This is a genomic window from Paenibacillus sp. CB74, from assembly GCF_055687625.1.
Window position 1 is genome coordinate 4,035,745 of the sequence record NZ_CM146009.1, and the last position, 115,343, is coordinate 4,151,087.

94 protein-coding genes (2 of these 94 only partly in view) are annotated in these 115,343 nt (G+C 47.2%); 21 read left to right on the forward strand and 73 right to left on the reverse strand.

Annotation, left to right across the window (positions count from 1 at the left end; genetic code table 11):
- From ACX9NY_RS17990 to ACX9NY_RS18005, 4 genes are all read right to left on the reverse strand, one after another.
- Nucleotides 1-250, reverse strand: the 5' portion of a protein-coding gene (locus ACX9NY_RS17990) for a macro domain-containing protein (RefSeq protein WP_472474155.1). 173 nt of this gene lie to the left of the window's left edge; 250 of the gene's 423 nt are visible here — the first part of the coding sequence; the start codon lies at nucleotides 248-250; its stop codon lies off the left edge, out of view.
- Nucleotides 251-297: 47 nt separating this feature from the next.
- The gene (locus tag ACX9NY_RS17995; protein WP_472474157.1) at nucleotides 298-1,221 is read right to left on the reverse strand and encodes a TIGR02452 family protein; all 924 of its coding nucleotides are present in this window, start codon (nucleotides 1,219-1,221) and stop codon (nucleotides 298-300) included.
- On the reverse strand, nucleotides 1,214-1,699 hold the full coding sequence (locus tag ACX9NY_RS18000; protein ID WP_342572031.1) for an NADAR family protein: 486 nt from the start codon (nucleotides 1,697-1,699) through the stop codon (nucleotides 1,214-1,216). The genes ACX9NY_RS17995 and ACX9NY_RS18000 overlap by 8 nt, the downstream gene beginning before the upstream one ends.
- 92 nt (nucleotides 1,700-1,791) lie before the next feature.
- A complete protein-coding gene (locus tag ACX9NY_RS18005; protein ID WP_472474159.1) occupies nucleotides 1,792-2,730 on the reverse strand; it encodes an NUDIX domain-containing protein in 939 nt (312 codons plus the stop codon).
- Between the two features lie 240 nt (nucleotides 2,731-2,970).
- Here ACX9NY_RS18005 and ACX9NY_RS18010 point away from each other — a divergent pair, with 240 nt between their 5' ends.
- The 3 genes from ACX9NY_RS18010 (at nucleotide 2,971) to ACX9NY_RS18020 (ending at nucleotide 7,120) form a co-directional block, all read left to right on the forward strand.
- Nucleotides 2,971-3,405 (forward strand): MarR family winged helix-turn-helix transcriptional regulator, encoded by a 435-nt coding sequence (locus ACX9NY_RS18010; RefSeq protein WP_339240032.1) that lies wholly within the window; start codon nucleotides 2,971-2,973, stop codon nucleotides 3,403-3,405.
- 102 nt (nucleotides 3,406-3,507) lie between these two features.
- On the forward strand, nucleotides 3,508-5,295 hold the full coding sequence (locus ACX9NY_RS18015; protein ID WP_472474161.1) for an ABC transporter ATP-binding protein: 1,788 nt from the start codon (nucleotides 3,508-3,510) through the stop codon (nucleotides 5,293-5,295).
- On the forward strand, nucleotides 5,279-7,120 hold the full coding sequence (locus ACX9NY_RS18020) for an ABC transporter ATP-binding protein (RefSeq protein ID WP_472474163.1): 1,842 nt from the start codon (nucleotides 5,279-5,281) through the stop codon (nucleotides 7,118-7,120). The genes ACX9NY_RS18015 and ACX9NY_RS18020 overlap by 17 nt, the downstream gene beginning before the upstream one ends.
- Before the next feature lie 368 nt (nucleotides 7,121-7,488).
- On the opposite strand, the gene ACX9NY_RS18025 is transcribed toward ACX9NY_RS18020, so the two are convergent.
- The gene (locus tag ACX9NY_RS18025) at nucleotides 7,489-9,060 is read right to left on the reverse strand and encodes an ATP-binding protein (RefSeq protein ID WP_472474165.1); all 1,572 of its coding nucleotides are present in this window, start codon (nucleotides 9,058-9,060) and stop codon (nucleotides 7,489-7,491) included.
- 258 nt (nucleotides 9,061-9,318) lie between these two features.
- Between ACX9NY_RS18025 and ACX9NY_RS18030 the strand changes: the two genes are divergently transcribed.
- The gene (locus ACX9NY_RS18030; protein WP_342572026.1) at nucleotides 9,319-9,654 is read left to right on the forward strand and encodes a hypothetical protein; all 336 of its coding nucleotides are present in this window, start codon (nucleotides 9,319-9,321) and stop codon (nucleotides 9,652-9,654) included.
- Nucleotides 9,655-9,892: 238 nt separating this feature from the next.
- Here ACX9NY_RS18030 and mglC read toward each other — a convergent pair whose 3' ends face one another.
- The 7 genes from mglC to ACX9NY_RS18065 form a co-directional block, all read right to left on the reverse strand.
- Nucleotides 9,893-10,912, reverse strand: a complete 1,020-nt coding sequence (gene mglC, locus ACX9NY_RS18035; RefSeq protein ID WP_076214373.1) for a galactose/methyl galactoside ABC transporter permease MglC — start codon at nucleotides 10,910-10,912, stop codon at nucleotides 9,893-9,895.
- A 15-nt stretch (nucleotides 10,913-10,927) separates the two neighbouring features.
- Nucleotides 10,928-12,433: a sugar ABC transporter ATP-binding protein gene (locus tag ACX9NY_RS18040; protein ID WP_472474167.1), complete on the reverse strand. Its 1,506-nt coding sequence runs from the start codon at nucleotides 12,431-12,433 to the stop codon at nucleotides 10,928-10,930.
- Between the two features lie 74 nt (nucleotides 12,434-12,507).
- Nucleotides 12,508-13,569, reverse strand: coding sequence for a galactose ABC transporter substrate-binding protein (locus ACX9NY_RS18045; RefSeq protein WP_036606548.1), 1,062 nt, complete (start codon nucleotides 13,567-13,569; stop codon nucleotides 12,508-12,510).
- A gap of 163 nt (nucleotides 13,570-13,732) precedes the next feature.
- Nucleotides 13,733-14,905, reverse strand: a complete 1,173-nt coding sequence (locus ACX9NY_RS18050) for a substrate-binding domain-containing protein (RefSeq protein WP_339240020.1) — start codon at nucleotides 14,903-14,905, stop codon at nucleotides 13,733-13,735.
- The gene (locus tag ACX9NY_RS18055; protein WP_339240019.1) at nucleotides 14,883-16,679 is read right to left on the reverse strand and encodes a sensor histidine kinase; all 1,797 of its coding nucleotides are present in this window, start codon (nucleotides 16,677-16,679) and stop codon (nucleotides 14,883-14,885) included. Before ACX9NY_RS18055 ends, ACX9NY_RS18050 begins: the two co-directional genes overlap by 23 nt.
- A 26-nt stretch (nucleotides 16,680-16,705) precedes the next feature.
- On the reverse strand, nucleotides 16,706-18,439 hold the full coding sequence (locus tag ACX9NY_RS18060) for a response regulator (RefSeq protein ID WP_472474170.1): 1,734 nt from the start codon (nucleotides 18,437-18,439) through the stop codon (nucleotides 16,706-16,708).
- Nucleotides 18,440-18,787: 348 nt separating this feature from the next.
- Entirely contained in the window at nucleotides 18,788-19,678 is an 891-nt protein-coding gene (locus tag ACX9NY_RS18065; RefSeq protein WP_339259173.1) for a tyrosine-type recombinase/integrase, read from the reverse strand.
- A 169-nt stretch (nucleotides 19,679-19,847) separates the two neighbouring features.
- Between ACX9NY_RS18065 and ACX9NY_RS18070 the strand changes: the two genes are divergently transcribed.
- The gene (locus ACX9NY_RS18070) at nucleotides 19,848-20,048 is read left to right on the forward strand and encodes a cold-shock protein (protein WP_017690333.1); all 201 of its coding nucleotides are present in this window, start codon (nucleotides 19,848-19,850) and stop codon (nucleotides 20,046-20,048) included.
- Between the two features lie 100 nt (nucleotides 20,049-20,148).
- The gene (locus tag ACX9NY_RS18075) at nucleotides 20,149-20,421 is read left to right on the forward strand and encodes an HU family DNA-binding protein (protein WP_169480336.1); all 273 of its coding nucleotides are present in this window, start codon (nucleotides 20,149-20,151) and stop codon (nucleotides 20,419-20,421) included.
- 296 nt (nucleotides 20,422-20,717) lie between these two features.
- On the opposite strand, the gene ACX9NY_RS18080 is transcribed toward ACX9NY_RS18075, so the two are convergent.
- The 12 genes from ACX9NY_RS18080 to ACX9NY_RS18135 form a co-directional block, all read right to left on the reverse strand.
- On the reverse strand, nucleotides 20,718-21,362 hold the full coding sequence (locus ACX9NY_RS18080; protein ID WP_339259171.1) for a Vat family streptogramin A O-acetyltransferase: 645 nt from the start codon (nucleotides 21,360-21,362) through the stop codon (nucleotides 20,718-20,720).
- Between the two features lie 35 nt (nucleotides 21,363-21,397).
- Complete coding sequence (locus ACX9NY_RS18085; protein WP_472474173.1) at nucleotides 21,398-23,086, reverse strand: methyl-accepting chemotaxis protein; 1,689 nt, start codon at nucleotides 23,084-23,086, stop codon at nucleotides 21,398-21,400.
- A gap of 349 nt (nucleotides 23,087-23,435) precedes the next feature.
- Complete coding sequence (locus ACX9NY_RS18090; RefSeq protein ID WP_472474175.1) at nucleotides 23,436-25,418, reverse strand: CotH kinase family protein; 1,983 nt, start codon at nucleotides 25,416-25,418, stop codon at nucleotides 23,436-23,438.
- 340 nt (nucleotides 25,419-25,758) lie between these two features.
- Nucleotides 25,759-30,090 (reverse strand): alpha/beta hydrolase fold domain-containing protein, encoded by a 4,332-nt coding sequence (locus tag ACX9NY_RS18095; protein WP_472474177.1) that lies wholly within the window; start codon nucleotides 30,088-30,090, stop codon nucleotides 25,759-25,761.
- 85 nt (nucleotides 30,091-30,175) lie between these two features.
- On the reverse strand, nucleotides 30,176-31,726 hold the full coding sequence (locus ACX9NY_RS18100; protein WP_472474179.1) for an extracellular solute-binding protein: 1,551 nt from the start codon (nucleotides 31,724-31,726) through the stop codon (nucleotides 30,176-30,178).
- A gap of 141 nt (nucleotides 31,727-31,867) precedes the next feature.
- Nucleotides 31,868-34,237, reverse strand: coding sequence for a DUF4962 domain-containing protein (locus ACX9NY_RS18105; protein ID WP_472474181.1), 2,370 nt, complete (start codon nucleotides 34,235-34,237; stop codon nucleotides 31,868-31,870).
- A 34-nt stretch (nucleotides 34,238-34,271) separates the two neighbouring features.
- Nucleotides 34,272-35,039, reverse strand: a complete 768-nt coding sequence (locus tag ACX9NY_RS18110; RefSeq protein ID WP_339259162.1) for an SDR family NAD(P)-dependent oxidoreductase — start codon at nucleotides 35,037-35,039, stop codon at nucleotides 34,272-34,274.
- Nucleotides 35,040-35,075: 36 nt separating this feature from the next.
- Nucleotides 35,076-36,914 (reverse strand): cache domain-containing sensor histidine kinase, encoded by a 1,839-nt coding sequence (locus ACX9NY_RS18115; RefSeq protein ID WP_472474183.1) that lies wholly within the window; start codon nucleotides 36,912-36,914, stop codon nucleotides 35,076-35,078.
- Complete coding sequence (locus ACX9NY_RS18120) at nucleotides 36,911-37,948, reverse strand: response regulator transcription factor (protein ID WP_472474185.1); 1,038 nt, start codon at nucleotides 37,946-37,948, stop codon at nucleotides 36,911-36,913. The genes ACX9NY_RS18115 and ACX9NY_RS18120 overlap by 4 nt, the downstream gene beginning before the upstream one ends.
- Nucleotides 37,949-37,991: 43 nt before the next feature.
- The gene (locus tag ACX9NY_RS18125) at nucleotides 37,992-38,870 is read right to left on the reverse strand and encodes a carbohydrate ABC transporter permease (RefSeq protein WP_124117211.1); all 879 of its coding nucleotides are present in this window, start codon (nucleotides 38,868-38,870) and stop codon (nucleotides 37,992-37,994) included.
- A gap of 12 nt (nucleotides 38,871-38,882) precedes the next feature.
- Nucleotides 38,883-39,800, reverse strand: a complete 918-nt coding sequence (locus ACX9NY_RS18130) for an ABC transporter permease (RefSeq protein ID WP_253442400.1) — start codon at nucleotides 39,798-39,800, stop codon at nucleotides 38,883-38,885.
- A gap of 56 nt (nucleotides 39,801-39,856) precedes the next feature.
- Nucleotides 39,857-40,066 carry a tautomerase family protein gene (locus ACX9NY_RS18135; protein WP_339240000.1) on the reverse strand — a complete coding sequence of 70 codons (210 nt, stop codon included), beginning with the start codon at nucleotides 40,064-40,066 and terminating at the stop codon, nucleotides 39,857-39,859.
- 590 nt (nucleotides 40,067-40,656) lie between these two features.
- On the opposite strand from ACX9NY_RS18135, the gene ACX9NY_RS18140 reads away from it, so the two are divergent.
- Entirely contained in the window at nucleotides 40,657-42,393 is a 1,737-nt protein-coding gene (locus ACX9NY_RS18140; protein ID WP_339308734.1) for a methyl-accepting chemotaxis protein, read from the forward strand.
- 202 nt (nucleotides 42,394-42,595) lie between these two features.
- On the opposite strand, the gene ACX9NY_RS18145 is transcribed toward ACX9NY_RS18140, so the two are convergent.
- On the reverse strand, nucleotides 42,596-43,366 hold the full coding sequence (locus ACX9NY_RS18145; RefSeq protein ID WP_472474188.1) for a hypothetical protein: 771 nt from the start codon (nucleotides 43,364-43,366) through the stop codon (nucleotides 42,596-42,598).
- A gap of 282 nt (nucleotides 43,367-43,648) precedes the next feature.
- On the opposite strand from ACX9NY_RS18145, the gene ACX9NY_RS18150 reads away from it, so the two are divergent.
- Complete coding sequence (locus tag ACX9NY_RS18150) at nucleotides 43,649-44,227, forward strand: TetR/AcrR family transcriptional regulator (RefSeq protein ID WP_253430953.1); 579 nt, start codon at nucleotides 43,649-43,651, stop codon at nucleotides 44,225-44,227.
- A gap of 77 nt (nucleotides 44,228-44,304) precedes the next feature.
- Nucleotides 44,305-46,491 (forward strand): YhgE/Pip family protein, encoded by a 2,187-nt coding sequence (locus ACX9NY_RS18155; RefSeq protein WP_472479344.1) that lies wholly within the window; start codon nucleotides 44,305-44,307, stop codon nucleotides 46,489-46,491.
- 107 nt (nucleotides 46,492-46,598) lie between these two features.
- On the opposite strand, the gene ACX9NY_RS18160 is transcribed toward ACX9NY_RS18155, so the two are convergent.
- The 10 genes from ACX9NY_RS18160 to ACX9NY_RS18205 form a co-directional block, all read right to left on the reverse strand.
- Nucleotides 46,599-46,976: a hypothetical protein gene (locus ACX9NY_RS18160; protein ID WP_339239995.1), complete on the reverse strand. Its 378-nt coding sequence runs from the start codon at nucleotides 46,974-46,976 to the stop codon at nucleotides 46,599-46,601.
- A gap of 23 nt (nucleotides 46,977-46,999) precedes the next feature.
- The gene (locus ACX9NY_RS18165; protein ID WP_472474190.1) at nucleotides 47,000-47,347 is read right to left on the reverse strand and encodes a DUF4190 domain-containing protein; all 348 of its coding nucleotides are present in this window, start codon (nucleotides 47,345-47,347) and stop codon (nucleotides 47,000-47,002) included.
- Between the two features lie 384 nt (nucleotides 47,348-47,731).
- A complete protein-coding gene (locus ACX9NY_RS18170) occupies nucleotides 47,732-48,487 on the reverse strand; it encodes an amino acid ABC transporter ATP-binding protein (RefSeq protein WP_472474192.1) in 756 nt (251 codons plus the stop codon).
- 33 nt (nucleotides 48,488-48,520) lie between these two features.
- Nucleotides 48,521-49,180, reverse strand: coding sequence for an amino acid ABC transporter permease (locus tag ACX9NY_RS18175; RefSeq protein ID WP_472474194.1), 660 nt, complete (start codon nucleotides 49,178-49,180; stop codon nucleotides 48,521-48,523).
- Nucleotides 49,181-49,291: 111 nt separating this feature from the next.
- Nucleotides 49,292-50,062 (reverse strand): amino acid ABC transporter substrate-binding protein, encoded by a 771-nt coding sequence (locus tag ACX9NY_RS18180; protein WP_036672520.1) that lies wholly within the window; start codon nucleotides 50,060-50,062, stop codon nucleotides 49,292-49,294.
- Nucleotides 50,063-50,193: 131 nt separating this feature from the next.
- Nucleotides 50,194-50,751: a DUF4825 domain-containing protein gene (locus ACX9NY_RS18185; protein WP_339303787.1), complete on the reverse strand. Its 558-nt coding sequence runs from the start codon at nucleotides 50,749-50,751 to the stop codon at nucleotides 50,194-50,196.
- Nucleotides 50,748-51,443, reverse strand: a complete 696-nt coding sequence (locus tag ACX9NY_RS18190) for a permease prefix domain 1-containing protein (RefSeq protein WP_472474196.1) — start codon at nucleotides 51,441-51,443, stop codon at nucleotides 50,748-50,750. The genes ACX9NY_RS18185 and ACX9NY_RS18190 overlap by 4 nt, the downstream gene beginning before the upstream one ends.
- Complete coding sequence (locus ACX9NY_RS18195) at nucleotides 51,440-51,799, reverse strand: PadR family transcriptional regulator (RefSeq protein WP_472474198.1); 360 nt, start codon at nucleotides 51,797-51,799, stop codon at nucleotides 51,440-51,442. Before ACX9NY_RS18195 ends, ACX9NY_RS18190 begins: the two co-directional genes overlap by 4 nt.
- Before the next feature lie 270 nt (nucleotides 51,800-52,069).
- Nucleotides 52,070-53,575, reverse strand: coding sequence for an alpha-galactosidase (gene melA / locus ACX9NY_RS18200; RefSeq protein WP_472474200.1), 1,506 nt, complete (start codon nucleotides 53,573-53,575; stop codon nucleotides 52,070-52,072).
- 188 nt (nucleotides 53,576-53,763) lie between these two features.
- Entirely contained in the window at nucleotides 53,764-54,777 is a 1,014-nt protein-coding gene (locus tag ACX9NY_RS18205) for an AraC family transcriptional regulator (RefSeq protein ID WP_472474201.1), read from the reverse strand.
- Nucleotides 54,778-54,959: 182 nt separating this feature from the next.
- On the opposite strand from ACX9NY_RS18205, the gene ACX9NY_RS18210 reads away from it, so the two are divergent.
- Nucleotides 54,960-55,586, forward strand: coding sequence for a histidine phosphatase family protein (locus tag ACX9NY_RS18210; RefSeq protein ID WP_472474203.1), 627 nt, complete (start codon nucleotides 54,960-54,962; stop codon nucleotides 55,584-55,586).
- A gap of 222 nt (nucleotides 55,587-55,808) precedes the next feature.
- On the opposite strand, the gene ACX9NY_RS18215 is transcribed toward ACX9NY_RS18210, so the two are convergent.
- The 8 genes from ACX9NY_RS18215 to ACX9NY_RS18250 all read right to left on the reverse strand — a co-directional run bounded on the left by ACX9NY_RS18215 (nucleotide 55,809) and on the right by ACX9NY_RS18250 (nucleotide 68,771).
- Entirely contained in the window at nucleotides 55,809-58,220 is a 2,412-nt protein-coding gene (locus tag ACX9NY_RS18215) for a rhamnogalacturonan lyase (protein ID WP_472474205.1), read from the reverse strand.
- A 796-nt stretch (nucleotides 58,221-59,016) separates the two neighbouring features.
- Nucleotides 59,017-61,461 (reverse strand): glycoside hydrolase family 6 protein, encoded by a 2,445-nt coding sequence (locus ACX9NY_RS18220; protein WP_472474207.1) that lies wholly within the window; start codon nucleotides 61,459-61,461, stop codon nucleotides 59,017-59,019.
- 525 nt (nucleotides 61,462-61,986) lie between these two features.
- A complete protein-coding gene (locus ACX9NY_RS18225; protein WP_342572005.1) occupies nucleotides 61,987-63,063 on the reverse strand; it encodes an efflux RND transporter periplasmic adaptor subunit in 1,077 nt (358 codons plus the stop codon).
- Nucleotides 63,064-63,091: 28 nt separating this feature from the next.
- A complete protein-coding gene (locus ACX9NY_RS18230; protein ID WP_472474209.1) occupies nucleotides 63,092-64,462 on the reverse strand; it encodes an ABC transporter permease in 1,371 nt (456 codons plus the stop codon).
- 18 nt (nucleotides 64,463-64,480) lie between these two features.
- Entirely contained in the window at nucleotides 64,481-65,164 is a 684-nt protein-coding gene (locus ACX9NY_RS18235; RefSeq protein WP_339239975.1) for an ABC transporter ATP-binding protein, read from the reverse strand.
- 264 nt (nucleotides 65,165-65,428) lie between these two features.
- Nucleotides 65,429-66,598 (reverse strand): hypothetical protein, encoded by a 1,170-nt coding sequence (locus ACX9NY_RS18240; RefSeq protein ID WP_342572003.1) that lies wholly within the window; start codon nucleotides 66,596-66,598, stop codon nucleotides 65,429-65,431.
- Entirely contained in the window at nucleotides 66,595-68,061 is a 1,467-nt protein-coding gene (locus ACX9NY_RS18245; RefSeq protein WP_339239973.1) for a sensor histidine kinase, read from the reverse strand. Before ACX9NY_RS18245 ends, ACX9NY_RS18240 begins: the two co-directional genes overlap by 4 nt.
- Nucleotides 68,058-68,771 (reverse strand): response regulator transcription factor, encoded by a 714-nt coding sequence (locus tag ACX9NY_RS18250; RefSeq protein WP_253430918.1) that lies wholly within the window; start codon nucleotides 68,769-68,771, stop codon nucleotides 68,058-68,060. Before ACX9NY_RS18250 ends, ACX9NY_RS18245 begins: the two co-directional genes overlap by 4 nt.
- A gap of 211 nt (nucleotides 68,772-68,982) precedes the next feature.
- On the opposite strand from ACX9NY_RS18250, the gene ACX9NY_RS18255 reads away from it, so the two are divergent.
- Both ACX9NY_RS18255 and ACX9NY_RS18260 read left to right on the forward strand, forming a co-directional pair.
- Nucleotides 68,983-69,459: an RNA polymerase sigma factor gene (locus tag ACX9NY_RS18255; protein ID WP_339259133.1), complete on the forward strand. Its 477-nt coding sequence runs from the start codon at nucleotides 68,983-68,985 to the stop codon at nucleotides 69,457-69,459.
- Nucleotides 69,460-69,677: 218 nt separating this feature from the next.
- Nucleotides 69,678-72,464 carry a DUF5689 domain-containing protein gene (locus tag ACX9NY_RS18260; RefSeq protein ID WP_472479346.1) on the forward strand — a complete coding sequence of 929 codons (2,787 nt, stop codon included), beginning with the start codon at nucleotides 69,678-69,680 and terminating at the stop codon, nucleotides 72,462-72,464.
- A gap of 526 nt (nucleotides 72,465-72,990) precedes the next feature.
- On the opposite strand, the gene ACX9NY_RS18265 is transcribed toward ACX9NY_RS18260, so the two are convergent.
- The 5 genes from ACX9NY_RS18265 to ACX9NY_RS18285 form a co-directional block, all read right to left on the reverse strand.
- The gene (locus ACX9NY_RS18265; protein WP_339259132.1) at nucleotides 72,991-73,251 is read right to left on the reverse strand and encodes a hypothetical protein; all 261 of its coding nucleotides are present in this window, start codon (nucleotides 73,249-73,251) and stop codon (nucleotides 72,991-72,993) included.
- A 344-nt stretch (nucleotides 73,252-73,595) separates the two neighbouring features.
- Nucleotides 73,596-74,402, reverse strand: coding sequence for a phosphonate ABC transporter, permease protein PhnE (phnE, locus tag ACX9NY_RS18270; protein ID WP_017690380.1), 807 nt, complete (start codon nucleotides 74,400-74,402; stop codon nucleotides 73,596-73,598).
- Nucleotides 74,399-75,250 (reverse strand): phosphonate ABC transporter, permease protein PhnE, encoded by an 852-nt coding sequence (gene phnE / locus ACX9NY_RS18275; protein WP_472474212.1) that lies wholly within the window; start codon nucleotides 75,248-75,250, stop codon nucleotides 74,399-74,401. Before phnE (ACX9NY_RS18275) ends, phnE (ACX9NY_RS18270) begins: the two co-directional genes overlap by 4 nt.
- On the reverse strand, nucleotides 75,247-76,044 hold the full coding sequence (gene phnC, locus ACX9NY_RS18280) for a phosphonate ABC transporter ATP-binding protein (protein ID WP_062837418.1): 798 nt from the start codon (nucleotides 76,042-76,044) through the stop codon (nucleotides 75,247-75,249). Before phnC ends, phnE (ACX9NY_RS18275) begins: the two co-directional genes overlap by 4 nt.
- Nucleotides 76,045-76,221: 177 nt before the next feature.
- A complete protein-coding gene (locus ACX9NY_RS18285) occupies nucleotides 76,222-77,217 on the reverse strand; it encodes a phosphate/phosphite/phosphonate ABC transporter substrate-binding protein (protein WP_442033731.1) in 996 nt (331 codons plus the stop codon).
- A 180-nt stretch (nucleotides 77,218-77,397) separates the two neighbouring features.
- Here ACX9NY_RS18285 and ACX9NY_RS18290 point away from each other — a divergent pair, with 180 nt between their 5' ends.
- The gene (locus ACX9NY_RS18290) at nucleotides 77,398-79,056 is read left to right on the forward strand and encodes a bifunctional metallophosphatase/5'-nucleotidase (RefSeq protein WP_472474215.1); all 1,659 of its coding nucleotides are present in this window, start codon (nucleotides 77,398-77,400) and stop codon (nucleotides 79,054-79,056) included.
- A 531-nt stretch (nucleotides 79,057-79,587) separates the two neighbouring features.
- Here the strand turns inward: ACX9NY_RS18290 and ACX9NY_RS18295 are convergent.
- From ACX9NY_RS18295 to ACX9NY_RS18305, 3 genes are all read right to left on the reverse strand, one after another.
- Nucleotides 79,588-80,601 (reverse strand): Gfo/Idh/MocA family protein, encoded by a 1,014-nt coding sequence (locus tag ACX9NY_RS18295; protein ID WP_472474217.1) that lies wholly within the window; start codon nucleotides 80,599-80,601, stop codon nucleotides 79,588-79,590.
- A 61-nt stretch (nucleotides 80,602-80,662) separates the two neighbouring features.
- Nucleotides 80,663-81,508 carry a sugar phosphate isomerase/epimerase family protein gene (locus tag ACX9NY_RS18300; RefSeq protein ID WP_339239966.1) on the reverse strand — a complete coding sequence of 282 codons (846 nt, stop codon included), beginning with the start codon at nucleotides 81,506-81,508 and terminating at the stop codon, nucleotides 80,663-80,665.
- Nucleotides 81,509-81,558: 50 nt separating this feature from the next.
- Nucleotides 81,559-82,200 carry a carbohydrate-binding family 9-like protein gene (locus tag ACX9NY_RS18305; RefSeq protein ID WP_472474219.1) on the reverse strand — a complete coding sequence of 214 codons (642 nt, stop codon included), beginning with the start codon at nucleotides 82,198-82,200 and terminating at the stop codon, nucleotides 81,559-81,561.
- A 187-nt stretch (nucleotides 82,201-82,387) separates the two neighbouring features.
- On the opposite strand from ACX9NY_RS18305, the gene ACX9NY_RS18310 reads away from it, so the two are divergent.
- Both ACX9NY_RS18310 and arr read left to right on the forward strand, forming a co-directional pair.
- Complete coding sequence (locus ACX9NY_RS18310; RefSeq protein WP_339239964.1) at nucleotides 82,388-83,293, forward strand: helix-turn-helix transcriptional regulator; 906 nt, start codon at nucleotides 82,388-82,390, stop codon at nucleotides 83,291-83,293.
- A 244-nt stretch (nucleotides 83,294-83,537) separates the two neighbouring features.
- A complete protein-coding gene (gene arr / locus ACX9NY_RS18315; RefSeq protein WP_339239963.1) occupies nucleotides 83,538-83,954 on the forward strand; it encodes an NAD(+)--rifampin ADP-ribosyltransferase in 417 nt (138 codons plus the stop codon).
- Between the two features lie 58 nt (nucleotides 83,955-84,012).
- Here the strand turns inward: arr and ACX9NY_RS18320 are convergent, their stop codons facing one another.
- The 5 genes from ACX9NY_RS18320 to ACX9NY_RS18340 form a co-directional block, all read right to left on the reverse strand.
- Nucleotides 84,013-85,041 (reverse strand): LacI family DNA-binding transcriptional regulator, encoded by a 1,029-nt coding sequence (locus tag ACX9NY_RS18320; RefSeq protein WP_472474221.1) that lies wholly within the window; start codon nucleotides 85,039-85,041, stop codon nucleotides 84,013-84,015.
- 295 nt (nucleotides 85,042-85,336) lie between these two features.
- On the reverse strand, nucleotides 85,337-86,686 hold the full coding sequence (locus tag ACX9NY_RS18325) for an ABC transporter substrate-binding protein (protein ID WP_472474223.1): 1,350 nt from the start codon (nucleotides 86,684-86,686) through the stop codon (nucleotides 85,337-85,339).
- Nucleotides 86,687-86,756: 70 nt separating this feature from the next.
- Nucleotides 86,757-87,590 (reverse strand): carbohydrate ABC transporter permease, encoded by an 834-nt coding sequence (locus ACX9NY_RS18330; RefSeq protein ID WP_339239959.1) that lies wholly within the window; start codon nucleotides 87,588-87,590, stop codon nucleotides 86,757-86,759.
- Nucleotides 87,591-87,602: 12 nt separating this feature from the next.
- Nucleotides 87,603-88,493 (reverse strand): carbohydrate ABC transporter permease, encoded by an 891-nt coding sequence (locus tag ACX9NY_RS18335; protein ID WP_472474225.1) that lies wholly within the window; start codon nucleotides 88,491-88,493, stop codon nucleotides 87,603-87,605.
- Between the two features lie 11 nt (nucleotides 88,494-88,504).
- Nucleotides 88,505-89,605, reverse strand: coding sequence for a Gfo/Idh/MocA family protein (locus ACX9NY_RS18340; protein ID WP_339239957.1), 1,101 nt, complete (start codon nucleotides 89,603-89,605; stop codon nucleotides 88,505-88,507).
- Nucleotides 89,606-90,243: 638 nt separating this feature from the next.
- Here ACX9NY_RS18340 and ACX9NY_RS18345 point away from each other — a divergent pair.
- Nucleotides 90,244-92,235, forward strand: a complete 1,992-nt coding sequence (locus ACX9NY_RS18345; RefSeq protein WP_472474227.1) for a DUF4832 domain-containing protein — start codon at nucleotides 90,244-90,246, stop codon at nucleotides 92,233-92,235.
- A 687-nt stretch (nucleotides 92,236-92,922) separates the two neighbouring features.
- Here the strand turns inward: ACX9NY_RS18345 and ACX9NY_RS18350 are convergent.
- From ACX9NY_RS18350 to ACX9NY_RS18370, 5 genes are all read right to left on the reverse strand, one after another.
- Nucleotides 92,923-94,761, reverse strand: coding sequence for an ABC transporter ATP-binding protein (locus ACX9NY_RS18350; protein ID WP_472474229.1), 1,839 nt, complete (start codon nucleotides 94,759-94,761; stop codon nucleotides 92,923-92,925).
- On the reverse strand, nucleotides 94,742-96,550 hold the full coding sequence (locus ACX9NY_RS18355) for an ABC transporter ATP-binding protein (RefSeq protein ID WP_339239953.1): 1,809 nt from the start codon (nucleotides 96,548-96,550) through the stop codon (nucleotides 94,742-94,744). Before ACX9NY_RS18355 ends, ACX9NY_RS18350 begins: the two co-directional genes overlap by 20 nt.
- Before the next feature lie 351 nt (nucleotides 96,551-96,901).
- Nucleotides 96,902-97,765, reverse strand: coding sequence for a hypothetical protein (locus ACX9NY_RS18360; RefSeq protein WP_472474231.1), 864 nt, complete (start codon nucleotides 97,763-97,765; stop codon nucleotides 96,902-96,904).
- Nucleotides 97,766-98,027: 262 nt separating this feature from the next.
- Nucleotides 98,028-98,759 carry a nuclease-related domain-containing protein gene (locus ACX9NY_RS18365; protein WP_339239950.1) on the reverse strand — a complete coding sequence of 244 codons (732 nt, stop codon included), beginning with the start codon at nucleotides 98,757-98,759 and terminating at the stop codon, nucleotides 98,028-98,030.
- A gap of 275 nt (nucleotides 98,760-99,034) precedes the next feature.
- Complete coding sequence (locus ACX9NY_RS18370; protein WP_472474233.1) at nucleotides 99,035-99,928, reverse strand: NAD(P)-dependent oxidoreductase; 894 nt, start codon at nucleotides 99,926-99,928, stop codon at nucleotides 99,035-99,037.
- A gap of 202 nt (nucleotides 99,929-100,130) precedes the next feature.
- On the opposite strand from ACX9NY_RS18370, the gene ACX9NY_RS18375 reads away from it, so the two are divergent.
- Genes ACX9NY_RS18375 through ACX9NY_RS18385 form a run of 3 tightly spaced genes read left to right on the forward strand, consistent with a single transcriptional unit; the run spans nucleotide 100,131 to nucleotide 103,892 of the window.
- On the forward strand, nucleotides 100,131-101,261 hold the full coding sequence (locus tag ACX9NY_RS18375; protein ID WP_339239947.1) for a GerAB/ArcD/ProY family transporter: 1,131 nt from the start codon (nucleotides 100,131-100,133) through the stop codon (nucleotides 101,259-101,261).
- Complete coding sequence (locus ACX9NY_RS18380) at nucleotides 101,224-102,732, forward strand: spore germination protein (protein ID WP_339259111.1); 1,509 nt, start codon at nucleotides 101,224-101,226, stop codon at nucleotides 102,730-102,732. The genes ACX9NY_RS18375 and ACX9NY_RS18380 overlap by 38 nt, the downstream gene beginning before the upstream one ends.
- On the forward strand, nucleotides 102,729-103,892 hold the full coding sequence (locus ACX9NY_RS18385; RefSeq protein ID WP_472474236.1) for a Ger(x)C family spore germination protein: 1,164 nt from the start codon (nucleotides 102,729-102,731) through the stop codon (nucleotides 103,890-103,892). Before ACX9NY_RS18380 ends, ACX9NY_RS18385 begins: the two co-directional genes overlap by 4 nt.
- 208 nt (nucleotides 103,893-104,100) lie before the next feature.
- Here the strand turns inward: ACX9NY_RS18385 and ACX9NY_RS18390 are convergent, their stop codons facing one another.
- From ACX9NY_RS18390 to ACX9NY_RS18400, 3 genes are read right to left on the reverse strand one after another with little or no spacing between them, the layout of a single operon-like run.
- Nucleotides 104,101-104,463, reverse strand: coding sequence for a hypothetical protein (locus ACX9NY_RS18390; protein WP_472474238.1), 363 nt, complete (start codon nucleotides 104,461-104,463; stop codon nucleotides 104,101-104,103).
- Nucleotides 104,464-104,496: 33 nt separating this feature from the next.
- Nucleotides 104,497-104,787 (reverse strand): hypothetical protein, encoded by a 291-nt coding sequence (locus ACX9NY_RS18395; protein ID WP_472474240.1) that lies wholly within the window; start codon nucleotides 104,785-104,787, stop codon nucleotides 104,497-104,499.
- Nucleotides 104,788-104,822: 35 nt separating this feature from the next.
- Complete coding sequence (locus tag ACX9NY_RS18400; RefSeq protein ID WP_472474242.1) at nucleotides 104,823-106,265, reverse strand: lipase family protein; 1,443 nt, start codon at nucleotides 106,263-106,265, stop codon at nucleotides 104,823-104,825.
- A gap of 146 nt (nucleotides 106,266-106,411) precedes the next feature.
- Here ACX9NY_RS18400 and ACX9NY_RS18405 point away from each other — a divergent pair, with 146 nt between their 5' ends.
- Together ACX9NY_RS18405 and ACX9NY_RS18410 are read left to right on the forward strand one after the other, a co-directional pair.
- On the forward strand, nucleotides 106,412-106,690 hold the full coding sequence (locus tag ACX9NY_RS18405) for a hypothetical protein (protein ID WP_338591354.1): 279 nt from the start codon (nucleotides 106,412-106,414) through the stop codon (nucleotides 106,688-106,690).
- 356 nt (nucleotides 106,691-107,046) lie between these two features.
- A complete protein-coding gene (locus tag ACX9NY_RS18410; RefSeq protein WP_339239937.1) occupies nucleotides 107,047-107,580 on the forward strand; it encodes a hypothetical protein in 534 nt (177 codons plus the stop codon).
- 150 nt (nucleotides 107,581-107,730) lie between these two features.
- On the opposite strand, the gene ACX9NY_RS18415 is transcribed toward ACX9NY_RS18410, so the two are convergent.
- From ACX9NY_RS18415 to ACX9NY_RS18455, 9 genes are all read right to left on the reverse strand, one after another.
- Nucleotides 107,731-108,009: a hypothetical protein gene (locus ACX9NY_RS18415; protein WP_472474245.1), complete on the reverse strand. Its 279-nt coding sequence runs from the start codon at nucleotides 108,007-108,009 to the stop codon at nucleotides 107,731-107,733.
- 36 nt (nucleotides 108,010-108,045) lie between these two features.
- Entirely contained in the window at nucleotides 108,046-108,327 is a 282-nt protein-coding gene (locus ACX9NY_RS18420) for a hypothetical protein (protein ID WP_339259101.1), read from the reverse strand.
- Nucleotides 108,328-108,592: 265 nt separating this feature from the next.
- A complete protein-coding gene (locus tag ACX9NY_RS18425) occupies nucleotides 108,593-109,162 on the reverse strand; it encodes a hypothetical protein (RefSeq protein WP_472474247.1) in 570 nt (189 codons plus the stop codon).
- A 402-nt stretch (nucleotides 109,163-109,564) separates the two neighbouring features.
- Entirely contained in the window at nucleotides 109,565-110,668 is a 1,104-nt protein-coding gene (locus ACX9NY_RS18430) for a toxic anion resistance protein (RefSeq protein WP_339259098.1), read from the reverse strand.
- Between the two features lie 14 nt (nucleotides 110,669-110,682).
- Complete coding sequence (locus ACX9NY_RS18435; protein ID WP_472474249.1) at nucleotides 110,683-111,414, reverse strand: hypothetical protein; 732 nt, start codon at nucleotides 111,412-111,414, stop codon at nucleotides 110,683-110,685.
- 153 nt (nucleotides 111,415-111,567) lie between these two features.
- Nucleotides 111,568-112,608, reverse strand: coding sequence for an ATP-grasp domain-containing protein (locus ACX9NY_RS18440; RefSeq protein WP_472474251.1), 1,041 nt, complete (start codon nucleotides 112,606-112,608; stop codon nucleotides 111,568-111,570).
- Nucleotides 112,605-113,432 carry an HAD family hydrolase gene (locus ACX9NY_RS18445; RefSeq protein ID WP_472474253.1) on the reverse strand — a complete coding sequence of 276 codons (828 nt, stop codon included), beginning with the start codon at nucleotides 113,430-113,432 and terminating at the stop codon, nucleotides 112,605-112,607. The genes ACX9NY_RS18440 and ACX9NY_RS18445 overlap by 4 nt, the downstream gene beginning before the upstream one ends.
- Complete coding sequence (locus ACX9NY_RS18450; protein ID WP_472474255.1) at nucleotides 113,429-114,580, reverse strand: cysteine protease StiP family protein; 1,152 nt, start codon at nucleotides 114,578-114,580, stop codon at nucleotides 113,429-113,431. Before ACX9NY_RS18450 ends, ACX9NY_RS18445 begins: the two co-directional genes overlap by 4 nt.
- A 10-nt stretch (nucleotides 114,581-114,590) precedes the next feature.
- Nucleotides 114,591-115,343, reverse strand: partial view of a phosphoribosyltransferase family protein gene (locus ACX9NY_RS18455; RefSeq protein ID WP_472474257.1) — the 3' portion only. Its footprint extends 648 nt past the window's final position; the window shows 753 of its 1,401 coding nt (coding positions 649-1,401); the start codon falls outside the window, past its right edge; it ends in the stop codon at nucleotides 114,591-114,593.

Here is a 115,343-nt window from a genome sequence, read left to right on the forward strand (position 1 = left end):
ATGATTGGTACGTCGGCTTATTGGAGAACTTTGCCTTGGTGACCAGATTGAGCGTCCGGCCTACCGGATAACATCGTCCAATCTCAAGCGGCTCTTGTTTGGCCTGTTCTTGTAGATTCTCCAAACCGAATCGTTCGCGGAACTGTACCGCAATGCCCTTGCCCATCCTTGCATCGGCTGATATGCAGTGCGCAAGCGAGTAATCATCTCCCAGATCAAACAAATCCTGCTGTCTCTCATGAAATTGCATGTCATCTCTCTCCTTTATCCTATTTACACAGATCCTTATTTTATTTATTAGACCTCTGCCAAAATACGTTGAAATGCCTTTAATGTTCTCTGACCTGCTGATCGATCATATACGGCAAATACAATACGTTCAAAGGCGTCCTTATAAGCCTCTCCCACTAACACATCATGAAAATACTTCGCCACTACTGCCGGTTCATTACGAAATACGCCGCAACCGTACGCACCCAGAACAATCGTGCGGTGACCATTCGCAACAGCCACATCCAGAATATAACGGATGCGTTCCTTCATCACCGATTCAATCTGTAAATCATCCGCTTCTCCACGCTCTTTCACCACACCCGCATTCACCGCCGGCGCAGTAATGAATGAGCATACATAATATTTATCCAGCAGCCTGTCTTCATCATCACGGATCACCGGAACATCCGGTGAATAGATCATATAATGCGAATAGAGAGCCGATCGCTGTTTGCGATTGTAATCGTACATTTCATTCATTTGTGCGATGCACGGGTATAGTCCTGTCGCTCGGGCCAGACTCTCTTCCTGTGCCTGACTTCCGCCAAGGAAGCCACCGCCCGGATTTTTCGCTGATGCAAAGTTTAGACAGACCACATCTTCTCTTCCTTCAGCTACCGCCAAACGTGAAGCGGCTCCAAGTGTAGTCTCGCCAGTAACTTCAATGCGACCCAATGCAGCTTGAACTTCAGATGATGGGGTAGCGAGTTGAATTCCAACCTGAGCTTCTGTACGACGTTTTTCTCTGAGCGCGGACAATGCTGCTGGAGGGTATAACACCGAATTTCGGATGGCTTGCTGCACATCGGTACCGATCCCAACCTTGCGATCATACCCATTTACGTAATGCCCTTCATCCAAAATAGCTAACGTCTGCTGTGCGATATTAGCCCGCTTGGAACGTGAATTGGAGCCACCATTGCCAGTTGATCTAATAGAATTACTCATCTGAATCACTTCCTATATCTTGTCTTAGACGGGTCAGAATCTCACCCAGCCAATTGGTTCCCCGCCATGTTCTTCGATTGCGAATGCGCGGGTCTTCCTCCGCCAGTCCCACACCCCAGATGCGATCATCCGGGCTTGCTTCCACAAGGGTCGTTCCACGAGTGGCGCGCAGCGCGGTTAGCAGTTCTTCGTTTTGTGTAAATTTGGCCAAATTGCCCTCGTAAACGATGCGCTGGCACTCAGCTTCCCATAACGTCTGGTCGAAACCTGCGACCTGTCTGCCCAGCTTTTTTTGTACCGAAGCAGAGCTTGCCTTCAGAATCTTGTCTGCCATGGTCTGATCCCCAAACAGCAGTGCTTTCTGATGCATCATGTATTGCTCCGCACTCGTGTAGTGAACCCCGTTAACGGTAAAGTCCGCCGGGTGCCACTGTGAGAACGGAGATGCTGTCCGCCAGAAAAACGTAAACTTTTCCATCCATATCCCCTCTTTACTTGCTCCTCATGTATACAACGATCCGGGCCTCTGGCCTGAATCACTTCGTACGAGTTCATTGGTTCCTACCGTTTCTATGGTGTATGCCTCTCTGGATTCAATCTGTATAAACGTGATGGTCGATGACCGGCACTGCTCGCATATTCTCCCGTCTCAATGACCCAATCGGTGATTTTGCGCCGGAAAGCAGCAGCCAGCAGCTTTTTGCCACTAATGATCTCATGTACTTTCTGAAGTGCAGTCAGTGTGAACGTCTCCGGCATCAGATTGAATGCAATATCCGTATACTCGATCTTGGATCGCAGACGCTCAAGTGCATAATGAATGATTTTGGCATGATCAAATGCAATCCCCTGAACCTCACCCAAGGTCATACGATGGCTCCGTACTTTTCCTTCTATCGTTTCTTTTGTCTCAACAATGGCTGACAACTCTTCTGTTCCATTGGTCAAAATCAACTGCAGCCTGCGTTCTGTCACACGTCCACGCTCATGGATATGGCGCTTCTCTTCCAGAAGACGCTGCTCCACCCGAAACCAACTGGCTTCACTGGCATCATCACCGGCCTCAAGCTCCAGCTCGCTGCTATCCACCAGCGCCATATAGGAACAGCTGATAACCCGTGTACGTGGATCTCGATCGACATCTCCCCAGGTGTACAGTTGCTCCAGATAAATATCATCCAGCCCCGTCTCCGTCAACAATTCCCGCCGAGCAGCATCTTCCAGTGATTCCTGCATGGAGACAAATCCGCCCGGTAACGCCCACTGTCCCAGATAGGGATGGCCGCCTCGACGAATCAGCAGCAACTGGAGTTCGGGTTCCGCGAGCTTGCGATAATTATCCTGAGCTTCACTGCGGATCGTAAATACCAACATGTCCACGGTGACGGAAGGACGTTCATAATCGCCAGCATCATAGCTGTCCAAAAACTGTTCTTCACTAATATGTGCCTGATCCTGATGCTCCTGGTAATCGGGAGCATTTCCTCCAGAGGAACCTTCGTTAGTCATACGATATAAACCCCATTCTGTTATTAACATTTTGTTATTAACAATTAGATAATATCAATTTATCACATCGTTTTATCTCAGGTCAATATTTCCAATCCAAAATTAATGATCTGTATTCACTTGACGATATGTCAAATCAAACTTAAAATTTAGTTAGTCGACTAACTAAATGATGTGTTCAAAAATGTCTAGTTTTCAGTACCGAGAAGATGAAATGAAGGTAGAAATGGAGCGGATGATATGAACCCAGTCCACAATGATCGGTTAATGGGACAGCTATCCGAACTCGTGAAACTCAAACGTTACAAGGTTCATGAGAAACTTGTGAACCATCCCGAGTTATACCCGGGGCAGCCCCCTTTGTTGTTCCAGCTTGAACGGGAGGATGGCCAATCCCAGAAAAAACTGGCCGAACAACTTCAGCGCAGCCCCGCAACGGTAACCGTCATGCTCAAACGCATGGAAACATCCGGTTATGTGAGACGTGAAGCAGACCCGAAGGATCTGCGCAGTCTGCGGGTATACCTGACGGATCAGGGACGCTCCGCGCTGCAAGAATTGAGGATCGTGATTCAGGAGTTGGAACAGCAGGCTCAGAAAGATTTTACGCCGGAAGAATCCGAGATCATGTCTGCACTTGCACAGCGTATGCTCCAAAACCTGCGTGAATCCTGAGGTGATGCAAACTCTCGATATCGCTAATAACAACTGGCTTGAAGCAGCTAAAGGTTGATGAAATTGATTTACTTATGCAATTAAAACTGAGGTGATTTCCTATTGTGGACGTTAAAACGATTCTTGACACCGTATAAGTCAGCGGCGATCATCGCCCCGCTACTCATGGTACTTGAGGTAACCATGGATCTGCTCCAGCCCAAGCTGATGTCCAGCATCGTGGATGATGGTGTACTTGCAGGAAATCTGTCCCATATCGTAACTACAGGTCTGATCATGTTACTTGTTGCGTTAATCGGCTGGGTTGGCGGCGCAGGCTGCACACTCTATTCAAGCAAAGCTGCCGTAGGATACGGCACGGACCTGCGTCAGGAACTGTTTGATCATATTCAGACCTTCTCCTTCCGTAATCTGGATACGTTTCAGGAAGGATCTCTGATTACTCGTCTGACCAGTGATATTACACAGATGCAAACTTTTGTACAGATGCTGCTGCGGATGTTTATCCGTTCGCCGATGCTGATCATCGGTAGTATCATCATGGCATTTACAATTAGTGTGAAGCTGGCTTTAATTCTTATTGCCACTGTGCCGGTACTGTTTATTATTTTATTTATTCTGATAAAAGCTTCCTATCCGCTGTTCGCCAGTGTTCAGAGCAAGCTTGATCAGGTCAACGCCGTGCTCCAGGAGAATCTTGCCGGCATCCGTGTCGTCAAGGCGTTTGCACGTGCACGTCTGGAGAAAAAGCGGTTCAAGCAATCCAACGAAGATTATACTTCAACCGCCCTCAAAGCCTGGCGTATAGTCACGCTGAATGCACCCGTGCTCAGCTTGATGCTGAACGCTACCATTGTAGCGGTGCTGTGGTTCGGAGGTTTCCAGGTAGTTGGAGGCGATATTGCTGCCGGAGATCTGATTGCTTTTATCAACTATGTCACGGTTGTACTCTCATCCCTCACGTCGATCGGCATGATGATGATGAGTTTCTCCCGAGCCAAGGTATCTGCCGCCCGGATCAACGAGGTGTTACATACACAGCCGGATATTCAATCAGGAAGCGATAACTCCAGGATTGTACAGTCACTTCCGTCTACCCGTGACCACCAGAGATCATCCCGTCCATCTCCTGTCGTGTCGCGCACAGCTGGTCAAGTGGAGTTCAGGGACGTGTCTTTCCGTTATGACGGAGACCATGCACTCTCTGGCATTAACCTGATCGCTCGCCCGGGTGAGAAAGTGGCCCTGATCGGTTCCACAGGTTCAGGCAAAACATCGCTGGTGCAGCTGATTCCCCGTCTGTATGATGCTTCGCAGGGTGAAGTGCTCGTGAATGGAGTGAACGTACGCAACTGGGATCTTCAGGATCTTCGTAGCCGTGTGTCCATTGTGCTCCAGGAATCCATTCTGTTCAGCGGCAGCATCCGGGATAACATTTGCTTTGGACGGCCCGGTGCAACAGATGCTGAATTGCGAGCTGCGGCACAAGCTGCGGCTGCGGATGATTTTATTATGAAACTGAAAGACGGGTATGACACGGAACTGGGTCAGCGCGGAGTCAATCTGTCCGGTGGGCAGAAACAACGTATATCCATTGCACGTGCCCTGCTCATGCGACCGGAAGTGCTGATTCTGGATGATAGCACCAGTGCTGTGGATCTGCGCACAGAAGCAAGTATTCAGAAGGCATTGCAATCCTTGATGAAAGACAGTACCACCTTCTTGATTGCACAGCGGATCTCCTCCGTGAAGGATGCAGACTGTATATATGTTATTGATGAAGGACAGATCGTTGCCAGCGGCACACATGATGACCTTATGGCTCATTCATCTCACTACCAATCGATCTATTATTCGCAGCAACGGAAGGAGGATGTTCAATTTGGCTAAACCTGCCTCTTCCTCCATACAACAAACGGTCGTGCCTCCCATCGGAAGACCCGGACCAGCGGGCAGAGGACCTGTTCCCAAAGTCAGAGCCAAGAATGCTCGCCACGCCCTGATTAGGGTATGGTCATACATGGGACGTCATCGCAAAGGAGTTATTGCTGCATTGGTGCTGACCGCTCTCGGAACACTGCTCAATCTGGCGGGACCTTATCTTCTCGGCCGTGCCGTTAATGAACATATCGTTCCCAAAGTAACAGCGGGTTTGCTGAAAGAATGTCTCCTCTTGCTGAGTGTTTATGTCCTTGGCTCACTCCTGATGTGGGCTCAATCCTATGTCATGATTGGTGTGTCCCAACTGACCGTTAAAGATCTGCGTCATGCGTTGTTCTCCCGACTGCAAGAGCTGCCTGTCAGCTTTTTTGATAAAAATCAAAGCGGGGATCTGATGAGCCGGGCCACCAATGATATTGACAATGTATCTACAACGCTGAATCAAAGCGTAACCCAGTTGATGTCCAGTGCCATCCTGCTCGTTGGCTCTTTGTCGATCATGTTCGCACTTGATGTTCGGCTTACCCTGCTCAGTCTGGTGACGGTACCCTTAATTACCATCGCCACTCGTCTGATCGCGTCAAGAACACGCAAACATTTCACCGCCCAGCAAAAATTGCTCGGTGAACTGAATGGGTATGCTCAGGAAACCATTGCTGGACAGAAAGTCGTAGCGGCTTATAACCGTCAGGATCAGGCACATCAACATTTTGAGAACCTGAACGAGAAACTTCGTACATCCAGCACCCAGGCCCAGACTGTTTCGGGTTTGGTTGGGCCTACGATGAACGTGATGAACAATATCGGTTTTGCCATACTGGCTTCTGTAGGTGGATGGATGGCTTATCATGATCTGACGTCCATCGGATTAATTGTCAGTTTTCTCGCATACTCCCGCCAGATTGAGCGACCGCTGAGCGATCTGGCCAATCAGTACAATCTGATTCAGGCTGCCATTGCGGGTGCTGAACGTGTGTTTCACATCATGGATACGCCTGGCGAATATGTGGAGGAACAGAAGAAACAACTGGATCAGATTCAAGGTAAAGTTGTATTTGAGGATGTGTCCTTCGGGTACAGTGCGGAACGAGACATTCTGAAGAAGGTCAGTTTTACTGCAAAACCTGGCGAGATGATTGCACTTGTTGGCCCCACTGGCGCAGGTAAAACGACCATTATCAATCTGTTACCCCGTTTCTACGAGATTACAGGCGGACGGATTACCATTGATGGATGTGACATCTCGGAACTGGAGAAGGATCAACTCCGTCGGCAACTCGGCATTGTACTTCAGGATGCCTACCTGTTCTCGGGTACCATTCGCGACAATCTCGCCTACGGCAAGCCGGATGCAACGGATGAACAGATCAGGCAAGCAGCTATGCTCGCAAATGCACACTCATTCATCCGCAAACTGTCACAGGGCTACGATACCCCCATCATTTCCGGGGGAAGCAATCTAAGCCAAGGACAACGACAGCTGTTGACCATTGCCCGGGCAATTCTGGCTGATCCGGCCATTCTTATTCTGGATGAAGCAACAAGCAGCATTGATACGCGTACTGAGATGAAGATCCAGGAAGCGATGCGGACGTTAATGAAGGATCGTACCAGCTTTGTCATCGCCCACAGACTGAGCACAATTCGTGAAGCCGATCAGATTCTCGTCATTAATGATGGACAGATCGCTGAACGTGGAAGCCACGACGCATTGATGCAGCAACAAGGATTCTACTATCAGTTACATCAGGGGCATCTAAATAAGTCGAACTAAAGCGTGTGGGGCGAGCTCTAACGAATCTGAGGCGTCTTATTCAAGCTTTTGAAGCTCCTTCAGAAATCTAAGGAACCAGAGCCACGTTATATCCGAGTAAACAGGCGTTTTCAGCGTTTTTTTCATGTTTTTTTGGGAAATAACGTGTCTGAAGTTTCTTACAAATTAAAGTAAGGACCTGAGGGCCAAATAAGACGTCCTATGTTCCTTAGAAATTAGCTAAAATGATCTGAACCGATGTGGTTTGTGCACAATAGTTTATTCGAAATACAAAACGCCGCATGGGGTTCTTCAATCCCAATGCGGCGTTTTTTTGTTTTTTTTTAAATGAAAGCATGCTGCTACTGTCCCAAAATTTGATATACGCATTACGTCTCCATTGGCAGATGAAGCGTGAAGGTTGAACCAACCCCCATTTCGCTATGGACAGTGATTTTGCCATTGTGATCCTGAACGATTTTCTGGCAGAGTGCAAGTCCCAGTCCCGTCCCTTCTTCTTTGGTTGTATAAAAGGGATTAAAGATTGTGGATAGCGAATTTTCCGGAATGCCGCTTCCTGTATCTGTAATGGAAATGAGTACGGCGTCTCCTTCCTGTAACAAATCCATATGAACCTCGCCAGGGTCTGTCATTGCTTCAAAGGCGTTACGAATCAGATTGATCAATACCTGCACAATCTTATCCCGATCCATGTTGATTACGACTGGCTCATTCGACATTTCAAGTGTAATTCGATGTCCACGGGATGCCGCATCTGACTCGGTCAAAGACATCACCCGCTCAAGGCAGTGACCCAATTGTTCCGGCTTCATATGATTGGCATGAGGTTTCGAAAACTGTAAAAATTCGGCCGTCAGATCGGTCACTCTCGTCACCTCACCCATAATCACTTCATACCATGGTGCGATATTAAATGCTTGTCCACGTGACAGCTGCAGGAATCCTCGAATTGCGGTAAGCGGGTTCCGAATTTCATGAGCCATCCCCGCGGCCAATTCACCTACGGCCCTTAGTCTTTCGGAACGAAATACTTCTTCTTCATTTTTCAGCCATTTGCTGCGCTGTTGTTGAAGCAATCTATCCTCGGCCACCGTCATAAAGTGCTGCAACGAATTCGACATTTCCGGGTACAGGGAGATACTATAGCTTACTTGGAGTCCTTGCAGCTGAACGGACAACAATGACGACATTCGTTCTTCCACATCCTGTATCTCCGGCAAAACGACCGCGAATCGATCTCCTGCATACCGGGATATGCCATAGGCCTCGGTGAAATGATTGCTTATCATCTGGCCTGTGCCTGTGATTACCGTACACCAAGGATCTTCTAAAGCTTTTTTATAACCGCTAAAGTTATTAACGTTCAAAAGGATAAGCAAAAAAGAACGATGTTCTTCTACTGCCTTATTTAGCATCTCCATGTACCCTTCGTAATTCAACAGTCCGGTCAGCGGATCATGGAGGGTGAGGAACCGATTTTTTTCCCGAAGTCTGCGCTTCTCGGTCTCACTGTTAACCAAGGTATGATATAAAAATATAATGACAATAGAGGTTAACAAATCAAACATGGATACCAGCAATGCATATGCATCTATAGGCACATAGGAAAGGCGAATCACCGTATATTCCAGCATAAACAGCAGTGAAATGGGCAAGGTTTGCGCTACACGCTGTTTGCCCTGAATCATGGAAAGGATGAGCATATAATACAACATGTTGCACCAGTTCAGCTCACTGAAATAATGGAATGTTCCGAGAAAAATCCATTGAAATTTCCTAAGTACAGGATATCTTCTCTCCCCATAAATACTTGCTACCAATAAAGTCCCCGAAAGCAACATGATTGCCAAATGAGGGGTAAGCCTTAGAACATAAGAGGACAGAATGACAAGCAAACAGCCCAGTGGGAAAATTACCATTTTCATCGTGTAACTTAGCAAATAGCCTCGCCCCCTTTGACATAAAACTCACATCAAACAACTTATGTACATGTATTATATCGATTATGATTAGCTGATGTTGTCGATTAATGGAGGCTGGTCAAATTCACATGAATGTATAATTTATGAAGGCAATAGGACATATGATGTAATTGTAATCGACAAAAGTGAAACAATTCCTCTACGCATGGTTAGTATTGTGTTACAATACATTAATGGATTAATTTAGGATAAATTCTTGGTTATGGAGGATATCATATGACTACACAACGCAAACCACTGGGCTTCGGGACGCTTTCTCTGCTCGTACTGACGATGGGTCTTGCCTTTAACTTTCCATGGGGCAAAGCCAATTTTATGATCAGTCATTACCTTTTCAACTTAATAAACATACCTATTTATAGCAATGGAACTCAAGGACTTCACATTCCATTTGTAGTAGCAGCCCTCTTCTGGATTCCAGCCTTCCTGATCGCCAAAAAATATCGTGCGCATTATGGCACAAGTGTTGCCCGTAATGTGGCCGCATTTATGCTGGTATTTTGTATTATTGGTCCTATAATTACTGTCGTAGATTGGTTTGTAAATGCATAACGCTTAAAGCCAGCTCTCTATATCCCGAGAGCTGGCTTTTTTGCTGCTTTACCATATAAGATGAACAAATTGTTTACACGATAACGTAGAGGACAGAAATAACCTGAAGAAGCGGAGCGTGCGCCTTTATCCCCGGATTTTCACTTCTGTTAGAAGGGAATCAAAAAATCTGGGGATAACAGCGATCAGAAGGTTGTTCTGTCATCGGAGTGACTGGTGTAACCTTTTCACGTTAATCTTATTTCTTCGCCATATACTTACGGATGTCAAAAGCCACCGCAGCAACAATGATCAATCCTTTGATAATCAATTGCCAGTACGGACTTACACCGATAAACGTCAGACCATAGTTAATGACCCCGAAGATCAGCACACCCGCCATAACTCCAGGTACCGTTCCAATACCACCCGCCGTTGATACGCCACCTACCACACATGCGGCAATCGCATCCAGCTCATACATATTACCGTAATTGTTTGTTGCTCCGCCCGTTCGGGCTGCCTCAAGCACACCACCCAGGCCATATAACGCACCCGCAATGGCATACAGGGCAACCAGGTTGCGGGCCACATGAATTCCGGATACATGCGCTGCCTGAATGTTACCGCCGATGGCATACATATTTTTGCCGAGACGTGTTTTGTTAAAGATCACCCAGCAAATTAAAGCCACCGCAATAGCGATAAGGACAATATACGGGATGGAATAACCCCCGCCCAGATCAATGTATCCAGAGCCAATGACGGTAAAATCAGGTCTTAATCCTCCGATCGGCTGTGACTGGTTGGGTTCCGTATCAAAATAGATGGAGTTCAGTCCATACACGGCAACCATTGTACCCAGCGTTGCGATAAAAGGGGGCACATGTAATTTGGCGACAATCAGTCCATTGACCAAACCCACGAATAGACCTGCGGTGATTCCAACCAGAATCGGCAACAACACCGGCAAATGGGGCAGATCGGGGAAGAAGCGGTTCGCATACTCATCAATTTGCAGCATCGATGCCGATACAACAGCCGTCAGACCAACCACCCTTCCCGCGGACAGATCGACCCCACCCGTGACGAGGATAAAGGCTGCACCGAGTGCAATAATGGCCCGTGTGGAGGATTGCTGTAAGATGTCCCGCAGTGTAGAGAAGGCAAGAAAATTCGGATCGGCAATAGCTATACCAATGATGAGCAGAATCAATACGATAAAGATGGCGCGTTGTGTTACATAATTTTTCACTTGATTGATCATCTGTGTGTTCATCTGTTTCCCTCCTGACTAAGCCATCCGCTGCTGAGCGGCCAGCCTCATAATATCCTGCTCTGTTGCCTCGGCTCCGTCCACGATTCCGGTTAGACGCCCTTCACTCATCACCATAATGCGATCCGACATACCAAGCAGTTCAGGCATCTCCGAACTAATCATAATAATGCTTTTGCCCTGACGAGCCAGTTCCGTAATTATGGTGTAAATCTCGAACTTGGCCCCTACATCGATTCCACGTGTCGGTTCATCCAGCAACAGAATCTCCGGATCAGTCAGCAACCAGCGGGCCAACAGAACTTTCTGTTGATTACCGCCAGACAGGTTTCGAATCAGCGTGTTAACTGAAGGCGTTTTGGTTCTGAACTTCTGCGTCTGTTCCCGTGCTTCTTCCCGTCCCTTTTTCTCATCCAGCAAGCCCACGCGATTGCGGTAGCGCCCCAGACTGGCAATGATCGTATTCTCATACACCGACAACACGGGGAATATTCCTGTAACCCTTCGTTCTTCCGTGAGCAACGCGATATTATGACGTTTCGCTGCTGCGGGGGAATTAATCTTCACCTTGCGCCCATGAATCGAAATCGTACCTGAAGCGAGTCCGCGCAGTCCGAACAAGGATTCCATCAGTTCTGTCCGCTGTGCTCCAACCAAGCCGCCAATACCGAGCACTTCACCTTTTCGCAGCTCAAAGGATACATCACAAAACGATTTGGACTGGTTGGATGTCAGACCCTCGGCCTTTAATATCACTTCACCAGGTACGTTGGTGCGTTCCGGGAAACGTTCATCCAGATCACGACCCACCATGCGTGTAATAATCAGATCTGTCGTTAAATCCGCAGCATCCCAAGTCCCGACAACGAAGCCATCACGCATGATTGTCACTTCATCCGAGATCGTCAGGATCTCCTCCATCTTGTGGGAAATGTAGATAATGGACACCCCCCGACTGCGTAGTTCATTAATAATGGCGAAGAGTTGCTCCACTTCCTTGCCTGTCAGGGAAGAGGTGGGTTCATCCATGACAATAACTTTGGAATTGAATGAGACCGCCTTGGCGATTTCCATCGATTGTATCTTGGAGACAGACAATGTTCCCGCTTGAGCCTTCGGATCAATATCCAGATTCAGGTCCTTAAACAGAGCCAGTGTATCGGAATACATCCGTTTCTCATCCACCAGTATTCCCTTCATCGGAAAACGCCCCAGCCAGATATTCTCCATCACCGGGCGATGCGGGACCGGATTCAGCTCCTGATGAATCATGGATATGCCTTGCTGAAGTGCCGCCTTGGAATTCGAAATATCCACATCCTTTCCTTCGATGCGTATCGTTCCTTCATCCGGATGATACATCCCGAACAGACATTTCATTAGTGTGGATTTGCCCGCTCCATTCTCTCCCATCAAGGCGTGAACCGTTCCCGGCTTCACTTTCAATGTGACCTGACTTAGTGCCTGCACACCAGGAAATGCTTTCGAGACTCCATTCATCTCCAGCAGGTAAGGTGACTCCATCTTGGTTCCTCCCTTCCATATGACCAGCAAAAAAGGGACGTTACCCGAATGTCGGACGTCCCTGTCTCGTGCTGTTATTGGGCGTCGGCAATGTTGTCTTTGGTAATCTTTTTGTATGCAATCCAGACGTATTTACCATCGGTAATATCGTATTTGGTATTTTCCTTCGTTGGTGTTTCACCTTTGGCTAGTACGGAAGCCAGTGCCACCGTGGCTGCCCCCTGATTCTTGGCATCATTGAGCACCGTGCCCAGCATCGTTCCATCCTGTAGAGCCTGAATGGCTGGAGCTGTTGCATCCACACCTACAACCGGCATCGATTTGCCATCCTTGAAGTATCCGGCTGCTTTCAATGCCTCAATGGCACCCAAGGCCATGTCATCATTGTTCGCAAGAACGGCTTCAATCTTGTCGCCGTGGGATGCCAGGAACGCTTGCATTTTCTCCTGACCCTTCACACGGTCCCACATCGCCGTGTCTTCCGCCAATGCTTCCACTTCGATACCGGCATCCTGGATGGCCTGAACCGAATATTTGGTCCGAAGCTCTGCATCCTGGTGACCCGGTTCCCCTTTCAGCATGACGTATTGCAGTTTGCCATCGCCGTTTTTGTCGGCTTCCGGATGTGCCTTCCAGTAGTCCACAATCAGCTGTCCAGAGATCGTACCGGACTCCTCCGCTTTTGCTCCTACGTAGTACACTTTATCCCACTTGTTCATATCTTCAGCCACGGGCTCACGGTTAAGGAAAACCACTGGAATGTTCGCTGCCTTAGCCTTGTCAATAATGACACCTGCTGCCGTCCGGTCCACCGGATTCACGGCCATGGCATTGTATTTCTTGGACACAAACAGATCGACCTTCTCGTTCTGGGTTGGCTGTGCATTCTGGCTATCCACAATATCCAGAGTCGCAACACCTTCCGCTGCTGCGGTCATCGCATTACGTACCCCCGTCATGAATGTATCATCGAATTTGTAGATGGCGACACCAATCTTGGGCGTTTCCGTCCCGGCTGCTGTTTGGCCTCCTGTATCTGTTCCTGTACTTCCACCTGCGCTGTCTCCACCGCTACTGCAACCCGCCGCCACAACCATACATGCTGTAATCAACAGTGTCATCCATGTTTTCTTCATATCCTAATGACCTCCCCCAAGTTCATTCGGCTTAACCGATGTCTTTATTATGAAAGGGTTTACATTAAATTCGAATACAATATCTTCACCTGTTCTATCGAAATCTTCCTCAAGTTAAAAAACAGCTTAATTTTTCTCATTCACCATTCGTTCCAGCATCCGTTCATTGTACAAAAGGAAACAACAGCTTCTGGTTATCCATCCAGAACATATTGTCTGTACTAACCAGCTTCGTCTCAAGTAGAACTCTCGATTGCACCTGTTGATTGTTCAGCCGTGCAACGGCTTGATTCAATCCCAGATAACCTGCGCTATATCCATTCTGGACGATAAGATGATCAAAGACCCCTTCTTGCAATTGCTCCAGTTGCTGTTGTTCACTGCCGAATCCAACAATTCTTACTTTGTCTGCAGAGTTGCGTCGATTCAGTTCATCAGCTGCTCCCAGTGAAGCCGGTTCCTGAAGAGTGATAAAGCCATCCACATCCTGCTGGTCCAGCAATTGCTTCGCAGTCTGCCAACATCCATCCCGTGTATTACATATCGATTTGGGTTCCACTTGAATATCAGGATACTGTACCAGGACTTCCATTACCCCCTGCTCTCTCTGAATCAGACCGGAATTAACGGGGTCTGGACCCAATAAAGCTACACGCCCTCGCCCTTTCAGCAGCTCCGCCATGGCCTGGCCCGCCTGTCTCCCTGCCTCGACATTATCCATGGAGATGATACTGGTTACACCTTTCACGGGAAATTCATCGTTAAGCACAATGACAGGAACGATGGTTCCATCGGAATTTGATGTCTGTGCCTCCTGAATAATATTGCTAAGTGCCTTCTCACTCAGGGGATCAACCAATAGAGCTGATGCCCCCTGCTTCAGAGCCAATGCGGCTGCTTCAACCTGTGCCTGCTCTCGCACACTGCGAGACAACGTTTGGCTGTTCGGATTTGCCTGTTTGACCTTCATCTGACTTCGATCAGCGTCCAGAAGGGCAGGTGTGTACACATGACCCTCGGAAGGGTATGCTTCCACGGTAATCAGTTCCACCCCACTCTCTTTGGCAGCCGCTTCGGCACCAAGCCGGATGGCTTCCGCAAGTTCGCCAGTGCCTGCTGGTGTAATCAGTGCAATACGTGATGGTACTGCCGCAGCATCTGGACTCGAGAGGCCACAGGCACTGCTTATAAGCAGACAGAAGCTTGCAACTGTCACAGTTAACAACCGACGTTTCCGAAATCCCGGGATGCTCGCAGCAACCTTTTTCCAATACGTACAAATATTCAATCCTTTAACTCTACGGGCATCGTTCCTATTCGCTTGTTTGTCCGTCATCAGGCTCGACCTCCTTCTGCTGCGATTGAATGGGAATTCGAATCCAGACCGTGGTGCCTTCTTCCAGCTCACTTGCAAATTCAAGACCATAACCCTCCCCGTAATAGAGCCGGATTCGGTCATGTACATTGCGTACCGCGACACCTGATCCTGCACCGCTTTTGACAACCGGACGGCCACTTAACAATCCCGACATCTGTTCTTCCGTCATGCCGACCCCATTATCTGTAATGCGAAACACCAGCTTGTTGTCCTCACAATAAACATCGACCTCAATACTTCCTTCGTCCATGTGGTACTCGATGCCATGAACAATGGCGTTCTCAATCAGGGGTTGAAGCACCAGCTTTAAGGTCAGGCATTCCAGGAGCGTCTCATCTGCCTGAATGTTAAAGTTGAATTTTCGCTTGAATCTCATCTGTTGAATCGTCAAATAATGCTGCGCATGCTCCAGCTCTTCCCTGACCGTGATAATCGTTTTACCTTGACTGAGACTGATGCGGAATAGGCGCGAAAGAGACGTGATCATCGTGATCACTTCCTCATTGCGGCTCATGCCGACCATTCGCACCACGGAATTCAGCGTATTATACAAAAAATGCGGATTGATTTGGGCCTGCAAGGCTTCCAGCTCCAGACGACGCTTCTGCTCCTGTTCATGAATGATCTCATCCATCAGGGTTCGGATTTTATTGACCATCAGGTTGAAGCGACGCGATAAACGTTCCACCTCAAGCGGTCCTTCGATAGGCAACTCCACGTTGAAATCCCCGCGCTCCACAGCCTTCATCTTGCGCTCCATTCGCCGGATCGGACGAGTCAGACTGGAGGAAAGAAACAGCGATACGAGAATGACCAGCACGAGCACAACGACCAGTACACGAATGAGATATCCGTTCACTTCCTGACGTGTTGTCATAATTTCATCCAAATAGGCCACACCGACAATTTTCCATCCAATATTGGCAACGGACTTCACGGTATTCAGCCTTTTCTGTCCATCTGCCTCATCTTCGTAACTGCCGGAAGCCACCAAAGCCTGTTCGATATTCTCACTTTTGAGTCCCATATACATTAATTGCTGCTGCGGATGGTACACAATATTGCCCGCACTCTCATCAATGATGTAGACGTATCCCCGTTGCCCCAGACTGACCCGGCGGCTCAATTCATCCATCTGTTTAAAATTGATATCGACCAGCAGGATAACCTGCCGATCCTGACCATTTTGCCGTATCGTTATGCCTTTGCTCATGGAAACGACCCATTTATATGGGCCTGTGTACATATTCTGAATATGAGGTAACGAGAAACTCAGGTGATCCGGCACACGAAGCGCAGACTGAAACCACCCTTGCTGTGTCACATGGGCACTCGGTTTTAATTCAGCTGTAGGTCGGTTCTTGAGCAATTGACCCGTGGAATCGAGCAGGGTAATCGAGATGATATCTTCACGACTGCTGAGCAATGTGTCGAGCTGTTTGTCCACCAACTCCCCTTCCCATGTCCCGTCACGCAGCATATGTTCCTCAATGGCACGGTACAGATGAGACATGCTGCGGACGTAATCCTCCAGGTTATAACTGACCTGATCCACAATCTGTCTCGTCGTCAGTTCCGCACTTCGCTCGGCAGCCTGCGTGAACTTGTCATGCAGAAGCATCGCCATGATGGTCAGCACCAGAACGATAAAGACGGAGAAGGACCACGTAATAATAAAACGGATACTGCTGACTCTGGACGAGCGCAGCCTGGAGCGAAATTGAATTCCCATGGAGTTCAACCACTTGGACCAGAACTTCATCGGATTGAACCTTCATGTGCTGCCTGGGAAGCCTGTTTACGATATTCTTTGGGCGAGACGCCAATATGTTTTTTGAAACAAAAACTGAAGTAGTTCGGTTCAGCAAAGCCAACCTGCTCCGCAATCTCAAACGACTTCAGCTCTGTCGAGCGAAGCAGTTCACGGGCCGCCTCCATCCGGATCTGCATCAGATACTGCAGGAAGGTAAGCTGCACTTCTTTTTTGAAAATGCCACAAAAATAACCGGAGCTGATATGCAAATGTCCGCACACTTTCTGAATGGACAGATCCGGGTCGGCATAATGCTCTTTGGTGAAGACTAACGCCTGCTCAACAATATCCTTATATACATGCTGGCGACCACTGGCAATGCGATGTTGTACAAGTAGACAGACCTCCCGTACCTTCTTCTGTGCGTCAGTAAGACCTGGCAGTCGGAACAGATCTGCATACAATTGGAAACCTGCTCCAAAGATGTCCTCCATCTCTTCTCCGGATGCCTGCGCTGCCTTCCATACTGTTGTTAACACTTCAATCAGATAGAGCTGAATATCACTGCGCCCATGTTCCACTGTAATTTCCCGGAAAATGATCGCCAGTGCTTCCTCCAGTTCCACTTGTGTACCCGCCTTAAGACAACGTGTCAGCGTCTGCTGCTTTAACTCGTCGAACCGCAGCTTGCCCGCCGTCTGCCGCTCTACATCCGCGATATATATGATTGAATCCGTTCCGGGTACAAGCCGATAATCCAAGGCGAGCAGGGCATCTTCATAGGCCTGATTCACCTCCGCAAGTGTATCCACGATCTGACCAGATCCCACCGTAGCGGGAATACGTAAGTAGTGATTGATGCTGCGCATCACATTTTCCAATGCCTTCTGTTGTCGCTTCGCGCCATCTGTACCGCCCAAGCGATCCACATAGAGCAGGACAATCGTCTCCTGATGCATAAAGGCATGACCAGCCCCGTGTTCCGCCCATACTTCTGCCGCAATGTTAAGTGCAGCAAAGCGTTTCAGTTCAGCATCTTCCGATTGACGCAATGAACCTCCGGGAACGAATAGCTTAGACTGATCCGCTTCCTCAGATGTTGATTGGTTATGCCGCGGCGGCAGCTCGTTGAATACTTCCTCAGGTTTGTCCTTCTGCACATCTCCTTCCATATGCAGTGTCAATACAGACACCCCGTAGCGTTTTCCTGCCAGATCCAAACCACATTGTTTGGCTTTACTATGAATATATGTCGAAGATTTCTGCCGATGGAGCAGGGTCGCCATCAGATCTGCCTGCAGTAATGGCAAGCTGGTATGATAGTGCTCACGCAGCTGCTGTACATCTTCACGCTCGGCCACTTCAGCGGCCATCTGGGCGCGCAGTCTTGTGAGCAGTTCGGTGAGATGTCCTGCCGAGAACGGCTTCAACAGATATTCATCCACACTTAACGAGATGGCTTGCCTCGCATAATCAAATTCATCATATCCAGTTAAGATGACCACCTTCACAAGTGGATTACGCTTCCTCAATCTTTGCGCGAGTTCCAGACCATTCATGAAGGGCATGCTGATATCGGTCACCACAATATCCGGCTCCACCCGCTCCGCCATCTCCAAAGCTTCTCGCCCATTCTCAGCCAAACCGACAATCCGCAGATCGAGCGCTTCCCAATCGACCTCTACAACAAGTCCTTCCCGCACATCTTCTTCATCATCCACCAGCAGTACCCGGTACACGTTCGGATTCCTCCTTTTTATAATGGGCTGTATGCCCTAACAACTGATATATGTGTGATATTGTGAATCATTGGATTTCTTATTTCTCACCGAATTTATGCCAAATGCTAAGGAATCATGTTGATCAGATCCAAGGTTGCCATCATAATATACAATATTATCAGGGATATGTAATCGCTTTCTTCAAGAGAGGTAAGGCAACCCTGTCGGGCAGTGCCTAAGTGAAATGTGAAGGAGAGTATATGAATGCCAAGGTTAGGTTAAAGTAATACAAACACGGAAATTTCGAAGAACTTCTAATAAGAGGGGTTTAATTCTAACTATCATATGGATCCTTTATTCTTGTTTTCACCGCTGATTCGTACTTAATGCTTTGATATAAATCATTGTCGTATCTGGATTGGTGTGCCCCATCATCTCCGCCAAACGGTGAAGGGGCGTATGCTCTGCCATGGCGTAGCCAAAACGATGACGCAGATCATGTGAACTCAGACCTTCCAGCCCTGCTGCAATCATTACTTTTTTAATCAGATGGCGTAGTGCTCTCTCCGTTAAACGATCGTTTGTCTTTTCTGAAGGAAAAAGGTACGTATGATCGGTAGCAAAATCAGATAAGTACTGATTCAATATTACAATACACTGCATATTCAAAGGGACCTTACGCTCCCGGTTGCGTTTATCGGCTCTCACTGTCAGGTAAGCACTTCGTCTACCAAGTTCAATATCACCAGGCGTGAGATTGCATACCTCCATCGTTCGCAAGCCTGTATGGAACATAAGGGTCAGGATAGTCCGATCACGAAGAGAGTTAACGTACTCCACTGCCTCGAGGAACGCTTCTTCTTCTTCGGATGTCATTCGGCGTGGACTGACTTTGTCTTCCGGAATGAATTTTAATGCTTTGGAGGGGTCATGATTGAGTCTGGATTCCAGAACAGCCCATTTGAAAAAACGCTTCAGCGTAATCAACCTGCGGTTAATGGTGGCTGGTTTCAATAGCATAACCTTGTGTGAATCTTCACGATAATGGACTAAAGTGGATGTATCTACATCTTCAATTCTCAATGTAACCTTTTCCCCGAGCAGGGTGTTTTCCTTGTACCATTCAATAAAGTGCTTCAGATCACTTGCATATTCCTTCACGGTTTTGGGCTGTAATTCATCCTCATTGGCAAGCATATGAATGAATTCTTCTATCGTTGGCTCCCGCTGCACCGAAATCCCTGATGACTGATTCATTAGAAATTACCTCCAAATCTTGACTTATATTAGCGGACATGGTATTATAATATTAATCGATACATTAGCGGACATCAAGTCTGTGGTTTAAATGCACCAGGTGAGTGTCAATTTTTCAAATATACTCGTCATAATGATCGGCTAAAAACTTATTTTTTGGAGGAATCACATGCAAACAGGTACAGTGAAATGGTTCAACGCGGATAAAGGATTCGGCTTTATCGAAACTGAAGAAGGAACAGACGTATTCGTTCATTTCAGTGCAATTCAAGGTGAAGGTTACAAATCTTTGGACGAAGGTCAACGCGTTCAATTTGAAGTAACTCAAGGTAACCGTGGACCACAAGCTGAGAACGTTACTAAACTTTAATTATATGAAAGCTGCCTTATTAATAAGGCAGCTTTTTATTTACTCATAGGTTGTACAGCACAGAATTTCACACCCCAACAATGAAAGCGAGGTATTCCCCATGGATAAAGAACAATTGATCACAGAAGTAGCCAAGGCTGGCGGTTTCTCCAAGAAGAATGCTGAAAAGGCGGTAACCGTTGTACTGGACTCAATTCTGGAAGCTCTCAAAGAAGGTAAAGAAGTTCAACTGGTTGGATTCGGGAAATTTGAAGTACAGAAGCGTGAGGCAAGAACGGGAAGAAGTCGGAGAACAGGCAAAGAAATTCAACTACCTGCAGGTAAAGTTCCTGTATTCACAGCAGGCTTAAGCATGAAAGAAGCTTTAAATTAAACAACGCAACAACCCATTGAAAAGAGGTTTTTATTCAAACACACAATGATAATATGGATTTAAATGTCGTGTTTACTACCGTTGATGATATCATTAACTTTTATTCAGGCAAACAGACAAACACGGATCATGCAGAAACTCATACTCATTCAAAACCCCCACTAGCAAAGTCTGATTGCACTCTACGTCCCCCCATCCGCTAATCTAACATTTCATCTTGGACAACAAGAGGCCCTGATCCGCTCAAAACGGTCCAGGGCCTGATTTGCTTTGGTTAAATACAGTTTCTACCTGCTCTACTTGCTGTTCAAAAGTCCGCGTAATATCTCTAGATCATATGTAGAGACAAGACGTTCCAGGTGCGTATCCAGCCACTCCTCATCCTGATCCCACCACTTCAATTCCAGCAGCAGTGCAATTGTTTCTTCATCAAAACGCTTTTTAACAGTTTTGGCTGGATTACCACCAACAATCGTATAGGGTTCGATATCCTTCACAACAGTTGAATTGGAGGCAACGATTGCCCCGTCTCCAATCGTGATACCAGGCATGATCGTCACATGTTGTCCAAGCCATACATCGTTCCCCAGTATCGTGTCACCCTTATATGGAAGCTGCTCAAGTGTAGGTGTCACACGATCCCATCCTCCACCGAAAATGTTAAAAGGATACGTCGTCATGCCCTCCATCCGATGATTCGCGCCATTCATAATGAATGTCACACCTTCCGCAATTGCACAGAACTTGCCAATAACCAGGCGATCACCAATAAAGTCATAATGATGTTGTATCCGGTCATAGAATTGCTCTGGCGGATTGCTGTTATCGCTATAATACGTATAATCACCGATGTCCACGTTGGAACGAGGCGGCAGGTTTTGAATGTAACATACGGTGCGGATATTCTCATTGGGGAAAAGTTTTGTTTTATCAGGAGCCATATTGAAGTCCCTCCTTTTCCCTATTGTAACAGATATTATATCTTAAACGGACGAAGTGAAGTCTGGAGTTCTGTCGACACTTCAGACAAAATAGCCGTAGAAGCCTTGATCTGCTCTACCGACTTGAGCTGTTCATGAACAGATTCGGCAGCCTGCTGTGAATTGGTACTGGCCGTCTGCGCATGGCGAGCGATCTCATGTACGGAAGCCACAATCTGCTCCACGCCTGAGGACATCTCTTCACTCGTCGCAGCCATGTCCTCAATCTCTGTCGCCATACGCAAGTTCGTATCCCGGATCAGGCTGAAGTTTTGTTCCGTTTCCCGGGTCAAGCGCAGCCCTTCTTGCACTTCATCCTTCACTCTCGACATGGCCGATAGCGATTGCTGCATATCTTGTTCCATGGCTTTGACCAGTTCTTCAATACGATCTGAAGATTCTCCCGCTTGTTCAGCCAGTTTACGAACCTCGGTAGATACCACGGCAAATCCTCTGCCATGTTCCCCGGCTCTTGCCGCTTCAATCGATGCATTGAGGGCGAGCAGATTCGTTTGATTCGCAATCTCATGAATGGTGGAAACCATCTGGCTAATCTGTGCCGACTTCCCTTCCAGCATGCGAATGACTTCATCCGTTCTGGTAACGGAGGATTCAATCGTAGACATCTGCTGAACGGTAAGTTGCACCGCTTCACCTCCGGTCTCTGCCTGGTTGCGTGAATACATAGCAGAGTCAGAAATGCTGGAGGCCTTGTCTGCCATACGTTGTACGCCTATAGCCACTTCTTCCATCGCCTGCAGATTTTCTTCCGTACTGACCGTCTGACGCTCGGCTCCCTGCGCGACTTGTTCAACAGAAGATGCGATCTGTGCCGATTCATTACCCGTCTGATCCGCAATCTTGAGCAGCAATCCAGTCGAATGCTCTGCTTTCTCCGCAGCTTGAAGTCCACCCTGAATGATCATCTGCAGATTGCTTCTCATCTCATTGTATCCCGTGCCCAGCATGCCAATTTCATCTTTGACGTTATCGACTACAGGCTGTGTAAAATCACCTGTGCCCGCCCGCTTGATTGCCACGGATACCCGCTCGATTCGTACTCTCACCCTGCGAACGTACCACAGGATCAGGGTAATTGCGACCAACATTGCGAGCAGGAATACGATCAGGAATGTCTTGAGGAACGAGGAGATAATCACATCAATTAATGATTGAGAAGCACCAACATAGAAAATGCCGATAATCTCCCCGGATGCATTCTTGATGGGTTCATAGGCCGTTTGATATTTCTGACCCACAACCACGGCTTCACCGAAGTATTTTTCCCCTTGCTGCAAAACGATCTGGGCGACCTCTTCAGATACCTTTGTGCCAACAGCACGTTCCCCGTTTATCATAACATTCGTAGCGACACGTTCATCACCTCGGAAGATGGTCACCGTGTCCCCAGATGCTTGTCCAATCTCATCCACCAGTTCGAAGTTACCTTCCAGCGCGATATCTCCCTTGAATAATTGTCCGTCTTGAATGGCCCACTCTCCTGGATACTTATATGTAATGATACTATTCGCCATCTCCAAATCTCGCTTCGCCTTCTCTGTAGCGAATGTCGTAATCCCATGTCTCATCTCCATGATTACACTTATCGCCACAGCTGAGGAGAAGACGATAAATATACTGATAACGATCAAACTGATTTTGGTACCGATGCTCATGCTTCGCATGTGTGTGAGCCACCCTTTTCCCTAAGTAATTGTGGGGATATTCAAGCCGATTTCGAGTCTGTTTCGAATATCACTATAGTCATATCGGTAGGAGTATTCACATTTTTTATAATATTTCAGTGACTTTCATCACATTTATTTGAAATTAAAAATCAAAGTTTTTCCGCTTTCTCCGTAATTATGTGAGAATGATCTGCTGGTTGGAAATTAAATCAATCTGGAACGATAAATTAGATATGTCTTCGCTCCTTTCTAATCTACAAAAGCAGAACAAAAAGGGATTCGATCTGACCATCGAATCCCTTCTCTCATTCTCCGTACAACAACGTTGCGCCGCAGAAGATATTGCTTATTTGGATGTAAGGCTTACTTGTGCAGCGGTTTGATTCCATTCCACGGTCAATCCCAATCCTTCGGAGATGAAGCGAACAGGCACGAGTGTGCGACTGTTTTGAATTATCGCTGGTGCATCAATTTCGAAATTCTCTCCATTTACGGTTGCTGTGCTGCTTCCGATCTTGAGCACAAGAGTCTGGTCATTCAGAACGGTTGTTACTGTTTTCGCCATTTTGTCCCAAGTCACCTCTGCACCAAGGGCTTCGAGGATTGCATTCACAGGCACCATCACTCTGCCACTTTGCTGCAAGGGGTCCTGATCCGGGAAGGTGATCGATTTACCATCGAGTGTTACGGTAATGGTTTTGTCGGTTGTTCCGGATGAAGTATTCGAACCTGTCTCTTCCGAAGTCTCGGGCAGTGGCGTTACTTCACGCCCAAGTTGCTCTTGCAGATTCGCAAGGCGGTTCAGTGCAAATGTCGTTAGTGATCCAGCCGCCATGGAGCCCATACCTCCGCCTCCTCCGCCAAAGTTACCGCCAGGACGTGTCTGCGTATTGCCTGTGCTATCTGTTGTTCCTGTTCCCGTCGTGCCATCCGGAGGTGTTGCTCCATCTGGAGGTGTCATTCCTTCGAAACCTTCAGGCGGCGTCATGCCTTCCATGCCCTCAGGTGGTGTCATTCCTTCAAATCCTTCTGGTGGTGTGCCGCCCATACCACCTGCTGCTTCTGCATTTGCAGAATAAGCAATGTTGGATTCAAACTGTTCTGTCGTATAGAATTTCGTTGGATCTGCTTCTACATAAGGACGAATCTCATCGGCAAGTCCAGTAATACGATCCTGAATGCCTTCCATATAGTCCGTCAGTTCATTGACGTAGCTCATATATTTTTCCTTATACTCCGGCACAGCAAGCAGATTATTAATCATCGGTACATTTTCCATGCTAATGCCCAGTACAGGCTCGTCCACAGATACGTTCGTTGCGTTGGTGTTGGTTGTGGTTAATCCGGTTGTTGCGCCACGTCCGCCTCCACCCGAGTATCCGTTGAAGGACATGTTAAAGTCCCAAGGTACAACGGTGAACTTGCCATCAGCATCACTATAGAGCATGTAGTTGTGTCCTTTGTCGCCGTTATAACTGTCATAGTTGCCAAAAACCATGTTGCCTGCAATATATTGAAGCGCCGAATCTACGTCCAGCACACTTTCAATATCGCCTTTTTCACCTTCTGGCATCTCGTTCAGCGTTTGGATGAAGGTTTTTAGTTTGGCTTTGTCCTTATCCGTACCCAAGTCTTTGGTGATTGTACTGTAGTCACTGCCCTCTTCATATTGAAGATAACTCTTCTCATCTGTATCATATAGCACGCCTTCTTCGTAATCCTCACCGTAGTTGCGTTCCAAGTAACTGTCATCTACGGCTTCAACCCCGGTGTAGAAACCGACCAGTTCGCCATTAACATACAGATTAACGTAGTTTGTCATCGGCACATCCATGCCAATACTGCGAAGCGCTTCATAGTGAAGTACCTCACGCATATAGGATGGATCTGCATAGTTGTTATTGAGCACCATTTTGTCCAGTCCGAGCAAGGTTTGTGTTTTGTCGTATTTATCGAACTTCAGTCTGAAGCTGTATCGATCCGAATCCTCCATCGAGGCTACGGCTTTCAAGGTCAGATTGCCCTTGGTGGAGAAACCAACGTTGTCCAGCTTGTTGCCGTCCACGTCCACACTCACATTCTTGTAATCCTTATCGAGCGGACTTTCAAGCATACTCTTCCAGTCTGCATCATCAATCGTTACATTCACATCAATCACGTTGTCCGTCTGGAACAACGATTCATAAGCTTGTGTCACGCCTGCACTCGCGGTTGTCGCTGTGCTCTCTGCGGCAAATGCCGCATTTGGACCTGCCATCAGGCCAAAAGATGACGTTACCATAGTCACGGATAATGCCGTTACTGCAACTTTTCGTAATAGTATATTCAAATGATGAATCCTCCTTCTTGGTTTCTGTTAAGCAACTGAGGCTTATGTAACCATGGTAGAGGACGAACCTTTAGTGAATCTTAAATAACGACTACAACAAAAAGTAGCCCATCAGGCTACATAAGTTGAACTATGAATGTTACACCCTTATCACTCCGATTGCAGTACCATTTTCCGATCGCTCTTATCCCCAGATTTCATCATTCCCTTTATTTATGGGGAAAATCCAGTGATAAAGGCGAACGCTACGCTTCTTCAAATTGGTTCTGCACTCTCCGTTTAGGTGTAAAATTGAGCTTCAACTTATATAGATACCTGCTAGGCTACTTATTCTGATCTTTTATAGTTCGGTAACGGTCACACCTTCTGCTTGGTAGTAGTCCTCATTCACGTTGTTTAGAATGTTAGCCTTTAGCAGAATGCCGACTCCGGCAAACAAGCCGATTCCGTTTGTGTTACCTTCGATTCGGTTATCCTCGATCAACACATTCTCGGGATTCCCTTCGCCTATATTGCCAGCTCCAGCATCGCCTTTGTCGCGCTCAAGCCGTACGCCCCAGTATCCACTGGCAGTATTGTTACGAATCACATTGCCGCGAATTACCGTACCTGGTCCATTCAATACTTTGATTCCAGCCGCATCTGCAATCGTGGTTGTATTCTCGATGAGATTATCCTCAATTAGAGTATCGGGAGTACCCATCGTCACCGAAATACCGATCCGGCTGTTCTTGATTGTGTTGTCATGAATGTAGTTTCCTTTGCCAGACTTGCTGTGGTTGCTTGGCGCTGAACCCCCTGTATTGCCAAGCCCAATCCCTGCACCTGTCTGCACATCCGTAATGACATTGCCAGAGATTTCATTCAAATACTCCAGTTCACCATGAAGATCAATGGCATCCAGCTTGGTTCCATTAAATGTATTGCCGCGTAACACGTTATTGTGAGCCACAAACTGAATCAGTGCTCCATGTCTGAGATAAGGACCCTCAAATGCACTGTCCTCCACCACATTCCATAACGTATCATTATCAAAGCCGAGTCGATCGGTCTTGGCCGTTCCCTGAATCGAAATTCCGTATCCTGAACCTCCGGGGCCCAGATCTGTTGCATTGCGAAAGTTTGCATGCTTCACAACAACATCGCGGCTGTGCTCAATACGGATCGCCATTCGTTTGAACTTCTCCACAATTACGCCGTCAATTGTAATGTCATACGATGGTAACTCACCATAATTGGCGATGTGAATCAGACTATCCGGCCCCCCAGCGGAGGGATTATTGGATTGATGATCCGTCGTGTAGCTGCCGGACCAGGATGAAGTTAGGGTCATCTTGGATACGAGAATGCTATGCTGAGCTGATGCCTTCAGAACGGCACTGCCCGTTACCTGATCCAGCGATGTCTTGAGCACGGTTCCTTCACGGCTCTCTCCTCTCAGATTCACGCCGGATTTGAGCATCAGGTTGGTGGTTCCATCCGGCCCGGATAACAAATTGTACACTCCATTGGGTAAAAACACTTCATCACCCACCTCAGCCTCATCAATAGCAGCCTGTATTGCTGGTCGGTCATCACTCGTGTTGTCGGCAGGATTTGCTCCAAAATCCCGTACATCCATTGTACGTCCGGTCACGGCATGTGGAACATGGACAACATGTGGTGTGCCATCTGTTTCCGTCAGACCTGGGGCGATAAAGGGCATCGTCCCTTCAGGTGGTTGTGGCACGATATATGGAATCAGTGCCACAGGTGTCCCTCCCCCTGCAAAAGGGGCATACAGATGCACATCGGTCAGACTTGTGTAAATACTCGCATCTGAATTGCCATGCCCTGTGATTCGTACATAACGTGCAGAAGTGTCTGGGATATCAAATGCCTGCATTTCGATTGTATCCCCACTGCTTTCGCCGTTGAATACCTGGGTCCACTGCTCACCGTCAACAGACGATTCCATCTCAAAAAAGGTCTTTCGGACATCCCCTTTGTAAAAACCAATCCCCACATAACCCACTGACTGTATCTGACCCAGATCAAATGTGATCCATTGCCCCTCCCCGGCAACAGACCAGCGTGTATAGCTGTTATTATCGATGGTATTGGTCGCTAGGTTGCCGTCGCTGCCACTTGCCGTGACAGAAGCCACAGGCAGGGACGATAACGGGACGTCTAGGGTTGTCATTTCGGTTGATAGAGCACTGCTGATATTGCCCGCCTCGTCAATTGCTTTCACTTGAAACGTATACGATGTCCCAGCTGCAAGTTCGCTGTCACGAAATGACCGCTTACTTTGTTCTGCCAGCAGGACTCCATCCCGATAAATTCGGTAGGCAGATACAGCTGTATCATCGCTGGCCGCTGGCCATCTCAGTTCCGCAAAATCTGTCCCCCAGTTGCGAATCTCAAGCTCAGCTCCCTGCTCCCATTCGGGTGACTGCGTGTCACTGCCTTCTTCGATCAAAGCAATGACTGCTAACTGTGGACGCGGATTGCTCGTTCCGTTCGCTTCCTTGGTGTATACGTTCACGGAAACACCCGTTGATTCCGCATCCGCAAGCAAAAATGCAACCTGAACCGCATCTGGACGATTCTTCACAACATCGGTTACATCCACTTCGTAGACGGCCGGGCTTCCATTCCGATCTGCCGTAACCTGGAATGTGCCGAGCAGCGAACCTTCGCTCAGACTTTGGACCGGAGCATTCGACCAGGTTAACGATGATTCGCTCCAGTCTGTTACATTCAAACCGTACAGAGACAACGTGGTATCGATATTTGATGTGCCTTTCTTGGCTGCAATCCGCAATCGATACCGATCTCCTTCCGGCTCATTTCCAGTCATATCAAATTTGAAGTACACATATTTCTTGGTTGAAGAAGTGGAAGAGATGCTTAGTAATCCGGTACTGGAGCCCGTGGCCTGATTGAAATTCAGGTCAGGCTTGCTGCTGTCAATCGCCGCATCGTCGCTTGGCAGCTTACTGGCGATGACCTTTTCAATCAACGGTTTTTCTTCAGCCACTTCTTCATCTCCAGGCGAAGTGGCTTCAGGATTGCTTTTGAAAATAATAGGCTCCGTAACGATCCGGTTCTTCACATGTTCATCCATGAAAGCCCATGCCTCTGCATTCGCAGTCTCGGAAGCGGTCCCTGTAAATCCATGGCCCTGACCAGGCACGACTTTCATATCCACAATCGGCACACCCGCAGATTGAAGCTGTCCCGCGAAAGTAACGCTGTCGGTATAGGGAATAGTGGCGTCAGCATCACCGTGCCGAATCCAGAATGGTGGATCATCTGGTGAAGCATACGTGCCCGGCATGGCAAGTCTGGCCTGCTCCGGAACATCGAACGCGCGATGCCCGCCAAGCAGAGCTGTGACCGAGCTATAGTTATTAGCAAATGTCGTTGTAAAATCAGCAGGTCCGTACCAGTCAGCGACCGCCTGCACTTTGTCGGAATACTCAGGCCATCCGCCTGAACCTTCCAGATCAGGTATATCTACTGTCACCCCTGTATCGAGCTCTACAGTGTCACCAGCGACCATGTCCCCTGTTGTACCGAGCAATGCAGCGAGATGTCCGCCCGCCGATGATCCCCAGACACCAATACGGCTTGGGTCCAGATTGTACTGCTCAGCGTGAGCTCGCAGGTATCGAATAGCAAGCTTTACATCCTGAATCTGGGCAGGGAAAGGTGCCTCAGGCGTCAGTCGGTAGTCCAGAGAGACACCGATGTAACCGCGTTTGAGTACATAGTTGCATATGGAGTTCAATGCCTGCTTCCGGTCCCCGTGATTCCACCCACCTCCATGGATATAGACCATGACTGGCATCGGTTCAGCTGCCGCTGTCTCGGGAACGGCAATGGACGAATACATCGCCCGCCCACCAGCCGTACCGATCTCCACATCCTCGTATAAAGTTACTCCTTCCGGAGGCATAAATTCAGTATTCTCTTCTCCAGGCGGCACTGGGGATGGGGCAGGCGTTATTCCGGGAATAGCCTGACCGTAAATGGCAACATTGTCGATATACATGTTGGCCTGCATGGCATCTCCTGTCCGAAATCTAATTTTGACCGTGCTGTTATTGTTCGCTTCCGAACCCAGCGTCCAGCTTTTTAGCGTATTGCCTTCCTTATTCTTCAGGTCCGGGGTGCCCGGGGGAAGTTCAAATGTCTCCAGCGTCGTCCAGGATGTGCCACCATCCTTCGACCATTCGATAATCACACTTCCACTTATATAGGAGGAAGCACGCGTGTAGTAGCTCAGCCGTATATTTCCGTATCCAGTCAAGTTGAGAGGTAGTGCAAGCGCATCGGTTCCGTCTATCTTGATCATATTGGGCAGCGAGGGAGCAGTCGTGGAAGATGACGTCTTGGCCTTGCTTCCACCTGCCCCTTCCTGCGACCAGGGAGCTCTCAATGCAATTCCACCTGTAGAGCCAAAATTGTCCGGGTCATCAAAGTTTTCCGCGTAAATCTCCAGCTCCGGGCCCTCCGGCTCCGGGACGTTCTCTCTTTCTTCCTGTATAGGGTTACGAATAGAGCTAGGAACAACATCTTCCATCGCCCGGACTTCATGCATGGGAACGATGGTGCCGTTAATGAGAATCATAGACATGGCAACAAGGACAACGCGCTTTTTCCACGTTTTGAACAAATTATTCACTTGTATCCCCTCCGCACGGTAGTCCAATCTCCTGACGTTATACCTTTGCAATTGCTGATGTTAATCATGCTTATGTCGAACAATTCTAGCGACGCGGTGCCGACACGCCTTCACCGTTCTTGAACTTCTCTGTGGCTTCCTTGATGGCCTGATCCCCGCCTTTGGATTTCCATTCCTCAACTACCTTCGGCCAATCGGAGATCGGCTCCTTGCCATATACCATCTTGATCATGTGTGTGAGCAATACCTGAGGAGGTGTATCCGAATTGGGAGCAATATCGGGATTCTGTACAAAAGCTTCCAAACGCGGATCAAAGTTAATGCCATCCCGACCTTCTTTGGCTAAAACCGTATCGTAAATATTCATCAGCTTTTTGCCTTCTTCAGTCAGGGATAGGGAGCCTTTGTTGTATGTTGTGTCCTGTACGAACCATAAGAACGATTGACGGTAACGCTCCTCGTCCACGCCAGCAGAGTCTGTCGGAGCTGTATATGAAATCACACCATTATCCTCTGTATAGGTCTCTCCTTCCGTACCGTACGTGAAGAACTTCTCCGCTTCGTCAGACACCATCCAGTTGAAAAAACGGATAATGGAAGCCGGATCGGCCGCATCCTTATTAATAAAGTAGGCACGTGTCACAGGACCGTACAGATAATAACCGCCTTTTCCGTCCGGGCCGACAGGGGAAGGGATAATCTCGATTTTGGCATCGGGAACCGACGCTTTAATCTGCTTCTCCCACTGGATCAGTTCGTTGGCATTCATGGACCACATGCCCGCTTTGCCGGAGAGGATCGTATTTTTGAATACGGTGGAATTAATCGTTGCGAACTCTTTGTTGATAAGCCCTTCCTCATACATCGTCTTATACACCGTCAGGGCTTGCTGCATATTCTCGTTATCCATGAACTTCGGTACAATCTGGTCGCCCTGCTGCTCCATCATGGACAAGAACTGCTGCACATCATAGGCACCAAAGAAGGTATCCGCATATTTGAAATCCTCACGCCCCATATATGGATTCTCCACGCCAAGCTTTTTAAAGGCGCGCAGCACTTCCATTGTCTCCTCCACCGTAGTAGGCACCGGCAATCCGGTTTGATCCAGCAGATCCTTACGAATCCAGGTTGCCCGGCGGGATGGATTGGATAAATATTCAGGGATGGCATAGATCTTGCCGTCATGGGTGACCTGGTCCCAGGCTTCCTTCGGCACGGCTTTCAGTAAATCTTGCCCATACTGCTGTAACAACTCATCCAGTGGCTGAAATACTCCGGCTTCGACCGAGCCGGCCATCTCCTTGCCGTTGACGCCGCCGTCACCCTGCACCACATCAGGAATATCATTGGTGGCAAACATTTGCACCATTTTCTGCTCATATTCCTTATGAGGCACCAGGACAATTTTGAGATCGGTATTGGTCAGATCCTCCAGCCTTTTCACCCATTTATCCTGGTTGATGTCGGGCGACTTCTCCACATACGTATACGCCAGCGTTCGCAGTGACATGGAGAACCTCGTCTTGCCGTCTCCCCCATTCTCACCGGATTTCGCCCCGTTTCCAGTGCTGCATCCCGCCATGACGGTTGTCGCCAGCAATAGCGCCATGCCTGTGACCATCCACTTTTTCATGCTACCCCTCTTTTCATCCTGATTTAGATTTAGGTACCACTCGTTGGTGAAGCGCTTTCAAATAGATGTTAAAACATCCCCACCGCCTGCAACAATGGGGATGTTTTAGATGAGATTGCGTTTTCTTTAGGTCAGCACTTACTAGTATGTCTTGGATACCTCGATCTTCTTTGTTATACCGTTGTCGGTAAAATAGAGATGAATGCCGTGATCCTGGTCATCGATGAAATAAGGGACGTACTTCGGCTTCTCAATCTTATATGGCACAAGCAGCGTTACAATTCTATGGCTTAAAGCATGCCGTGTTTCCGCGCTTAGATGATAATGTCTGTCCAGCCCTTCATACTCTGCCGGGTCCACCTCTGCGAATTGATCCGTCTGGCTGAGCGACAGTTCACCGGAGGAAGCATAGACAAATGTCCCCTCAAGCCCTGCCTTAGTACCGTTCAGACGGAAGGTCTGCCCTTTCAGCTGTAACGGGTGTATTGCATGGAACAGCCATTGAACACTGTCCGGCTGCTTCAGGTCAATGTGGTCCACAATGACGAAGTAGGATGATTGCAGAAAATGTATTTCCCGTACAACACGCTTCACATGCGGTACGGTGCTGGCGTAGGCATCGGTCGCTACCGCGCGCACATAACCATCACCGTCTCGCCAATAGGCATCTTCGATCTGCCCGGTTGCCGCCATGTTCAGCACTTTGTTGTTCTCGGCATACTGACCTGCTCCGCCAATCAGCAGATTGTTTTTGGAGCGTGTCTGCCTGCGCCATTCCCGGTGAAAGGAACTTCCATGCGCGATATAATAGCCGGTATCCGCCGCAAGCGGCTCACCGAATGCATGCAGGGTAAAGCTGTTCTGATCCGCATGGCTATGGCTGATGGAGCCATAACGGCTTGACTTGAGTAGCAGCATCATATGCTCATCCGGATCATCCATCCGGTGATGCATAGCTACCCATCCCACATCCCGGAACCATTTGAGCGGTTCGATGTTCACAGGTGACTCTTCCTCCACCTGCGGATAATCGTGGCGATATACCAATTCGTCAAAGTTAAAATCCCACCAGCCGTAGTTATAAAAGGCTCCCTCTGTCCCCGGATCGGATTGGCGTACACGCTCAAAGTACCACTGGTACCAGCGGTTGCCTGTAACACCTGCCAGTTGGCGCACAAGATAGCCTGTTTTCAAATTGACCGGGTCACCCAGCGTAGACTGATCTCCAAAGCTGGCGCGCCGTGCATCAGGCGGGTACACGTAGAGTGGAAAATCCCCGGTACGCTGGAAGAACGGTCGACGGAAGAAGTCGATGCCCGCATAGTTTCGCAGCAGATTCATCGCTTCGGTTACATAGGCCATGCCTGTTGTCCAGTACATCGGTCCTTCGGCCCAACCCCCATCACTGCCACCCCAAGGGGAGTACAGACAGGCATAATAATCGATCGCATAATCCAGCCACGCTGCAGCTTGCTGCTCCTCATGCAACAAAGCCATACAGCACGGTACAAGTACGGAAGACAATGAACGAATTGCATGGCTGTCATAGGGCACATGATGAATCTTTGAGCGGACCATTACATGCTGGGCTACCTGTTCTGTCCGCCGCAGCAAACTGCGTCTTACCACATCTTGCTCTTCACTGTTCAACTCATCATGCAGCCAGTCATAGCCCCAAGCAAGCGCCGCTGCGACCCGAAAGGCCGCCTCGTCATTATAATCGCGGGAGGTTGTTCCCTCCGTATCCCAGGCCGCCACATGCAGCAGCCAGGTTTTCGCCGCTTCAAGCAGCCGTTCGTCTCGAAGCACCCGCCCAGCGATACTCAGATGACGAATGGCATATAACACTTCCTGACAGTCAATGTACATTTGTCTCCACAACGTGGCGACACGTTTGTTATCCGGGTAAGGCAGCGGTTCACGAATTGGGTCACGGTCTACCCACGGTTCCACGGAATTTGCCATAAACACATCCCAGCCGCAATACGTGGAATCGGACGCAACACCATCGGCAAGCGCATTCAGTCCACGCTCACCAAGCCACAACCGTGGGTGAGACGTGTTTGTGGAAACGTATCGCTGTGCCCGGGAAGGTAGAGGTGTCTCCGGTAATCCCGCTGGGACCGTAAACCGCCTCACCTCACTCCATGATGACATTTCCTGCTGTTTCTCCTGCACGGCATCCGTTTCAGCTTCACTTCCTTGCTGCATTGATTGATCTATAAGTAGCGCATATCGCCAATAATACTCTCCAGGTTCAAACACCCGGTCAGGTGTGAAAAAATTATACGGGAGCGGCGTAAAGGTCATCGTCTCTTCTTCCTGAAAAGAAGGGCTCGCCGATACTTGCAGCAGATAGGCATTCTCATCCTCCTGCTGTGCCGCCATCCAGGTAAACCTTGGCGGATTCTCTGCCAGAATGGTATGTTCATCAGGTGCATAGTCCACATGGAACGGCCCGCTAATAGGTTGGTACAACAGTCTTTCTGCAAGCTTCCGTTTCACTTCCATCGTATCATTCCCTCCTTATCGCAATGTTGTAGCCTCAACGCATGTACATTCCGCCATTGATTTCTATCGTCTCTCCGGTGATAAAAGCCCCCAGGTCAGAACATAAGTACAACGCCGCTCCTGCAACATCATCGGGAGTCCCTTCCCGTCCAAGCGGGATACTGCCTACTGCAGAAGTCCGGCCTTCTGCCGAGGTGAACGTAGCATGGAATGCCGTCTGTCCAATGAAGCCCGGTGAAAGGGCATTAACCGTAATCCCCCCAGGAGCCAGTTCTTTGGCAAGCCCTTTGGTTAACGCAATGACAGCCGCCTTGGAGGCTGCGTAAATAGCTGCACCCGGCCCGCCCCCGTTATGAGCCGCTACCGAGGTCAGATTGATAATTCGTCCGCCTCCAGCCGCCTTCATGCCAGGAATGACCGCTTTGGAGACAAATACGGCGCTCTTCAGATTGACATCCATAATCCGGCTGTAGAGCTCCTCGCTCATCGTTTCAATAGGGCTCCGCTCCACCAGATGCCCCGCATTATTGATTAACAGGTCAATTGGACCGCCGAAACGAAGCGTGATATCCCCAACCATCGATTCTATGGCATCCATATCGGTCACATCGGCCTGAAATGCCGCCGCTTCACCACCAGCATCCCGAATCGCTGCCACGACCTCCTCCGCCCGCTCCATATTATGCAGACCATTCACAGCCACCTTTGCCCCACAGCGAGCCAATGACCCGGCAATAGCAGCGCCAATCCCTCCACTGGAACCTGTTACCAACGCAATTTTGTTCTGCAAGTTAATATTCATGTTTGATCTTCCTCCCTGTTATTGGTTTCAATTACATTAAATCCGCTTGCTGTGCTGATCGGCCGGAAGCGCCATCGTAATGGTCGTTCCCAAGCCTCGCTCACTCTCAATCATCAAGCCATACGTTTCTCCAAATACCAGTTGAATCCGTCGATGGACATTCATGAGACCAATGCCTCCACGATGGTAGACATCATCGGAATCTTCCCCTGCCAGACGATTTAATTCCAGACGGTCACGCAGCTTCTTCAGGCGTTCATCGTTCATGCCCATGCCGTTATCCTGCACGATCACAAGGAAGCGATCTTTCAAGCGCCGAGCATCGATGCGGATATAATGACCCGGTTCCATGCCCTGTGGAAACGCATGTTGCAGCACATTCTCCACCAGGGGCTGGAGGGTGAGACGAACCATTTTTTCTAGCAACAGATCCGGTGCAATGATGACCTCCACTTCAAGCTCCCGATCCATGCGATGTTTCATGATAGAAAGGTAGGCGAGCACATGCTTCAACTCATTGGCCACCGTAATTTCCTCCAGATTGGTCTGAATGGAATAACGGAGCATATGAGCCATCGATTCCACCATCTGTGCAATTTCTTCGGAGTCCTGTACAACGGCATAACATTTGATCGTCTCCAGCGTGTTGTAGAGAAAATGCGGATTGATCTGCAACTGGAGCGCCTGAAATTCCGCACGGTGTCGTTCCAACGCCTCCTGCTGTAGCTCAATTTCCGACTTCTGGCGGCGCAGCTCCGACTCATATACACTCTCAATCATGTCCGACAAACGGCTGACCATCAGATTATAGCTGCGGATCAGCACGCCGATCTCATCACGCCTTTCCTTCATCTCCACCTTGTTCCAGATTCCCTTCTCCGTCTGTCTCATTCCGTTCATCAGCACCCGAATGGGTTCCACTTGAGATGCTCCGATCCGATACGCCACAACAAGCGCAGCGAGCAAGGTTCCTGCACCAACCCATAATGTAGCTGAGCGAATCGTTGCAATCGGCCTTTGAAGCTCCGACAGCGGCACGGAAGCGACAAAGCGCCAGCCCGAATAGGCAGACAGTTCCGATATAAACAGCCGTTTGGTGCCATCCGTGTTCTGTTCCAGTGACCCTGCCTCCATGTGCATAAGTCTGTCCACGGTGCTGGATGACATCACGGTTTGCGCCTCCTCGACCCCAGGAAGGTAGATGACATTTCCGTTCTGATCCATCACATACTGATATCCCCCTTGACCGAGATCGAGTTCTCCCCAGATGTTGTCAAGCTCCAGCACATTCACTTCCATCGCCAGCACTCCGTTTGGTGTGTAGGAGGACATCCCCCTGATCCGGCGTGCAATCGTAATGACATTCGAACTCTGTCCACTGCGAATACTGCGGGTGAGCAACGTCGATTCGCCATTCGCAGGGGTTGCAGCGAGCAGCTCCTTATACTGCTGGGCAGCATTGATATCGGGTATGCCCGCTGAATTCTGGTTGTCATCGATGACAACCCGCCCGTTCTCCCCGATAACATACAGGAACTTGATCTGTGGATATAACATAAATACAGGCGGGAACACGTTCCTTTTAATCTGACGGCTGTACTCGTAATAGGCATAACTATCCTCCGAATTCATATCGAGGAAATGCTTCACACTTCCATTAGAGAGGATAGAGTACGTTGAGCGATCATAATTTTGCAAATACAGGTCGGTCTGGTACGCCGTATTACGCATCGTTTGGGCGATGTTGTCCGCCAGCTGGTCGTTCATCTCAGTTGAGGCATAGGTGTAGGTAAACAAGCCGATAGCAGACAGGGACAACGTAATTACGATGGCAAAATGAAAGAATAGGCGGATCGACAGGCTGCGCTTCATCATTCAATGCCCAACTTGCTACGGTATTCGGACGGGGTCAGTCCGGTAATCTTCTTGAATGTCTTGGTAAAATGGGGATGATCCGCATACCCCACTTCGTAGGATATATCCGTAATCCGGTTGCCCGGCTGTTCCAGCATGCTTTTGGCCAGTTCCATTTTGCTGCGTATCCGGTATTGAATAAAGGTCTGACCTGTCGTCTGTTTAAACAGTTGGCTGAAGTAGGACGGGTTCAGTCCCAACTTGGCGGCAATCTCGTCCAGTGACACTTCCCTGCGCAAATGCTGTTCCAGATAAGCCTTAGCTTCTTCCACCGGATGCTTGCGCTTGCCGCTGCGCTTTTCCTTGATCGTTTTCATCAACATCTGGATTTCGTTGCCCAGAGCCTTGAAGCACTCTTTTGAGGAAGCGCTTTCATTAATCTGACTGGACGTACTCATCGTTCCGTTTCCCCGTGCATTCATTCTGGCTACAATCAATTCCAGCAATTCCTGAAAAAGCTCCGCTGTCTGCTCAGGCATCAGGGCATATGCCGGATAACGATCTGACCATGCTGCGAGCAACTCCGTCACATCGGATTGTCTTAGCTCCCATATCGCCTCTTCCAGACGCATCGCCCAATCGTTCAGCTCCCTCACGGGTACAAGAGAAACCGTAGGTTTATCCTCTTCGGATGCCAGCAATTTGAGCAGCAGTTCATGAAGCCCCTGTCGTCCCACAGGTTTCAGCAAATATCGCTTTACCCCATAATCCATACAGGCTCTTGCATATTCAAAGTCCGAATAACCGGAGACCACAATAATGCGTATCGTACTGCCTTGCTCGGATAAACGACGGCAGAGCTCAATACCGTCCATCGTTGGCATGCGGATATCCGTAAACAGGATGTGCGGCCGAAAGTCTCCCATCACTTGGAGAGCTTCTTCCCCATGTGCAGCCTGCCGAATCTCACAGTCGAACAGTCCCGCTTGTTTGATCATCTTCGCCAGACCCATTCGAATCATGGGCTCATCGTCCGTAATCAAGATTCTGAACATCGCCATTCCCCCCGTTTCCGTCAGATCTGTATGTTGCTTGTACTTAAGATTTGACGGAGCCGACCATGATTCCTTTTACAAAATGCTTTTGCAGGAAAGGGTAAATGATAATGATCGGCAAGGTGGCGATAATAATGGTTGCCATTTTGATACCTTCTGGCGATGTATGCGCAAGGGTGCTATAGACGGCAGAACCTGGATCGACGGAAATATCGTCACTTTCAAACAGCTTCTTGAGTGTTACCTGGATCGGCCACCAGGCCGGATCATTCAGATAATAGAGCGCCGTGGAATACGCATTCCAGTGGCCTACCGCATAGAAAATACCGAGTGATGCCATGGCCGGTTTGGACAATGGGATGACGATACGCCAGATGATACCGAATTCTCCACAGCCATCGATGCGGGCAGCGTCAATCAGCTCACCCGGCAACTGTGCGAAGAACGAGCGCATAACGAAGAAATTAAAGGCATTAATCGCTCCGGGCACAATCAGCACCAGTGGATTATTGACCAGATGCAGTTCCTTCATCAGGATAAAGTTCGGAATGAGCGGCGCCGAGAATACGACGGTTACCAGGACAAACATGACAACGAGAGAGCGTCCCTTGTACTCTGGACGAGACACAGGATACGCAAGTGATGCCGTTGCCGCAAGATTGACCAGCGTCCCGAACAGCGTCACCCCAACCGATACCGCAAATGCCCGCCAGAATGCAGCATCGCCAAATACATATTCATAATTGATCCAGGTAAAATCAACAGGCCAGAAGCTAACCTTTCCACCCATGATCGCTTCCGAGCTGCTGAGTGATTGGGCCAGCACATTAATGAAGGGCAGAATCATCGTCAACGAGAGCAGCGTTAGAAAAACGAGATTACCAATGCGAAATATACGGTAACGGACACTGGGGGTACGCATAGAACTCGCCTCCTAATACAGGCTTTCGCCGGTTGTTTTTTTGCTGAAGAAATTACCGAGTAGAACAAGCATCAAACCCACGACCGACTTGAACAATCCGATGGCCGTTGTATAACTGTATTGCTGTGAGAGAAGCCCGGCTTTGTAAATATACGTATCGAGAATTTCACCCGATTCCAGATTGAGCGGATTCAGGAATACAAACACACGCTCAAAGCCCAGATCGAGGAACTTCCCAATGTGCAGCAGCAGCAGGATCATAATCGTCGGCAGCAAGGATGGCAGGGTAATCGACCATATTTGCTTCAAACGTCCGGCTCCATCCACCTCTGCCGCCTCATACAGATCGGGATTGATGCCGGCAATGGCTGCCAGGAAAATAATCGTCCCATACCCGGAGTCACGCCAGATGCCGGAACCAATCAGAATGGAACGAATATACGAGTCTTCTCCAAGAAAGTAGATTGGTTGCATGCCCAGAAACCCAAGTGCCTTGTTCACCACCCCGGCATCCATCGAGAAAATGCCCATGAAGATTCCGCTAATAACGACCCAGGATAGAAAGTGAGGCATGTATACAATCGTTTGCAGCAACCGCTTAAATACAATCATTCGTACTTCATTTAGCAGAATGGCCAGTAAGATCGGTACCGGGAATGCAATTACCAGATCATATAGTCCAAGCAGAAGTGTATTATTGAGAATTCGCAAAAAGTCATAATGGCTGAACATCTTCTGGAAATGTTCCAATCCTACCCAATCACTGCCGGTGATACCTTTGAAAATGTTGTAGTTCTGAAAGGCAATGATGGAGCCGAAGAGAGGCACATATTTGAAGAGGAAAAAATACAGGATACCCGGTACGGAGAGCAGATATAGGATCCGGTATCGCCACAGATAACGTCCTGTATCTCCGAGCCGGGTGCCCAGACCAGACGAGTGAAGTCCGGTTGTTCCCCGGCTTGGTGGCACGATATCCGCCGGCTTCACGTCTTCTCCCCTCCCTGCTTCTGTGTTTGCATGGCTCTCAAATTATCAGGAACGTTCTCGTCCCATGGGATTTCATTAAATTCAACGGAAATATAATTCGGCTCACGGTCGATAATACGCGAGAGCTCGCGTGTGAACACCTCCACTATCTCCTGCTTTTGCTCATCCGTCCTGCCTTCATACAGCCTGATCGTAATTTCTGGCATCCGAGTTAAGCTCCCTTCAATCCATAATGTAAACGCTTTAACAACTTTATCTTAGCGCTCCTGCATAAGGGCAACAATGGACTGTCTTTTCGTTCTCTTGTGTTTTCTTTAGGTCATGGCAAACAAACCCAAAAGGTCCCCTTTATGAAAGGGGAGTCCCATTTATTTTGAAATTAGTCATCAATCCAACGTCTTGTTATATCATGTTTCAGTCCTTCAGACCTTGCATTAACAAACGTAATAATAAAGATCGAAAACGAAAAACACGCCCACAGAACCAGTACCTTAGAACCATTTTTGCACGAAAAGCTAATATTAATATGACTTTATAACGATATATTCTACGAAGTAACTTACCTGGGGGTCCTATAAGTGAAGTAGAACTTGTAACAATGCAAGAAGCACACTGCATCATAAGAGAATGTCACGTAACCACAGTAAAAATAAGAATTATAGAATTTGCACGATAATCATTTCCCACTAAATATTCGTTAGATTACATAGCGTATAGCATCCCATCCAGGTATAGTGCATTTTCATATTTGTAGAAGGAGTGAACCATCTTGTTTAATAAGCTTCGCTGGAGTACCATGCCTTTCTTTATCAAAAATTTGGTGATTTCATTCGGCAGTATCACGTTGATTGGTGTAATCCTGATCACTGCCGCATATCAATTGCAGAAAAACATTCTGGTTGAACAGCTGCACGACCAGGCTACCGTCATCACCCAGAAATGGTACGATGATCTCGACACTGCCAAAGTGGCAGAAGCGGCTAAGGAAAAAAGCTACTCCGGTCCTGTACAGCAGGAAATGAAAGCTTACCTTGATTCCATCCATGAGTTCTATCCAAATATCGCACAGGCGTACATTTTCGGTTCAGAACTTGAAGAAGGAGACGGAACGTCCATCATCGCCATTCCAACGAACCTGTTGGAACCATTTGAGGAAGGTAATCTGCCCGCAGGTGCCATGTATCCTCTACCTCAAAATAACGTTGTGGTGCTGGAACAGATGAAAAAGGACGGGAAGCCTGCTTTCAGTGATTTCTACACGGACGAGTACGGAACTTGGACCACACTGATCTACCCTATTAATAATGCAGATGGCTCCATGTACGCTGCTCTTTACTTCGATGTTGATGCAAGTGCCGTTCCAAAAGGACTTAAGGAATTGCTTACGTACGGATTGATGTTCCTTGTCGGATTCCTGATCCTGTTCATGGTGTTGCAATTCATATTGCTGAAAAGAACGTTGCTTCCAATTCGCAACCTGATGAAAGGTATCGAAGAAGTCAGCACGGGTAATCTGGACGTAATCATCGACACCGGGCGAGATGATCTGGGTATCATCAACGAGAAGTTTAATGCGATGATCCATCGCTTCAATACAACCATCTACAAAGTACAGAATACTTCACATCACCTCTCGGAATCCTCCAAACAACTACTGGGCATTTCCGAGAAAAATAATGTGAACATTCAATCCATCAGCACCAATATTCGGGAGATATCCACCGGACTGGTGTCTCAGGACAAAGCAACGGTAGAGAATGCACGTGCCATGACAGAGATGTCAACGGTCGTACAGACCATCGCCAGCAGTTCAGCTGATGTGGCAGACGAAGCACTCAGCATGGAGCAGCGCTCCAGTACAGGTAATGTGGTGATGCAGCAAGTTATTGAGCAGATGCGCTTGATCTCCGGTGCAGTACAAAATACGTCGAATTCGATTCAGTCGTTGGAAAATAACTCGAATGAGATTAGCAACATTGTTAATCTCATTACGGAGATTGCCGGACAAACCAACTTGCTGGCGCTCAATGCTTCCATTGAGGCAGCACGCGCGGGTGAAGAAGGACGAGGTTTTGCCGTGGTTGCAGGCGAGGTGCGTAATCTGGCGGAACAATCCCAGGAATCAGCGAAACAAATTCGACAGTTAATCGAAGAGATTCAGCGGGATATCACTCAGTCTGCCGCGGCGATGCAGCTGGGTTCCAAGGAAGTAACGAAAGGCTTGGAAGTTACCCAAGAGACAGGTGTATTCTTCGAGAATATTCTGACTGCTACGAATAAAGTTGCAAACCAGATTCAGGATATCTCCAGTTCTACCGAAGAAATCTCGGCAAGTACACAAGAAATGTCTGCTACGGCGGATGAACTCTCTGCCAATGTCAGCAAGGCAGCGAATAGCAGTAAACAAATTGAGCAGTCCATTGAAGAGCAGGAAGCCTCCATGGCTGCCATTGTGAGTGCCTCCGATGAACTCTCGGTTGTCTCCGAGCAGCTGCAAGAACTGATTTCATTCTTTAAAGTACGAGCAGAATAGAATTAAGTAGGACACAGATAACAATAATAAGAAACAATAAAAACCAAGGCTCATGAGTGATTAACTCGAAGCCTTGGTTTTTTTGTTGTTAGCAGGGTAGGTGGATAGGTTCCAGGTATCATTTAACAGGCAGTAATTCTTCTGCATTTATAATCATCTTTTTCTCGTCATTGTAGCTGAATTGTTGAACCTCCACTCCACACTATAATCCAGCAGCTGCTTTAATTTCTTTTCTCTGAGAAACGATTAACGATTGTAACTTTTCTGTTCCAAATGCTCCTGCTGAGAAAGCATTTGCTTTTGGATAATAAACCATTCGAAATGATGTTCCATCTTGAAGATGCACACGTAAAAAAATTCCTGTCTCATGCTTGGATTTCTTATACACTTCATCAAAGCCAACATATCGCAACGGCAGAAGCTCGTTCATGAATTCGGATGCGGCTTCCTGGGGGAAGTTACCTATTGGGCTGCCATCATTGCCACTTTCAAGGCTGACTTTTTCCACTTTGCCTTCAATGTCCATCAGGTCTCCCATTGTCTTCGCATGGGGATTTTCTTTTGCTTCGTAAACCTTATTATTCGCTACCACGCGATAATGTGACTTATAACCTTCTAGTTCATATATAACCGTTCCAATTGGAAGATATGCCGCATCTCCATTCTCGGTCACGTGATCCGCACACACATGCTCGTTCAGCATGTAGCTCACTTCCCCTATCCTGTCCCCAATTTGCTCTGCAGGTACCTCTTTGGTCCCTTCGTTGTTTTGAAAGTATGTAACATCATTGAACATCAGAAAATCAATCCATTCAATGGTTCCCGGGCATCCCTTCGTTGATTCCTTTGCCACTTCTTCCGTATTCGTTTCATGGGGTTTTGATGTTATTTCCCCCTTATTCGATATTCCACAGCCAACAATAATGACTAGCATCAAAAGCATACTCAAACTCCAATAGTTAACAGGTTTCATTCTCAATCACCTCAACCTATTAGACGGATTCAACGAAGACATAGTTACAAGCTTTTTTTCGCTCAGCTATTCTACTCGTTAAACGCTCCGTCATTGCTTTTTCATATGAGCATCACATTCGCACCTATCGAACCTATCCCAGCATTTTTATGACAAAGATCACATCCACCTTCTCTGTTCAAGTGCTACATTTGTTAACGACCAACTGACCACAATAGTAAATCGGTCATAAAAGTTTTATCTTCCCATTTATCCTTTCAACCACAAGGAGGTGTAAATACCATGAAAACGATAGATCGAAGGCAACAGGTGATGGACTCTGCCGAGAAATCCTTTGCCCTGTTTGGCTACAAGGCCACAACGATGGAGCAGGTTGCGAGACTTGCCAATGTGGGCAAGGGAACGATCTATACTTTTTTCGAAAATAAAGAAGAACTGTTCAGCGAGATTCTGCGCTCGATCATTGCGGACATGAGACAGATTACAGAGCAAACCGTGAAGGAAGAAAATTCCTTTCTGGATAACGTGCATATGAGTATGGACTCTCTGCTGGAGTACCGGGAGGAACATGAGTTGTTGATCAAGCTTTTTCAGGAGGTTAACGAGTTCGGTACACTGCAAGCCAAGGAAGGTTTGCAGCAAGTGGAGACAGCCATTCTCGAATATCTGGAGCGTCAGGTCAGCCGTGCCATGGAGTTAGAGCAGATTCGCAGAGACGATCCCAAACTGGTTTCTTTTGTCCTGCTGAAGCTGTATGTCACCTTAACCTCGGATTGGAACAAAGCGCATCCTACGCTGCATAAGGATCAGATCAAGGATTTTGTGGGCCTCTTTCTCAAGAATGGCTTATCCCCCACCTAGAGAAAGGCAACCTACTAGATCCAACACATAATAGAGACAGAACAAATGGATGAGCGTAAGGATAGGGAGAGAACATGATGAAATCATTCCACGTATTTGGGCAGGATCTGAAGTCCGCCTTCAAGAAACCAAAAATATTTATTCCGATTCTCGTTGTACTGTTCATTCCGGTATTGTATAGCGGCCTGTTCCTGAATGCATTCTGGGACCCTTATGGCAAAATGAATGAATTACCTGTAGCCGTGGTCAACACGGATCAGGGTGCAGTCTACAACGACAAATCACTGGAGGTCGGTCAGAATCTGATCGATGAATTGAAAAAAAGCGATGATTTCAACTGGCAATTCGTTACTCGTGAACAAGCAGATCAAGGCATGGAAGACAATAAATATTATATGACGATTGTTATTCCGGAGGACTTTTCCTCCAAAGCAACGACCCTGATGGATGAGCACCCTGAGCCAGCAGATCTGATCTACGAACCCAATGAAGGATACAACTTCCTCGCGGGTCAGATCGGTGGCACGGCGGTTAAACAAATCCGCTCCAAAGTTGCTGCCAAAGTCACAGAATCGTATACCGAAACGTTATTGGATCAGGTCGAAAAAATCTCAGGCGGTCTGGCGGATGCCGGGGATGGCGCAGGTCAGATTCATGATGGTGCGATCAAACTGGATGAGGGTGCTGCTACATTAAAAGAGAACCTCTCCAAACTGGTTGCTGGCACCGACAAGCTCGAAACGGGCGTGGTTTCGTTAGAAGAAGGTACGTCCACTCTCGCCCAAGGCACAGGTGATCTTCATACTGGCGCAAGTGCCCTTTCCAGTGGGCTATCCCAACTCGCAACAGCAGGCACGAAGCTGAGTGATGGAGCAACCCAGGCCGAAATGGGCGGCAAACAGTTACAGGCTGGTCTTCAATCTGCTCAAGAAGGCGCGGCTAAGCTGGATGCAGGACTTGCGGCTTCCGAGGAAGGTAGTGCGAAGCTAACAGCTGGACTGCAAAGCTCTGTTGAGGGCAGCGGCAAAGTTAGTGAGGGTGCCAAAGCGGTTGCACAAGGACTCGCCCAATTGGCTGAATCCAGTCCGGAACTGGCCGCAAGTCCTGCTGTTCAGCAGCTCCTGGCAACAAGTCAGGCCGTAGCCGCTGGCAGTGAACAAGTATATCAGGGCGGACAGCAGTTGGTGACAGGCAGCCAAAACCTGTACGCTGCACAGCAGCAACTGCATCAAGGCAGCAGCCAGTTGACACAGGGTGAACAACAACTCGTACAAGGTGCCACGCAATTATCCGCCGGACACGAAAAGCTTGCGACGGGCCTACAGCAATTCAATTCCAAATTATCCGAAGCAGCGTCTGGAGCAGCCAAACTTGCGGACGGTTCAGGTCAATTGGATGCTGGTGCAGGCAAGTTGGTTGCGGGTGTAAGCCAGCTCACAGATGGAATCTCAACACTTGCAGATGGCTCACATAAGCTGGATGACGGTGCCGGTCAGTTAAAAGAAGGTACGCTGAAGTTAACGGATGGCTCTGGTGAACTTGCCACCAAGCTGAATGAAGCGGCTGAGCAGACGGGGAGTGTGAAAAAGACCGATGAACTGGTAACGATGTATGCAGAGCCTGTTCAGGTCGATGAGCATAAATATAATGAGGTACCTAATTACGGTACAGGATTCTCGCCATACTTCCTGTCACTGGGGCTGTTTGTCGGGGCATTGATTGCGACATTGGTTGTGCCAACACGCGGTAGCACGGTTAGCGAGGCAAGTGGCTGGAATCGTTTTGTGAGCAAAACGCTGGCTTTCACGCTCATGAGTGCTGTACAATCCCTGCTTGCTTCATGGCTGGTCTTGTACGGCTTGGGTCTGAAAGTTCAGAGCGTTCCGTTGTTCCTCTTGTTCAGCTTTGTGACCAGCCTAAGCTTCATGTACATCATTCAGGCACTGGTGACTTGGTTGGAAAATCCGGGACGATTCCTCGCAATTCTGATGCTAATCTTCCAGCTTACGACCAGCGCGGGCACCTTCCCGCTCGAACTGATTCCAAACTGGTTGAAGGTGTTTAATCCATGGCTGCCTATGACCTATTCGGTAACAGGTTATAAAGCAGTTATCTCAAGCGGACAGTTCGGCGTAGCTTGGGATCAGCTCGGTATACTGTGCATCTTCGCGGTAATTGGTCTTGGAGGAACTCTAACGTACTTCCTGATGCACCGCACCACGGAGAGCGAAAACGTTAGCAGTGAAGTTGCACTTCACGCGTAGTATGAAAAAATAGACAAGGCATATCCCCTTGTCCTGACTCGCTGGATGATCGCAAGTCTGGGCTAAAGGGATATGCCTTTGTCTTTTTGTTAGTTTTGATATTGAGTTTAGCCAAGATCCTTCACAATGTGTTGGTTCAGAAAACTCAGAAAATCACCTTGCATGGAGCCAAGGGTAAGCATTTTCTTGATAATGCTAAATCGCCAATGGGTACCATTGAGCTGGAATGACCATATAGCGGAGAGCCCCATTCCAGATTTTAATTTTTGATTTTTCAGATCATCCAAAGCAAAATCAATTATTTCTACAACTTTCGAGGAAAATACATTGAGAAAGAGAACTTTTAATCTGTCTCTATTGATTAGTAAAATCGCTTTACTCGTCGGTGATGAAATCGTCTGTGAAATGGCGTAACAGGCCAGCATATCAGGTTCTCTGTATGGTTCAGCTAAACGGTATATAGATTTTCTAGTGATCAATAGCATTTATATTCTTCCTATTCCTTTTCCTAGTATGTAGAGTACATATCAGAACTCGAGACAGCAAAAGAAAATAACAGCGCGAGCGTAATCAGTAATACATACAACGCTACACTGATAATTCCACAGACAAGGCCAGCAATGGCTAATCCTCTGCCCTGTTCCATGCGGGTCTTCATTTCTTTGAGCGATATAGAGGCAATGATGATGGCAACAATACCAATCAGTAATCCCACGTATGGAATTACGATGGACAATATGCCCAAGACAAGAGCTGCAATCGATTTACTATTGGTTTTTGGTATTACATAAGGTGGTGGTGGAAGTCTGTCGTTAAAATAACGGTTCACATCATTTTCGCGATCGCGATGTTCCAACGTAGAACCCCTCCCTGTTTAATAAGTATGTTCATTATAATGTTTTATAGGGAATGGTTGTACCATATTTTGTAAATAGCGAGTTGTTATTAATTTTATTGTATCCATCCTCTGAACACATAATTGAAGCGTAAGCTTAAACATTGTACTTCTAGAATATAAAGTTTAGAACTCGTTGTGTTTTAGTATTTTTTGTTTGGAATTATGAGTTACACCACTTATGCAATTCGAACACATTGGAATGTAGTGACTTATATCGTGTTGACCATGGTATTAATTATCTGGAATACATACCTGTGGACATAAGCTATTATTAAAAAAGAACGCAATCCCTTACTACTCATAGGATTGCGTTCTTTCCACATTTCTTAGATGCAATGTCTTCTATCCTTCCACTTCCACCCGCTGCAAAAATGTCCGAGTACGTGCAAGCTTTGGATTGCCGAAGATCTGTTCTGGTGGGCCCGCCTCTGCAATCTCGCCGTTATCCATGAAGAATACCCGATCCGCAACGTCACGGGCGAAACCCATCTCATGCGTGACAATCATCATTGTCATATTTTCCTGCGCAAGTTGTTTGATGACACGAAGCACTTCCCCAGTCAGCTCCGGATCGAGTGCCGATGTCGGCTCATCAAACAGGAGAATGTCGGGCTGCATCATGAGTGCGCGGGCAATAGCTACACGTTGTTTCTGTCCACCCGACAGATTGGCTGGATAAGCGTCGGCCTTGTCCGACAGTCCAACTTTTCCGAGTAATTCCAGACTGCGCTTCCTAATGACACTTGAGCTTTCTTTTTTCAAAGTCTTCGGTGCGAGTTCCAGATTAGCCTGTACAGTCAGGTGTGGGAACAGGTTGAAATGCTGGAATACCATACCCATACGATCCGTCATCTTGCGAATATCTGCGGCACCCGCGTAACGACCATTATCGACCAATGTCTGATCCTGAATGCGAATCGTTCCGCCCGAGATATCCTCCAGATGAATCAGGCTGCGCAGCATCGTACTTTTACCTGAACCCGAGGGCCCAATCACGGCAATTACTTCGCCTGGTTCCACGTTGAAGGATACCTGCTTCAGCACATCAAGTGTACCGAATGATTTTCTCAACTGATTTACTTCTATTATATGTGTCATATGCAGACAGTCCTTTGATTAATCAGATTTAATTTATTCAAATGAAAACCGCTTCTCCAGCGCCTTGAACAGCAAAGTAAGCACCAATGTTATAAGCAGATACATGATAGCTGCTAAGAAAAAAGGAAACAATTTAGCATCTCTATTCACTATCCCTTGAGCGTAAGAAAGTAACTCAGGTACAGCAACAGCATACAATAATGCCGTATCTTTAACCAACGTAATGGATTCATTCGCTGTTGCAGGCAATACTACACGAATCATCTGAGGAATAATGACCTTGGTCATCGTCTGCCATTTCGTTAATCCAAGTACCTTCGCTGCCTCATGTTGCCCTTTATCAATGGACAGCAGTCCGCCCCTGAAGATCTCAGCGAAGTACGCCGCATAGTTCAGGATGAACGCAATTGCCGCTGCAACAAAGCGATCAAACACCAAATGCTCGCCAATTACCGGAAGTAAGGGAAGACCAAAGCAGAAGAAAAACACCTGCAGAAGTAACGGGGTTCCCCGCATCACATATACATACGTATGGGCAATCCATGCCAATGGTTTAAACTGGCTCCTCATGGCGAGCGTTACAGCAAATCCAAGTGGGACAGACAATACAATGGCCACCAAAAACATGATGATCGTTGTTTGTGCACCCTCTAGCATAGGTTTTAAAATGGTCAATATATAATCCCAACTCATTGTTTTGTCTCCTCTAATCTGTTAACCCCGCATTCCTCTGGGGCATGTATCGCTCCAGCGTGGAATACGGGGTCCGTTTTGTTCAAACTATATATCAGGTGTGTAACCTGCCTATTTCAGAACCTTGTCTTCACCCAACCATTGGGTGGAGATTTTAGCTGCTGTTCCATCTGCATTGAGCTCATCCAGCGCTTTTTGCAGCTGATTCAGAAGCTCTTCATTGCCTTTTTTGATACCTATTCCATATTGTTCCGGTGCAAGAGATTCATCCAGCAGTTTGAATGTCCCCTCTTCCTTGGACATGTAGTATCTCGCGACCACTTCATCAATGATGACCGCATCCAGACGTTTTGTTTTCAAGTCAGTCAGAGCAAGCACGTTATCCTTGAATTCGGAAGCTTTTACTTTATCCTTCAGGGGACTAGCTGCCAGTGCATCTGCCGCTGAGGACAATGCCTGTAATCCCACATTTTTACCATCAAGTTCATCCAGCTTTGTAATTGGCGAGTCTGCCAAGGTAATCGCGACCTGACTGTTTTCCAGGTAAGGCTTCGTGAAGAGCACTTTCTCCTTGCGCTCATCCGTAATGGTGTATCCGTTCCAGATCATGTCGATTCGACCACTGTTCAGCTCTGATTCTTTGGAAGACCAGTCGATCGGCTGGAATGTGATTTCTTTACCCATTTTCTCCGCTGCAGCTCGTGCGTAATCAATATCAAAACCAACAATTTCATTCTGCTCGTCCCGGAAACCCATTGGAGCAAACTTATCGTCAATGCCTACAACAATCGTGTTATCGTCTTTGCTTGCGGAACTGGAACAACCCGCTACAATCAATACACATATACTAATGAATAATAGTAGAATCGCTTTTTTTCTCATCTCTCGAACCCCTCCATGTCTATAACCAAAACCAAACGCTTTAGTTCGTTACCACGTTATCAGAGATTTATAATAACATAGCATGGAAGAAGAGTCGAGTCTCTTGCCTATTTCCTTCTATTTCATGCAACTTAATTGTCAACAATTTGTGAAAAAGCTGCTTTCACTTGTGCCGTTTCCACGAGCTTCTCGCGTACAATCGAATTCCATAGCTCCAGGTTCTGAAGCTTCTCTAATTCTGTACCTGTCCATTGTTGGGCAGATTCACGACGTAAGGTATAGCTGGTATTCTCTAACTGGTAGACAACCTGCTCCAGATTATCGATCATCACAAAGTTCGCAATCGCATTATATACCAGTATCCGCTCAAGTTCCTCTGTATCCATCTCGTGCGTATCCAAGCTATAATTCACTTGAGCCGTGAACGTCTCCGGGTACAGTTGGTAACCATCCAATCTTTCTCGTAAAGGTAAGGCTTGATTCAGATGACTAAGGTTGGAATTATCACCCATGTAGGGACTGCGGTATTTCACTAAAGCGGCAAAATCATGCGTCAGCGGATTATTCTGCTCTGCTTCATACTGATCCTGCTGTGCCTCGATCCTCGGATTAACGAAACCCTCCACGAACACAAGGCCAACCACACCGAGAACAACGAGTGCAATAATCCATATATTTTTCCCTCTCATGACACATCACTCACTTCATATTTGCTAATGATCCGATACGCCCGATGCACTACCAAAGGAATAATAACGCTCAGTAGCGGGATAGCAAAGGCAATGGCCATCACAGCAAACTGATAAGGTCCATCCACCTGAATGGGTCGATTAAACCAGATGTTGCTTCCAAATCGCAACGCCGCCTGTGTTCCCCATAGTACAATCATGAACACCGCCCATAACCACCAAATTCTGCGATTCCACCGCATAAAGGCATCGGTTTGAATCACTGTAGTTTTCACTGAAGTTGCCGGATCATTCGTCCTGTTAGTCAACATATACAATACATATGATCCCCCAACAAGGAGGCTCACGAGCATAAGCAGGTTGTTTATGGCGGAGCCTTGCATCACCACTCTCGTTGGAATGGTTATGATCCAGGCTATAAGGCAATATATCAGAGCAGACTGTAATAACGCTGTCCAGTACGGAATACGTTGCACTCTCCGATGGTCACTCATCACTTGATCCATACCAGCGATATGCTGAATGGCGGTCTGGAACGCCTTATCTTCACTCATCCCCTGCGAGATATAATCGTCAATCCGCGCAGCGAGATTACTGTGAATCTCTTCTTTTAATTCCCGATTATCCAATGTATCTGGTGCGTGAGCGAACAGACGATTCACATGACGGGTGATGCGAGCTTCCAATCTCATAGTTCTTCATCTCCTTTTTCTTCAGTCACAATCATGCAATCAATCAGCGCTTTGGCTGCCTGCCAAGCTTGGACCTGCTCTCTATAGGCTTCGAGGCCTTGCACTGTAATCCGGTAATATTTGCGTCGTCCTCCCTGCGTCTCTTCCCCCCAGTAGGACTCCACATATCCACTCTTCTCCAGCCTCTTCAAACTGGAATAAAGCGTAGGTTCCTTCAATTCAAACTGCTCTCCACTCTTGCGATAGATCTCCTTAATAATGCTGTAACCATAGTTATCAGAAGGTATAAGTACACTCAGAATGATGGGGTCAATATTGCCCCGAATCAGATCACTGTTAATTACTTGAACATCCATCTGCAAAATTCACCGTCTTTCTTCCATCCTCCGTATACTATAAGACATATTACTATGTCTGTAAAGGTAATATGTATCACATGGTAAATATGTTTCAAAGTGAGCAACGTTGCAATATTCCTCTCTTGCTTTTCGCATGGAAGGAATAAAGAGGTGGTTATAATACAATTCATAAGTACGATGAGAACATTGATTTAGCCTTTGTCCGTGGCGTCCAAAAAAATAAAACAGGGCTCCTCCAATTATGGAGAAGCCCTATACTCGTTTTGTCTATTGCTGCACTTTCTCACGATCCTTGCCTTTATCGGATTCACCTGCGTTTTTGTTGGCAGCATCACGATCCTGTTGCATCTCTTCAACGGTTTTCACCTTAAGACGTGCTGCACCTTCATACTCCTTCGTCGGAATAAGATTACCCGCAGCAAGTCTTGCTTCTGCGGCAGCAATCGCATCCCCGTACTGTGGCAGCCACTGAGCCTGTGCAACCAACATCTCATCGACCATCTGCCAGATCTCTTTTGGATTACATACGGCACCTACGAGCGGGTCCATCATGAACGCCTGACGAAGTAATTGGTCGTCTCCGTTCACCGCAGCTTCAACTGCCAGACGTTGCACGGAAATACTCATATTACATACCGCGGCTGGTCCTAGTGGCAGATCACCTACATGTGGCATAGAAATGCCGTTGCGATCCACATATCCTGGTGCTTCAATAATCGCATCGTCCGGCAGGTTCGAGATGACTCCTTGATTAACGGTATTAAAATGTCCGCGATAGACACGTCCGGTCTCCAGCCCTTCGATAATGTACGAACCATGCTCCTCGCCCCGTTTTTCAGGAATAAATTGCATCGGTTCATCCTTCATCCAGTTAGGGAAATCCGTCTCAAACCAGTTGCGCCCCTCGGTGCATACCCGCAGATACCCACCTGTCTCTCCGTTGATCCAGTTGCCCAAGTCGATCCATTCGTTAATCTCTTCCGGACGTTTGCGGTACCACGGCACATATTCACTCAGATGACCATTCGATTCTGTACTGTAATATCCGAAGCGGCGCAGCATATCGATCCGCACTTTTTCGGTGCGGCTGTACTCGGGATGTTTTTCGAAGGCTTCGAGCAGGTCACCTGTAAGATCTTTGCCTTCATGAGAAGCCTGAATATACCAGGTCTGATGGTTGATGCCGGCACAGATAATATCCACTTCACTCTTTTTCAAGCCAAAAGCTTCCGCAATCTGATGATGACCATGCTGTACGCCATGACACAGTCCGATCGTCCGCACACCGCCATACTTATTGCATGCCCATGTGAGCATCGCCATCGGATTGGAATAGTTCAAGAGAAGTACATCCGGTGCGCTCTGTTCACGAATATCTTTACAGATGTCCAGCATCTCGGCAATTCCGCGTTGTCCGTACATGATGCCACCTGCACACAGCGTATCGCCGACACATTGGTCTACCCCATATTTCAGTGGAATATCCACATCCGTTGCAAAAGCTTCCAGTCCACCAACACGAATCGTACACAGTACATACTTCGCATCTTTTAACGCTTCTTTCCGATCCGTTGTCGGATGAATCTGAATATTCAATCCATTCTCACGGATATCCCGCTGACACAGCTCCGTCACCATGTCCAGATTGTGCTGGCTAATATCGCAGAACGCAATTTCGATGTTGTTAAACTCCGGTACCGTGAGCAAATCCCGCAGCAATCCCCGAGTGAATCCGATACTTCCTGCCCCGATAAACGCCACTTTAAACGACATGTTTATATCCTCCCCTTATCCGAATATTTCGCTTCGGTTAATGACTCTCTTCATGAAATCATTGTACCAACGCCAATAGGGGAAGCGTTATCAAAATCATGACCTGTTCAAGTCCCTGTTGTCAAAAATCCTAACTTTTAAACACCAGATCCACTAATACACTTGTTTTCGAAATTACTGCAAATGACTCATTCATCCTTCGGATATTGACTCACATGTCGTTCCATCGAGGAGCGAAATTCAACAGGCGTACAGCCGGTATATTTTTTGAATAACATATGAAAATACTGACGACTCCCTACTCCAACATAGTCGGAGATCTCAGAAATCGGAATATTCGTCTGCTGTAGCAGCATCTTGGCCTTCTCCATCCGAAGCATGGTCAGGTAATCGGTTGGTGTACGCTGCGTGTGCTGACGGAAAATGCGATGCAAATAACCCGGATGCAGATTGACGGCTGCGGCAATGTCCTTCATCTGAATATTGCGGTCCATATTGTGATGCATGAATTCGATTGTTCGTTTGACATAAAGCTCCGCCTGATCTGGCGCACTCCGGTTCATTTCTCCGCGCAGACGTGCTACACGGACGATCAACTGGATGAACAACGTGCGCACCAGCATTCCCTGTTCCGGGGACGACAGATTCCGGGCTTCGCGATGTTGTGCACGGTCCTCTCTGGGAATAACGCCTAATGGGACAGAGGATCTTCCCTGCTCCAATAGACCACGCTGATCGAGCTCCAACACCAGACTTTTCATAATGTAATACACCTCTTCCGGGTCAGGCAGTACCAGATATGGCGAGGCATTAGCCAGCAAAGTGTGGACTTCTTCCTCTTCCTGTACGAGCTGTCGAATGGACAGCTGACCGGCTGGTGTTCCCGAGAATCCAAACTCTACATTGAGCATCCGGCAAGGCACGCCATCTTCCACCAGCAGACGGTGCGGGACGCCGGCATCGAGCATAATGAACTGCCCTTTTTTCAGAACAGCCTGTTCCGAGCTCCCATCCGGCATCAGTACGTCCACACGACACATTCCCGAAATAATATACATAATCTCCATGGAATCATGATGGTGATAGGACATACGGTAGTTGTCCCATTGCTTATAATAGTACGCGTAAAAACGCGGCCCGCAGTCCTCTGTTCGCAATGCCTCCTGGTACAGACTTCCTGTCCAGCGTTTCGCGATGCTCATGTCCATACCTCCAGTCCTTCAACGATCGATCCTCACTTTTCTCCATTGTAGCAATTCTCTATGTCGAATATAAACTGTCTTGCTTAAAAGTCTCATTTGTATTATTTAATTAGACAAATATATAATTAGTATATTATCTAATATTTTATGTAAATGGTCTACAACTAAGGAGGTTTCCACGCATGAGTACCACCTTTCATCTGGTAAGACATGGACTCAAAGAACGACGGATCGGGGATGTCTCCCTCACTTCCGAAGGGGCGTTACAAGCCGAAGCCACAGCACTTCATTTTGCCAGAGCTGCCTTTACTGTTACTAAAATTCTTACCAGCCCACTTCGGCGTGCCCAAGAAACTGCAAGTATGATTGCCAGCCATACTCAATCCCCCATAATAGTAGAGCCTCGCCTGCGTGAACGTGCCAATTGGGGAGATGGCCCGGATCAGTCATTCGAAGAATTCATTGCGATGTGGGATCGATGCACGTCTGACCTCGATTACATTCCACCTGTGGGAGACTCGGCCAAACAGGCTGGTGAACGTCTGGCCTCCCGCTTAACCGAATTGACGAATGAAGAGCAGGAGAACAGTAACATTATTGTGGTTACACATGGTGGACTCATTACGGATTTCCTGGTGCAAACCTTCACCGAGCGCGAGCTTAATGTCTGGCATTCCGACTTTATAGCGATGCAGAACCAATTGATCCCCGAATGCTCCATTACCACACTAATCCATGATCAAGGAAACTTCACCATTGAAGCGTTCGCTTCTACCGCGCATCTGGACTTAACGGATAAACAAGAATGACGTAACGCGGATCGCCCGAACATGCCAAGCTCTATTCCCAACTCCCTCAGATTCTCATGTAAAAAAGCTCTGAAGTCTCCATGTGCCGAGACACACGGGAGACTCCAGAGCTTTAGAATACTTCAAAATGCTTCAGTACCGCTCATATCCATTGATGCTGCTTTAGGTTACAGTCTGATCCAAATCAGTTCTACGCTATCTTACTACTGCTGATCAGCCCGCTTACTTTCCGCCCTTCCCTGGCGTGTAGAATTTGGGCAGCGTTACCTTCGACCAGTCGATATCCGATGCCATATAGAAGGACGGATAGGAAGGCTGGTTGTATCCACTGTTCTGTCCAGCAATGCCCACACGATACATCGCATCATGCATCAACGTGTACAGCTTGCGGTCCGTCTTCTCGGTACTCAGATAGATGCGGATCGCAGAGCTATCGGTGGTTCTCACCAGCATCTCTTCCCGCCAATCCCCGAAAATATCAGCTACGAGCGAAGGCGTACCTTTGGTGTAATTGTTAGTCAATGTGCCTGTTGCCGTCAGCAACGTGCCACGCTTCCAATCCTTGATAGTTGGCGTGACGTCAATAGCACCATCTACAATCTGGGTCGTCATATCGCCAGACCAGCGAATATTCATATTCGTACCAGGGGCTTGATCACTTATTTTCTCCCCCTGTGCTGTCCACAATCCTACAGCCCAAGTCTCCAGTCCACGACGAGTCGGATCAACATCTCCCACCATGCCGCGTCCTGTATCTTTCCCTGTGTATCCGCCATAGATCACTTCTCCGGTCTTCGCATCCCGCAAGGAGTAGCCATATGGAGCCCACGGACCACCCTCGTGAACCATGAAGATCTCAAGTCCCGGACGATCCGGGTCAATATCTGCTACATGAAGGGCATCCCCATGACCCAGACGGGCAATCGTTCCTGGTGCAGCACTTTCGGCTGGCATCAGGTCTGTGGAGCTATACAGTACGCTACCATCATGATCAATTGTGGCTGAGCCATAGATGATCTCCTGTTTGCCGTCTCCATCCACATCTGCCACACTGAAATAGTGCGCGCCTTGGGTTGTAATGGAGCCATACTCTGGATCTGTGCCATCCACGCCATGCGGCCCATCATTGAACGGGTTCTTCATCGGTGTCCAGCCGCTGTCCACTTTCCATTCCTTTTTCAGCTTCTTGCCATCCCAGTTATAAGCAACCATGGTTGAACGTGTATAGTATCCGCGTGCAAAGATTGCAGATGGTTTCTTGCCATCCAGATAAGCCACGCCCGCCAGGAAACGGTCCACCCGATTGCCCGGTTCAATCCGTGCCATGGCATAATCGCCCCACATCAATCCATCATCATGACGTTCAGGTTCGTAGGGGATCGTCTCCAGCTCTTTGCCTGATTTCCCTTCAAATACGGTGACATACTCCGGCCCATCCACGATAAAACCTTCGAACTTGCGCAACTCATTTCGGTTACTGCGTTCTACCGCGTAGACATCAATGAAGTAATCGGCCAAGCTCTCGGCATCCTGCTGAGATAATGGATAGTTATACTTTTTCTCCATTCCAAATGCCTCTTCCAATGTCGCAGGCCAGTTGCCCTTCACAACCTCTTCGTGTTTATGCCAGTTTCTGAACATATCCACCACGTGATCGTAGTAACCGTCAGCACTTAAACGATAATCATCCTCGTTCTTCACGCCTGCCTTGCGGTCTTCCTTCGGTAAGGTGATATACTTCTCGGATGTCACTTTTCCTTTTTTGTTATATTGGATTATTTTCGTGCCCGGAGCAGTCTTGAACATCATCTCAGCCTTGCCATCCCCGTCAAAATCGTAAACAAGCATCTGTGTATAATGAGCACCTGCGCGAATGTTGACTCCAAGATCGATCCGGTACAGCAATTGTCCGTCCAGGGTGTAAGCATCTACGTAGGTTTTACCCGTGTATCCTTTTTGCGATACATCCTTGGCGTTGGAAGGGTCCCATTTCACAAAAAACTCATATTGGCCATCCCCGTCCACATCACCCACGCTCATGTCATTGGCGGAATACGTATAGGCTTCGCCGGCAGGCGTCACCCCATCGGCCGGTTTTTGCAGTGGAATATCCACGTAGCCGTTCGCCCAAGGTTTGATGGATGCACTGCGTTTGCTCTCCTTACCCTTTTTGTTCACCGCTGCCACTTCATAACGGGAAGAGGATTTACCTGTGGCATCTACATAGTTGGTGCTATCCGTGACCGTAGCGATCTTTTTGCCATCACGATAGACGTTAAAGTCCGTACCTGTCAGCCCTTTATCGCTATACCCTGTGGCCTCGTCACCAAGCAATCTCCAGCTAAGAAAAACACCTTCGGATGTTGATGCAGCTACCAGACCGCGATCCAGATATTCCAGTTGAATCTCTTTCAAGTGACTGCCCCCCTTATGTGATTGCAGGCCACTCTCCGTTGTACTATTTCCATTCGAAGCTTCGGCTCCAGTGACTCCCGCTGTTCCTCCGATAAGCAAAGCTACGCTGAGTGCCGAAGAGAGTACCTTGGCTGCAAGTGGCAGCCGTGCCTTCCTGCGACCGGATTGCTGACCTGAAGCCGATCCCTTATGTACCGGCGCTGTTGTTTCTGAGTTCATCCACCTTCACGCTCCTTGAGACAGAATAGATGATGCTGATACACTTCGATGATGATTGAGCATTCAATTACCCGTATGGGCATTCGATCACCCATGCAGACCTCTTCAACGACTGATTCCAAACTTTAATGATTACGCTTACAAAATTAAAAAAGAGAAATCAGCTTGCCCGACTACCAGAGTGCGGTCCTCCTTTCATTCTCTTTCCAATCTGAGCGAGGTGATCCCGCCCATCCGGTTCTATTATAGACATCCTGCCTGCCAGACCCTAGGCAAATATCCGTCCAAAACGATCAATATTCAGTGTTTTTAGGAGTCATTTTGGAAATCAAACCGATGAACGATTCAAGCTGAAGCATGATTCCGACTCACCGCCAAGTTTTTTCTAACGAATCCCACGCACCCTATTAGGTGGTGAAACTGCAACAACGAATCCTAACGAATCTCAGTAACCTTATTTGGACCAAAACGAGTCTAAGAGGATCAAAATCTACCCAAATTAACTAAATAGCGTGTCTACGATTCGTTAGATTTATCAAATGCATCAATTCAACTGAATAGCGTGTCCTCTGTTCGTTAGAAAAGAAATAGGGCTGTCCCCTGCTCATTTTCATGAACAGAGGACAGCCCAGCCTGATACGCCCGCTCTTACATCCCTAATTACGGATCTTCAAGCGATTATACATACATTGTTCAAGTGAGAACTTCAATCTAGAATGACTCTTGTAATGCATAGCAAAAAACCGCGATCCTCTAACACACTGAGGATCGCGGTTAAGACAGTTACAAATAAAGTTTAAGGCTCAATGCCCCATACCAGGTTTCCACCTTGATAGAGTGTTACCTTGTTCCAATCCTGATAGGATGTTTTTGTTGGATCGAAGGAGTAATCATTCGTCTCGTCAAAGTTGGACCAGTCTGTTTTGTACATGCGAAGCTGGATATCGCCAGTCTGTCCACCAGCCTGAATGCTACCAGCGCCAGCTGTGAAGCTCAGCTCTACATACGAGTCTGTGAAGGTGCGCTGAATATTGGCTCCGCCAACTTGAGCGTAATCAATGGCAGAATCCATTGCAGCCGATCCTTCTTTGGAGAAGTAATACCGGATCTTCAGATCACTCAGATTCACAGCAGTACTGCCCAGATTTTTAATGTTGAAATACGGTTTGATCTGGCTGTCCAGCGCATTGGTATCTCCAGCACGATATTGCAGGACAAGATCACTTGTCGGTACAACGACACTTTGAGGTGTCGCGGGAGCTACAGCAGAATTGGCACTTTGCCCTGCTGTGTTCACTGCACTTACCACATAATGATACGTTGTTCCGTTCGTCAGGGAAGTGTTGGTGTATGACGTACCACTCACATTCGTCGCGATTGTTGTGAACGGACCTGCTGCACTCAGCGCCCGTTTCACATTATAACTTGCTGCACCTGTAGAGGCAGTCCACGTCAGACTCACCTGTGCATTACCTGCGGTTGCTGTGAGCGCAGTCGGTGCAGCTGGCGCCGTTACCCCTGCAACCGGTGTAGCAATTGCTGTGGCAGAATTAACACTTTCACCTATAGCATTGGTTGCCGTTACCACATAATAATAGGTTGTACCATTGATCAAGCCAGTATTGGTGTAGGATGTTCCACTCACATTGGCTGCGATCGTTGTGAATGGACCTGATGCGCTCAGTCCCCGCTTCACGCTATAACTGGTCGCACCTGCAGAAGCCGTCCACGTCAAGGAGACCTGAGCGTTACCGGCAGTAGCCGTCAAAGTTGTGGGTGCAGCCGGAGCTGTATTACCTCCCGGAGGATTGCCTCCACCATTACTTGCAGGCAGCACAGGGAATGAGTTCTTCACCAGTGCCACGAATTGATCATGGAACCAGTGACCCGATACCGGAGCATTGGGCAATGCACCTGTTAATACACCATCCCGAGTGGTGAAGGTCGGGTCACACATCCGGTCGAAACCTTTGCCTTCGTTATTCGGAATTTCGGAACTGGAGCCATCGGATTCACCCGGAGGTTTCACCCAGACATAAGCATCCAGATGCGCTGGTCCGGGCGCTGCCTTAGGGACTTCCCCTATGCCAGCTCCACTGGCATTACACCAGTTCCCTCGATGCTCCCGGCGATCTACACGTCCGGAATTTACATAATCGTTGATGTTGCTGCCCGTAGCCGATGTTGGACGGTCTACCCCGCCCCAGCCGTTCCGGCTAGTATCGATCAGGAAACCTGTGCTGCTTGGCCAGCCGGCTTGTACGAAATCGGTATACAGCGCAGCGGTGAAATCGGTTTCGTCAAAATACGGATTCCACTCATAAAACTTGGCTGATTTAATCGGTTGTCCACCGATATTGAGATCCGGGTTGGACAGGTTCGGCTCTCCCAGCGGTGTGGTATTCGCCGTGTTCGTAATGAAGCCATCTGCACTCTGCAGACCTGCCGCAGTATCATTTACTACGTCCGTATACAACGCAACTGCTGCAGAACGGTTGTTATCCCATCCAAGCCAGCCGGAGTGACCGATATCCAGATAGTTGTACACATTCGAAATGGCGTGCAGCTTGTCCAATGCATACTTCACACCGGCCTCATAGATACCTGTTGAGCTGGCTTGACCACAAGCTGGTGTACTCAGGTTGGTCACAAGGTTAGGCAGACTGTCCGGTTCAATGACAGCGATAATGCGAATATCCTGATACTTCGGATCTGCGAAGATATCTGCAATCACATCAATATAATCCGTTTTATACGTCTGTAGTGCAGCCTGTGTTAGTGGAAGTTCACCATTCGAAGCAAGGGCATGACAATCCCGACCTGGCAAGTTATAGATAACAAATGAAGCCGTTATTGGTGTCCCGGGTTTCTTTTGGGCAAGAACAGCATCGAGATGTTCCTCAACGCTTTTGCGACCCGCATTGTCCGTCCCGCCATAGATCGCAGCAATCCGGTCAATCCACACTGCGGTTGGATACGATTTGACCGTCTCCATCTGTGCCTTCAGCGATGCATCATTGGTCAACGCAATGGACGTATCCACAAGAGCCGAATAGTCCTCATTCAAATAAGCTGTTGCCCCTACAAATGGATTATCCACATGTGCTTCAGCCGCCTGAGTCAGGCCCGGAGACATTCCCGGGAAAATCCCCGCCGCCAGCAGTGTTGCCGCCAACATTTGCTTTACTCCTTTGCGCAGGATCTTCTTACCTCTTGATCTGGTTTTCAATGTAGTCTTCATAGTTCCACCTTTCCTTTAGTTAGATTGGGTTGTACTCATGTCTGATCCTCTGTGTCATGATAATGCTTAGCACGAAGAGAACGTTCGGATGAGTTGGTTGTATCACCTCCATAAGAAATGGTTGTATAACAGGAATCTTGATCAAACAAATTGTGTGAGGGTGAACCATGAGAATGAGTATAATGTGGTGGGTGTGGGTGATTGTGTGTTAGACATGAAGAAGTGTGGAGATGGATTTACAGGATACTTGAATCTTTCACTTCAGTAAGCGCTTTCTTTAAGCGGTTTAAAAAAAGGCCATCGCCTGCCCATCTACAAACTTGATGTTCGGTGTCACCTCCTTATGTACGATTATACGACATGTAAATATTACTGTAAATTGAATTAAATAAATTTAATTATATTTTTTTCCATAATCCAGGCAGGAATCTGGACACCCCTTGCCCCTAACCACACCAGAGGCTCATCCTGGCCTTATACCACAATGAACCTCGTGTTGATTAAGGTCGAATTTCACCCGTTTGTCTAGGGCAGAACAACGACATCTCCCGGTTTTAACCCACTTACCACTTCCGTCTTGTCCCCCGATTCCATTCCAGCCTTAATGGTCAGCGGCTCTGTCAGTCCGTTCCCTTTGTCTAACAGGACGTAAGGTTCGGTCTGATCCCGCATGATGGCCAAGCTGGACACAACCGTCACTTTATCCTTACGCATCGTCTCGATATCGCCTTCCAGACTCACGCCTCCATACATCCTTGCATCCGGCTTCAGATCAATGACCACGTCAAACTGCGAAGCCTGCTTGAGGTCTGTATCGGTACTCTTCCGGGCGAACTTGGACACCTTGCTTACCTTCCCGGTGAATTGCAGGTCTTTCTGCGCTGTCATTCGTACCTTAACCGGCATGCCCACCTTAAGTCTGAACATCTCTTCTTCGCCAACAATCGTCATGAATTTCAGTTTGCTGATATTGGTAATGGACCCGATTAGCTGTCCTTCCGTCACTGCACGTGTCTTGCTGTCCTCTTCATTCATCTGAAATATACCGGAGGCGGAAGCATACACAGTGGACTTGCTCATCACGGCCTGCTTTTTCTGTATCTCCTTCTCCTTCAGGACCAGTGCTTTTTGATTCAATTCATACGTCAGGCGTTTGGCTTCCCGGTCCGCAAATGCCTTCTTGCGCTCTTCTTCCGTCACGCCAAGCGGTTCGCTCATATTCGCCTGATCCAGGCTAACCTGATTCATCTTATTTTCAAGCTGGGCTTTCTCCAGATCGCTCTGCAATTGTTCGACTTCCGTTTGTAACGTGGACGTGTCGAGTGTAAACAGGATATCCCCCTTGCTCACCTGCTCACCACTTTTCACATGCCACTGCTGGATGTTCGAAGCATATGGAGCATAGATATCCGTCTGATCGGTATATACGGATTTCCCTTTTACCTGAATCGTTTGCGTCATCGTTTCTTGTGTAACATCAAACGTAATTGGCGGCGGGATCTCAACAGGTGCCTCCGGTTTTGGTTTGTACTTTTCATACAGCCAGTACCCCACACCTGCCAAAAGTACAACCGTGATGATGATTTTAATCCATTTCTTCATGTGCCCAATTTCCCTTTCGCTGATAAAATTACATTGATTTGATCACAGCTAATGCGTTGGTCCGCGATGCGCTAATTGCCGGATATATTCCCGAAACAACACCGACCAGCGCAGCAAACACGATGCCGAGCGGCAGAGCGGACTGCTGAATAACCACGGTCATCGGACCACTGACCTGATCTGCCATCTGACTCGCGAGCAGACTGTTCACCCCGTCGAGGGCAGCAAAAGCAATTCCAACACCTGCCAAGCCGCCCATTAATCCAAGCATCGCTGCTTCCGTTATAAACATCTGGCGGATCTGCCACAGATTCGCCCCCAGCACCTTCATTACACCAATCTGCTTGCGCCGTTGATGCGTAGACATGATCATCGCTACAACAATGGACAACGAGGCCAGCAACATGATAAAACCACCGATGCCCAATGCCGCTTGTTGATACATCGCCAGTTGGCCAGCCATTGCTTCCTCCTGGAAGAGATTGCTCTGTGTATTTAACGTCAGCTTCTGGATCTGTTCTTCAACCTGGGATACATAGCGTTTATCCTCCACTTTGACCAAGGCTGAGTTCAGACGCTTGGCTGCACTACTATCCGCCTGTTGCAATCCAAGCTCATCCTGCAATGCACGTGCTGTGTCCAGCGGCAGATATACTTTTTTGTCACCCTGAGCACTCATCTCATCCATGTTGGAAGGTTTCGTAAGCTCGCCTGATACACGTACAGACCCACTCATTTTGGTTTTACTCGCATCCGCATAATCTTCATATCGGAACTGGACACGCTGCTGAACCAACTGATCCTGCTTGGATGACATTTCCGTATACTGCTGCAGGAGCTCATTGTTATATGGATCAGCATTCAACTGCTCGAATAACTTCTGAGTTACTTTCGGGTCTACAAGTCCGAATGCGGCCCCATAGCTGGTCACCGCCATACGACCATCCTCCGCCGCACGTCCCTCGGCATATTTATATCCGAACCCGCCCAGGGTCTGCAGCTCCGTGCCAATAACTTCAACGTATGTACTGCGACCATCCGGAAGCACCATCTCCAACGAATCCAGCTTTAACATGGGTGCCACAGCAACCACATGGGGAATTCTCTGAATAATCTGAATCTTCTCCAGCGTCAGCGCACCGCGTTCAAATGTCGAGCTCTGACCGCCCCCCTTGCCGTTCCCCGTACGTATGCCTTCATTGGGCGTAATTGTGATCTCATCCATCTTGTAATTGTCGTTCAATGTTTTCTCGCTATAGGCCTGTACGGACTGCCCCACGCTAAGTGCAATGATCATGGCGGCAGAACCGATGGACAACCCCATCATGCACAGCAGTGTGACCATTTTCCTGCGAATGATCTGTCCCCAGGCCATACGTGCTACATCCCGTATTCTCACATTTCCTCTCCTTTTGCCTCAAACTTCCCTTACAGCCTCTTCAACCAATATTCCATGTTGCAATGTAAGTACAACCTGCATCTGTTCCGCGACTTCTGCTTCATGTGTCACAATAACAAAGGTGGTATTCAGCTCCCGGTTAAGCTGCTGCAAAATTGCAATAATCTCTTCCTCTGTCTCGGTATCCAGATTCCCGGTAGGCTCATCTGCGAAGATCACCGAGGGTTCGGTAATGAGTGAGCGTGCAATACTGACACGTTGTTGTTGACCGCCCGACAACTGGGACGGGAACAAGTTTGCTTTTTCACTTAGTCCAACCTGATCCAATAGTTTCAATGCTTTTGCTTTGCGCTTCGAAGGGCTGATCCCCATGAACACCAACGGTAACTCTACATTTTCCCGAATCGTGAGATTGGACAGCAGCTCATACGACTGGAAAATAAATCCGATATGACTGCGCCTGAACTCAGCCAGGCGATTCTCACTGAAACGAACAATATCTTGTCCCGCAATCAGAATCCTGCCTTGATCCGGCTTCATCAGCCCCGCCATCAGATTCAGCAGCGTGGACTTGCCTGAACCTGAACTGCCCAGCAGCGCCACCATCTTGCCTTCTGCAATCGTCAGGTTGATGTCTTGAAGCACCGGTACGATTCCCTGGCTATTACGGAACGAGTGGGATAATTGATCAACTTGAAGCATTACTGCATGTCTTCCTTTCTACTTGCCAAGTATGTACAGAGGTTGTTCAAAAAGTCCCATTTTCTCGAGACGGAAACGGGTCTTCTATGAACATGTATGTATGAATTCGCGTAGCACATTCCCTTTTATTATAGGGTGGAGATGTATCCAGGCTGACCGGAGTTGTATCCAATTTGTAAATTGTCATAACAAAAAGACCTTGTCCGCATGGGAGCTGTCGCCAGCCTCATCCAGACCAAGGTCTTATCTTATACCTTCCATAGCTTACCAGGCTCTGAAACTAAAGCGGTACATTTCACTTTTATCCATGGTGCTTCCTACTGCAAATAGTTCGTCATCATTCCATCTGAGTTTGATGAAGCTATCAATATTACGGTAGATCACCGTATCTGACGAAAGCTTGCTGTCATTCAGATAGGCAATATGCAATTCATTCTTCTGATTCTGATTATCCATTGGCAAAAAATAAGCAATTCGCGATTGATCTGCATCCAGTTCGAAGCTCCAGATGGACCCTTTCAGGACCAGTTCATATTGCTTCTGTTCTGCGCGATACCGATATAATCCCTGCACCTTATTGATCGTTCCCTGGATGAGCATGTCCCCGTTCTTCAGTAACTTGTACTGTTGAATCTCTTCCATTGCCGCATATGCCTTCACTTCATGCGCATCCTCAAGCGACACACGATATATGGCATAGTTTTCTTTCAGCATCACCAGCATATAGAACTGCTTCAGATCTTCACTGACCTCAAAGACATCCATAACGATAAATGTATCACTCGATCCTTTTTCTTGTCCTTGTCCTGTTCCAGCAAACATGCCCATCAGCTCATCATGCGTGTAGATGGTCTGACTCGTTCCCTGCTTTAGATCGACTTGTTTGAATAAGAGATCATCCTGACCGATGTAGGATTCATTCCCTGTAAACACTCTGTAATACGAGTTATCGTTCGAAAGTTTGCGACGTTCCCCGCTCTGAATCATATACTCATACGTCGTCTTCTGCGCTTGACCCGCCCGATATTGGGAGTATATCAACTTCTTGTGATCCGGGCTGATGACTACACCGTAATCCGTATTCGTTGCAATATTTTTCACTTCATTATCATCCAGATGCAGGAGAGACAGCCGCAGCCCTGAATAGGAAGGTTCTGGTTGATTTAATATAATTGTATTTCGGTCTACCACTTCAAAATCATAGATTGCGAAGTCATTCGGAATCTTTGTTGCCGACTCGACTTGAATCGTACTGCTGGGCGGCGGCGCCAGACGGCTGTTGAATTGCTCGCTTGGCATAATCACCGTTCTTGGTTTGAGATTCCCCATACTGAACAGACTGCCGATTCCGAAAATTCCACTGACAAATGCGATTAACAGCCCCGACAACATCAATTTGTCACGGTGCTTTCGCCAGAATCCTGGATGTCTCATGCGTTCATTTCCCCCGGAAGACTGATATTTACTTGTGTCCCTTGCCGCATGATGCTCTTCATCTCCACTGTTCCTCCATGACGCTCCACGATGTTCTTCACAATAGACAAGCCCAGTCCTGCGCTGCCCTTCTCCACCCTGTTGATTCCTTTATCCTGGTAAAAGGGTTCAAATACATGCTGGAGTGCTTCAGCTCCGATTCCTTCCCCCTGATCACGAATCACAATAGCGATAGTCTCACCTAACCGGAAGGATTGTACTTCAATGATTGAATTGACATCACTATATTTAACCGAATTATCCAGAACGTTGAGGAATACCTCCTTCAGCTTGTCCCGATCTCCCTGTAGATACTGATGTTCCTCCAGCTCATAGTGAATGCCTATATTGTACTTGCCCGCCTTAATCGACATGTCTTCACAAGCTTCACGAATAACATCCGATACATCGATACGTTCGAATCGGTACGCCTGAATGACCGCAGAGGAGACCGAGACCTCCAGGATATCCGCAACCATCGTGTTGAGACGCTGGCTTTCCTTGATAATATAATTCATGCCTTTGTCAAAAAAATCCTGATCGGTAAATCCGTTATCCCGCAAAATCTGGGCGTATCCCAGAATGGTCGTTAGTGGTGTCTTCAGTTCATGTGTCACATTGTCAAAAAAGACTTTGCTTCGCGCCTGTACTTGATTCACTTCGTCCCGTTCTCGCTCAATCACATCAATCTGCTCCCGCACACGATCAATCATGATGGTGAAGCTTGAAGCCAGTTCACCAATCTCATCCTTAGTGGTTATCTGAATGTCTGCATTCAAACTCCCCTGAGCCACTTCCGCAGAACGTTTCGTGAGTACACGGATAGGTTGGGTGATTTTCCGGGAAATAAAGATGGAGGCGATAAATACAAATACGAAAATCACCGCCGCGAACAGTTTGATCGTATTTTGAAAACGCAGGTTGCGTTTGAACAAATCCGTGTAATCCTTCTCCATCTGCACAATTCCGATCAATTGTTGATCCATCTGAAGCGGAAAGGACAGACTGGAGGTGACCCGACCTTTATCCACAACTGTGGTATACGCGATCTTGGATTGTATGGCCGCCTTCACATCAGGATGGTCAGACCGCATAGCGACATTAGCTTCACTGCCAGTAGATCCGTATGGTGAAGCATCAGGGCGATATACGGTAATTTTTCCGCCAACGGCTGAACCAATCTGCTCCGCAAGCTCGCGGCTTCCTGCTTCGAGCGAGTCTCTGCTCATGCGTTTGTTATGAATCAGGAAGTACTGATTCAGCGCGATATCCAGATTTTTCTTCGATTGCACCATGTCCTCATGCACTTCCCGGTACATATTCTCCTGTGCCACCTTATTGGACAGAATCAGCAGAACGGAGAATCCGATAAAGACGATGACCGAGAAGAGCACCACCATTTTGAACTGGATGGTCCACTTCATGTCTGCACCTGAATATTCAGCTTATACCCTACACCAAATACAGTCTCGATCATCGAAATGCCCTGCACACCACTATCCAATTTCTTGCGAATCCGTTGTATATGAATATCCACCGTTCGGGTATCTCCTGCAAAATCAAATCCCCATACCTTGTCCAGCAGTTCAGAACGTGTATGTACCTTACGATGATGGGTCACGAGAAATAACAACAGGTCATATTCCTTATTGGTGAGTCCTGCGCGTTCCCCGTCTTTCCACACTTCCCGTTCATCCTTGCGAATCTCAATATGCTTGCCAAGCCTGACCACCTCATAGGACTGATTCTCCAGTGTCTCGCTGATGAGATCAATCCGGCGAAAGATCGCCCGAATGCGCGCAACCACCTCACGGATATCAAAAGGTTTCGTGATATAATCATCTGCCCCAAGCTCCATGCCAAGTACCTTGTCCAGCATGTCAGACTTCGCAGTGATCATGATGACGGGTATCTTGGAGTTCACAGACAGTTGCCGACACACATCAAAACCGCTCATATCCGGCAGCATCAGATCCAGCAGGATCAGATCCGGCTTCGAATCCCGAAGCAGATTCAACCCCTCTTTACCCGTAGCTGCTTCCTTGATCTCAAATCCTTCCTTGCGTAACGAATAGGACAAAATATCTCGAATGGACTCCTCGTCCTCAATAATTAAAATCTCTTTTGGTCTCATGATACCCTCGTAATCTCCCTGCTCTATGGATTTCATCTGCCTATATTTTGTATCCCAAGCCTTGTGCTTGAATAGAGGGAAGCACGAAATGTTACAACTTCGATACAACTCTGAACCGTTTGGAAACAACCTCCCGATATACTTGGATCATAAGAGACTCATACCAGACCGGACCCAAGCCTGATCTGTATCCAAGGGGGATTCACATCATATGAACACTGCACAAATCAACGATGCTTATGTCAACTATAAATCAGAAATCACACGGTATCTATCCCATATCGTCAAACAGCCACAAGACGCAGAAGATCTGGCTCAGGATTGCTTCATTCGACTGATGAATGTGACCGTAGATATCCCTGAAGATCGACTCCTCTATTATCTCAAACGGATTGCCCGAAACCTTGCCATGGACAGTTTCCGCAGGCGAACCCGTACACTTAAACGTGACAGCCGTCTGGAGGTACCTACCCATCACCTCGACACACCCCAACTTGAAATTAATGAAGGCGTTCATGATCTTGTCTCCCATATCAACAACACGGAACACCGAAAAATATTAGAACTTCGCCTCATCCACGGATACTCCATCAAGGAAACGGCAGAGCTGGTGAATCGCAGTGAAGGCATGATTAAGTCTTCTGTCTTCCATGCCGTCAATCGAATTCGGGCCAAAGTCATCTCATAGAGATGGCTTTTTTTATGCAAAATCAACAGTGACGCCGGATGGGAGTGTTAAGACAGGACCGAAATACCTATGGATATGTCAAAAGACCCAATTTTACAAATATCGAGTTAATTTTTACAAATTGTTATGACTATGTGAGATTTTCATGTGGTAGAATATGGACGAACTCATGAATTAACTAATATCTGGGAGGGATTTGGTTGGGTAAATTAACAGGTATGCGCGGAGTATTTCTAAAATCACTCCTCGCATTGTCCATGGCTTTGCCGCTTCAGATCGGATTATGGAACGGAGATGCATCGGTTCATGCGGAAGGACCGACAGACCCGGCACCATTCATCCAAGCGAAGGTTGTGAACCAAAATGCAGGCAAGAAAGTATTGTTCGACAACTCACACGGCCAGACGGCTGGAGCAGCAGACTGGGTCATCGATGGAGGTTTCTCTGACTTCGGGAATGCACTCGCGAATGATGGTTATTATGTCAAAGAACTTCGCAAGACGACTCCATTTACCTATGATGATCTGAAAGAGTATAACGTATTCGTTATTGCAGAGCCTCAAATTCCTTTCAAAACATCCGAACAGGCAGCACTCAAACAATATGTTGAAACAGGCGGCAGCATCTTCTTCGTTGGAGATCACTATAATGCAGACCGTAATAAAAACCGCTGGGATGGCTCTGAAGTTATCAACGGCTATCGTCGTGGAGCATTCGAAGATCCAGCCAAAGGCATGAGCACAGATGAGCGTAATTCTGAAGCCATGCAAAACATCACCAGCTCAGACTGGTTGTCCGATAATTTCGGCGTACGATTCCGCTATAACGCACTTGGCGATATCAATGCCAATATCATTGTACCGGCAGATCAAGCCTTCGGCATCACAGAAGGTGTGTCGGCTGTAGCCATGCATGCCGGCTCAACCCTCGCAATCACTGATCCGGAAAAGGCAAAAGGCATTGTGTACCTGCCAAAAACCAACGCCAAATGGAACAACGCGGTGGACCAAGGCGTATACAACGGCGGCGGGATCGAAGAAGGTCCTTACGTAGCCGTATCCAAGCTTGGAGCTGGTAAGGCTGCCTTCATCGGTGACTCCTCTCCAGTAGAAGATGCATCGCCTAAATACTTGCGTGAAGAGACGGGCACACGTAAAACAACCTATGACGGATTCAAAGAAGTCGATGATGCCGTATTGCTCGTGAACACGGTGAACTGGCTTGCTACACAAGAGAACTACACGGATTTCACTCAAGTAAACGGACTTGAACTGGATACAGCTACAGCGCTGTTGCCATTCGAAGAGCCGGCTGCTTCTACAGAACCACAGGCTGAACCTTGGGCCGCACCTGCTGCCGGATACAAGTGGTTCGATCGTTCCACGTTCAAGGCTGGTTCTTACGGCGGCCCTGCATCCAGCGCAAATGCTTCTTACAGCTTCGTGAAACAGGATACGCTTCCGAATGCAGAAGACTTCCAGATTCGTGTCGTTGTGGAGAACATGGCTCCAAACACAACCGTATCCGGTTATAGTGCTGGTATCTATCTGACTGGCGGAACACAGGTAGCCATGATTCAGAATGAAAGTGGTACTTGGCCGACATCGTACGGTTACAGCTCCACATTCAGTGTAACCTCGGATAGCCAAGGTCGCGGGATCAAAGATCTGAATGTACGTATCAAACCGGGTACAACTGGCGCTGCAAGCCTGCGTCTCCGTCTGAACGGCAGTAACCTGATTACCAATGCCGTGACTGTTGGCAATGTGCCAGCTGAACAGCTTCCGGAAGAAGAAGGACCGATTCCAGCAGCGATTACCGTTGCTGAAGCACGCACCAAAGCTGTCGGTACTACCGTAACCATCGAAGGTGTTGTAACGACAGAACCAGGTGCATTCGGTGGACAAGCCTTTTATCTTCAAGATGAAACTGCCGGAATTTATGTCTTCCAACACACAAGTGGTTTTCATGCAGGTGACACGGTGAAAGTAACGGCAGCAACAACCATCTATAACAGCGAGTTCGAGCTTACCGACATCGTTGCGATTGAGAAAACAGGTACGGCTTCCGTACCTGCTCCAATTGAAGTTACAGCCATTACAGATGCGAACCAGGGTCAACTGGTTCAATTGAAAGATGTAACGATTGAGAATATCATCAGTGCTACACCGGCTGGATCTTTCGAATTTGACGCAGTGGCTGCGGACGGAGCAACTACACACATCCGTGTAGACACCCGTACAGGTGTGACAGATACTTCCTTCCCTTATACTGCTGGGGACAAAATTGATATCACAGGCGTTTCTGCTATTTTCAAAGACGTATATCAATTGAAACCTAGAAGCTTGAATGATTTTGTACCTGCTGAAGATCAAGGTGGAGGCGAACAGCCTTCCACTCCAGCTGCAGAAGCGCCGGGTAAACCGGTGCTTTCTTCTGATAATGGATATACGACTGGCTTGTTCGAAGGTTCGTATAACGTAAGCATGAACCTCTGGTGGGGTGAAAATGGTTCCGAGTACAAACTGTATGAGAACGGTGTTCTGATTGATACGCAGAAGTTGACTGCGGCTACACCTTCTTCACAGTTTGCTAAAACGGCCATTACTGGCAAAACGAATGGCACATATACTTACGTTGCCGAGCTGACCAATGACAAAGGCACAACACGCAGTGACGTGCTGACGGTACAAGTAACGAACGCCTCCCCTGGCAAAGCAACATTGTCCCAAAACAACTGGGATGGTGATGGCAACTACAGCGTATCCATGAACCTCTGGTGGGGTACGAACGCTACCGAATACCGTCTCTATGAGAATGATGTATTGATTGATACACAAACTTTGAAAGCCGCTACACCCGCTTCTCAAAGTGCGTTTACGGAATTGTCCGGTCGTGCTAACGGAACATACACGTACCGCGCTGAGCTGATCAACGCCGCAGGCGTGACCAGCACAGAGACCATTACGGTTCAAGTAACCAAAGCGTTGCCATTGGCTAGCTAGGTCTCAATAAAGAAGCCTGACTTTTAACCAAGCTACTAAAAAACCGAAACCAACATTGCCTGATTCAGGGCAACCTGGTTTCGGTTTTTTTTAGTTGAGCAGAGGAACATCGGAATACTTTGACTTATACGGTACCAATTCACTCATGACGCTAAAGTGACTTGTTACTTATGAATCTCAGGGGCTGACGCTCTTGGGATCGTGGGCTTCTCGGCTCATTGCCTCGTGCGCTTATGTATTGGGAATTTCACGTGATACCCTTCCCCCTTAACGCCGCTAACAAATCTGACAGATCTTATTTAGCCATTCTGGCCGAATTCTAAGGTCTAACGAACTTCAGTGTCGCTATTTAACTATATTTCCGCTCCAAGAGGGTTAATTCAGGTTAAACGCAACAAATAGCGTCATTACGATTCGTTAGAATTCCATTGACGTATGTTACCAAATAAGGACTCTCAAGTTCGTTAGATCAGCTCCTGCGACGCTACTTTGGTTACATATTGTAAATGCAATGCAGAACGTGGATTCATTTCAAACGTTCCGGCACATATCCATTTCTAACAAATAGAATGCTGTTCCATACCGCAGAACAAGCGGCCACGGCGATGATACTGATGACAAAAATCAAGTTCATGTGTGTAAACGTATAAGCGCTTCCCGTGAAAATAATCAGGATTGCACTGAGTCCAATATTTTCTCTGTTATGTTTTTTAAACTTCTGAAAAACCATTCTGTAGAGTAACAGGAGTACCATAAACCCAATCCATATATATTGAAATAATTCCATAGGTCACCTTCCTTTTGAAAAACTGATTACTTGTAATGGTTATCTATGAGGAATAATGATTAATATCCTTAATTGCCTTTATATAGGAATCTATTAATACTACATGTCATTGGAAATTAATTCAATCCTCGGTCTGCATATTCTTTGAACATCTTTATTCAATAATGATCAGCACGGCAATAAAACATTCTGTTGTTGATTTGCAGACACAAAAAAAGACTATCCCTAGCCATATTTCTGGCAGCGAATAGCCCTCTCCTCTTACTCTATCGTCTAACCTTACTTAATTATCTAATATACTTTATGGCACCACTATCTAATATGCCTCGTAGCCCCACATTAGCCTACACCAGCTTCTTACGAATATACCCTGAGATCAAGTCGATAATCGTGATCATCACGATAATTCCCAGCAGGATTATACCTACTCGCGGCCAGTTCCGTGTGCTAAGTGCAAAGATAAGCGGGGTTCCAATCCCCCCTGCTCCAATTACGCCGAGTATGGTCGCAGAACGTACATTAATCTCGAAACGATACAACGTATAATTCAGGAACCCAGGCATCACCTGCGGCAGGATGGCGAACCACAACTGCTGCATGCGATTGGCTCCAGAGGCAAGCAACGCCTCAGATGGGCCATAGTCGATATTCTCGACTTCATCTGCGTACAATTTGCCCAACATGCCGATGGAGTGTAATCCAAGGGCGAGTACCCCTGCGAACGAACCTGGGCCTACGGCCTTAATGAACAACAAGGCCATAATAATCTCAGGGAACGTGCGGATGAAGCTGAGTACCATTTTCCCTGCACCCGAGATGGAACGATGCCCACTCATATTGCGGGCAGACCAGAAAGCAAACGGGATACAGAGTACTGCCGAGATTACGGTACCCAACACGGAAATCGCCAGTGTATCGAGCAGTCCCCGAAGTAGGTCTTCTCCCTCTGGCAAGTATACAAAATCCCAATCCGGTGAGAATATTCCGGCTACAATAGCCTTCATAATCTGGGCAGCAGTTTCCTTAAAGCCAGTGAATGGTACACCGGCGAGAGCCCAGACATATACAAGGATCAGCAGTAACACAATGACCCAGCGTAGCGGGTTCTTCCGTGGTTTTGGCCGGATGCGGCTTGTTTCATTTTTCATCATAGCAATTTCTCCCGCAGCTTAGTACTTACATAATCAATGACCAGAACAATGACGAGGGTAAACAGAATGATTACGCTGGTCTTGTCATACTCCAGGAATCCAAGTGTGGCCTCATAATAGAGTCCAATTCCTCCGGCTCCCACCAGTCCGAGAATGGCAGCAGCACGTATATTAATTTCGAAGGCATACAGCACATAGGATGTGAACTGAGCAGCCAATTGCGGCACCACGCCATATACAATGAGCTGAATCCGGTTCATACCAACAGCCGTCATCGCTTCCAGCGGCCCCTGATCAATGGTTTCCAGCGTCTCATACGTGAGCTTCGCGATCAGACCTACCGAGAACACAGCCAGCGCCAGGATTCCGGGGATTGGGCCCAGACCAAATACGGCTACAAATAGAGCAGCAAGCAGCAGATCCGGTACAGTCCGAATCAGGTTCAGCAGAAAGCGCGCCGGATAATAGATCCAGCGACTCGGCATCAGGTTACCCGCGCAGATGATCGAGATCGGGATCGCAATAATGGCACCAATGGTTGTTCCAATCAGGGCCATTCGGATCGTTTCCAGCATGCCTTGCACGATATTATCAAAGTAACTCCACCGGGGTGGGAACATCTCCTTCAGCAGATCCAGCATGTTGGGAAAACCTTCAAACAGCTCCGTGAAGCTGGCATCCGTCTGCTTGGCACTGGCCCACAGAAGGAGCAGAATGATCACTAGGGTGAGCAGATGTTTCGTACGCCCAGGCGGTTTCGGGCGATTCACAACCTGAGCCGGGCTGGAACCAGGTTCCTTCCCCACTCCGCCTACATTCTGAAGTGGAACGTTGGACTTCCCCTTCATACCACAACTTCTCCCTGCTCATGCACAGCCTGCTTGTCCAGCAATTCGTCAGCGAGAATCGGTCTGCCGTATATTTCTGCAAAACGCTCATCCGTTGCCTCTTCCACCGGGCCATCGAATACGACCTCGCCTGCTCGCAATCCGACAATCCGGGTCGCATACTCTCTCGCAAGATCAATAAAGTGAAGATTGACAATCGTTGTAATCCCGAGGTCTTGATTAATGCGTTTCAGGTCATCCATGACCTGTTTCGTTGTAAGCGGGTCGAGTGAAGCAACTGGTTCGTCAGCCAGAATGATTTTCGCTTCCTGTGCCAGTACACGGGCAATAGCCACACGCTGCTGTTGTCCACCGGATAGCTGATCTGCACGGGAATAGGCTTTCTCCGAGATGTTAACCCGATCCAGCGCCGTAAATGCAAGTTCAATATCCTCTTTGGGAAAACGACCCAGAATGGTACGCATGGTGGAATGGTATCCAACGCGTCCAGCAAGTACATTACGGAGTACACTAGACCGCTTCACCAGATTGAAGCTTTGGAAAATCATGCCGATGTCACGTCTGATCATGCGTAGCCGTTTGCCTTGCGCCTTCGTGATGGAACTTCCGTTAATCAGAATCTCGCCCTCACTAATGTCGTGCAGCCGATTAATGGATCGCAGGAGAGTTGATTTACCCGCACCCGACAGACCCACTACAGCAATGAATTCCCCCTGCTCAAATTTTAGATTAATATTATCCAGGCCCTTGGTGCCGTTAGCGTAAGTTTTGGTAACGTTATGAAGCTCAATCATGGCAATAATCCTTCTTTCATTCATAATGATCAACCATACCTAAGTCCTTGCTATAATGGCACAAGCCAGCGCAGCGTAGATCACGCTGAACTGGCCTGTCCATTGCTACGATTAAGCTGTTCCCATCCAAGAGAGCGACTACAAAGTGAACAGATCCGAACTACTTTTGGATCAGAATTATTCACCTTTCACTTTTTCGCCATACTGACGAACGATCTCAAACTTGCTATCATCGGATTCTACATAACCTTCATGCGTATAGATTTCTTTGATGATCTGGTGACCTTCCGTATCTTTACCGATATCGATGAAGGCTTGTTTGATCTTCGCAGTCCAATCAGCATTCATGTCTGTACGAACGGCAATGGTATCGTTAGGAATAGGCTCAGTGAACGCCAGTACACGTGTATCTTCAAATACAGTCGGATAGTCTTTGGCTACCGTGTTGCGGGCATCTTGGAAGATAGCTGCCGCATCAACATCGCCGTTCAATACAGCGATCACACCTTGGTCATGACCTTTCAACGTTACAGGTGTTACATCTTTCAATGGATCAATGCCTCTGTCGAGCAACAGACCTGCTGGCCATACATAACCTGCAGAAGACGTTACGTTTTGGTAAGCGACTTTTTTACCTTTTAGGTCTTCGATGGATTGAATCGGCGAATCTTTTTTCACGATAAACATGGATTTATAGGAATCCGCCAACTGTTCGGTTGGAGCACCTGTCTCATCATTTACACCAAAACGCTGTGCTTGCAGAATAACTTGTGCAGCGCCTTTTTCTTTTGCCAGTACATAAGCTGTCGGAGGCAAGAAACCTACGTCTACTTTGTTGGAAGCCATGGCTTCAATAATTGTATTGTAGTCGGTGGATACGCTGACTTTTACCGGGATGCCCAGTTTGTCACCCAGCAACTTCTCGAGCGGTTTTGCTTTGGCTTCAAGCGTGTCTGCATTCTGGGAAGGAACAAATTGAACCGTCAATTCCGTTGGCACATAACCTTCGACAGGCTTCTCTGTCTCTGCCGTCGCCGTGCCGGATGCATTCGAACTCGTATTCTCCCCGTTAGCCGAACCAGTTGTACTACTAGACCCACAAGCACTCAGAAACAGAACCAAAATCAACAATGGTAAAAATAAAGCAGACTTCTTCAAACGAACACCCTCCAAAGAGTTTCTATTTTTCAGTACTTGTCTACTATAATTGCCAAATATTTGCGCGATGTGAAACGAAATTTGGAGTTTTGTAAAGTTTCCTGTCAGGCTGTCAGCGCGACTTGTAGTCTGTTAAAATAGGCTCATTATGGTTGAAGATATGGGAAGAAATTATATATTAGAGGAGATTGTAAAATGACATCCATACACCCTACGGCAAGCTTCGATATTCTGTATACCAGTGATCTGCATGGGGCAATTCGCCCCATTCATTACAATACCAATGCGTACCGCCCGGCTGGGCTTGCCTTGCTGGCTTCCCTGATTCGTAAGGAACGCGAGCGTTCACCTGAACTGATGCTGGTGGATAACGGGGATCTGCTGCAAGGATCACCCTTGGCCTCTTATGCAGCTTCACAGATTTCCAACAACGAAGGGCATCCCTTCATCACAGTACTGAATGAACTCGGATACGATGCTGCGGTGATGGGTAACCACGAGTTCAACTATGGTCAGGATCTGCTGCGCCGAGCAGTTGAAGCTTCCAACTTCCCTTGGCTGTCAGCCAACATTGTTCATGCTGAGCACGACAGAGCCAATGAATCAGAATCTTCGAGAGATCTTCCAACAGGTGCAGCTCTACCATCCTTCGGCCCTCCCTATCTAATGAAGACACTCTCCTCCGGTGTTCGAATTGCACTCTTGGGTGCAACGACACATTATATCCCGAACTGGGAGCATCCGAAGAATATCGAAGGTCTGCAGTTCCTTGATGCCTTGGAGACCATTCGTACATGGGTTAACTATATACGCGAGCATGAACAACCAGATGTAATGGTTGTCAGTTATCATGGCGGGTTTGAGAGTGATCTGGAAACAGGAGAGCCTGCCGAACGGTTAACTGGAGAAAATCAAGGCTATGCCATCTGTCGGGACATCGAAGGCATCGATGTGCTGCTTACCGGACATCAGCATCGGCAGCTTACCGCTACTATCCATGGTGTAACCGTCATTCAGCCGGGATTCAGCGGAAATGGTGCGGGGCATGTATCCGTTCAGTTGGAGCAATCATCGGGCGGGAAATGGAAGATTACAGATATGAAGGCCCGGTTGTTACTTCTGGATGAACATAATGAGGTCGAACCTGATGCTACAGTTATGAAGCTTACGGACGAGCTGGAAGCTGAAGCACAAGCATGGCTGGATCAACCGATTGGCGAGGTTGCTGGGGATTTGTCCATCTCCAATGCAACGGCTCTGCGGCTTAAGGCGCATCCTTTTATTGCTTTTGTACATCAAGTGCAGATGGAAGCGACTGGAGCGCAGCTCTCCAATACCGCCATGCTAAGTGAAGAAGCCCGTGGTTTCGGGAGTCACATCACCGTACGGGACGTGTTATCCAACTTTATCTATCCTAATACTCTGACGGTGCTGGAGCTGAGTGGTCAGGATGTCCGGGAGGCGTTGGAACAAACGGCACGTTACTTTGAAGTAAATGCTTCTGGCGAGGTGACAGTCAATCCGGCTTATATGGAACCCAAACCTCAGCATTATAATTACGATATGTGGGCTGGCATTGAATACGAGTTGGATATCTCCCAGCCTGTAGGTAGTCGAGTTGTGAAGCTGGAACGTGAAGGCAAGCCAATGGACATGGATGGCATGTACTCTGTTGTGATGAACAGCTACCGTGCTGCTGGCGGTGGAGATTATGCGATGTATCCAGGTAAAAAAGTGCTGCACGAAGGCGCGACAGATATGGCCGCACTGGTAGAGGATTACATCCGCAGACACCAACCGTTAACAGTGGAGCAGGCGGATAACTGGCGGGTTGTTGGTCGCAAGGGGGAATGACTGCTACTGTCGATGGACTCGGGTAGGTAATTTCGAAGGATTTAGAATGATCTAGAATGATTTAGGAGGGTTTAGGCGGCTTTAAAAAGATTTGGCATACAAGTTAGCGTGTGAGCTGCTTCCAGCTTGTAGGGCTGTTTCTTGTTTTAAGGCTGCTCGTAGGCTCATTTTTATTCTAAGGAATCCAGGGAGTCTTATTTGTGCTCCCTCCCCTCATTAATAATTTTTAAGGAACACCAGACACGCTATTTCCTAAAAATCTGACGATTAACGCGATATACGGCTCAAAATCTCTAAATAGGGCGTCTCATGTTCCTTAGATTTCCGTAGTTGCTTCATACTCCTGAATAACGTGTCTCCGATTCGTTAGCGCTCATCCCTTTGCGCCTCTCTCTGCTAACACGATAATTGTAAGCGAGTGGAACGAGCCACCCCCTCGATGATTAAAAGGGGCGTCCCGTCATATTCATGACAAGGGCAGCCCCTTCTTTATTTTTACAATATCAAGCTCTACGACTTCTCAATCTGCCCCTAATTTACCGTAACCAATGTGCCGTGCTCATCTGCTGAACGTATCTCGGCTTCAATTAACTCAAGCGTGCCTGTTGCACTCTCTGGTGTACATACAGATACAGGTGTGCCTGTTTGGACGGATTGGATAAAATATTTGAGTTGGTAATAATATCCCGAGTCGGGTGACAACTCCGCAACGAAACCAGGAGCATTATTCGGATTCACTTTTAGCTCTCCATTCTCAAAGACCAGATTCCCCTGCTCCAAATTCACCCGATACGTCATCGAGAAACCATAGTCTCCCCCCAACGTCCAGTCGGCTTGGGCATTCAGCACTTTTCCATCAGGGTACACATAATTGGTAGACACTGTATCATAACCGCTTCCCGGAATGACGTTGCGAGCGAGCGTGGATACTTGATCCGGTTTGCCAAACACCCAGTGAATAATATCCGCATCATGAATGTGCATATCTAATATGCAGCCCCCGCTTTTCTCCCCGTCCAGGAACCACTCTTGAGGCAAACCCGAACCGCGGAAGAAATAACCTGCGTTGACCGCTCCATAACGACCATCTTCTACTACGGATTTTAGATAGGCATAGGCTGGCCAGAAGCGTAAACATTGCCCAATCATCAGTGTTTTTCCTGTCGCTTTGGCGGCTTCTGCCATCTTCCAGCCTTCCGCCGAATGGCGCGCAACCGGTTTCTCACACAGTACATGATAACCTTTCTCCAGCAAGGAACATGTTAATTCAGCATGCAATGGTGTGGGCAGCGTAATATCAATGATATCCAGTTCCTCTTGCTCCAGCATCGCGTCGATATTGTCGTACAAACGATAAGGTGTGAGATCATATACCTCTTGCTCTGTTGCCATATTACCGGCTGCTTTACCGTGCTTCAATTCCTCTATTCTCAGATCGCAGATGGCTACCAATTCCACGGGTTCCCCTTCGGAGGCAAGGCGTACATAGTTGTCAAAATGCATACGTCCCATAAACCCAAAACCGATCAATCCCACTTTTAACATATTTCTACCTCCCATATCAAAATAGAATGGATACTCCAGTAAACGTTGTTATTCGAATTTATTACTGAGAACGCCCAAGAATGGCATCCATCGCTTTGGATGTATTGAATATGATCTGCTTCGAATGATGAGCGTAAGGCGGAATCATCTCCGCAGTCACGTAGTTGTCGTAACCAATAGCCTGTAATGCCTGCATCACCGCCGGATAATTCACATCTCCAGCCAGCAGATCCACAAATCCATGAAGCCCTCCCGCTTGACGACGGTAATCCTTGAAGTGCACCTTTTTGATCCGATGACCCAGAATGCGAACCCACTGCTCCGGGTAACCGTTCTGCACGACATTGCCCACATCGAAATACGAACCTATATACTCTGAGCCAAAAGAATCAATAAAGGCACGCAGTTCTAACGGTGATACCAAAAACTTGTTCCATACGTTCTCAATGCCAATGGATACTCCAGCACTTTTCGCATACGGCAGCAGGTGCGCAAGGGCTTCTTGCGCCCGTTCATAAGCAACTTCATAATCCGTCACTTCGCTGTCTGGAATGAAATCCACACCAACCGCGCCCGGAATGACCAAAATGGTATCCACACCAAATGCCGCGGCAAGTTCCAACTGTTTTTTACACACATCCAGTGCTTTCGTGCGAATCTCCGGACGAGCGCTCGTCATCGGGTAATCCCAGTACAACCCGGTTGCAAGTCCCGCGATTTCGAGTTCAGCTTCCTCCAGACGTCCCTGAATGTCACGAACCTCCTGATCTGTGGCAGACAGACTCAGTTCACCTTCTGCATTAAGGGATAGTTCAATCCCCTCAAAGCCAGCTTGCTTCGCCGTCTGAATACAATCCGTAATAGAGGCATCTCCTGGAAACGACCATATATTAATCCCTTTTTTCATCCGAATACCCTCCTCCAAAATATACAAACCTGTTCTTCAGTGATGCACAGCTATCCCAATTGAAAATAACCAAACCGGGCAGGTAGATGAAAGTTTACAGCCCCTGTGGGCTGCCATGCCTGATACTCCCGATCTCCCTGCACATTCTCATCAATACGGTACACGTTGACCCTCCAGCACACCCCTTTAGTCAGGGGCGACTGGAAGTTACTCGCTGGAATATGGATCAGATACACCCGATGGCCCTGACGATCCACTTCCACAGACGTATGCAACCCCTCCAGCTGCCAGGTTACATCTGCCTGGAACGCTGAACCTTCGTCGTTATTGTGAATGAGTGCTTCAAATATCACGTTGTGCGGACTGATCTCAAGTTCCATGTAGTTCCTGCCATCCCCCTGTTCATCAATGAACAGTTCAACCACATCCTGCTCGTATAATGGCTGGTTCCTTTCCGTGAAATCAGATACGACGTGATCATCCTGGCATACAAAGCGAATATGCAAGTATTCGGGACTCCAGCCAAATCGAACTTCTGTAGATTGATGAGGTGGTCTGCCTGTTACCGTGTCCACCAGTTCCACTGGAACACATCGCTCCCAATCCGTAGCCGTGGGAAATCCATTCTGTGCAACGGACCTGAGTCGTTCGCAACAATAACTCGTGCTCCGTTCCACCGGGAGAGAGTTCATGTCCATCCTCTCCTTTTTTAGCTTAATCCGTGATGTTGTCTCTCTCGTAAGAACATGTGATAATACATATATTATAAATAAATTACGTGATTATTTATTTAGGAGATAAAGAGATTATTTGCACAATTCCGTTCAGTTTCAATTAGATCTATTTGGCCCAATCTCATTGAAAAAGGAGATGGAACTTATGTCTCTGCAACAAGCGATATATCCTCTGCAACGAACCGTCACTTACAAGGAATGGTCTCCCAACGTGCATTATGCTCAATTCCAGAGCCTTCCTCCCGGCAAACTGGCAAAGCGGCGTTTGTATGATTTTGAACTTCTGTACGTCTCTCAAGGCGAAGCTGCAACTTATATGAACGATATTAATTTTAATCTGAAAGCTGGTCAGCTAATCTTGCTGCCTGCCGGTGTCTATCATCAGAATGAGGTGGTTTCCAGCCCGGAAGCACGTTTCATTGGCATTCATTTTGATTTCTTCAACGAATTGACCATTCAGACCGAGGCCGATATGGTTGTGAACGAAGAGACTGTTCTGCATCATAAATTCGCAGTGGAAGCTTGCGCAGAAGGCATGACGCCGCTATCCTTCAACCCGACCTATACCCCTTCTCCAGCTACCGTGCAGCTTATGGAACAATTGGTACATGAATTTACGATGCGCCCACCGGGATATGAGCTGGTATGCAAAGCCTTGATGCTGCAAATATTGACCCATCTGCTGCGTTCATCCTGGCGAAGTTCGTCACGCCATGATTCGGTACACGGAGAGAAGCTGCTTGAGCTCATGAAACGTATAGAGGGCGCCCCTTCCAATCCGTGGACCAATTCGGGCATCGCCAAACAATTAAACCTGAGTGTGGATCACATGGCCAAATTGTTCAAACAGATTGCCGGCATGCCGCCCAATGAATACATTCAATCCATCCGTCTAAGCGAGGCACGTAAGTTGCTGCGGGAAACCGATCATTCCATTGAGGCGGTCGGTGTACAAAGCGGTTACCCGGACATTCATTATTTCAGCCGCATGTTCCGCAAATATGAAGGCATTTCCCCCCGGGAATACAGGAAGTTGTCCAGAATGCTATAAAAAAGGAGCAGACTGCCGAGTGCAGTCTGCTCCTTGCTTTTTGAAATATCACGAACAACATAAATAGTTCATTTTTCCGTGCCAAATCATAACCTTTAATTCAGCCTATATAGGTAATTTCCGCTCAATATCATTCTCTCTATTTCTATTGTAACGTTATTTTTATGTTTTTTATAGACTGTTTTTTTGGCGATTCCTACACTATACTGCTAAAATACAAATCTAAAAAAAGAGGTGCATCCGTATGAATGACCCAAAAAATGTATTAGATCATGGACCTTTTTTTCATGGTACTAAAGCAGAACTGAACATTGGAGATTTATTAGAACCGCAATACTTATCCAACTACCAAGATAAAAAATCTAACCACATTTACTTCACCGGAACATTAAATGCTGCTAAGTGGGGTGCTGAATTAGCAAAAACGAATGCCAAAGAAAGAATCTACATTGTAGAACCATTAGGAGATTTTGAAAATGATCCTAACTTAACAGATCAACGATTCCCCGGCAACCCAACACGCTCATATCGATCTAAATCACCTCTAAAAATAGTAGCGGAATTAGCTTCCTGGGAAAGACACTCCGATGAAGAGATCAATCATATGCTCACCTCTTTAAAGAAACTAAGTGAAGAAGGGAAAAATGTGATCTACGATTAATTTCTTAAATCAAAAGTTCCCTTCGTCCAACTTGGACAAGGGAACTTTTGGGTTGATACTATTCTATTTTGCCATTGGAAGATTGGCGGAATATGCAGCGGTACGGAACGATCATTTTGACAGCCACTTCATATTGATGATCCAGATAATCGAGCAGCTGTTTAACCGCGAACATGCCCATCTCCAGCTTCGGTACATGAATGGTCGATAATGGCGGAGAGGTGAATTCGGATATTTCAATATTATCCACCCCAAAAAAGGCGATATCCTCCGGGATGCGGAGTCCCTGTTCTGTTGCAGCGCGCATGGCTGCAATGGCCATCATATCACTGGCGGCAAAAATGGCTGTAGGTCTATTCGCATTATTGGTAAATGCCTGCTTGGTCAATTCATAACTCAGCGAAACATCCCATTTCACATCAATAACCCAGTGATCATCAATCGTTAATCCTGCACCATTCATCGCACGTTGGTATCCAAGGAAACGTTTTTCCTCACGAAAATCATTCTTGTACTCCGCACCGCCAATGTAGGCAATGATCCGATGTCCTTGCTCAATCAGATGATTCGTGGCCTCTCTCGCCGCCTCTTCACGGTCATAACCAACGACTGGAATGTCCGGGTCCGTAATGTCCACTCCAACAACAGTCCGTACATTGGCTTTGAGCCAGCGATAAGCTTCCGGGTCAATTCGTTCCACTACAATCATGCCATCAATCCGATGTTCCTTCACCAGAGATTGCAATTGTACGGTATCTCCATCGTTCTCGATGCTATACACAAATTCCAGCCGCATTCCCGATTCAGCAAGCTGCTTCTCTATGCCTTCCATAATGACTGAAAAATAAGGGCTGTTGTATTTGTTCTGCGGAATGGCGACCACACAACCAATTGCATAGGCCGTTTTAGGTTCAGTCTTCTTTTTCTTGGCCGGACGCTGTGAGCGATAACCCAGCTCCTCAGCGGTGTCCCAGATCTTTTTGCGGGTTTCATCGCTGACCGATCGATTGACATCGTTCTTCATCACACGTGAAACGGTAGAGATCGATACACCAACGCGGTCTGCAATATCCTTCAATTTTGCCATGTGAAGTCCCCACCTTTCCTCTAATCTATGTATTTAAAACCCCATTCGTATTGGGGCAATTTCATTCCTGCATAACCAAATTTGCGGCAAATATAATTCTATATTTCAACTCATCATAAGTCAATGCGATACGAGGCATCGAACAACAAGACACCCCCTTCCCTTTCCTTTCCAACCGCCCCTTACAACAAAGAACACAGTCTCCGTAACATAATAACGGCAGCCAGGGAACTCGATCTCCCCACGACTGCCGCCAATTGGTTATAGCCTTCTATTTCTCCACCTCTTTATCCGCTTATTGCATCTTGGAGGCCAAATCCTTCAATGCTGCGGTTAGGTCACCGTCCCCAGCGAGAGGAAGTTTGAGTGATTGCTCGCCGTACGTCCAGACCAGATCGGTTTTCTTGGTTGTAAATGGGGATACAATGCCATACTGCTGAGCATCCAGGAAGATTTTATTATCTTCACCTACAGTAGCGATATAAGCATCCGCTGCGGCCTTGTTAGCCGGAATGGAATAGCCTTGCTTTGCAAGTTCAGTCTGTCCATCCGGACCCGCAAGCCAGGCAAGCAGCTTGTATGCTGCCTCTTCATGCTTGGTGTTGGAACTGATCGCAAGACCTGCCGGCTGAACAACAGTTTGGTTTGTTTTGAATTTTGGTAAATACGAGATGCCGTAATCTACGCCAGCCTCCTGGTAGTTGGTTGTATTCCAGCTACCACCCGGATTCATCGCTACTTTGGATGTCGTAATCGCAAGATTCACCTGTCCACCTAAACCTTCAATCTGTGCAGGTGTGGTGTTGATCTTTTTATTTTTGGTCAAGTCAATAAAATAGTTCAGCACTTCCATCGCTTCAGGTGTCTCAAGCGCAAGGGAACCATCATCATTCACCAGCTTCGCACCATTGGACCACAGTTCCGGCTCCAGAAACCAATCCATCGTTGATCCTGGTGAAATGGACAAGCCCCACTGCTTGATGTTTCCGGCATCAAAACCCGCTTCGTCTGCGCTTTTCCCGTTCTTATCCAGCGTCAGCTTGGTTGCAATATCGGTAATTTCATCCCATGTGGGCTCGAGCGAAGGGACGGGAGCATCATGAGGATTCGTGGTTTCATTCTCAAAGATCGCCTTGTTGTAATACCATACGATGACGTTGGCATCGATAGGTAAGGATACTTGTTTACCCTGATACTGGTGAAGACCTAGCAGACTTTTGTCCACATTGTTCAGATCAAACTGATTTTCCGCCAGCAAGCCATCCAATTCCTTGAAAATACCCAGTTCGGCGTATTTCTCCACGTATGCATAACTCGTTTTGAACACGTCCGGCAGTGTTCCCCCCGCCGCATTCGCTGTCAGTCCGTCCCAATAGCTGCCCCAATCCTTGCCTTCCAGTTTGACCTTAATATCGGTATTGGCCTTCATGAACTGATCCAGCAGTTCCTGTGTACGATGAAGCTCTTCTGCCGTCCCCCATTGTGAGTACGTGATGGTTACCGGCTCGCCTGAGCCTTCGCTGCTTCCGGAACCTCCAGAGTTGGCATTTTCCGACGATTCTCCATTCGCACATCCACTGATGACCACCATTGTAGCAAGTACAAGTGCCCACACATTGAATAGCCGTTTGCTCTTCGCTTTCATATACACAGCTCCCCTTTAAGTCATATCAATAAGTCCTGTTCACCTGAAAACCGGAAAGCAGGCAGCCTCTCTACCCTTTGGTGCCCGTGAGCACCACCCCCTCAACGATATAACGTTGTGCAAACAGATATAGCAGACCGATCGGAACAATACTGATGAATGCTCCCGCAGCAAGTGCTGGCAGATCCTGGCTCGTCTGACCAATCAGGAGCTGCAAGCCTACGCTCAGGGTGAACATTTCTGCATTTTTGATATACAGGAACGGCCCCAGAAAATCGAGCCAGGAATTCACAAAGGCAAAAATGATGGTTGTCATAATAATGGGTTTGGACAGCGGCATAATCACTCGTGCATATACCGTCCAGCGATTGCCGCCATCGAGATATGTAGCTTCATCCAGCTCTTGGGGAATGGTCATGAAGAATTGGCGAAACAGGAAGATATAATAGGCGCCTCCGAGCCAGGCCGGCACAATGAGCGGCAACCAGGTGTCAATCCAGTTTAACTTGGAAAAAAGGACGTACGAGGGAATCATCATAATGGACGGGGGAATCATCAACGTAACAAGTACAACCGGGAACAACATATTACGGTATCTGTTCACAAAGCGGGAGAAACCGTAAGCGACAAGTGAACTGGACACCACCGCTCCCGCTGCAACAAAAAAGGAAATGAACAATGAGTTTTGAATCCACTGCCACATCATCGGCTGTACAGCGAACAACCGTTCAAAGGCTTCCAGACTGAATGTGTCTGGCAGGATGGTTGGAGGTACCTTATACGTTTCCGCTTTGGTTTTCAGCATGGTCGAGAGCATCCATACAAGAGGCCCTGCGAATAGCATTAACGCTGCGATCAGCAACGTATATTGGGACGTTTTTACCGCTATTTTTCGGCTATTCATGTAACTCTCCTCCTATCGTTCTCCCTCGTAGTACACAAAGCGGTTTGATAATTTCATCAGGATCAGGGTGACAAGTGAGATCACGGCGAACAGGAAAATGGACTGTGTCATCGCCATGTTGAATTTCAGATCGGTAAAGGCCGACTTGTAGATATTGTAGACAAATGTATAGGCAGAGTAGTTCGGACCACCCTTGGATAACAGGAGGGCTTCCGTAAACATCTGAAAGTTATACATGGTCTGAATAATGATGACAAACAGAATGGAAGGACTGATCATGGGCAGCGTAATCTGGAAAAATCGACGTATCCCGCTGGCACCATCGATGGCTGCCGCTTCATACAGATGTCTGGGTACATTTTTCAGTGCAGCCAGGAAGATCAGTACCCCGCTGCCGGAGATCCAGACCTGAAGCATGATGATGACCGGCTTAATCGTATGTTCCCCGCCAATCCAGTCCACTTTGCCTATACCAAGTGCGCCAAGTCCAGCGTTCAAGATGCCAAATTCGGAGTTGAATACCAGCCGCCAGATTATGACCGTTGCCACAATCGGCACCAAGGTCGGCAAATAGAAGAAGGTGCGGAACAAGGCAATTCCTTTGACATTAAAATTAAGCAGCATTGCCAGACCAAGCATGCCTGCTGTTACAATCGGAACACCAAATACTACAAAATACATCGTGTTCAGCAGACTTTTCAAAAAGATGGGATCGTCCATCATGTGTGTAAAATTATCGATCCCGACAAAGTTGAAGTTGGTTGCTCCAGGAAGTCTGGCATCCGTAAAGGCATAGAATACCGAGGTTCCAAAAGGAATCATAAAAAAGGTGATAAATCCAATGATCCAAGGCAAAATGAAGAGAAAGAACAGCAGCGTGTCATATTTTCTCAACCTGTTCATGATGACACCCCTCAGCCTGAAATTTCTTCTAAATAGACATACCGTTCTTCCAAAATGGATTTCTCTGCCGCCAGGGCAATAAGCAACGCGTTACGACCAACCTGTGCACTTGCAAAAGGCTGCTTGCCTTCCTGTACACATTTAAGAAAATCAATACGCTGAGTCTGTCCCCCCGTATGACCGCCCATAATGGAATCCGACGTCACATCAATCTCCAGATGATCCTTCGTCCAGTCCTGCCCGCCAACGATATCAATCGTCTTGTCATTACGGGCCACCATCTGACCGCCATTCTCTCCGATCAAGCCAATCTCAAGCCCTTCTCCCATCAGATTGCGCGGTTTCAGATACATGCATAGGCCCAGATTGGCCTTGCTGCCGTTATCATAATCAATGGTGATAAAGGCATGGTCGACGATGGAGGTATCCGAGATTTCTTTTGTCGGATAGTGACTGTATGAATTCTGAATCTGATTGCGCTCTCCTTGCTTCATCACATGCTGGCCTCCAGAGGCAAACACGCGGACAGGCTTCGCCTGGATCATCCAGTTGAAAATATCGAAGTGATGACAATCCTTCTCTACAATCGCTCCCCCGGACTTGGTTTTGTCATAGAACCAATCCGCAGGTGGGAACGGGTCTCGGAATTCTTTGCACCACATCAATTTCACTTCGCCAAGACGGCCGTTCTCCAATTCCTTCTCCATTCGGCGATACAGATTCGAATACCGATAAACCAATCCGATCTGCAATACCTGTCCCGAGGCTTCCGCCGCTTCTATAATGGCATCACAGTCCTCAATGGTATGGGCGACCGGTTTCTCCAGAAATACATGCTTGCCAGCTTCCAAAAAAGCGACCGCTACTTCACGATGCAGATAGTTCGGCACACTGATGACCACCGCATCCAAATCTTCCTTGGCAAGCAGTTCATGATAATCACTAACTATAGTGGGGTTACTGTTCTTGAGTTCAGCCAGTGTACGTGCCACATTGGCCTCATTCATATCACAGATATAACGAACCTCACTCTCTTCGAGCAAATCAAAACCAATGCAATGATGTGACCCCATGTCTCCTACACCGATAAAAGCCATTTTTATCTTCCCCATGCTTACACTCTCCGTTGCTCATAAATTTGCGGCAAATGCCTTGATACCAATTTGATGTAAAGAAATCTAACAAGACGATGACTATGTAACGATAGTAAAATAGTTTTATTTGCTTGTCAATTGGTTTTGGCTAGATTTTTAATTATTTTGCCGCAACATATCTTCAAGCGTTTTTGTATACAAATAAACTACTTAACTCTGAAAATATCGCAAATTAAGCGTTTACATTTTTATTTCTATGTCATATAATTTATTGTAATTCTATTTTTATTGCGGCAAAATTAACATTGAAATTATAAAAAATTCTGTTTTTTTTTCAATGTAGCACTCTTATTTTTAATAGAAAAATCAATAAATTCTGGAAAAAAATCTGTTGAATCTCCTCTATTCATCCCCTATAATGCAATTTAGACGCGGAATTCAAGAACTAATATCACATTTTATATTTGCCGCAAACTAATTCCCTCATCTTTTTAGTCATTTACCCTCACTTACTACCATGATTCTTACATACAACGTCATTATCGTACCGCTCCATGCGGATTCGAAAGGAGTTGAGCTTCCTTAACTGTCCCTCATGACATGAAGGTGTGACAGAACGAGTTATCATCCATAATCCATTATTCAGGAGGTATACCATGACAAGATTATTTGATCGAAGTAAGAGGAGCTTTGGACTATTTTTGGCTTTTGTCCTCATGATTACCCTACTTTTGCCTGCGGGAGCCTTACCCAAAGCCTCTGCTGCAACCATCACCATTGATGGCAATGTGAGCGACTGGAGCAGCGTTAGTGCTCTCACGACCAATAGCGGCACAGCCCAGACGCTTAAAGTAACAAATGATGGGACCAACCTCTATCTGCTCGTTCAAGGCTCTGGTCTTAGTACGGCGATGGGCAACTTCTGGATTAACACCGACAATAATACTTCAACCGGTTACCAGGCTGCGGGCTGGGGGACTACAGGTGTGGAGTGGCTCCTTGAAAATACGGGATTATACCGCTATGGCGGCAGCGGAACCGACTGGAGCTGGAATTTCAACAGCACATTAACAAGCTCCCAATTCTACCGTAGCTCCTCCATCATCGAGGTTGCTATTCCTCTCTCGACACTGCAAATCAGTGCAGGCAGTACAGTGCGAGTCGGGTATATTGATAACAGCTCGGATACATCCAGACTGCCCGCACCTGGACAAACACTGCCCGCTTATCTCCTGACCTCGTCTGGATCGGGCGGGGGTACGGGGAACAATACCGTGGTGAATCCTGTAGAGCTGGACAGCCCACTCAACAATCCATTCAAAGGCTGGGCGCCTTCGGCCAAGAGTACGACATATGCACAGCCACACAGGCTCGTATATGCCGGTGTAACCTGGAAGGAGCTGGAGTCCACCAAAGGCACCTATGATTTTAGTGCGATTGAAGCCACCAATAATTTTGCGTACTGGAAAAGTAAAGGCGTCAAAGTGGTGTTTCGCTTCATTCTGGACAGCCCAACAGGACAGGCTCATCGGGATATTCCCGACTGGCTCTACAATGACATGGTTGCCAGTGGAGAATCACCTGGAACCGTATACAACGATATAACCGGAGGCATGGGTACGGGCAACAACATGGGCTTCTCTCCCAACTACAACTCCACCTATCTGCAAGAACGGCACCAATTAGCCATCGAAGCCATTGCGGCAAGGTACAATACGAATGATCGTCCGGTCGCTTTTGTCCAGATTGGTTCCCTCGGTCACTGGGGCGAGTTCCATACATGGCCTTATGTCGGACCCAATGGTGAAACCAATTACACAGGCGCTTTCCCTACCAATGACATCTCGAACAAGTATGTTCAGCATTACATTGATGCCTTTGCTGGCAAAGAGGACAAAATGCAGGTTCTGATCCGCCGCAGTATCGCCTTGGCGAAAACCAACAATAAAGGCATGGTTATGGGCATGTTCAACGATGTGTTTGGACATAAAGACAGCTTCGATGCGGATTGGGGTTGGTACACGGGCACCCAGAATGGCTATTGGGATGACATTGGCCAGCAGCAACCAGGACACCCGAACTTCTGGGAAACCCGTATCTCTGGTGGAGAATTTTATGGCGGTGCCTCAGGAATGTTGGCATCCTTAACCTCCGGTAGCGGATTTACGGAAACATTGCGTCAAACGGAGCTAAGTAAACCAAGCTGGCTTGGACCGAATTCTCCGGCCTCACTCCCGCTGAATCATGCATTACAGGCCAATATCGATGCACTCAAGAAACGAATGGGTTACCACTTTGTCGTGAAGGAAATATCGCATCCATCCACCATTAGCGGAAGCACGTTTACCACAACGATTAAGGTGGAAAATAAAGGCGTACAGCATTTCCCGTTTGCTTGGCCGGTCGAGATTCAACTCCGCAGCGGCAATACCGTTGTTGCGAAGAAAACTACAAACGTTAATCTGACCACATGGAAAACGGGTACCTACACCTTGACCGACTCCATTTCTGTCTCCGGTCTTGCTGCTGGCACCTATGATATTGCGATTGCGATCATCGATCCATCAACAACTCAGCCTGGCGTGGACTTCGCCAATACGAATAAGCTGACAGACGGAGCATTTAAGCTGAGCAGTGTAACAAAGTAAATGTCAGGTTCAGATGCCGCGTTGTATAATGCGATGCATTTGTCAGTACATTTGTCAGTGCACTCGTCGGTGCATTCGCCATTGTACGTGTAAATTACAAGAGCAGGAAAGAAGGCATAATCCTCATGCCCTCCTTCCTGCTCTTCCTTTGATTGCACCGAGTGACCAACTCCACAATAGCTCGGCAGCTCGCTTTCCCTCGGGTCAACCCTTTTTAACTTATACTTTGATTTCCTCAGCTTCAGCTTCCGACAAGGGCAACTCGCAGGTAGGTCCGAACGCTAACGAACATCAGGCACCTTATTCGAGGTTTTTTAAATGATCTCAAAATGTAACGAACTTCAGAAGCCTTATATTCCGATTTCCAGGCCAGCATCAGCTTAAAACACGCTCATTCAGGTCAATAACATCTCTGTGGTTCGTTAGAATCTCACAACCTTTGTATCTCAGCAAATAGCGTCTGTCATGTTCGTTAAAGTTGTCGCACATATAAAAAAAGGATTGGGGCCCGTCCGGGTCTCCAATCCTTTTGTCAATATTGAGCCTTGTCCACGTTAACGTCCTCACCAGAATAAAAGGTACAGCTCAAGTCATTTCCCAAACTTGAGCGCAAAGGGATCGTCAGCAGGACCGATTCCTGTATTCCTTCGTCACGTTGCCTTCCTTTACTACACCTTACTTATTGCTCTATTGCGCCTTTTTACGCAACTGGCTGTAATACAGCTCGCTGTAGAAACCGCCTTGTTCCAGCAGTGCATCATGCGAGCCTTGCTCCAGTAGATGCCCATCCTTCAGCACCAGAATTCGGTCGGCCTGCCGGATCGTGTTCAGTCTGTGGGCAATGACAAAACTGGTCCGTCCCTGCATCAGACGTTGCAGTCCTTCCTGGATTTTAATCTCCGTAACAGTATCGATGCTACTCGTCGCTTCGTCCAGAACGAGGATAGAAGGGTCCGCCAGAATTGCCCGGGCAATGGCGAGCAGCTGCTTCTGTCCCTGACTAATGCCGCTCCCATCTGCCTGAAGCACCTTGTCGTACCCGTCCTTCATTCGCACAATGAACGAATGGGCATTCGCCAGTCGGGAAGCGGCTTCAACCTCTTCATCCGTTGCGTCCAGACGGCCAAACCGAATATTTTCCCGGATCGTACCCTGAAACAGGAAGGAATCCTGAAGTACAAATGCCATATGGGACCGCAGATTCTCACGTCGAATGCTGGTCATATCACGACCATCTACCGTTAATGTTCCACCTGTCGGATCATAGAAACGGGATAACAGCTGAATCAATGTTGTTTTTCCCGCTCCGGTCGGACCTACCAGGGCAATCATCTCACCCGGTTTCGCTTCAAAGCTGATATCATGCAAAATGTTACGTCCTTCATCGTATCCAAAGGATACTTTGTCGAAACGTACAGCTCCCTCCACCTTATCCAGAGATACCGCTGCCCCTTCATCCTTTGCTTCCTCATCTTCGTCCAGCACCTCGAATACACGCTCAGCCCCCGCAATTGCGGACAATAACGTATTCCACTGGTTCGCCAGATCGTTGAGCGGACGGGTAAACTGACGGGCATATTCCACAAAGATAATGATCACCCCGACCGTAACGGAACCCTGAATCGCCAGAATACCACCGATACCCGCAACAATTGCAAAGCTCAGATTATTCAATCCATTCATCAGTTTCGGAATAAAACCGGAGATGGTCTGTGCCCAGAATCCGGAAATCCGGATGCGGGTATTCCGTTCCTCAAAACCGCGAATCACCCGCTCCTCTTGGGAGAATGCCTTAATGATCTTTTGCCCGGATAACGTCTCTTCAATATAACCGTTAAGTTCACCCAGATTGCGCTGACGCTCCTTGAAGAGTGGTCCCGTTCTGCGTGTAATCCAACGCATACCAATGGCCATCAAAGGCACAACGATAAAGGTAAGCAGCGTCAATAGCGGGCTGAGCCACAGCATAACGCCAAACGTTCCGAGCAGCGTTAATACACTTGAGAAAATCTGGATCGCTGAGCTGTTCAACGTACCGCTGACATTCTCGATATCATTGGTTACCCGACTCATAATCTCCCCCTGCTGGCGTTTACCGAAGAATGGAATCGGCAACTTGTGCAGATGGGAGAACAGATCATACCGCATGCGGAACACAGTTTCCTGTGCAATTTCGATCATCCATATGTTTTGTAACCAGGATGTTAGAGAGAACAAGACGTACACTGCGGTTAATCCAATCAGAAACCGTGTCCAGCTTGAACCGGCTTCACCCGCGATGAAATCATCCACGGCCACCCCTACCATGTAGGGGCCAAGCAAAGCGAGTGCGGAGCTGGCAAGAACCATCAGCAATACCATGGACAGCTTGACCTTGCGCCGTGCCAGATAGGTCCAGATCCGACCAAGTGTACCGGACCAGTTCTTCGCTCTTGCCTTGGGTTTGCGACCACCGCCTGATCGTAACGTCTCCGGGTCAATCGGCGGTGGCGGCTGACGGAAAGGCTCAATGAATGCTTTGAACATGCTGTGCACCCTCCCCGTATTGTGATTCATGAATTCGACGATACAGCCCTGATGATTCCATCAGGTCTTCATGTTTTCCCTGTCCAATGAGTTGTCCATCATCCAGCAGCAGAATCAGATCCGCAGATGTCGTTGAACTGATCTTCTGGGTGATGATAAACGTCGTACACGACAATTCTTCCAGTGCATCCAGCAGTCTGCCTTCTGTCGCCACGTCCAGTGCGCTCGTGCTATCGTCCAAAATCAGAATACTTGGTCGGCGAACCAGTGCTCGTGCAATGGAAAGACGCTGCTTCTGACCACCGGAGAGATTGACGCCCCGTTGACCCAGCAAGGTATCATAACCGTTGGGTAAATTCTCAATTGTTTCGTGAATCTGGGCGCGCTTGGCGGCTTCCACGATCTCTTCCAATGTGGCATCTTCTCGGCCCCAGGCTATATTCTCCCGTATGGAACCGGTAAACAGCACAACCTCCTGAGGCACATAACCAATCGAACCACGCAGCATGGACAGATCCAGTTCTGTTGCATCCGTACCATCAATTCGGACCTTACCTTGATCCTCCGTGTATAACCGGGGAATAAGCTGCACCAGTGAAGATTTGCCTGAGCCTGTTGCTCCCATAATGGCAATACGTTCCCCCGCTTTTGCGGTGAATGTGATGTTGTCCAGCACTGTAATTTCACTATTCGGATAACTGAAACCTACGCTGCGGAATTCCACTGCACCCTGCACAGTGCGCTGTTTCTTCGCTGAGTATACAGATTGCGGAAAATGCGAAGATTGTACAGATCCAGCAGTTGGTGTAGTCGTTGATACCGCCTTATTCTGTTCAGTCTCTGACGTATCCTCCGTATTAAATACTTCATTCAGTCGTTGTGCCGAAGCGCTTGCTCTGGAGAACGTCACCAGAATCCATGATAATGCAGACATGGCACCAATGGTGCGAAGCAGATAGTTAATCACGGCGACCACTTCACCTACGGTTGCGTTACCGGAGGCGATGTCAACTCGTCCAAACCATAACACAGCGATGATACAGACATTCATCATCAGCAGCATGAACGGCATCGTGGTCTCCGTCAGGCGCAGTGCGGAGATTGTGCCTTTCATCAGCTTGCCGCTGAATCCGGCAAAGCGTTCAATCTCATGGCCCATCCGTACGAAGACACGGATCAGCCGAATGCCTGTCAGATTCTCCTGGATGACTCCGTTGACGGCATCCAGTCTGCGCTGCACATTGCGGAACAGCAGCGCTGCCTTTTTAATCATCCACACCACAACAATGAGCAGTACCGGCACCATGACAACCAGCAGCAAACCCAACCTCGGATTCACGATGACTGCCATAATCATGCTGCCAATCACCACCAGCGGTACACGTGTCATGAAGCGCAGACTCATGAAGACCGTGTCCTGAACTTGGGTCACATCCCCCGTTAATCGGGTGATCAGGGACGATGTCGCGAACCGGTTAAAGACGGCATAAGAGAACGTTTGCACTTTGTCATACAACTTCTCCCGCAGATCGTATCCAAACCCCAGGCTCGCATGGGATGCAAAGAACGAACTGGCAATTCCGGCAGCAAAAGCCACGACAGCACTGCCAACCAGCACACCACCCCATAACCAGACAACAGACAGGTCTCCCTGCTGAATACCATTATCAATGATCTTGGAGATCAGATAAGGCTGAGCCAGCTCCACCGCAAGCTCAATTAACATCATGACCAGGGCTGCAATCGCGGCAACTCGGTATTTCTTCAAGTAGTACAACAGCTTGATCATAAGCATTCCTCCGGCTCGGAGCACCCTAAACCGATAACACGTTCCAGCTCAGAGCCTCCATTAGACATGTTGATTTCTCCACTGCGTCCAATATGTAATCATTTCTATGTACACATATGGTTATTATAGCGTATTTTACAATGCCGCTTCTATTCTTATTACCCTACTTTTCCCAAACAACAAACTTATCATCATTTTGGCAGTAAAAAATGAAGCATCCCTTCGCTACAACGCATAGAACCCTAACCACCGATCATCCCGGTAGTCAGGGTTCTATGTGAGACCTAGGCATATAGCTCATTCGTTCAACGCATTCCAATTCTGTTCATCACTACTATGACTTTACTACTTTCACTTTCCGTAGATCTCCTCTACACGTTCTTCCTCATTTGTAGACAGCAGAACATTAAGCAGCCCCATGGTATTATTGGCATCACTTCTCGCCGTCTTATACATCTCGGCAAACGCCGCTTCATCCTGCTCCGGGTCCATCTCCGCAAGCTTGCCCCACGAAGTACGGGCTTTGTCGTATAGCGTACTAAGCGTGATGTCACGCGGATGCTGAGCAACAGGTGCCATGGATTCAAATTTTGCTGTCACACGGAAGAAATCCATAGAGTCCTGGAACGATGTACTGCTGTAATCCTTATTTTTTATTGCATCATCCGTAATCAACAGACCTTCACGGGCGATAAACAGCGTTTTCACCATGGCACGCTCCAGATTGGTTGCTTCTTCCCAAGTAACATAGGATTCATCAGGTGCTTGTACAGTTGTGAAATAAGGAAAGGCATCATCAATCAACCGCTGTGAATCGGAATGAATCGGCACCTCTGCGTTCATGTCCACAACAGCATCACTATAGTTGGCCACATTTATATTTTTGGAATCATTCTCACTAACCCGGCGCACCGGATGATCATTAAGCGGGATACGGATATATCCGAGCTTATCCGCATACTGCTGCTTCAACTCTTCCAGTGTAGAGTCCTTTCCAATCTTGCCGTCATCAGTCGAAGAAGATTCTTTGGCGTCTGAACCTGTCTCCTCACCAGCAGTCGAACCGTTTGCTGCCGTTTCGGTTACAGCAGCATTCGAGCTGCTTGTTTCGGATGATGATGACGCCTCTTTCGCTCCACCACCACAAGCTGTCAGTATCGCTGCCACACTGAACATAACCGTAAACGTCTTTATCGTATCATTCCATTTCATCATATGATCTTCCCCTATCGTATGTATATTCCTGAGAAACATTAACCTCTACTCCAACCCTTGAACAATTCATTTACAAAAATATCCTTTCAGATAACATAATCGATTCACAACTGAACACGTTCTACATTGTATCATAAGTCAAAAATGGGGTGTATACGACGATATACCTGTGTCTAAAGCCTTTTACTACTCGTGTATTAACTGACAAGATCGACACAAAAACACTGTCATCCGTATGGATAACAGTGTTCATGAAGTGTGATTATTTAATTCCTTTGGCCTTCTCCATGTGTTCTGACCGAATCTGAGGATCGGTCGAGTTCACCGATGATAAAAGGGCGTGAATCGCCTGAATATCCTTCTCTTGAAATACAGTCTCAGGAACTTCAGACTCAAGTCGTTCCGTCTTGCGCTGAATCGTCTCCACCAATTCATGGTCATAGATGATCAGTTCATCCGAATTCACATATCTTACAGCAGGATCAACACTGATCCGGCAACGGTTAGTGAAGGTCACCATGGAGACGAGACGCACTCTTTTGTAGTCTCCGAGGTGTGCATGAATGGCTTCCACATGTGCACGATGCTGCATGAGTGGATTGTACATTTTGACCCGGCTGCTGCTGACCGACCAATTGGCCTCTCTTCTTCCGCCGCGGATCTCACCTGTCGTCAGATTTCGGGTTTCGATTACAAAGATGGCCCGAGGTCCAATTACAACATGATCGATCTGCGAATAACCAGAGCGTGACTTCGGATTGGTAATAAGTAGATCGTTCAGCACTTTATACTCACTTGGAAGACCCATCAGCTGATCTGCTGTACTAGGCTCCTCCGGCGGGCGTGTCCAGTCCCCTTCCGCTTTTTTCTTGCGTTTACTGCGGACCATACGCGGAGGAATGGCTGTCGTCGATGGTAAAGCTGAAGCGGAGGCTGTAATCGGGTTCGCAAGCTCTGGCTGTGTCTTGAACAGAGACAGGATTTTCTTGAACATGGGCAAGCTCCGTTCTATTATAGTGTGGGTTACGGGTGACCATTACAGGAGGAATAACATCCTTTGACACATTCATTATGTAAACTTCTATTACTTATGTCGGATAAAGAGGGGTTAAAATAAAGGGTTAACGACCAAAATCTCTCTAATACGCAAAGTACATATGAACATTTAACCAATTCCGTGACTTTAGACGCATAAATAAGCCGTAAAATAAAAAAAACAGCGCAACCTTTCCTGAATCGAAAAAGAATGCGCTGCTGTTCTCTTGGTTGTTAAGCCTGAAGATAATAGGTGTAGAGGACCTGTGTCCCCTTCTCTTCCAGACTATTATTCGCTATTTCCTGGTACAGGGATTCGGCCAGAGCCAGCCCAGGCGTGTTCATGCCCATCTCTTTTGCAGACTCCAGTGCAATACCCATGTCTTTGATAAAATGTTTCACATAGAATCCAGGCTCATAATCGCCTGCGATCATGCGCGGACCGAGATTGCTGAGTGACCAGCTTCCGGCTGCCCCGGTAGCAATGCTCTTCAGCACGGTCTCCGCGTCCAGACCAGACGTCTTGGCATAGGCGAGTGCTTCGCATACGCCCATCATGCCAGAGGCAATGGCAATCTGGTTGCACATTTTAGTATGCTGCCCGGCTCCTGCCTTGCCTTGCAGCACAATGTTGCTGCCCATCTGCTCAAACAGCGGACGCACGGCTTCAAAGGCCGCCGAGCTTCCTCCAACCATAATGGACAGCTTGGCATTCTGCGCTCCGATATCGCCGCCCGATACAGGTGCGTCCAGTGCATGCAGTCCTTTGGCTTCCGCAGCTTCAGAGATTCTTGCCGCCAGAAGCGGACTGGATGTTGTCATATCAATCAGATATGACCCAGGGTTAGCATTGGCTACGAGACCATCTTCACCGAGATAGATCTCCTCCACATCCTTGGGATAACCCACCATCGTGATGATGACATCACACGCGGCAGCCAGTTTGCCTGGTGTATCATGCCATACGGCGCCTTCTTTCACTAACGCTTCCGCCTTGGCAGCGGTTCGCGTGTACACATGCAGCGGATATCCCGCTTGCTGGATGTGCCCAGCCATGCTTTTCCCCATCACGCCTGTACCAATAAAGCCAACTTTCGTCTCTCCAGGTGCCTTCGTTGTATTTGTCATCGCAGGTTTCCTCCCTATTTTCCCTATTTCTCTATGCTTCGCTCAGTGCTTGTCTTCGACATTGCTATATCTGTATGTTATAGCTTTCTGGTTAGTCCGTCCATCTCGTTTGCAGCTTTTTGTGAAAAAATCTGAAAAAGGAATCAATTTCCCATATGCTGTGCAACCTAACGGAAACTACCTTGAGCGGACGGTGAATGCCATGAGCCAGGAAAAAGGTCAAATTACGATCTGGCTATCCTTTTCCATCATTTTATTAAGTGCCGGACTGGTCTGTCACGTCTTGTCCATTCCTGCAATTCTTGAAGAGGCTGGTCGGGACGGCTGGTTGTCAGTTGTTGTAGCTGCACCGCTCTTCATGTTGTTTCTATGCATGATGTTCATCGTTATTCGGCGCGTGCGTGGACAGCGGTTGACCGATTGGATCACCCGAGAGTTTGGCATTATTCCATCGTGGATTTTTCGCATAACCGCTGCAATTTTGCTGCTTGCGTTAGGGACACATACTTTATATGAAACAACGAACTGGACGGTATCTACCTATCTACCGTTCACACCCACCTATGTGTTAGCCGGAGTCGGTGTACTCGTTGCAGCATGGTCAGCAGCTAAAGGAATCCGTTCTATTGCCATGACTTCGAGCATCCTTCTGCCACTAGTTATTCTGCTTGGCTACTTCGTCATGTCTGCCAATATGAAGTATAAAGATTATGGTCAGTTATTCCCCATGATGGAACACGGCTTCGCTCCGATTATGCGAGGTATGATCTATTCTCTTGCCGGACTAATGGAGATTTGGATTCTAATGTTATTCCAGCATGAGATCAAAAGCAAACTGCGCTGGTGGCATGTCCTGTTACTTGGAATTTTCATGATCAGTATGGCCATTGGACCTACCATGGGAGCCATTGTGGAATTTGGACCGGAAGAGGCTGCCAAACAGCGAAACAGTCCCTATGAACAATGGAAACTTGTGAATATCGGCAAGTTGTTTCAGCACGTGGATTTTCTCTCCATATACCAATGGCTGAGCGGTTCATTCGCCCGAGTAGCCATCTCGATATATCTTATCGTGGACCTGCTGGATATCCGCAGACCGAAGAAGCGATATATCACCATTCTCTGTATCTCATTCGTTATGTGCGCTTTTGCCATCCAGTGGTGGCGCATTGATTATGTGGATTATTATGTGGACCATATCCAGTTTCCCGTCATGCTCGCTTATGTGGCAATCGTTACTGTCCTGTTAACGCTGGCCGCTCTCATTCACAAAAAGGACAAGGAGGTTGCTCAACATGTCGAATCCACCCAAAACAACACCAACAAAACCTGAACCGAATACACCTTTCCATATGACCGAACACAATCTGACAACCTTTTTTGCCGGGTCTGATGATGTCATCATCGATAAACATATATTTGGCGATTCGCAGATGAAGCTGATTATGTGCTATTGCAGCGGTATGGTCGATACTCAAGCCATCTATGATATCATTCTGCCAGATTTGAAAAGGACCTATGAATCAACTCATTTTGTTCGCATTTCTGACATCGAAAAAAACATCAGTCTCCAGTGGAGCACTGTTGATCTGAATGATCCGGCGTATGGGACTGAACTCATGTCCCTACGTGTATTTGAAGGACATATTCTCATCTGCCTCCCCTCTCTTCAAGCCATGTGGAGCCTAGACATTTCCAACATACCTACACGGACACCGGAAGAATCCACGACAGAAGTATCCATCCGTGGAGCGAGGGACGGTTTTATCGAACCTCTTGCAGTGAATGTCGCTTTGATTCGTACCAGACTCCGTACCAACCAATTAGCCTGCAATATCGAACTTATTGGCTCACGGTCGGCCACCAAGGTAGCATTGATGTATATCAAGAACATTGCCAATCCGGAATTAATTGATGAAGTCAAGCATCGTCTTCGCACAATCCAAACAGAGCGTATCATGACGGCCAATGAACTTGAAGAGTTGTTATCACCTGCCAAGATCACCTTATTTCCGTTAACTCACTATACCGGCAGGCCAGACTTTGCAGCAGAATGCTTGCTCAATGGTCGCTTCATTCTTATTGTAGATGGTAATCCCAGTGCAATCATCGGACCCGTTAATCTGTTTCTGTTGCTCAAATCACCAGAGGATGCCAGCTTTCCTTTTTTACCTGTCAATGTAGGTCGCATGTTGAGGTTTATCGGTCTGTTGGTCACCATATTTTTGCCCGGATTTTATATTGCGTTAACTTCTTTTCATATGGATCAGATTCCTTTTCCACTCGTAGCAACAATATCTGTTGGACGGATGGGGTTGCCTATGGAATCGGGCATAGAAATGTTTCTAATCATGTTGCTGATGGAATTGTTCCGGGAAGCCGGGGTTCGTTTGCCAAGCGCCATCGGTCAGACCTTAACGGTCGTGGGTGGCTTGATTATCGGGGACTCGGCCATCCGTGCCGGTATGGTATCCCCGTTGATGATTGTCGTCATTGCAGTAACGGTGGTTGCTGGAGCAACCATTGTCAATCAAGTCATGACAAGTTCCATCCTGATTCTGCGTTTTCTATGTTTTGTCTTAGGGGTAACACTGGGCATCTATGGGTTCATTCTGTCAATGATTTTGTTTCTCATCTACCTGACTGATCTCAAGTCATTTGGCATCCCCTATCTGACGCCTTTAACCCCACTGAGTTTCAAACAAGCCCTCTCATCTTTATTCAAAATGCCAACAGGCATTGGCAAACGCAGACCTGTCTATTTGGAGACGCAGAAACCGCGCAAGGAAGGTAATGAACGATGAACAGACTGTTGCGTCGCTGTGTGCTAGGATTGTTGAGTCTTTCCCTGGTCATCATGACGACCGGATGCTGGAGTGCATATGAAATTCAGCAGGTAGACTATGCAAAGGCGATCGGTATCGATTTCAAAGACGGTATGTATCACATTTATGTACAGACACTGGATTTTTCGAGTATAGCCAAGAGTGAGAGCTCCAGCAAAACTGCGGAAGCACCTCCGATCTGGGTTGGTCATGCTGAAGGGAAGACAATGAGTCTCGCGATGAACGAATTATGGCGTGCCTCACAATTACACATTGCCTGGGGACATGTGACCGCGATTGTACTTGCAGACGGAGTGTTGAATAACAAACACATCAAGGATGTGTTCGACATGCTCGGGCGCTTCCCCGAGGCCCGTTATACCACCTGGGTATATGGTACACGTGAACCTTTACTGGATATTTTGAGCACAGCATCCATCTACAATCTTTCACCGCTGGATAGCATCCTCCACAATCCTTTGCCCAGTTACATGGAAAATTCTTTATTTGCACCCGTACTCAGCTTCGAATTGATTGCAACGCACAATGATCCAGCAACTACGACGTATCTACCAGTCATTTCTTTGAATAAGGAACTCTGGCTCCAAAATAAAAAAGAACATGATCTGTTCCTGATCGAAGGAGCCTTTTTCGAGAGGACGGGAAAGAATTTTGAGTTCATGTCACACAATGATCTACCGGGTTACCACTGGCTGGTCAAAGGCATGCGCCGAGCACCCTTGCTGATCCAGAAGGACAATGTCATCTACGGTGCTCTCAGTGTTGGTCTGCCTACCATTAAAATTAAACCGATTATCCACGGAGATCACGTCACATTCTCTATTGATGCCAAATATCTAACAGCATTATATGAATATCTGGTTCCCATGCCATACGATGAAATGACCCGGGTAAGTGAAGATAAACTAAAAGAACAGATTATGGAAACGTATCGCCATGGCTTGGAACGAGGAGTTGATGTATTCGGCCTGCAAGAAAAACTGTACCGCAAAGACCCGAAATTGTGGCACAAGTTATCCGGTGACGGAGAAAAATTAATTCTATCCGAGGATTCTATTGAGGAACTCAATATACACCTTACGATCCCATATACAGGAAAATATAAGAGAAAAGTATAGAACCAAGCCATCCCGCTTATCATGAGGAACAACACAGGAGGATGGCTTATTTTTTTAGGTTATAATTCACCTCCTACTCTTCATTATCAAGAGATGAGTAGATAATATATCCTTCGTCGTTCAGACCTTTTATGTCCCATATCATCTCCTCGATCAGTTGCTGGATTACCGCAGGAGTCAGACCGTTCATAGCGAGGTCTTGTAACTTTCATTTCTTATAATAATCCATGACCCGCAACCGCGTAGTCAGGACCAACGTCTGAGGGATGAGCACAAAGACAATGTACATAAGTACAATTAACCATAGATGTGCGGCAAAATTCTCAGCACCGAATGATGGTTTCGGACGCTCAATCCAATACCACCAACACGGGATGGCAATAAACCATGTCAAGCCCGTAGAAAGGAACATATCTTTCACATCACTCCATAGAAAGCAGAACACCGCGACGAACAAAATAGGACCTGTCCAAGTATCCAGTATCGGTCCCCAGCTCTGGAAGACAAAGATAATGGCAGGATACAGAAGATTGATGGTCCAGCGACAGATCAAATTGTTATAGATAAACATTATTCCTCCCAGCTCGAAAAATAAGGACGATTACTAAAGGTTCCGAGCTTCGCGTCGATCTTCGCGGTCGGCCTCTTCCATCTTCCTTATATATTGTTTTAATTGTTCTTTGTGTGCTTCTAGCTCTGCTAGTTTGGATGTAGTTCCTTCAAGAAACGCTGACATTTTTGCAGACAACTGTACAGCAGATTCTCCCTTCCAATCTTGCAGTCTTCCATATATGTTTCGCATCTGCTGCTCCTGTTGAATCAAGCGTTGCTGTAACTGTTCACACTGCTGGATCGCTCTTCTCAAATCTGACAGAGAGACAGATATTCTCCCCATATGTACACCTCCTGTAGTTCATTGCAGCTAAACTATTATCGATCTGCCAGAACAAAATCCTGTCTTTTCCGTTCGATATAATCTGCGATCTCTGTAATGGATTCTTGGTACCACCGATTAATCCGCTCCAACGTTGCCGTAGCATCATAGGCAATGGGTGTAAAGGACTGACTCTCACTTGTTGATATATGTGCTTGGAACATCTGGATTGAAGAGCGGGCATCATTGGCAAAGCCATGCAGACTTTCCCGCATCTGTCTGGAAGCATGTCCAAGCTCCTCAGTTGTTAGTTGAATAGTGCTCCCATGTCGGTCGCCAACATAGTATGCTGAGTTCTGTCTATTCATAGCGTCTGGACTGATTCCTAGTACTGTTGCCGCAAGTTGGCCGAACCCTCCCATAGCTGAACCATGCTTCTCAACCAGCATATTCATCGCTTCCTTAAACTCTTCTCTTGCCTTCATCATCTCTGAATAATTTTCTACTCTAGGCTGACCATCCACACGTTGCCCATCTATCGTATACAATGTATTACTTATGTTCCCTTTCTCATCGAATGTAAAATGATCCATACTATGTGTTCTCTGACCGACTAGCATGGAATCCAAAAACTTGGATAATACACTCTGTTCTCCGGATATAGACGGGACACGAATAAATTCAAACGACCACTTGTTACCGAACAATCTTTGTTCCCACCACGTCTCGCGAGGTATCGGTAAGAACATGGGGATTGTCTCGTAACGATTAGCATCTTCAAAAGTAGAATTGATATAATAAGTAGCACCAACATGCTGCTCGGCATTCTTCACACCAGAACCCACAGAATCCCCTGGATGGACATAGGCCACATTCGTTTTCAGATAATCTCCGTTCCGAACCTTCTCTTGCAAATCATCAGGAAGTAAATGTACGATACTTGGCGGATTATAACTCGCTGATGATACTCCATTACGAATCGCAACATATTCGGCTTGAGCACCTCCCAACGAGTGTCCAGTGGTTGAGATATCAGCTTCCGGGTACTCCTCCTTTACTTTATCAAAGAGGTTCAGTGCCTGAATAAATTGATTATTCTGATACCTAGATTCAGCTTCAATAAAAGGCATTTGTTGATGCAGAGGCAGCGCCGCAATCTCTTCCTTATACTGCTCCATATAATTGTGAGTTTCCTCCAAATTCTTGGTTCGATTACCTACAACATCATTTAAATCAGTCTCCCAATCTGTTAGTACACTCCATTTGGGACGATCAGGGGGTTCAGTTCCCCGATAACCAATAATAACTTGATTATTATCCTCATTGTAAAACACAGTAGCATCAAATCCAGAACCATTTGTATCATGAAGCATGGCCCCCTTCGGTTCAACTATTGTCCAACCTGGAAGATTTTCATTCTTATATCCGGAAGATGGTAAATCTCGTTTGTATACCTCATCAGCAATGGTCCAATAGGTCTTATCATTTATGTATGTCATGATACCCCACCTTGTCTATTACATTAATTTGTATTAAAGTGTGCTTAGAGTTTATTTCCATAAAAGGAGAATTAACGCTTATGCGAATAAAACCTGCAGCTCTGACCTTACTTATTTTTCTATTCTTATTAGGAGGATGTTCAAGTATGTCTACCTCAGATAAGCAAAGTATTGTTGAAACAGCTACACCAATAAGTGTTGAGTACATAAAGAAATACTATAATGCGGACTTTATTGTAACGAGTCACGATATTGATGATCCTTCCATCCATTCACGTCTATATCTATACGGTCATATAACGGGACATGAGGATGAACGTATCACCGTTTCCTATAACTACGACTCACAGGAGGTTATCAGTGTAGAAGGACCAGGTTGGTTTATCGACAGTCGAAATCCAAAAAAGGAAGTACCTTCTTCCTGAGAAAAAACTGCAAAGTGATACACCAATTTTTATATTTCATTAGGAATGGCCTGGACAAAACGTCCAGGTCTCTTTTTTTTCAGTTGTTAGGTGTAGTTTATTTGTAACAATTTACCTGTATTTATATCCATTCATTATAAATCAATATCTATATACCCGAAAACAGATGCCTGCAAAAATAAGCAGAAAGTCTGTAATTTCGTTTGAATAGCTAAATAAATTTGAATTCATCTAGGCCGTTTTGACCAGATAAACCAGTGATATGCTTAATTATGGGAAAGAAATGAAGCGAGTAAGCATCATTTTGGATATAATTGCTCATACTACCTTCAGGAAATTATCGAAGGAGTGACAGTATGAGATTAAAAAGTATGATTGCTGTTGGAGCTGTGTTAACTTGCTCAACTTTGTTATGGGGATGTGGCAATGGCACTGCGAATAATGCTTCCCAGCAGCAGAATGACACCGTCCGATCGGAGAGTTGGAGCGATCCCAAACGACTGGAAGCTTCCCATCTCGAAGCACTTGAGCGTATGGAGAAAGATCATATCCACCGGATGGTTTCGCTTAGTGCAAGCACAGATGGAGACAAAGTAATGACCGTGCTTGATCGGTCGAGCCAGAAGCTGGAGGAGATGAGACCACTCGCCGAAATGCTCCAGCATGAAGGACATCCCGCTTTATTACAGCGAATTCAGGACATGTCAGGTGATATTCAAGGTTCCAAATCGGTCATTGCCGAGATGAAGAAATTGCCTCAGGATGGCAAGATTAAGATTCAATCCGAGAATTCCGATTCCTTGCATCACATCAGCAGCTTCCGCGATTACCACCAGTACATTCAGGGGAACGTACAATCTTTGAACAAGAATACTCATGATTTACACTAAACAGTATTGGTTCTGTTTACCCGAGTGACTCATCCTTGTAAAAAAGCAAGGCTCTTTTATGAGATTAGTTACACTTCTTTATATGCAAAAGGTTAGACTGTGACGAGTAGTCCTGACCAACTCCCCTCACGGTCTAACCTCACTTCTCTACTACTCACTCGCACCCAGATACGTCAGTAACCCCGCTAGCGTCGTCACAATAAAGATGTGAATCCATACGTTGGCCGCTCCATACGACATGTTGAAAAACCCCAAATAGCTAAAAGAATCACCTCCGAAACTACCCATTTGGAATATGAGTAGCATACACAGCAAGATACTGAACACGACCACGGTCAGCGCTCCAGCTTTCAACCTTCTATCCTCATCCATTCGAAAAATCAACAAAACACCAAATACGAGCGCAATCAAAAACACAATAAATAACATACGGAATTGATCTCTCCTTATCTCTCTAGTTGTCTGCTACTCTACCCATAGAGATACCCAAATGAACATCGTAAATAACAAGACGGGCGCAAGCGCACCTGTGGCTAAGATAATCCATAGTGTTGCGGGCTTTATGCTTTGGCAGTATGCATCGATCTTACGCATTCGATCTTTGCGCCACTTGGCGACTCTGAGCTGTCTGATCATCCGATTCAGAACGGTTTGTCGATGCTCGCCCTCTTCGAATTCTTCGATCGCACGCCGTAACTCCTCGTATAATTGAGCCTCTTCCTGCCTTGCTACTGTAGGTGTAATCATCTGATCCTTCCTCCCATGAGCACATTATTGAGATACAGCCCCTCTCCTAATCAAACCTCACTAACACGCCTATATATTTGTATTTCCCGCCTAAATATGCCACTACATTACTTAAATAACACATTACAGACCTGCAAGGTTTGACGTTTTCACAAAAAAATGAACAAACCAAAAAGCCCGGTATAGCCCGGACTTGGATTAATACACACTTCATTGTTATTATTGTGGATGGTTGATCTTTCACCACTATATCGGAGTCATAACTCTACCATCTTTTGTTATTGTAATCTCCCATATGATTATCGTTGATATTCCCCAGCCTATCGAATGTATCCTTGTATATTCGAATAATCGATTGAACCTTGCTAAAATCAGGATCTTCGGGTCCGATGCCTTCCATGAACATTTTTTGAATGATCTCTTGAAAAAAATCCACTCTTGCATGGATCTGCTGCTGTTCTTGCTGAAGTATCTCTTCAAAACTATGATTTTCTATGTAACTCATGAGACCATCATCACCCTGATATGAACGATCATCGATTCGAGGATTTACTTCGAATTGTTCCGGATCGTCAGGCTGAAGATTTACGGTAGTTCGCAAATGAGATAGCATGATCTTTTCTTTTGCAAGCATCACGTGAAAATCCTTGTTCTTCAGCAAGTCCGCAACAATTAGGCTACACATATCCCGATTCTCGATTAGAATGCCATCAAATGGATGCAATGTCCAATGTCCATTGGACCAAAACAGATTAAAATTAAATAACTGACTGCCGTATTTGTACTGAATGTTAATTTTGGTCTCGTCAATAATTTCGAATGAAAATTCCAGCATGTTAAGTAATCTCCTTCACACACTTCCAAAGTTTACCTTCATTCTATCAAACGCTCCATAAAAAATACAGAAGTTTAACGGTCATTCAACTCCGCAATCGACTCAGCCTTCTCGCTACTTGCAACAACGATTAATACACAGGCAATACCGGCAATAATGAGAGATAGCATACCCCTGGCCCCTTTCATTATGAAGCTGCAACATATATACATATGGTATGCAATAGAATGCAGTATATGCCCAGTATTCCCGCTTGAAAAATTGAATAAACCTGCATTGATCTCGACCTTAAGGATTTCTATGAATTCAAACTATAGACGCAAAAAAGAGACGCACCAGCGCCTCTCTACTTCAATCCTATGAAAAAAATATGAAACTCAAACATAGAAACCAAATGTAAAACTAATCCAAATAAGAGCTTAACGAGTTGGCATCGGGTTGGTTTTTAGATTGAATATTCCCCGCCTTGGGAGCCTCCAGCCCCAACCTTTCACTCATGCCTGCATTGAGCGCAGTCATCTTGGCTGTATAGTCATTACAGCTCTCGATAATGCGGCGATTGGACTGCTCAGACAGATCGAGAGCAGACATCAGATCTCCGATGGCCTGGTTCACCGATTCCATGGACATGGCCGGTTTGGCTAACAAATCATTGGTCTTTTCTGTCGTTGTACGCAGTAATCTGGCATTTTCCTTGAACTGTTCTTCAATTGTTTTATTAGTTGCTTCCACAGCGGAAATGACCTTCTCCTGATCATTCAAAGCCATGGCAATCATGGCAGATACCGTAATCAGATTGGCTGTCTTATCAATGGCATTGTTCACGGAATCAATAAGTTTATCATTATTATCATTAATAATATCCGTAGCTGCAATAGCTTGATTATACAGCATGATCATTTCGGTCATGGATTGAGTGCGGGTAACCACCTTACGCAATCCACGCTCCAAGTGAGCCTTGCGGCTCTCATTCTCAGGCTTGGCAATCTCTGCCTCGAACAGATCCTTCAACTGATTACCAAAAGCAATTTTGGTTTGCAGGTTATAAATCTCCTGAATGGAAGACCGCTTTAACTGACGCATACTCACAATGCTCTCTTCCAGATTGTCCTTCCCATCCCGTAAACCATTAATAATACTATCAATATTGGTTCGCACAGACTGGTAACGGTAGACATAGTTCTTCAGTGGACTTTTGCGCAGTAACCGCCCTACAAAACTAACGTTTTTGCTCTGCTGTAAACTTTCACACTCATCTCTCAGCTTCAAGATCATCGTGGACACTTCAGCCCGATTGCCGGACATGAGATCATTCACAGGTCGATCCAGCATTTTCAGCGTTTGTCCCGCTTTTTCCTGTGTCTTCACACCCAGCTTGCCGATATCATCCATTAATAAATCCAGTTGAACAGCATCGGTTTGCGATACCTTTTGAATTAATTGGGTTGCCTCCTGATTAATCCGCTGCTGGTCATCCTGTTTTAATTGAATATATTCCGTTGCCATACCAACCATCCCTCCTATAATTCGGAGCTATTATACCTTTGATGAATAAGCTCTGCTTTGTTCTGAAGCTCCAATAGATCTTTATGTTCGATTGTAGATACAATCTCTGAAATCTTGGAATCGACATCCTTCAGGCCATTTAACAACATTCTGCGATTGGTTCGCTTGGCTTCTCCACTCAAACGAAGAAAAGGGTTAATAAAACCATTTAAATCTTTCAAAATCAATCTGCGCATCGTATGGTTAATATCCCCGTTGTTTAACTCTTTCAGTGCCGGAATGACTCGCTGCAATCTGGCAAAAAGGGCTAATGACTTCTCCACAATTTCATTGTCCAGTTCATTTTTTTGGCCCTCAGAGATCACCATATCTTCCAAAACTTCGAGATATTCAATGACTGGACCAAAAATAGGATCTGATTCTTCTTGTTGTGGCGAACGTCCTGCTTCCGATCGTCCAGAGGTTTCTGCACGTTCAGTGGTCGGACTGACCTCCTGGTTAGCAGATCGATTACCCACAGCTTGTTCCCCTGCTCCGCCGTTCATTTCAACAACTCTTCTGCGATCGGGGTCAGAACCAGATGTCTCAATGATTGGCCCACGGGGCCTTGAAGGAATTATACCTCCGGCCATTGTCGCCAAAGCCGGGATTGCCCATGATACAAATTCAGGAACAAAGGGACTGCTTACAGCCGCAAGGCCATATCCAATCAGCGCACCCAGCCCGATTTTTGTTATGCGTAACATCGTTTATCCTCCTGCCTGTAACAACACATGATATACAATGAACAAATGAAGACTGCACTTGATCACTTGATTCCTGTGTAATTATCAAGATCATCTTCATAATCGTATTGTAAGAAAACCAGTCAGAAGGTGTCAATGTTTGGAAACTAATCTCTAATGGCTTCTAACTTTCTGCGTATCCATAATTAATGGTTGTTCCACATGACTTCCCAATATACCGTATTGCGGAGAAAGGGGGCCGACTTCATAACCCAGAGCCAGCTTCACAGCCAGATATGGGAAATTGATTCCCGAAAGGCAGGACACATGTAATCCCCCGGACATTCTTGGATTAATCTCCAGAAGTTTCGGAGTCTCTTTACGATATTTCATCTGGATGTTGAAGTTATATGGAATGCGATAAGCAGCAGCAACATCACTTGCAATTTTTAATAGTTCAGCATGCTCTTCAAGCCTTCTTAGTCGTCCACCTGCTTTGCAGCGAGGCATAGCCGCGAGCAGATTCCCCTCACTGTCAGCCAAACAATCTATACTGTATTCATAACCTTCGAGACGTTCCATGACCATAATGTTTGGAAAGGACTCCACAGTAGAAAAGGCACGGAAAGCATCTTCAAAAGAGATACGGTTCTGAGTGTGCCCAAACAACTCTTCCAATGGATTACGACTATTGTCGATCACCCGGAATCCCATGCCGCCTTCACCATTACATGGTTTGAAACACACCTCATGTCCAGCGTTGGAAAGTGCATCATAGGCCTGTTTGAATTGGGAGGCATTGCTGACAGTGAAGTAATCCGGAATATTCATGATTCCCAGTTCACGTACAGATTCATAGAAACGGTCTTTCTCCATCAATTGTTCCAACAACTCTGTATCCTTGCAAACCAGAACCTTGGTGCCGATCTCTTCGAAAAGATGAGCATTCTTACTGATATCCAGCATATGGAGACGTGGGATAAATATATGGATCTGATGTCTACGACAAAAATCAAGACAGAAATCAACATACTCTTTCCCCGTAACCTTTGGTTCCAACTCCGCATGATCACATCCCTGGAGTGCCATGTTATTCGGATCGGAATGCGTGCCGTAGATCTCGAACTGCAAACCATCTTCGTTGTTTCGAATCAGATTCATATAGTGATACGCCACCGAGAACCAACGATTAAAATAAATACGGGTCTTGTTCATGAGACAGCATCTCCTATCGCAACATGGTGTGTAGAGCGGACATATTCCAATATCTCATCGGCGGCAAATATACCGGATTGTTCGGTGAACTGGTAAGGGATCACATCGGGGTTCCGCTGTTTCTCCCGGTAAAGTTCGCCATGCCGTGGAGCAATAGCATAATCTGCGAAATCGAGTAAACAACGATCCAGTAAAGAGTCCCCAGAGGCTATAACAGGAACATGTCCGATCTGCTGTCGAACATGTTCTACCGCAGCGCTCTTGTTCACTCCAGAAGGAACAAGGTACAGCTTGCGCCCTTGGATGGAAGCCTCCCATCCCAACGCTCCCAACGCCTGAATCTTCTCTGTAACTTGCTCTAACGGCATACGGTCACGATGAATGACAAAGGCATAGAACAACTCATCACATAGTCGCTCCCCTGCAACCCAGTCGCTGTTCAGCACATCACCAAACATCTGTCTTACCTCATCTGCCGTAGCCGAATGCTGTTGAAGCTGAGAACGAACATATTCGTTCCAGGCCAGGTCCACTTCACCGTTAATTAGAATATTTCCACCATTACTCGTTATCGCATAAGCCGGAATGACATCCTGCTGAAAAATCCGAATACGCTGGTACTGCTCCACTGTCCGTGTAGTCACAGGGATAAATATAATATCTTCGGGGAGAGTCTTGAGACGATGCAACGCCTCCGCTGACATATAGGCTGATAATTCACCACGAATCCATTCGGCTGGGACGAGTCCTGGGGCATCCTCGGAAACGCCCATCGAACGCCGGGAATAGATCAGGGTCTGATCCAGATCACTTGCATAAATCATTCGCCGCCCCCCTTTACCGATTGAATAATACCGCAGCATGAATAGCTCAATCCAGGGAACACTTCAACCGGGACACCCCGGTCTTGTGCGAGCAGCATAATATGTCTCAGATTAGGATTGTTCGGACGATCAATCAGGATCTTCCAAGGTACACGGCGCAATAGTACCCGCGTCGTCTCTCCGATCCCTGGCTTGATCAGATTCACATCACCGATACCGAATGCCTGTTGAATGGATTGGATATCCTGCATTCCCTGCCAGGTCACTTCGGGGGGATGAGCAAGTGCTTCATCCGCTTGAAGGGATGCCTCCTGTTCAACTTTGGCAAAGTAATCAGATACCTTGTCCACAAACACGTTGGACAGATCGGATGAAGCCCACTCTTTGTACCACTTGGCTCCATGGAAGTCTTCCGGTCCGATGAGGTCATCCCGCAGTACGGTACGGCTCATTAGGCCGGATACGGTTGAGTTCAGACAAGCGCTTGGGATCAGGTAATCTTCTCGGGTTCCATAGGTAGCCGAGCATTGCCCGGGATCGGCCAACACGGCAAGATCATCATCCAATCGGATGCCATACCGTTCATTCAGGCTTTCACAAGCTTCCACCAGCACCTTGCGAATGGCTCCCTTGCCTGTCCAGCCATCAATGAATTGAATAGGTGCATGGAGTCCATGCTGCTGCCAAATATATAGAATGGCGTTCTCATCAATCCCTTTTCCACGAATAATGGAAATACTGTAATGAGGCATATCCACATTGTATTTCATGGAAATATAACGTTTGACCAAAATGCCAATTGGCGTTCCGGCACGAGCGAGCGAGACCAGAACGGTATCCAGTCCCCTCTTGCGCACGATCATCTCTGCTACGACGGCGGCAGCCATAGCGACCTTCTCTGCAGATTGCGCCAATGTATCATGGAACAACTCAATATATTCATCCGTAGGGTGATACTCCACGGGCAGCATTTCCGAATAATGCACACCCGACTGAATGGCTTGTTCACGCTCTCCGGTCTCTTTTTCCAACTGAATATTACTTAAATCCTTCAACAGAAATACAACGTCAGACGGGTCATAACTGCCTAGTGGGTCAGGTGATTTAACTTTGTGCTTCAGCACACTCTCAATTGTAGGTAAGTTCATAGCTGTCTTCTCAGCCCTCCTGTGGAACACCGCAGTACACCACGTATATTTGCTTACATCCGAGTTGGGACAATACATCCAGCATAGGCTGCATTCGTTCTTCAGACATATGTCTTTCCATCAAAACAAAAATCTCATCATATTGCCCAGGTAATACATTGTATATATAATTGCGAACAGTCGGATCTTCTGGCGAAGCATATCCTTCACCTGCAACAACTGCATATCCTGGACGATTCACCGTATGGATTGGGCTCCGAGTCGTGGACTGATACATCACCCCGTCACCCATCTCAGCGGCAACTCGCATCGGAATATGCATAAACTCCCCTGTACCCATCACAAGGGTATGCCGGCCCTTCCTTTTTTCTCGCAACAGGGCTGCGATCCTGGAGATACCTGAGTCCAGACCAGCATTATGACTTGAATGAATGCCGAATCGGCCTGTGTACCGAAGATAAGGAGCCGACCAGCGATTTCCCTTCGAATCCGCAGATACAGCGCGCCATGGCTCCAGTTCACCGGCAACAGATATAACATGTATCAACGATGCGGATTCAGTACCCGTCTTCTCTCCAGAAGCATCGATAGATGGTTCTCCCATCACCTGAATTTTCCCTTTTAACAAGCATAGTGGAGTGATCGTTATTCCAAGTTCATGTTCCAGTGCTGTGAATTTCTGCTCATCTGCATCAGTCCGCCAATCCAGCAAAGACGCAATATAATATTGTTTGCGCGGATAGGTGCGCTGGATATCCCGAAT

What these genes read in the sequence shown, in the direction of transcription:
- ACX9NY_RS18075 (WP_169480336.1), top strand. Translation starts at nt 20,149, where the DNA reads ATGGATAAAGAACAATTGATCACAGAAGTAGCCAAGGCTGGCGGTTTC.
- ACX9NY_RS18205 (WP_472474201.1), bottom strand. Translation starts at nt 54,777, where the DNA reads ATGAGCATCGCGAAACGCTGGACAGGAAGTCTGTACCAGGAGGCATTG.
- ACX9NY_RS18450 (WP_472474255.1), bottom strand. Translation starts at nt 114,580, where the DNA reads ATGAACTTACCTACAATTGAGAGTGTGCTGAAGCACAAAGTTAAATCA.
- ACX9NY_RS18055 (WP_339240019.1), bottom strand. Translation starts at nt 16,679, where the DNA reads ATGGGAATTCAATTTCGCTCCAGGCTGCGCTCGTCCAGAGTCAGCAGT.
- ACX9NY_RS18180 (WP_036672520.1), bottom strand. Translation starts at nt 50,062, where the DNA reads ATGAGAAAAAAAGCGATTCTACTATTATTCATTAGTATATGTGTATTG.
- ACX9NY_RS18335 (WP_472474225.1), bottom strand. Translation starts at nt 88,493, where the DNA reads ATGAACAGGTTGAGAAAATATGACACGCTGCTGTTCTTTCTCTTCATT.
- ACX9NY_RS18190 (WP_472474196.1), bottom strand. Translation starts at nt 51,443, where the DNA reads ATGAGATTGGAAGCTCGCATCACCCGTCATGTGAATCGTCTGTTCGCT.
- ACX9NY_RS18290 (WP_472474215.1), top strand. Translation starts at nt 77,398, where the DNA reads ATGACATCCATACACCCTACGGCAAGCTTCGATATTCTGTATACCAGT.
- ACX9NY_RS18050 (WP_339240020.1), bottom strand. Translation starts at nt 14,905, where the DNA reads ATGACGGACAAACAAGCGAATAGGAACGATGCCCGTAGAGTTAAAGGA.
- ACX9NY_RS18310 (WP_339239964.1), top strand. Translation starts at nt 82,388, where the DNA reads ATGTCTCTGCAACAAGCGATATATCCTCTGCAACGAACCGTCACTTAC.
- ACX9NY_RS18135 (WP_339240000.1), bottom strand. Translation starts at nt 40,066, where the DNA reads ATGCCAGAAATTACGATCAGGCTGTATGAAGGCAGGACGGATGAGCAA.
- ACX9NY_RS18115 (WP_472474183.1), bottom strand. Translation starts at nt 36,914, where the DNA reads ATGATGAAGCGCAGCCTGTCGATCCGCCTATTCTTTCATTTTGCCATC.
- ACX9NY_RS18175 (WP_472474194.1), bottom strand. Translation starts at nt 49,180, where the DNA reads ATGAGTTGGGATTATATATTGACCATTTTAAAACCTATGCTAGAGGGT.
- ACX9NY_RS18330 (WP_339239959.1), bottom strand. Translation starts at nt 87,590, where the DNA reads ATGAATAGCCGAAAAATAGCGGTAAAAACGTCCCAATATACGTTGCTG.
- ACX9NY_RS18040 (WP_472474167.1), bottom strand. Translation starts at nt 12,433, where the DNA reads ATGGAGTCACCTTACCTGCTGGAGATGAATGGAGTCTCGAAAGCATTT.
- ACX9NY_RS17995 (WP_472474157.1), bottom strand. Translation starts at nt 1,221, where the DNA reads ATGAGTAATTCTATTAGATCAACTGGCAATGGTGGCTCCAATTCACGT.
- ACX9NY_RS18110 (WP_339259162.1), bottom strand. Translation starts at nt 35,039, where the DNA reads ATGAATATTAACTTGCAGAACAAAATTGCGTTGGTAACAGGTTCCAGT.
- ACX9NY_RS18065 (WP_339259173.1), bottom strand. Translation starts at nt 19,678, where the DNA reads ATGAATCAGTCATCAGGGATTTCGGTGCAGCGGGAGCCAACGATAGAA.
- ACX9NY_RS18125 (WP_124117211.1), bottom strand. Translation starts at nt 38,870, where the DNA reads ATGCGTACCCCCAGTGTCCGTTACCGTATATTTCGCATTGGTAATCTC.
- ACX9NY_RS18245 (WP_339239973.1), bottom strand. Translation starts at nt 68,061, where the DNA reads ATGAAGTGGACCATCCAGTTCAAAATGGTGGTGCTCTTCTCGGTCATC.
- ACX9NY_RS18000 (WP_342572031.1), bottom strand. Translation starts at nt 1,699, where the DNA reads ATGGAAAAGTTTACGTTTTTCTGGCGGACAGCATCTCCGTTCTCACAG.
- ACX9NY_RS18235 (WP_339239975.1), bottom strand. Translation starts at nt 65,164, where the DNA reads ATGCTTCAAGTTGATCAATTATCCCACTCGTTCCGTAATAGCCAGGGA.
- arr (WP_339239963.1), top strand. Translation starts at nt 83,538, where the DNA reads ATGAATGACCCAAAAAATGTATTAGATCATGGACCTTTTTTTCATGGT.
- ACX9NY_RS18320 (WP_472474221.1), bottom strand. Translation starts at nt 85,041, where the DNA reads ATGGCAAAATTGAAGGATATTGCAGACCGCGTTGGTGTATCGATCTCT.
- ACX9NY_RS18195 (WP_472474198.1), bottom strand. Translation starts at nt 51,799, where the DNA reads ATGGATGTTCAAGTAATTAACAGTGATCTGATTCGGGGCAATATTGAC.
- ACX9NY_RS18410 (WP_339239937.1), top strand. Translation starts at nt 107,047, where the DNA reads ATGAGATTAAAAAGTATGATTGCTGTTGGAGCTGTGTTAACTTGCTCA.
- ACX9NY_RS18370 (WP_472474233.1), bottom strand. Translation starts at nt 99,928, where the DNA reads ATGACAAATACAACGAAGGCACCTGGAGAGACGAAAGTTGGCTTTATT.
- ACX9NY_RS18345 (WP_472474227.1), top strand. Translation starts at nt 90,244, where the DNA reads ATGACAAGATTATTTGATCGAAGTAAGAGGAGCTTTGGACTATTTTTG.
- ACX9NY_RS18020 (WP_472474163.1), top strand. Translation starts at nt 5,279, where the DNA reads ATGTTCAATTTGGCTAAACCTGCCTCTTCCTCCATACAACAAACGGTC.
- ACX9NY_RS18400 (WP_472474242.1), bottom strand. Translation starts at nt 106,265, where the DNA reads ATGACATACATAAATGATAAGACCTATTGGACCATTGCTGATGAGGTA.
- ACX9NY_RS18045 (WP_036606548.1), bottom strand. Translation starts at nt 13,569, where the DNA reads ATGAAGAAAACATGGATGACACTGTTGATTACAGCATGTATGGTTGTG.
- phnC (WP_062837418.1), bottom strand. Translation starts at nt 76,044, where the DNA reads ATGATTGAGCTTCATAACGTTACCAAAACTTACGCTAACGGCACCAAG.
- ACX9NY_RS18385 (WP_472474236.1), top strand. Translation starts at nt 102,729, where the DNA reads ATGAACAGACTGTTGCGTCGCTGTGTGCTAGGATTGTTGAGTCTTTCC.
- ACX9NY_RS18355 (WP_339239953.1), bottom strand. Translation starts at nt 96,550, where the DNA reads ATGATCAAGCTGTTGTACTACTTGAAGAAATACCGAGTTGCCGCGATT.
- ACX9NY_RS18100 (WP_472474179.1), bottom strand. Translation starts at nt 31,726, where the DNA reads ATGAAAAAGTGGATGGTCACAGGCATGGCGCTATTGCTGGCGACAACC.
- ACX9NY_RS18440 (WP_472474251.1), bottom strand. Translation starts at nt 112,608, where the DNA reads ATGAACAAGACCCGTATTTATTTTAATCGTTGGTTCTCGGTGGCGTAT.
- ACX9NY_RS18250 (WP_253430918.1), bottom strand. Translation starts at nt 68,771, where the DNA reads ATGAGACCAAAAGAGATTTTAATTATTGAGGACGAGGAGTCCATTCGA.
- ACX9NY_RS18145 (WP_472474188.1), bottom strand. Translation starts at nt 43,366, where the DNA reads ATGAAACCTGTTAACTATTGGAGTTTGAGTATGCTTTTGATGCTAGTC.
- ACX9NY_RS18405 (WP_338591354.1), top strand. Translation starts at nt 106,412, where the DNA reads ATGTCTACCTCAGATAAGCAAAGTATTGTTGAAACAGCTACACCAATA.
- ACX9NY_RS18295 (WP_472474217.1), bottom strand. Translation starts at nt 80,601, where the DNA reads ATGTTAAAAGTGGGATTGATCGGTTTTGGGTTTATGGGACGTATGCAT.
- ACX9NY_RS18215 (WP_472474205.1), bottom strand. Translation starts at nt 58,220, where the DNA reads ATGAACTCAGAAACAACAGCGCCGGTACATAAGGGATCGGCTTCAGGT.
- ACX9NY_RS18430 (WP_339259098.1), bottom strand. Translation starts at nt 110,668, where the DNA reads ATGGCAACGGAATATATTCAATTAAAACAGGATGACCAGCAGCGGATT.
- ACX9NY_RS18210 (WP_472474203.1), top strand. Translation starts at nt 54,960, where the DNA reads ATGAGTACCACCTTTCATCTGGTAAGACATGGACTCAAAGAACGACGG.
- phnE (WP_472474212.1), bottom strand. Translation starts at nt 75,250, where the DNA reads ATGAAGGGGAAGTCCAACGTTCCACTTCAGAATGTAGGCGGAGTGGGG.
- ACX9NY_RS18185 (WP_339303787.1), bottom strand. Translation starts at nt 50,751, where the DNA reads ATGAGAGGGAAAAATATATGGATTATTGCACTCGTTGTTCTCGGTGTG.
- ACX9NY_RS18140 (WP_339308734.1), top strand. Translation starts at nt 40,657, where the DNA reads ATGCCTTTCTTTATCAAAAATTTGGTGATTTCATTCGGCAGTATCACG.
- phnE (WP_017690380.1), bottom strand. Translation starts at nt 74,402, where the DNA reads ATGATGAAAAATGAAACAAGCCGCATCCGGCCAAAACCACGGAAGAAC.
- ACX9NY_RS18255 (WP_339259133.1), top strand. Translation starts at nt 68,983, where the DNA reads ATGAACACTGCACAAATCAACGATGCTTATGTCAACTATAAATCAGAA.
- ACX9NY_RS18425 (WP_472474247.1), bottom strand. Translation starts at nt 109,162, where the DNA reads ATGCTGGAATTTTCATTCGAAATTATTGACGAGACCAAAATTAACATT.
- ACX9NY_RS18375 (WP_339239947.1), top strand. Translation starts at nt 100,131, where the DNA reads ATGAGCCAGGAAAAAGGTCAAATTACGATCTGGCTATCCTTTTCCATC.
- ACX9NY_RS18105 (WP_472474181.1), bottom strand. Translation starts at nt 34,237, where the DNA reads ATGGAAGTGAAACGGAAGCTTGCAGAAAGACTGTTGTACCAACCTATT.
- ACX9NY_RS18160 (WP_339239995.1), bottom strand. Translation starts at nt 46,976, where the DNA reads ATGCTATTGATCACTAGAAAATCTATATACCGTTTAGCTGAACCATAC.
- ACX9NY_RS18170 (WP_472474192.1), bottom strand. Translation starts at nt 48,487, where the DNA reads ATGACACATATAATAGAAGTAAATCAGTTGAGAAAATCATTCGGTACA.
- melA (WP_472474200.1), bottom strand. Translation starts at nt 53,575, where the DNA reads ATGTCGTTTAAAGTGGCGTTTATCGGGGCAGGAAGTATCGGATTCACT.
- ACX9NY_RS18150 (WP_253430953.1), top strand. Translation starts at nt 43,649, where the DNA reads ATGAAAACGATAGATCGAAGGCAACAGGTGATGGACTCTGCCGAGAAA.
- ACX9NY_RS18350 (WP_472474229.1), bottom strand. Translation starts at nt 94,761, where the DNA reads ATGTTCAAAGCATTCATTGAGCCTTTCCGTCAGCCGCCACCGCCGATT.
- ACX9NY_RS18380 (WP_339259111.1), top strand. Translation starts at nt 101,224, where the DNA reads ATGTCGAATCCACCCAAAACAACACCAACAAAACCTGAACCGAATACA.
- ACX9NY_RS18070 (WP_017690333.1), top strand. Translation starts at nt 19,848, where the DNA reads ATGCAAACAGGTACAGTGAAATGGTTCAACGCGGATAAAGGATTCGGC.
- ACX9NY_RS18220 (WP_472474207.1), bottom strand. Translation starts at nt 61,461, where the DNA reads ATGAAGACTACATTGAAAACCAGATCAAGAGGTAAGAAGATCCTGCGC.
- ACX9NY_RS18390 (WP_472474238.1), bottom strand. Translation starts at nt 104,463, where the DNA reads ATGTTTATCTATAACAATTTGATCTGTCGCTGGACCATCAATCTTCTG.
- ACX9NY_RS18395 (WP_472474240.1), bottom strand. Translation starts at nt 104,787, where the DNA reads ATGGGGAGAATATCTGTCTCTCTGTCAGATTTGAGAAGAGCGATCCAG.
- ACX9NY_RS18265 (WP_339259132.1), bottom strand. Translation starts at nt 73,251, where the DNA reads ATGGAATTATTTCAATATATATGGATTGGGTTTATGGTACTCCTGTTA.
- ACX9NY_RS18305 (WP_472474219.1), bottom strand. Translation starts at nt 82,200, where the DNA reads ATGAACTCTCTCCCGGTGGAACGGAGCACGAGTTATTGTTGCGAACGA.
- ACX9NY_RS18240 (WP_342572003.1), bottom strand. Translation starts at nt 66,598, where the DNA reads ATGAGACATCCAGGATTCTGGCGAAAGCACCGTGACAAATTGATGTTG.
- ACX9NY_RS18225 (WP_342572005.1), bottom strand. Translation starts at nt 63,063, where the DNA reads ATGAAGAAATGGATTAAAATCATCATCACGGTTGTACTTTTGGCAGGT.
- ACX9NY_RS18085 (WP_472474173.1), bottom strand. Translation starts at nt 23,086, where the DNA reads ATGCGAAGCATGAGCATCGGTACCAAAATCAGTTTGATCGTTATCAGT.
- ACX9NY_RS18005 (WP_472474159.1), bottom strand. Translation starts at nt 2,730, where the DNA reads ATGACTAACGAAGGTTCCTCTGGAGGAAATGCTCCCGATTACCAGGAG.
- ACX9NY_RS18360 (WP_472474231.1), bottom strand. Translation starts at nt 97,765, where the DNA reads ATGATGAAATGGAATGATACGATAAAGACGTTTACGGTTATGTTCAGT.
- ACX9NY_RS18120 (WP_472474185.1), bottom strand. Translation starts at nt 37,948, where the DNA reads ATGTTCAGAATCTTGATTACGGACGATGAGCCCATGATTCGAATGGGT.
- ACX9NY_RS18325 (WP_472474223.1), bottom strand. Translation starts at nt 86,686, where the DNA reads ATGAAAGCGAAGAGCAAACGGCTATTCAATGTGTGGGCACTTGTACTT.
- mglC (WP_076214373.1), bottom strand. Translation starts at nt 10,912, where the DNA reads ATGAACACACAGATGATCAATCAAGTGAAAAATTATGTAACACAACGC.
- ACX9NY_RS18155 (WP_472479344.1), top strand. Translation starts at nt 44,305, where the DNA reads ATGAAATCATTCCACGTATTTGGGCAGGATCTGAAGTCCGCCTTCAAG.
- ACX9NY_RS18300 (WP_339239966.1), bottom strand. Translation starts at nt 81,508, where the DNA reads ATGAAAAAAGGGATTAATATATGGTCGTTTCCAGGAGATGCCTCTATT.
- ACX9NY_RS18260 (WP_472479346.1), top strand. Translation starts at nt 69,678, where the DNA reads ATGCGCGGAGTATTTCTAAAATCACTCCTCGCATTGTCCATGGCTTTG.
- ACX9NY_RS18080 (WP_339259171.1), bottom strand. Translation starts at nt 21,362, where the DNA reads ATGGCTCCTGATAAAACAAAACTTTTCCCCAATGAGAATATCCGCACC.
- ACX9NY_RS18030 (WP_342572026.1), top strand. Translation starts at nt 9,319, where the DNA reads ATGACTACACAACGCAAACCACTGGGCTTCGGGACGCTTTCTCTGCTC.
- ACX9NY_RS18435 (WP_472474249.1), bottom strand. Translation starts at nt 111,414, where the DNA reads ATGTTACGCATAACAAAAATCGGGCTGGGTGCGCTGATTGGATATGGC.
- ACX9NY_RS18010 (WP_339240032.1), top strand. Translation starts at nt 2,971, where the DNA reads ATGAACCCAGTCCACAATGATCGGTTAATGGGACAGCTATCCGAACTC.
- ACX9NY_RS18365 (WP_339239950.1), bottom strand. Translation starts at nt 98,759, where the DNA reads ATGTTCAAGAAAATCCTGTCTCTGTTCAAGACACAGCCAGAGCTTGCG.
- ACX9NY_RS18445 (WP_472474253.1), bottom strand. Translation starts at nt 113,432, where the DNA reads ATGATTTATGCAAGTGATCTGGATCAGACCCTGATCTATTCCCGGCGT.
- ACX9NY_RS18420 (WP_339259101.1), bottom strand. Translation starts at nt 108,327, where the DNA reads ATGATTACACCTACAGTAGCAAGGCAGGAAGAGGCTCAATTATACGAG.
- ACX9NY_RS18340 (WP_339239957.1), bottom strand. Translation starts at nt 89,605, where the DNA reads ATGGGGAAGATAAAAATGGCTTTTATCGGTGTAGGAGACATGGGGTCA.
- ACX9NY_RS18415 (WP_472474245.1), bottom strand. Translation starts at nt 108,009, where the DNA reads ATGTTATTTATTGTGTTTTTGATTGCGCTCGTATTTGGTGTTTTGTTG.